Raw genomic sequence first — 115343 nt, 5'->3', positions numbered from 1 at the left:
GAAAGAAGGTCCATGAAGATGTATCCTGTACCTGTGCTGTTTCCACAAGACAGATATTTAAGAAACTGCTTAGGGAGGGAATCATTGAGGATTTAATCGATTCTGGTGTGCGTATAACAGAGATTGCCTGCGGAGCATGTACAGGTATTGGCCAGGCACCTGCAACAAAGGGAGTATCGGTCAGAACCTCCAACCGGAACTTTCCGGGAAGAGGGGGCACAGCAGATGCGTCTCTGTATCTGGCAAGTCCGGAGGTGGCCGCTGCATGCGCGGTCAAAGGATATATCTGTGAGGCAAAAGAAGTGATGGATGATGTATCTGTTCTGGCTGATATCAAAGAAGCGCCGGAATATCCGGTGGATGACAGCATGATCATAAAGCCCCTTGAGGATGGCAGTGATGTGGAAATCATACGCGGCCCTAACATCAAACCTCTTCCCATCAATACGGCTCCCACACAGGAACTTCATGCAAAGGTGAGCTTAAAGGCTGGTGACAATGTGACCACAGACGATATCACCCCGGCCAATGCGCAGTTTTCCTCCATGCGTTCCAATATACCGCTTATTGCAGAGTATGCTTATAGCCGTTATGATAAGGATTTTGTGGGCCGGGCCAAGGAAATGAAGACCTCTGTCATAGTGGGCGGAGAGAATTATGGACAGGGTTCCTCGAGAGAGCATGCGGCAATTACGCCCATGTTCCTGGGGGTCAAGGCTGTGATCGTAAAGAGTCTGGCCCGTATCCATAAAAATAACCTGATTAACCATGGCGTCATTCCCATGCTATTCGAAAATCCATCTGATTATGATGCGATTCATCTGGGGGATGAAATTGAAATCCACAATCTTCTGGACGGGATGAAGGAGAAAAGAGTGGCTGTGGAGAATAAGACAAGAGGAACGTCCTTCATGACGAGACTCGATTTATCGGATACGGAAGTGGAGATTCTGTTAAAAGGCGGACAGCTGGCTTACATAAAATCCAAAGTATCCGTGCAGGCATAGATTGTACTCATTAGTGCGGTAAATAGATAGAGGTGAACACATGATTCAGTTAACAGAAACAGGCGTATTTTTATCACCGGCCGGCAGTATGGTAAAATCCCCTTCCATCAGCCGTGAGGAAGCAGAAAAAAATACAATATCCGATCAGATATTAAGCAGCCATAACCATAGTGCTGATAGGAAGAATTTAAAATTAACATTTGATTCGCTGGTATCCCCGGATAATAATTACGTGAATATCCTTCAGACGGCCAGGGCCAGCGGTCTGAAGAAATTTCCGGTACCGTATGTATTGTCCAACTGCCATCATACCCTTTGCGCAGTAGGAGGGACTATTAATGAAGATGACCATGTATTCGGCCTGGATAACGTAAAAAGGTATGGTGGTATTTTTCTGCCTCCTTACCGGGGGGTACTGCACCAATACATGAGGGAGCGCATGGCTTCATGCGGTGGGATGATTCTCGGTTCCGACAGCCATACACGATACGGAGCCCTCGGTACCATGGGAATTGGTGAAGGCGGCGGAGAGGTGGTCAAGCAGCTTCTCGGAAAAACATACGATATACCGAAGCCGCCGGTACTGGCGGTGAAGCTTACGGGAAAGCCAAGAGATGGAGTAGGTCCCATGGATGTGGCTCTGGTATTGGTAGGTGCTACCTTTAAGAATGGATTTAACAAAAATAAAATTTTAGAATTTCTGGGAGAGGGAATCAAAAATTTAAGTGTGGAATTCCGCATGGGAATTGATGTGATGACCACGGAGAGTGCAGCACTTTCCAGTATCTGGTGTACAGACGAAATGGTAAGGGAATATCTGAAAATACATAAGAGAGAGGATTCATATAAAAAGCTGGAACCTTCGGGTGTAGCTTATTATGATGGGATGATTGAGATTGACCTTTCCAAAGTAGAACCCATGATGGCCTTGCCTTTCCATCCAAGTAATGTGATATCCATCCGGGAATTCAAAAAAAATCCGGAAAAATATTTAAAGGCTGTGGAAGAGGAAGGGAACCTCATCAAAGGTGAAAAAGGAAAAAAATTCTCCATTATGGACCATCTGGAGGAAGGAAATCTGCGGGTGGATCAGGCTTTGGTCAGCGGATGCGCAGGCGGCATGTTTGAGAACATTGCAGCTATGGCAGATATTTTGGATGGCTATCATATAGGGGGCAGCCAGACTGGAATCGGTATTAATCCCTCCAGCCAGCCGGTAAATCTGGCCTTGATGAAACAAGGAATTTTAAACCGTCTTATATTGTCCGGCGCGACTATACGCCCCTGCATATGCGGTCCATGCTTTGGAGTGACTGATGTGCCTGCCGACAACAGTTTAAGCATCCGTCATACCACAAGAAATTATCCGAACCGTGAGGGCTCTAAGCCCGGGCAGGGACAGATGGCTGCATCCATCCTCATGGATGCCCGCTCCGTTGCGGCAACGGTACGTAATAACGGGTATCTTACCGCAGCAACAGAGCTGGATGTAACCTATACGTATCCGGAGTATGAATATGATCCGGAGGTTTATGAGAAACAGGTTTACGATAATTTCGGACATGAAAACCCGGATTATGTTTTACGGATGGGCCCCAATATTGCAGACTGGCCGGAAATGGTTCCTATGGGCAGGCATTTGCTTTTAAAAGTGGCGGGCTCCTATGAGGGTTCTGTTACCACGGACGAGCTGATTCCTTCCGGGGATGCCTCCTCTTACCGTTCTAACCCTGAGAAAATTTCAGAATATACCATGATCAGCCGTGACCCGGAATATGTGGGGAGGGCAAAGCAGGTAAGAAATTTAAGCGGGGAGCTTACGAAGAAGGGGACTGTATCGGATGAAGAATGTGCCCGGATTATCCGGGAAATCTGCAGTGATACCGGCTGTACTCTTAAGGATATTACAATCGGAAGCATTATGGTTTCCCAGGAAATCGGGGATGGCTCCTCCAGAGAGCAGGCGGCCAGCTGTCAGAAGGTTTTGGGTGGTTTTGCTAATCTTGCTAATGCCTATTCCACGAAACGCTACCGTTCCAACCTGATTAATTGGGGAATCCTGCCATTACAGACCGACGAGAAGCTCGACATTCCGAATGGTACATATTTATTTATAGAAAATGTAAGGGAAAAAGTAAGGAAAGGAGGAGACAGGATTTCTCTCAGGGTTATGGATGGCAGCGGAAAGGTTTATTCCTGTTCCGTGGGAGTTATGACAGAGGTAGAAAAAGAAATTGTGCTCTCGGGATGTCTGATTAATTATTATAAAACTACAAATTAAATTATGGGCAAAAAAGTGGGGTAAATTATTATGGAAATATTAAAGAAGAAGTATTATGGAATGCCAATCTGGCTGATAACTGTCTGCCTGCTGCTGATTTATGGGGCGACCTATATGGAGCTTCTGCCGGACCAGGATATGTTAACTATTATAATTATCATGTTTGCCGGGGGATTGCTGCTTTTTGAAATCGGTGAGCGTCTGCCTGTCTGGAAGGATTTTCTGGGCGGTGGTGCGGTTATGGCATTTTTTGGCGCGGCTGTGTTGGAATACTTTCAGATCCTTCCGGCCAGGTATTCAGAGGCGATTACGTTTTACTATGATGATTTTGGTTTCCAGACAGTATTCATTACACTGTTAATTGTGTCGGCGGTGTTGGCTGTAAACCGTAAGCAGCTTATTAAGGCTTTTAGTGGTTACATTCCAGCTATTTTTGGTGGTATCGCTGCAGCAGCTGTCTTTGGCATGATAGGTGCCGTTATCTGCGGCGTCAATATCAAGGAAGTGGTCGCCTATTATGTACTTCCAACTATGGGAGGCGGAAACGGAGCCGGAGCTATCCCATTGTCTGAGATGTGGGAGGCAAGTACTGGATTGGGAAAGGATGCATACTATTCAAAGGCTTTTGCCATTTTAAATATTGCAAACAACTTTGCTATTATCGGAGCAGTTTTACTTAATTCATTGGGAGAAAAAATTCCAAAGCTTTCCGGAAAAGGGGAATTATTAAAGAATCCGGAAAAGTATGTATTGGTTGAGGACAGCCAGGAAAAACCTAAGATCAGCCAATTTGAAATGGCTGGAGGCCTTTTACTTGCAGGAGCGATTTTTGTGGTTTCATTGGTATTTTCTGAGAATATACTTCCGGCTATTGGTCCTGTATCTTTACACATGTATGCTTATATGGTTGTAATTACGGCGATTCTAAACGTTTCCAATATCGTTCCCATTGAAATTAAGGAAGGTGTAAAGAAATTATCGAATTTCTTTACAAAGCCGCTTATGTGTTATTGCATGTTTGGCATCGGTATCGCATTCACAGATCTGGCAGATTTCCTGGCAGTACTTAACTGGCAGACATTGGTGATTTGCGCATTTGTAGTATTCGGTGCGATTATCGGATCTGGAGCAATGGGAATGTTGTTCGGGTTTAACTTTGTGGAATCAGCCATTACTGCCGGGCTCTGTATGGCTAACCGCGGCGGATCCGGGGACCTTCAGGTTTTAGGTGCCGGCAAAAGAATGAATCTTATGAGCTACGCTCAGATCTCATCGCGTATCGGAGGTGCGATTATCCTGCTGCTGGCCAGCATTGTGTTTGGATTTATGGCCTGAAATGTGATATGATAATACAAAACAAGATGACTCGGCATATCCTGTCCGAAGCCCGTTTAAGCGGGCTCGGACAGGTTGTCGGGTGTTTTGTGTTACGAAAGCAGGAGGTATCACATGGACTTTAGAGAACTTGTTTATATTACGACAGTGGCAGATTGCAAAAGCGTAACAGCGGCAGCTAAGAAACTTTATATTTCACAACCTTCTCTCAGTCAGATTATATCAAAAGTGGAAAATGATCTGGGGGTAAAGCTGTTTGACAGGACCATCTACCCCATCGCTCTTACCTATGCAGGAGAAACGTATGTGGAGACAGCTCGGAAAATCCNCTATACGTATCCGGAGTATGAATATGATCCGGAGGTTTATGAGAAACAGGTTTACGATAATTTCGGACATGAAAACCCGGATTATGTTTTACGGATGGGCCCCAATATTGCAGACTGGCCGGAAATGGTTCCTATGGGCAGGCATTTGCTTTTAAAAGTGGCGGGCTCCTATGAGGGTTCTGTTACCACGGACGAGCTGATTCCTTCCGGGGATGCCTCCTCTTACCGTTCTAACCCTGAGAAAATTTCAGAATATACCATGATCAGCCGTGACCCGGAATATGTGGGGAGGGCAAAGCAGGTAAGAAATTTAAGCGGGGAGCTTACGAAGAAGGGGACTGTATCGGATGAAGAATGTGCCCGGATTATCCGGGAAATCTGCAGTGATACCGGCTGTACTCTTAAGGATATTACAATCGGAAGCATTATGGTTTCCCAGGAAATCGGGGATGGCTCCTCCAGAGAGCAGGCGGCCAGCTGTCAGAAGGTTTTGGGTGGTTTTGCTAATCTTGCTAATGCCTATTCCACGAAACGCTACCGTTCCAACCTGATTAATTGGGGAATCCTGCCATTACAGACCGACGAGAAGCTCGACATTCCGAATGGTACATATTTATTTATAGAAAATGTAAGGGAAAAAGTAAGGAAAGGAGGAGACAGGATTTCTCTCAGGGTTATGGATGGCAGCGGAAAGGTTTATTCCTGTTCCGTGGGAGTTATGACAGAGGTAGAAAAAGAAATTGTGCTCTCGGGATGTCTGATTAATTATTATAAAACTACAAATTAAATTATGGGCAAAAAAGTGGGGTAAATTATTATGGAAATATTAAAGAAGAAGTATTATGGAATGCCAATCTGGCTGATAACTGTCTGCCTGCTGCTGATTTATGGGGCGACCTATATGGAGCTTCTGCCGGACCAGGATATGTTAACTATTATAATTATCATGTTTGCCGGGGGATTGCTGCTTTTTGAAATCGGTGAGCGTCTGCCTGTCTGGAAGGATTTTCTGGGCGGTGGTGCGGTTATGGCATTTTTTGGCGCGGCTGTGTTGGAATACTTTCAGATCCTTCCGGCCAGGTATTCAGAGGCGATTACGTTTTACTATGATGATTTTGGTTTCCAGACAGTATTCATTACACTGTTAATTGTGTCGGCGGTGTTGGCTGTAAACCGTAAGCAGCTTATTAAGGCTTTTAGTGGTTACATTCCAGCTATTTTTGGTGGTATCGCTGCAGCAGCTGTCTTTGGCATGATAGGTGCCGTTATCTGCGGCGTCAATATCAAGGAAGTGGTCGCCTATTATGTACTTCCAACTATGGGAGGCGGAAACGGAGCCGGAGCTATCCCATTGTCTGAGATGTGGGAGGCAAGTACTGGATTGGGAAAGGATGCATACTATTCAAAGGCTTTTGCCATTTTAAATATTGCAAACAACTTTGCTATTATCGGAGCAGTTTTACTTAATTCATTGGGAGAAAAAATTCCAAAGCTTTCCGGAAAAGGGGAATTATTAAAGAATCCGGAAAAGTATGTATTGGTTGAGGACAGCCAGGAAAAACCTAAGATCAGCCAATTTGAAATGGCTGGAGGCCTTTTACTTGCAGGAGCGATTTTTGTGGTTTCATTGGTATTTTCTGAGAATATACTTCCGGCTATTGGTCCTGTATCTTTACACATGTATGCTTATATGGTTGTAATTACGGCGATTCTAAACGTTTCCAATATCGTTCCCATTGAAATTAAGGAAGGTGTAAAGAAATTATCGAATTTCTTTACAAAGCCGCTTATGTGTTATTGCATGTTTGGCATCGGTATCGCATTCACAGATCTGGCAGATTTCCTGGCAGTACTTAACTGGCAGACATTGGTGATTTGCGCATTTGTAGTATTCGGTGCGATTATCGGATCTGGAGCAATGGGAATGTTGTTCGGGTTTAACTTTGTGGAATCAGCCATTACTGCCGGGCTCTGTATGGCTAACCGCGGCGGATCCGGGGACCTTCAGGTTTTAGGTGCCGGCAAAAGAATGAATCTTATGAGCTACGCTCAGATCTCATCGCGTATCGGAGGTGCGATTATCCTGCTGCTGGCCAGCATTGTGTTTGGATTTATGGCCTGAAATGTGATATGATAATACAAAACAAGATGACTCGGCATATCCTGTCCGAAGCCCGTTTAAGCGGGCTCGGACAGGTTGTCGGGTGTTTTGTGTTACGAAAGCAGGAGGTATCACATGGACTTTAGAGAACTTGTTTATATTACGACAGTGGCAGATTGCAAAAGCGTAACAGCGGCAGCTAAGAAACTTTATATTTCACAACCTTCTCTCAGTCAGATTATATCAAAAGTGGAAAATGATCTGGGGGTAAAGCTGTTTGACAGGACCATCTACCCCATCGCTCTTACCTATGCAGGAGAAACGTATGTGGAGACAGCTCGGAAAATCCTCCTTCTCAAGGATAACCTGCGCCGCCGGCTTACTGATATCGGTGAAGGAAAACGAGGCAGGATAACCCTGGGCATTCCACTGGAAAGGGCGGGCTTTATGCTGCCCGCCACTTTGAAGGAGTTTAAAAAAGTATATCCGGGAGTGGAGATATGTCCGGTAGAGGCTAATTCGAGTATACTGATGGAGGGGCTGAAAAAAGGAGATACTAATTTTGTCATCCTTCCCAAAGAGTCTGCCGATATGGTCAGTGACTCAAAGATCGAATTGGAGATGGAGCTGATCTATAAGGAGGAGCTTCTGCTGGTTGCCGGTGAGGGGGTACTGGGGCCGGAGCATATGGAGCAGGGGTGCAATGATGTGGTGAACTTTAAGGCTCTGGAGTATGTTCCGTTCATTTTGCTGAAAAAAGGCCATGCGATCCGGCTTGAGGCAGAGCGCCTGTTTCGGGAGAACCATATAAATCCCTGCGTTGTAATGGAGACCTCCAGTACTATGAATGCTTTGCAGCTGGCGGATTCCGGCCTGGGAGCTGCGATTGTCCCGGAGCGGGCAGTGGCAATCCTGGGTGGCCGGGATAAGATACATTGCTATAGCTTAGGAAACCAGGTAAGTACCTGGGATGTGAATGTGATTTATCTCAAGGACGCTTATCTGGACGGAGCAGAGCGGTATTTTATTGAAGTTATGAAAAAAATATTTTCTAAGGATTAGAGGGCTGAATGGTTTTCAGCGGGTGAAGTATTTTCTTACTAAAGAGAGAAAATACTCATCGGCGCGGGACAGAAACCCTCCCTGCAGTGTGGTAATACACAAATTCCAATTAGGGCTATACTTCTCATCAATAGATAACAGTACCGGCGGAGTTTCCATGGAGGTAATATTCGCGTAATCGCTGGGGAGCAGAGTGATCCCCAGGCCTTTACCGGCAAGACTCTGAGCGGTTTCATAATTCTTGAGGGTGAGGACGATGTCAGGAACGATTTTGGCTTTGGCTAATATAGCATCCATAACATGGCGGATCCGCTGCCGCTTATGGAGGACAATGAAAGGTTCATTTTTTAAGAGTTTGATGTCCAGAACGGGATAGTTATAACCTTCCCGGGTCTGGGCTTTTTCTATAAGAGGATTCCCCTGGGGCAGGGCGATGACAAAAGGATCCCGGGCTAAAAGCTCATAGTGAAGAGAAGGGTGGGAATCTTTCTTTGGGGCATGCAGAAGGGCAAAGTCAAGTTCTCCGGATAAAAGCCGTTCCTCCTGCCTGTCTGTCGTTTCCTCATAGACATTGATTTCTATAGCCGGGCACATTTTTCTAAATTCCGGCAGGATCCGGGGCAGCATAATCGTACCAAGGTGGTTCGTGACCCCCATGAAGATGCGGCCTGTTCTCAGGTTGTTGATGTCGCTTATTTCGGTCTCAAAGTCATCGTATATCTTCAGTATCTGGCATGCGATCTGGTAATATCGTTCTCCCGCATAAGTTAAATTGAGTCCGTTCTTGGTACGGATGAAGAGTTTGATCCCTAAGGAATCCTCAATGCGCTGAAGGGACTGGCTCAGCGAGGGCTGGGCGATAAACAGCTTTTTAGCTGCCTGGGAAATGCTCTTTTCATCGGCTACTGTTTTTACATATTGAAGTTCTCTGTTGGTCATGGCTGCTCCTTTCCAAACTATAGGATATACCTATATACATTATTATATATATAGTATTTGCCTATAAAAGTAAAGTGTAATATAGTAAAGATAAGAAAAATATATCAAGTTTTAAACAGGAGGAAAAAACAATATGGTAAAGCTATATCACGGAGGGGTTTATCTGGTAAATGGTACTGATATCGTTCCGGAGTCAGAGGAAGGAAAAGTAAAGGCTGTAACAGGTAAGGCGGTTTTAAAAGAAGAGGCAGAAAAAGGGACCATGGCTTATTCCATTTTGGAAGCCCATAACACATCCGGAGATATGTCAGAATTAAGACTGAAATTTGATGCCATGGCATCTCATGATATTACTTTTGTAGGAATCATACAGACAGCAAAAGCTTCCGGTATGGAGAAATTCCCTGTACCTTATGTGCTTACCAACTGCCATAATTCCCTGTGTGCCGTAGGAGGTACGATCAATGAAGATGATCACATGTTCGGATTATCAGCAGCTAAGAAGTATGGAGGTATTTTTGTCCCGCCTCATATCGCGGTGATCCATCAGTATATGAGAGAGATGCATGCGGGATGCGGCCGTATGATTCTGGGATCCGATTCACATACCCGGTATGGAGCTTTGGGAACGATGGCCATCGGAGAAGGAGGCGGGGAACTGGTAAAACAGCTTTTAAACGATACGTATGACGTGGCGTATCCCGGAGTCGTTGCAGTTTATCTGACGGGAAGGCCCCAGCCGGGGGTAGGGCCTCAGGACATTGCGTTGGCTATTATCGGAAGCGTTTTTCAAGACGGGTATGTAAAGAATAAGGTAATGGAATTCGTGGGCCCCGGTATTGCTTCCATGAGTACGGATTATCGAAATGGTATTGATGTCATGACCACGGAAACGACTTGTCTGTCTTCCATCTGGAAAACGGATGAAGATACCAGGGAGTTTCTGACGGTTCATGGCCGGCAGCAGGATTATAAAGAGATAAAACCGGCTGATGTGGCCTACTATGATGGATGCGTTTATGTGGATCTAAGCACAGTAAAGCCCATGATCGCCCTTCCTTTCCATCCCAGCAATACATTCGAAATTGATGATTTAAATGAGAATTTAGAGGATATTTTACGGAGCGTTGAAAAAGAAGCTGAAAAAATAGGCAACGGCCGGGCCGCCTATACACTGACCGATAAAATTGTAAATGGAAGGCTGCAGGTACAGCAGGGAATCATCGCAGGCTGTGCCGGAGGCAATTATTCCAATGTAATAGAGGCTGCTCATGCCTTAAAAGGGAAAACATGCGGAAACAATGAATTCTCTCTGGCAGTTTATCCTTCATCGCAGCCGGTATTCTTGGATCTGGTTAAAAAGGGAGCGGTTGCCGGTTTGATGGAAGCGGGAGCCATTATACGGACTGCGTTCTGCGGACCGTGTTTTGGTGCAGGAGATACTCCATGCAACAATGGGCTCAGCATCCGCCACACTACCAGAAATTTCCCCAACAGAGAAGGATCTAAGCCGGGAAGCGGGCAGATGTCCGCAGTGGCCTTCATGGATGCCCGGTCCATTGCGGCTACTGCAGCCAATGGCGGCATTCTTACAGCGGCCACAGAGTTTGATTGCTGGGAAGATATTCCCGGATATAATTTTGATCAATCAGTCTATGAAAGCCGGGTATACCAGGGATTTAAAGAAGCGGATCACGAAAAAGAACTGGTTTATGGTCCGAATATCAAAGACTGGCCCGCAATGGGGGCTCTTACCGATAACATCATATTGAAAGTCTGCTCCAGGATTTTAGATGATGTCACCACAACCGATGAATTGATCCCGTCGGGAGAAACCTCCTCTTACCGCTCTAATCCACTTGGACTGGCTGAGTTCACCTTATCCAGAAGGGATCCGGAATATGTGGAAAGAAGCAAGGCTGTTGATAAGCTGGAAAAAGCCCGGATTAGCGGAGAAAACCCGGCAGATCTGGAACCGGAGTTATTGAAAGCTTTTGATGCTTTGCGAAAGATTCCGGGACTTGGAGACATCAGAATGGAAGAGACGGAAATCGGAAGCATGATATATGCGGTCAAACCCGGCGACGGTTCTGCAAGAGAACAGGCTGCCAGCTGCCAGAGAGTACTTGGAGGGCTTGCCAATATTACCAGAGAGTATGCAACCAAGCGTTACCGTTCCAATGTGATGAACTGGGGAATGCTGCCGTTCCAGATGGATGGAGAACCGGATTTTAAAGTCGGAGATTATATCTTTGTTCCGGGAATCAGAAAAGCGCTGGACGGTGATTTGAAAAATATACGTGCATATCAGATAACGGGCGGCAAGGTCAGGGAATTGAAGCTGTATATCGCGGATATGACACAGGTGGAACGGGAAATCATTAAGGCAGGCTGCCTGATCAATTATAACAGAAACAGAAAACAGGTTTAAACAGGGAGGAACGATATGGAAATCATGAAACCGGCTATGGCCGGAACAATGGAATCCAGCGATTGTCAGGTTACAGTGGAACCTGGAAAGGGCAGTGTTGAATTTTATTTAGTAAGTTCTGTGATCAATCAGTATGGGAACCAGATTAAAAAAGTGGTTATGGAAACGCTGCAGGCATTACAGGTGAAGGACGGGATCATTAAAATAGTAGATAAGGGAGCTCTGGATTGTACCATCAAGGCAAGAGTAGAGGGTGCCGTTTACCGTTCCTTGAATCAGGTGGAAAATTTACCGTGGGGAGGTACCATACGGTGATAAATCAAAATAAAAAACGTTTAAGAAGAACCATGATGTTCCTTAATGCACAAAAGCCGGGATTGATTAAAGATCCCTATATTTACGGACCGGATTCCATTATGCTGGATTTGGAAGATGCAGTAGCGGAGAATCAGAAGGATGCAGCCAGGTTTTCCCTGTATCATGCCCTGAGGGAAATTGACTATAAGGGGTGTGAGCGGGTAGTGCGCATCAACGGACTGGACACTCCCTGCTGGACAGAGGATATCCGCTGTGCGGTAGCAGGCGGCTGCGATTCCATCCGCCTGCCCAAGACGGAAAAAGAAGAAGACATAAAGCGGGTAGAAGAGGCCGTGATTGCAGCAGAAAAGGAATTTGGAATTCCGGAAGGCAGGACTTTGATCATGGCGGCTATTGAATCAGCAAGAGGTGTCATGAAAGCCATGGAGATATGCGAATCTTCTGAACGGCTTTTTGGAATCGCACTTTCAGGCGGAGATTATACCAAAGATTTGCAGACCCATATTACCGGAACAGGACTGGAACTGATGGGAGCCAGACAGAATATGATTATTGCGGCGAGAGCGGCAGGTGTTCAGTGCTTTGATACGGTTTATACAGATTTGGATGATATGGAGGGCTTCCGGAAAGATGTGGAAACCATTCATCTGATGGGATTTGACGGAAAATCAATCATTAATCCGAGACAGATCAGCATTGTTCATGAAATTTTCACACCAAATCAAAAGGATATTATTTTCGCTGAAAAAGTGGTGAGGGAAATTGATGAGAAAAAAGCTCAGGGAATCGGTGTCTTTACGGTTGACGGAAAAATGATTGATATCGCATTTTACGATGGAGCAAAGCGTACGATAGAACTTGCGAAAGCATCCGGTGTGTATAAGGGGGATTTATAAGATGATCAATGCAGTCGGAAGAGATATTCCGGAGGAAATCTTAAAAGCCACGGGAAAGGAAGTGTTTCAGGGAAATCATTACAGAGATGGGTATACATACAGGAAAGACGGTCCTGTTACCAGATGTGTGATCAACAATGAAGGCAGGAAGCTGGTGGATTCCATTCATGACGTTCTCGTTAAATGCAAGATAAAAGATGGCATGACGTTAGGCTTTCACCATCATTTCAGAGAGGGGGATTATATTGTCAATCTGGTGATGGAAGAAGTTCACAAAATGGGCATTAAGGACATTACCATCTGTGCCAGTTCTTTGGGAAAAGCGCATGACGCGATCGTTCCGTATATAGAAGACGGAACAATCACGGGCATACAGTCCTCAGGAGTAAGAGGAAAGATAGGAAAAGCCATTTCAGAAGGAAAATTAAGAGGGCTGGCGATCATGCGTTCTCACGGCGGCCGTGTCAGGGCGATTGAAAGCGGCGAAACGAGGATTGATATTGCCTTTATAGGCTCGCCGACTTGTGATGATTACGGTAATTGCCGGGGAATCGGCGGAAAGAGTGACTGCGGCGTTCTGTCTTATGCAGTGGTGGATGCAGATCATGCAGACAAGGTTGTAGCTATTACGGACTGCCTGGTGCCCTTTCCCAACTTTCCCGCTCATATCAGCATGACCAGGGTGGATTATGTGGTGGTGGTAGATGCGATTGGAAATCCGGATAAAATTGCTACAGGTGCAGCAAAGCCGACGACAGATATGAGAAAGCTGATGATGGCTGATTATTGTACCAGATTTTTAATCCATACACCTTACTTTAAAGACGGATTCTCTTATCAGACCGGGGTCGGAGGGGCTTCCATCGCGTCTACTGTTTCTCTGGCAAAGATCATGAAGGAAAGAAATATCCGAATGCGTTTTGGCGTAGGCGGTTTGACAAAACCCATGTGTGACTTATTGGTGAATGGTCAGGTGGACTGTCTTTTGGATACTCAGGATTTTGACCTGGATGCAGTTGAGTCGGTAAAGGATTTAAAGCACTTCCGAATATCGGCAGGTGAGTATGCGGATCCGTTTAACAAAGGCGCAGTGGTCAATAAACTGGATTTTGTGATTCTGGCAGCTTTAGAGGTTGATGTTAACTTCAATTGCAATGTGGTTGTAGGGTCGGATGGCGTGATCACCGGTGCACAGGGAGGTCATCCGGATACGGCAGCAGGAGCCAGGTGCACCATAGTTATCGTACCCCTGTTACAGGGGCGCATTCCGGCAGTTTGCACTGATGTTACTACTGTTACTACTCCGGGAGAAAGCATTGATGTGGTGATCACTGATTATGGCATCGCGGTCAATCCCAGACGCCAGGACCTGATTGAATGTATGAAAGAAGCAGACCTTCCCTTTAAAACAATCGAAGAATTGAGAGATATCGCATATTCTATTGCAGGAGAGCCGGAGAGAGTTGCTTTTACGGATAAAGTGGTAGGCATTATTGAAAGCAGGGATGGGACCATTATGGATGTGGTACGCCAAGTGAAAGCGTTTGAATTTGCAGAAGAGTAGGCTGTTAAGAGGGATAAACAAATGCTTTTTATGAACCGGATTAGAACGGATATATCAGAATATTCCATCTGGGTTGCCCGGCAGGCCAGACTGGCCCTTCTGGAAGAAGTTTACACTTCCCCTAAGCCGGGACTTGTCGATCCTCTGACAAATGGGGCCCATAAAGACATGAACCTGCTGACTTTTGAACGAAGTGCAAGAACTCTGGAACCTTTTTTTGAAGAAATGGCCAGGTATGGAATTGAAATGTCACATGAACCACAAAAGCTATTCCGCATGATCCGAAATGTTGGTATTAAGGCTGAAAGGGCCATGTACCAGGCCTGCAATGGAGTCAATACCCATAAAGGTGCAATTTTTACCATAGGAATATTCAGTGCCGCTGCCGGCTGCTGTTATTCAGATTCGGGTTCATTTTCTTTAAAGGACTTAATTCAGGCAGAGCAGAAAATGGTAAAGAAGATACTGACAATGGAAATTGACGGATTGCAGGGCCTTTCCCCCCGCAGTAACGGAGAATGGAATTTAAACAGATATGGTGCTGCGGGAGTCCGGGGGGAAGCGATATTGGGCTATCCATCCGTAACAGAGCTGGCGCTCCCGGTTATAATGGCGGGAGCGCACCGGAAGCTTAATTGGAACCGTGTAAAATTACAGTCCCTGTTCACTTTGATGAAGCATGTTGAGGATGGAAATGTTTTGGCCCGCACAGGCCGGGAAGGGCTTTTGAAGGTACAGGACATTGCCGGCCGGTTTCTGGAGGGCGGAGGAGCTTACGATAGGAATGCGATAGAAAAACTGAAGGTCATGGATCAATATTTTACGGAAAAAAATTACAGCAACGGAGGATGTGCGGATCTGCTGGCTGCAGCCATTTTTTTGTACCGTATCCTGGAGGGGAATCCATTTAAAGGAAATGCCGTTTGTTCCCGTAAGACAGAGCAGATCAGGGAGTTAGTCCCGGAAACAACATGGGAATTTTTGCATGACTGCATAGAAAAATAGAATTGGATTATTATAGCAGGATCTGTTAAAGTCAATCTAAGAAGGAAATAAAAAGTCTGATTATCTGAATGGAGGTGGCTGACATGACGGAGGCACAGAAAAATCAAACAGTAAATAAAATTTTTGGATCTTATATAGGTAATACACGGTTTGTACCGGGAGCTGCAGAAGAGAAAGACGAAAGCAGCAAGAAAAAAGAGGAAGAACTGTTTGAAATGGTTGACGATTATGTCGAACAGGCTTAAGAGAATAACTTTGGGGTGCCGTATTAAGCGTTTTCTTAACACGGCATATTTTTTTACGCGTGAAACGAGCCAAACGAACCGTAATTCATATGGAATTATGCATTTTCTGCATTCCCAGATATACGGTATTGGCATTTTACGTATGACAGTTGTGACGGTAAAATCAGTGTATCAGAAAAGACGGGAGGGGATGCCATGAGCATTGAGATAGGAATTATACGCGGAAATGGGATAGGACCGGAAATAATGGATGCGGCCTTGTGCGTGATGGAGGCGACGGGACTTGATTTTAAATGGATTCCTGTAGCCATAGGAGATGAGGGGATGGAACAATATGGCCATCCATTGCCGCAGGAATCCGTAAAAAAGCTGAAAAAAATCGGCTTGGCAATGAAATCGCCATTATTGGTAGATAAATTCAAGGGAAGACTGCATTGTGAACATGAAGATGGTACGGAAGGCATTTATTCCTCTTTAAATAATGCGGTCAGAAGGGAACTGGGATTATATGTGTGTCCGAGACCCATATCAGGAATTAAAAATATATCAGGAAATCATGAGGAATTGGATGTACATATCATGCGTGAAGTCACAGAGGATGTGTACAGCGGCATTGAACATATGATAGGGGATTACGCGGCAGAATGTATAAAATTAACGACTAAGGCAGCGGCAGAAAGAGTATCCAGGTTTGCATTTGAGTATGCAAAGAAATATGGCAGGAAAAAAGTAAGCTGTGTCCATAAAGCGAATGCGGTCAGTATGGCAGATGGATTGTTCCTTTCAAGTTTTCGTAAAATAGCAGAGGAATATCCCATGATTGAGAGCGATGACTATATGGTAGATGCAGCAGCATTTTTTCTTGCTAAAGATCCAAAAAAGTTTGATGTTCTGTTATGTTCCAACCAGTATGGTGATATACTTTCGGATCTTGCTGCAGGGCTGGCTGGAAGCCTTGGTTTGGTACCGGGAGCCAATATAGGGGAGGGGATGCTTGTCGCCGAGGCATCTCATGGAGCAGCTCCTGATATTGCCGGAAAGGGAATTGCAAATCCTGTCGCATTAATTTTATCAGGAGCGATTTTGTTAAATCATATTGGAAAAAAAGAGGAAGCCTTATGGATTCGTAAGGCGGCAATGGAAATAGTCTCCGAAAGGAAGCATTTAACCAGAGACCTGGGAGGGAATGCCACAACCTCTGAGATAGCAGATGCAATTGCAGCGCGAGTAAAAACATTCAGATAGAAAGGTGAAGATATGAAAGAAAAAAATTTTCGTGAGGAAGAATTAATTAAGTTAGGACAGGAGCTTTTCCTGAAAGGAGGGTTAAAAGAGGAAGATGCATTTACAATAGCAAAAGATTTGGCTGCCGCAGATTTGAGAGGCTTATATAGTCACGGAGTATCCAGAATTCCAATGTATCTGAAGCGGATTGACTGTAAATGTGTGAATCCCAGGCCGGATATAAAAGCAGAGCAGGTTGCTCCGGCAGCACTTCGGGTGAATGGCGATGATGGAATGGGATTTCTGGTTGCCCATAAAGCTGTGGAAGCCGGAATTGAGCTGGCAGAAAAAACAGGAATTGCAATGGTGGGATGCACCCACAGCACTCATTTTGGAATGGCGGCGCTCTATGTAAAACAGGCAGTGGATGCCGGATACTGCTGTATGGTATATACCAATTCAAGCCCTGCATTGCCGGTTCATGGCGGACGTACTTCCTTTTTGGGAGCTGCGCCGTTTGCGGCAGGAATGCCGGGGGGATATGAAAGTCCGGCGTATGTACTGGATATGGCAATGACAAAGACCGCACGGGGAAAAATTCGTGTCGCCATGATCAATAACGAGCCAATACCGGAAGGACTGGCATTAGACAGTAAAGGTAATCCGACTACAGATGCAAAAAAAGCCTTTGAAGGTGTCTGTCTGCCATTTGGGGGACCCAAGGGGGCAGGACTTGCTATGCTGATGGATATGATAGCTGGAATGTATACAGGTTCCAATTATGCGGGAGATGTGAGCAGCCTGTATTACCGGTTTGATGAACCGCAGAATCTTGGTCATATGATTTTCATCATGAAATCGGATCTGTTTATGAATCTTGATGACTATAAAAAGAAAATGGATATTTATTATAAAAGGCTGAAAGCATTGCCAAGGGCTGCCGGCTGCGATGAAATATTGATGCCCGGAGAACCGGAGGATAGAAAAACGGAAGAAAACAGAAAAAATGGAATTCTGCTGAGCGGTAATATTCAGGAAAGCCTTTATATGGAATGCATGAAAAGAGGAGTCGACTGTTCCGGTATTCTGGGTGAGATGAATATAGATTGTGGTCACAATGCAGGAGAGGTAGTATTTGAACAAAGATAAAAAACGAGGCGGGCAGTGTTTGTCCGCCTTATTGAGTTCTAAAACTGTATTTCCTTCAGAAAATCGATGAAATGTGACAGAAGCGGGTTACATAGGTCTTCTTTATCATATACAAGCCAGGATTTTCTGGTGAACTTTGAACCATCTAAATACTCCAGCGGAAGAGAAAAAAGGTCATCATCGGGATCAGCGTATTTTCCGTCGGAGAATATGCCATATCCGAGATTGTTCTTCACTAATTGAATGCATGCATCGCCGGAGTGCACTCTGAACCGGATATTCGGGGGAGTTTTATAACGTTCCTTCCACCAGCGTCTGGTGGCCTTAACAATGGTTTTTTCTTTTGTATATTCAATTTGCGGGAGATCAGGCAGATCACTTAAGATGATCGGTTCTTTGGAAATAATATATATCTGGTCTTCTGACAGAAGCCGCTTATCCAGAGAGGATGAAACATCGCCGCGGAGAAAGCCGGCATCCAGTTCTTTGTTTTCTAATGATTTTAATAATTCACTGCTAAGATCGGTATGCAGATCAAGATTGATATCCGGATATGTTTGGGTGAATTTTCCAATCAGGGAAGGCATAATAAAATGCATGTAGGAATTGGGGGCACCGATTCGTAAAGTGCCGGACAGTTTGTTATTGGATTGGGATATGTGCAGTTTGACATCGTCAATGATATCCAACAGTGTCACTGCTTTTCCGGCCACATATTCACCATGGGAGGTAAATGTTACCCCTTTGTTATTACGGATTAACAAGGTTGTTCCTAATTCTGTTTCAATCTGCTGCAGCCTTCTGGTCAGTGACGGCTGTGTGATAAATAACCGGTTTGCAGTCTTTGTGATGTTCTTTGTTTTATATAGAGTTGCTAATATCATCCAATCAAAATCTCTCATTTTAATATCTCCATACCTGGCTGTTCATTTTAGCATTTTCATTATAACATATAATTAATATAAAAGTAAGTCTGTTGAAGCTGTCGTATTGATAATAGATAGAAGGGAAGGATAAAGAAAATGAAACTTTCATATCCAGTTACGGTTCCGGATACATCGGCAAAAGTTATGGCGTGGTGCGATGAATATAGTGAGGCTTTTCCTGCATTGAAAAAGTCTGGTTATGAGGCAGTAGAACTGCTTGTCAGGGATCCAAAGACTGTGAACCGGAATCTGCTTGATGAATTATTGGAATTAAATCAGTTAAGTCTGTCGGCCATAGGAACAAGCCCTATGCAGAAAGAAGATCAATTATTTTTAATGGATACGGACGAGGAAAGGAGAGAAGAAGCTTTAAGGCGTTTCGATGACCTGATTGATCTTGCGGCTTATTACCGTGTGCCGGTGCTGATTGGCAAGTTTCGCGGAATGGTTGGAGATCAGCCGGGGTGTACGCTTGGTGATTTGCAGAATATTATGAGAAAAGCCTGCAAAAAGGCGGAGAAAGCTGGGATTGATATATATTTAGAGCCACAGAGCCGGAGCAGTATTAATAATTTGAATACAGCTGAGGAATGCATTGCATGGATCAATGAGTCAGGTTGTAAGAATATAAAGCTATTGATGGATTTATATCACCTGGAAAAAACGGAAAAGTCTGTAACAGAAAGCCTTTTAAGATCAAAAGACTATATTGGAATGATCCATATGTCTGATAGTGAGAGACGTATACCCGGATATGGAAATATACCTATGCAGGAAGTACTGACCGCGTTGGAAATAGCAGGTTATGAGGGATACCTGTCAATGGAAATAAAACAGTATCCCAGTTCAGCCGAGGCAGCAGGATTATGTGTTTTGTCTTTAAAATATATTGAAAGCCTGAAAGACGAGAGAAATGAAACGGTTCATTTAATTAATAAATAAGGCGGAATACATAAATACGAATAACGTACCTTTCTTTATCATATAAAAAATTGAAAGCATACCAGAGAGCATGTGAGCAAGAGGAAGTGCATAACTTGAGATATTAAAGGCACTGGGCTGAAAGAGGAGGCGTTATATGTCTACAGAGATTTATGTAATATCAGGCTTTTTAGGAGCTGGAAAAACAACTCTTATACAGAAAATGATTCAGGAAGTATTTAAAAATGAAAGGATTGCCCTGATTGAAAATGATTTTGGTGAGATCAGTGTTGATGCAGTATTGCTGAAATCCGAGGCTATTGAAGTAAAAGAGATCAATTCAGGCTGTATTTGCTGCAGCCTGTCGGGAGATTTCATAAAATCCCTAAAAGCATTGCTGGAGCGCTTTCATCCGGATAAGGTTTTAATCGAACCATCCGGAGTCGGCAAGCTGTCAGATGTTGTTAAGGCCTGTACGGATCCCCGTATTCTTCCTTATGCAAAAGTGAAGGCTAAAATAACAGTTGCAGATGTGAAACGCTGCAGAATGTATCTTGATAATTTCGGCGAGTTTTTTGAAGACCAGATCCGTAACGCCGACCTGATATTCTTAAGCCGTACCGGGGCTTTTCCTGACAGAATCATGGAAGCACAGAAGATTATAAAAGGTCTGAATGCGGATTCTGTCATTATTTCAAAGTCCTGGGATCAAATCGATATGGCTGAAATCCTGCATTCCCATAATGGATATAAACGGAATCATGTGCACAGCTATAGAGAGGGACCCTGCCATTGTTCCCACCATCATTCGGCAGAAGAAGCATTTGATACCGTTACCATACGAACCAAACGGATTTTCAGCAAAGAGGATTTAAAGGCATGTGTATTAAATATGGAGAGGACAGCAAATGGATCCGTCCTCCGCGCCAAAGGCATTGTGAAAGGACCAAGCGGATACATGAGCCTGCAGTACCTTCCCGGGGAAATTCAGATCACAAATTGTTCTTCCGGTGGAGATATGCTTTGTATTATCGGACAGAATCTTAACCAACAGGAACTTTATACCATCTTTAACAGGACATGATCTTATGATAATACCTGTTTTTGTTGTTACTGGTTTCCTGGATGCCGGGAAAACCACATTGCTGAATCAGCTCCTTAACCGGCAGGACTGGTGCAGCATGAAAATGCTTGTCATACAGTTTGAGACGGGAGAAGAAGAATTTCAAAGCCTATATCAGAACTGCAGCAATATGGTGTTTCCGAAAAAAATGCTGGAAAACCAACGGAATGATATTGCTGTGCAAATTCAAAATGCAGTACAGGCGGAAGGGATCGGGGAAATATGGATCGAGTGGAATGGTGTTGTCCCATTTTCCGACTTACAATCATTGATTTTGGATTCTTCGCTCTGCAAAATATGCAAAATCCAAAATGTTATACATATTGTTGATGCTGAAAATATAGAAAACCTGCTGGGAAGAACAGGAGGAGCTCTTCTCCAGCAGATCGCAAACAGCGATATTGCAGTTGTACGCAATGTATGCTCCAGAAGTGCCTTAAGCCGTATCAGACATTTGTTAAAATGTTTAAATCCTGATATTGATATATTTCGGTTAACAGGGAAAAGCAGTTTATATCGTTTGTATAAGCCGATTTTCAGGGAAAAAGAGCATCCTGTTTATTTTTTCTTTGTGGTGACTTTTATGATCATTGCCCTTCATTATGCTGCCCGGCCGGTTTTGGAGAGCTATCAAATACCGGTTAATACGATTACCAATGTATTTCTGGGTATTATTTTGCAGGCTGTACCATTTTTACTGATCGGAATCCTGCTTTCGTCCGCAATTCAAGTCTTTATTCCAAAAAGCTGGATTGAACGCTGTTTTCCTAAATCCCTTGGAATGGGGATGCTTGTGGCTGTCACAGGAGGGTTCTTTCTTCCGGTTTGTGACTGTGTCTCCATTCCTGTGTTCAGAAGCCTGGTCAGAAAAGGGATTCCATTGCCTGTTGCAGTTACCTTTATGACCGTTTCTCCGGTCATTAATCCTGTGGTCATTTTATCGACTTATTCCGCTTTTCATGGTGATATGACAATTGTGGTCTGCCGGGTATGCCTCGGAATACTGGCTTCCATTCTGATCGGGCTTATTGTGGCTGTATGGCCGCCAAAAGGCCGGGTACTGTCAGGAGGAAAATTGGATATGGCAATGTGCAGCTGTGGCTGTTATGAAAATGCAGAATCTGTTTCCGGGCTTTCCGGGAGAATCAAGCTGTTTTTACGGCATTCACAGGCAGAATTTTTTAATGTGGGGAAATATTTGATGATAGGGACGTTTATTGCTTCTGTTTTTCAGGTCATGGGAACCGGCATATTTGCCTTAGCCCAGCGGGGAACCGGCCTGGCAGTGTCCATATCAGTTATGATGGCCATGGCGTTTATCCTTTCTTTATGCTCATCCTCTGATGCAGTAATCGGGCGCAGCTTTGCCAATCAGTTTCCAGCAGGAGCAGTTATGGGATTCCTGGTGTTTGGACCGATGATGGATATAAAAAATGTAATGATGCTGACATCAGGATTTTCAATCCGCTTTATCGGCAGGCTGCTGTTTACCACATTTACCGTATGTTTTGCCGTAATATTTTTGTTTTATTACCAGGGGGTGTGAAGATGCAGGCTCAGAGGTTTAATGCTCAGGCGTTTCTGGAAGTTTTATGCTTTGCCGCGTTCGGGGGACTTATACTATATTTGGCATTAAGCGGAAAGTACCGTTTGTATATTGCTCCCAGACTGAAACCATATCTGTACTTTACAGCTGTCATAATGGGGATATGGGCGCTGGCAGGCATTGGAAGGCTGTTTCATCCCCAGTACAGAATAAATGCGAACCACTGTTTTCTTCTGGTAATCCCCATTTTACTTCTTGTGCTTCCTCATGCCCCCTTGCAGGCGGCTGATTTCCAGCCGGGCAGCCCTGTATTGGATCCTTCAAGAGATACGGCTGATGAAAACCCTAAGAGGAATGACATGAATACAGACATACAGTCCGAACCATCAGAAACGGAGTTTTCTGATGGTTTGCCCGGTTTAGACAGAAAACAGCAGACGATCCATGTATCAGATGATCATTTTGGGATGTGGTTTTCAGAAATATATTTAAACATGGAAAAATATGAAGGGTATACAGTGACAATGACAGGTTTTGTTTTTAAGGATCCTGATCTTGTCAAGGAGAACGAATTTGTACCTGCCCGCCTGGCGATGACATGCTGTGCGGCAGATTTAGAACCGGTTGGCGTGACCTGCAGATATGATAAGGCATCTGAATTAGAAGCAGGCTCCTGGGTGACAGTGGAAGGAATTCTACTCATAAAGTATAAAGAATATGATGGCAAAAGGTATACCGATCCCCAGATTGAAGTAACAAAAGTTACACCGTCAGAAGAAGTAGAGGGATATGTCTACCCATATTAATTTGGGTTTGGACAATGCAGGAGTTAACTGCTTTCCCGTTCAACAAGTGAAGAGGTAAACACCAGGTGTTGCGGGGAAGACTTCTGCTCTGTGGGAGATTCAATATCACTGATTGTCATAAGTGCAGCTTTTACTCCCATTTCACGGGCGGGCATTTCCATTGAGGTCATTGTTGTCTCAAGCATGCTACCGATGATATGCCCGGTAAGGCTGATTAATCTTATTTGATCAGGAACCTTTATTCCGCATTCTTTTAGTGCACGCATGGCACCGATGCCCTGAGCATCAACTGCAGCCATAATGGCATCAAGCCCCGGATTCTGTTCCAGGAGATCAAGAGCGCATTGATAACCGTATTCCAAACTATTAACAGGTGATGAAGAGATGGCGCTTGTCTCCGAAAGTCCGAGCTCTTTAAGAGCGCGGCGGTAACCGTTGTATCGCTCCAGGTAGGGAGCCAGTTTCATGGTTCCATTAATAAGGCCGATTTCCCGACAGCCTTTTGATGCCAGATATTTCGTTGATTCGTAGCCGCAATTTTCATAATTCACAACTACACTATTTAATGCGGCATCCTGTTGACGCAGGATCTGGGTTATAGTTAAGCCGCTGGAACGGATATCCCGAAGCAGACGTCCATTGTGTCCGGTTCCGGCAATGATAATTCCATCTACAAAACCGTTCCGGAGGCGGGATAAACATTCTCTCTCAATTTTAGGATCATCTTCCGTATTACAGATTAGAGTGGCATATCCTAACCTTCGGGCTTCTTCTTCTATCCCTTGCATGATGTCTGCAAAGACGGTTATATGCAGGCGTGGGACAACTACACCAATGGTATGTCGTTTTCCCTGTCTCAGACTTTGGGCAATGATATTGGGTTGATAGCCTAATTCCTTAACGGCTGCAAAAATACGGGATTTTGTATCAGGATGTACATAAGATGTATTGTTTATTGCGCGGGATACGGTACTTACATCCACACTGGCCAAACGCGCAACATCTTTTAATGTTGCCATATTTCACACTCCTTTTATTTTTCTATATACAAACGTTAGCATATAAAAATTATATTAGAATTTTAAACAATGTTCAAGACCATATTGAGTAAAAGCGACTAATTATTAAGACTATTTAACTATATTTTTATTAAAGTATGCAAAAAATTGCATGTCATATGCAAAAAATTGCAGGCTGAAGGTAAAATATTGACTCCATAATTCAATCATGATATAAAGGAATTACAAAATATACAAACGTTTGTATAAAATAAAGTTAAAGCATATGCGCAATGCTTATGACAGATCAAACAAATGATTGGAGCAAGGAGAAAAATATTATGGCAAAATTTAAGAATTTTAAAACGATCTTCCCAGCAGTTTCTGTTCCGTTAAAAGATGATTATACGATTGATGAAAAAGAATTCCGCGCATACCTTCGCTGGATTAAAAGTTTTTACGGAAAAGGCATTGAAGGCTTGGTATGCAATGGACATACCGGAGAGATAACAGGTCTTTCCCGTGCAGAACGTAAACGTGTCGTTGAAATCTGCAGCGAGGAATGCGGCGATATCATGACAATTATTTCCGGTGTCAATTGTGAAAATACAGCAGAGTCCATCGAAATGGCGAAAGAAGCAAAAGAGGCAGGTGCAGATGGAATCCTGCTGATGCCTCCTCATATGTGGCTGCGCTTTGGAATGCATGAGGCTGCGCCGTTCCAGTACATAAAAGATGTAGCCGAAGGTGCTGATATTGATATTATAATCCATTTGTATCCTGCAACAAGCAAGGCAAATTATCCGGTAGAGTCTTTGATTAAAATGTGCAAGGAAATCGATCATGTAAAATGTATCAAAATGGGAACCCGCGTTACTTCGATCTACGAGCATGATGTACGTCTGCTTCGCCAGGAATGTCCCGATATTTCCCTTATCACCTGCCATGATGAGACATTGTGCGTAAGCTGGTTCCCTGGAATGGATGGTGCCTTAATCGGTTTTGCAGGCTGTGTTCCGGAGTTGATTTGCCCGGCATGGGATGTGTTTAAGAATCCAGATAAGCACACTCTGAAAGAAGCGCAGGAGTGGTCAGATCGTATTTACCATATTTCTCAGGCTATTTATGGCGGTGGACAACCGTCCGGCGAGGCTCATGCCCGTCTGAAAGAAGCGCTGGTACAGCGTGGAGTATTTACTTCCGGATTGATGCGTAAACCGGTATTGCCTTTGGATCAGGAAGAAAAGGACTGGATTGCGCTGGGGCTTAAACGCAGCGGCCTTCCGGACGTTGATATGAGCAAATATCAGGATTAATTTTGATATTTAAAGGTCCACCGGCTTTCTGTTATCCCGAAAGTTGGTGGGCTTTTGAAAAATGTACGATTGGGACGAAGAAGTGTACAATCTAATCTTATGAGAAGGAGGGGGTATGGTTTTTTTTAACCATACAAACAGAATATGAATGATGAAAATATTTCCGGAGCCGGGACGGAAGTCTTTGATGATGCAAAGGTTAAAAAACTTTCATTTCTGGAACTGATCAAAAAAATCGGACCGGGAATCATATTAACTGGTATTGTTATTGGGCCGGGGGCCATTACAACAGCGTCGATGATTGGTGCCCAATATGGCTACAGCCTTCTGTGGCTTTATATCCTCATCGCTTTTATGGGAACGACTTATGTATTGGTTACATACAGATTATCCATGCTGACAGGAATGCCGACCATTCACGCCATCAGACATTATTATGGAAAGGGTGCCGCGGCTTTTACTGGTTTTGCATTGTTTTTAACCTGTTGTTTCTTTACGATTGGTAATATTTCCGGAACTGGTGCAGGTATGCAGCTGATTTTCGGCATAGACTGGAAAATCGGTGCCATGATTATGATTGCGGTACTTGTATATTGCTATTTCTCTAAGGGTGTATATACAAAGATTGAAAAAGGCGTTGGTTTGTGTGTGCTTGGAATGATTATAGCTTTTTATATTACATTAGTTGGTACAGGCGGACCGGACTTAGGGGCTATGGCAAAAGGTTTTACCACATGGAAATTTCCGCATGGGAGCCTTGCTACAGCGCTGGGCTTTCTGAGTACTCATGCAGCACTTACTACGGGAATTTACGGCACATATCTTGGAAGTGAAAAGAAGTGGAAAAAAGAAGACTTATTTAATGGAACGCTAATGGCTGATTCCATAGCCCATGTAATTGGTGTTTTATTAATCAGTGGAGCAGTTATGCTTGTAGCAGCAATTGTATTAAATCCTACGCATACAGTGGTGAAGTCACCGGCCCAGCTTGCAGAAATGCTGGTGCCTGTTATGGGAAGTATTGCCAGGCCAATCATGGGAGTTGCGCTTTTGGGCGCAGGATTTTCCTCTCTGCTTGGTAATACACAAAGAGGAGTGGTATTATTGAATGCCGGATTTGATAAGCCGACTTCTCTGGAAGACAAAAGTATCAGAATTGGTGCGTTCCTTATTCTTGCAGTATCTGCGGTCATCTGTTTCTTATTTGGAGGTTCTCCGGTACAGTTGATTTTTATTGCAAATCTGGCAACCGCTATTGCTACACCTGTATCCGGGGCGTTTATTGTATTGATGATATGGCGGAAAGATACCACTGCAGGATATAAGCCTCCGACTGCTTTGAGAATCTGTATGACAATTTGCTATATAGCATGTTTGTTCTTAACGTTATCTTCTTTAAAGAAACTATTCTAAACAAATATTAATTATTTGAGGGAGTTCATTTCGGAGTGTTTGGGCTTTACGGGAATATCTTGGGGATTTAAATTTGCCGGTCATTTCATGATTTTTTCTGCATAGTTTCGATGGAAATACAAAAACTATTGACAGATAGGAGGTATCATTATGGCAAAAGCAGGTATGAGAAGACCAAGTCCCTATGATTCAAACAATCATGGATCAGAGAATCATGAAAAAATGCATCGTCCAAAAAATGAGCAGGCTCGGGTACCGGAAATCCAGGGCGCTGCGAAAAATGGGAATGCGAAAGCTGGTCCGGTCAATGCCCCAAACTGGACTAGAGATGATTACAAAACAGGAAATAAACGTGACGGTGTTTAAGAAGAGGATGTTGAAAATAAACCATACCCTGATAGTAAGAAAAAGCAGTTGTGCTTTTAGCTATCAGGGTATTTTTTTGTATATTACATTCAGGATACAGATGATGATTAAAAGAAAATAAAGGGCCTGCATGTGAGACCTGTTGCTGATTTCTGGTTTTCTCATGGCATAATCAGCATAGAAATATCATGAGGAGGGTAGAAAACGGGTAGCATCTTACTTGCGTCTAATGGTTTGGAATGTTATAGTTACAAGGAGGTTGGACCCAATAAATTAGGAATGAGGTAATGATGGGCAGAGAGAGAGCTTCCAGTCAAACAGGCCATAAAATGTCTACATATTAAAAAAATAGATGAAAGGAGCGTTTCAAATGAAGACATTATTTGATCAAATAAAATTATCAGGAATGAAGATGAAAAACAGATTTGTGCGTTCGGCAACCTATGACGGGAGATCGGATTCGTTAGGGCATGTGACTGAAAATCTGATTCATCTTTATGAAAATCTGGCAAAAGGTGGAGTCGGCACCATTATAACCGGACTGACAAATGTAACCGATATAGAAAAAATCGTTCCGGGCCAAATGGCAATCTACAATGATTCTTTTATTGAGGAGTACCGGAAATTTACGGATACAGTTCATAAGTATGATGCAAATATTATAGTTCAGCTCGTTTGTAACGGTGTCCAGAACAGAAGCAAGAATGATGGGGTATTATGGGGGCCAAGTGCAGTTGAGGATTTAGCAATGAAAACGGTACCCAAAGAAATGACAAAAGAGGATATACAGGCAATGAAAGACGCTTTTTCTAATGGGGCCTTAAGAGCAAAAAAAGCCGGTTTTGATGGCGTACAGCTTCACGTTGCCCATGGATATTTACTGAGCAGATTCCTGACCCCATATTATAACAGAAGAACAGACGGATACGGCGGCAGTATTGAAAACAGAGTGAGAGTAATTTTGGAGATCGCGCACAGGATCAGAGAGCTCGTTGGCCAGGATTATCCGGTTCTGGCAAAAATAAACTGTGATGACTTCATGGATCAGGGATTGACTTTTGAAGAATGTAAATATGTGTGCAAAATGTTGGAAAAAGCAGGCTTAAGTGCTGTTGAAATTAGCGGTGGCACCATGTCCTCCAGGGCCAATGAAGGAACGATCAGAAAGGTTTCTTCAGAAACAGAATCGTATTTCGCCCAGTATGCCGCTGAAATTGCAGAAGAGATCAACATACCGGTTATATCTGTCGGCGGACACAGGGATATAAACAAGTTGACAGATATTGTTAATCAAACAAATATTGAATATATTTCATTGTGCAGGCCTTTTATACGGGAACCGGAACTGATTAACCGTTGGGCCGGTGGTGACAGAACGCCGGCTAAATGTATTTCGTGCAGCAAGTGCTTTGGTGTTGAAGTAAAATGTATCTTTAATAAGTAAAATTGGAAGCTTTTGTAAGAATAGCTATAGCTGCCTATTGCGCCTTTGCCTAATATAGACAAAATTATTAGGGCCTGGATTATGTTTGTGAAAATGAATAAACCATGCATAAATAAGAAACTAATTATTTTATACATGGTTTATTCATTATTTTTGTATATTTGCCAAATACCTTTTTTATGGAGCGAATCCGTCAGAGTACATAAAGCAGACCTCATTTAGAATTAATCGGAATAGATGTGTTGGATTCTATATTCTTAAGCATCTTACTAAGTGTTGACTTAAAATTATCGAGCTCTTCCTGAGAAAGACCGTCTAGCGTATCGGACATAAATTTTTCAGCGACCTTTAACATTTCTGTTTCAATTTTTTGTCCATTTTCAGTAAGAATTAAAGACTTGATCCTTTTGTCATTTTCATTATTAATTCGGTTAACCCACCCAAGTACCTCCATTTTATCGAGCATTCGAACAACACTTGGTTCCTTCAAAGACATTTTATCAGCCAGCTGCTTTTGCGTAATCATGCTATTATTTTTGATATAATATAATGCAATCCACTGGGTTCTTGTTATATTGTAATAATTCAGCCTTTTCTCTAAGCAATCGGCGAGATCTTTTGCGCTTTTACAGGTAATAAAAGCGATGCAGTCATCTAAATTAAACATAATAATCACCATATCATTTTATTTTAGTCTATATTAACATAAAACCTTCAAATATACTATGTTTTTTTTAGATAGCAATGAAACATTATGATTGTTTCAGATGATTGGAAATATACAGATTCAGACATTCCCATACTGCTTCTTCGCGAAAGCATTTCCCATTCAGTTCATCTTCACAGATCTTGAAATCATAAAGCTGCAGGCTGTCGGTATTTATTTTTATACGTTCCATTAAGCCGTTAACCGCTGCGATATGCACCGATACATTTCCAAATGAATATTTACGTTCCAGTACGATATCAAAATCTGGAGACTGCGCATACAGCCAATCGTGTGACGAGAGAAGCTGCTCTAAAGGTGCTTCAAAATTGGTTTTATTGATAAATTCTATATTTTTGCAATGGAAGGTCTCTATGAAAGCCTCAATTACTTTTTCAACAGTTATTTCGTTATTAATTTCTGATAAATTTATAACTCTGCTTTTAACGGATCCGATTCCTTTGGAATTTAGCTTTAGCATGGAAGGGGTAAGGGCTTTTCCTAATTGCTCAAAATCCACATGAACTAAAATTGTGCCATGATACATATAATTATCGCCATCTGTATAATAAGCATGTCCGGAAAATTTCTGGTTTTTAAATAATAAATCATTTCTGCCGCTGAATTCACAGTCAATACCAAGTCTCAACATTGCAGATCGTATGAGTTCGATAAATTGTACCTGGCTTGCCGATCTTTCTTTGGTAATAAAGGTAAAATTAACGTTACCTTTATCATGATATACGGCTCCGCCGCCGGAAAACCTGCGTACTGCCTGAATGTTGTGTTCCTTAAGATATGAAAGATTACATTCTGCGTATAGGTTTTGATTCCTTCCGACGATAACGGAAGCATCATTCTGCCATAAAAATATATGGATATCTTCATCGGAGGCTAAAAACAGCTGATGCTCTGCGGCAATATTAAAATATGGATTAAATTCTTCAGATCGTATTATTTTCTTCATCACTGATGCAAGGCTCCGATTCCAAAATCCATTGCTGCTTCATGAATTACTTCACCGGTAGTCGGGTGTGAAAATATAGTCTCTGTTATCTGTTTTTCCGTAAATTCATTTGCGATTGCTAAGGTTAACGAACTTATTAATGAGGAAGCATCGGGACCTATCATGGATCCGCCAATAATTTTTCCTGTTTCATTATCCTTTATCAGTTTCATAAATCCTCGTGTTTCGCCCATTGTCAGAGCCTTTCCATTTCCTGCAAATGAAAACTTGCTAACTGTAATATTCATACCTGCTGCGTTGGCTTCATCTTCCCCCGTACCGACACTTGCAATTTCGGGTGAGGTAAATATTACGTTCGGGACTGCCGAATAGTCCATTGCCTTATTTTTCCCCAATATATTATCCACTGCAACGATACCCTGATGGGAGGCCACGTGAGCCAGCTGAATAATATTTGTTACATCACCGATTGCATAGATATGACTGATATTCGTACGCATGGAGGCATCCACTTGAATACCTTTTCCTTTGCTATTTAATAAAACGCCGCTCTTATCTAAGGATAATCCGTCCAGATTGGGCTCTCTGCCGATAGCGACTAAAACCTTTTCGCTGACCAGCAAATGTTCGCCATGCTTATCTTCATAGGTAATGACTGCCTTACCGTCTATGGAGCTCTGGATTTTCATGACTTTTGAACCGGTATGCACCTTAATTTTCTCTTCTTCGGCAATATCCTGTATTTCCTTGGCGATATCATGGTCAACCATTGTTAGCAGCCGGTCCATGAATTCAATAACATGTACCTCTACGCCGAAATTTTTATAAATAAATGCAAATTCCATACCAATTACTCCACCGCCGATAATTGCAATGGATTTTGGCAGCTCGGTATTGGACAGTGCTGTAGTGCTGTTTAATATAAAAGGCAGTTCCATGCCGGGGATAGCTATTTTTGAAATTTTGGAACCTGTTGCTATCATAATATTTTTTGCCTTTATAATATAGTTTTCATTTCCATTGACTGAAATGGTGTACTCATCAATAAAAGATGCGTGACCGGAGATAACATTAATTTCATTCTTTTTCATGAGGAAATCAACACCGGAAACGAGTCTGTTCTTTACCTTGTCCTTACGGTCTATGACCTGTTTCATATTGACCGAAATATTACCGGCTGTCTCGACGCCAAAAAGAGAAGCATTTTTTACGTTGTGGCAGATTTCAGCGGACTTGACAAGTGCTTTCGTAGGAATACAGCCAACATTCAGACAGGTGCCGCCTAATTCCGATTCTTCAACAAGGGTTACCTTTAAGCCGTTCTTAGCTGCATAAATGGCTGCCACGTATCCGCCTGGACCTGCGCCGATTATCAGCAGATCTGTAGAAACCTCCTTTTGGTTCTTCTGTGTAATATTTTCAATATTGGCTTCAGCCGGTTCTTCGGAAACCAGATTCTCAACGATATCAAACATTTCCGCATTGGATGCAATTTCTGCACCTTCTTCACATAATACTCTGGAAACCGTACCTCCGGATACCGCCTTGACCGGACGGTTTCCTTTTGCTGTCTCTACCTGTGCAAGAATATCACCGGCAGCTACCTTATCACCGGCTTTAACATTCATTTTACCCACTTTACCCATTTTTCCGCCTGGGATCGCTGACATTTTAATAATCACGCTGCGTCCTCCTTTCTTCCAGAAAAAGAGCCAATTTTATAAAAGAGGCTCTTTTGCTGTACGTATTGATTAATCAATTGCAACACCCGATAATACTAATTTTACACCGTTAGCGATACAATCACCTACAGGACATGTTTTCTCTATAAATTTCGCATAATTTTCAATCTTCTCTTTGGGCTCATTTGTTTTAAAATGCATTACAAACCGTATCTCCTGGAAGCCGTTTCTTACATCAGCCAGTCCCATAAATCCATCCGGATCCAGATCTCCTTCAAGTTCAACATGGAATTCTTCAAATGTAATGTCATGAGCAGCCGCAAATGCACTTGCTACGATGGACTGGCATGCGCCCAGAGCACATAAAAGAGCTTCAACAGGGTTCATAGCAGTATCAGTACCGCCCAAATCTTCCGGTTCATCAAATAGAATTTTAAAACCTCTTGAATTTGCTTCGACCTGTAAGCCATCAGGTAATTTTTTAGCAGTAGCTTTGAATGTAGTCAACATAATGATATCTCCTTAATTTATTTTGTTAACAATATAACACATTCCCCATAGAAAATCAATAGTTAGCTAAGTATCTATTTTCCTTTTTTGTTTGGTTATAATATAACCCAATATTGATTATTTACCCTGATCAGGCAGCGAAGCGGATAGAGAATATCCGCTTTGACAAGTTTTATGCTTCTCACCACCGTAAACTCATAAATTTAATAGTTACTTGATAAAATAAAGTATTTTTCTTATAATGTTTTTTTAAAGGAGGCTGAAATAATGTATAAACCCAAATTAGAAAAAGATATACGGTGCCCGCTGGAATATGGATTGAGCATATTTGGAGGAAAATGGAAATCACGCATTATTTGTGTGTTAGCAGAAAAGGAATGTTTGCGTTACAGTGAATTAAGAAAGGAGATGACAGATATTACAGATGCCGTTTTGGCTGTAACTTTAAAAGAATTAATTGCAGATGGGATTATAATAAGAAAGTCATATGATGAAGTTCCTCCAAAAGTAGAATATAGTCTGTCAAATAAAGGGAAATCTGTCATTCCGATTCTCCAAAATATTTGCAGATGGTCTGGGGCATATCATAAAGAGGATAATGAGAGCATCCTTGCCCAATGCCAGAAGTGTGATTATAAATCAAAGTAAAAGCAGGTTTCTTTGCCTTGCAGAACAACTATAGAGTAACCGTGATAAACTGGTATATCACTTCAGCCACTCCGCAAAGCACCATGGCTGCGATGGGGTCCAGTTTCCATTTCCTCAGGCAGAACATAGCAGCAATGAAATAGAGAAAAGGCCGTAATTGAAAATTACCATCCTGAAAGGTTATCCGGCTGTTTAAGAAAATGGCCGGTACTAAAATGGTAAGACCGGCGGTAAAAATCATTGCAACAACTGCCGGGCGTAAGGATTCCAGAATTCCCTGTAATATGCTTAAATTACGGTATTTGGTATAGATCCATGCCAGAGCAGTTACAAATATGCAGGAAGGCAGGATACAGCCAATGGTTGCAGCCAGTGCCCCTGGGATTCCGGCAATCTGATTTCCCACAAAGGTTGCAGAGTTGATTGCAATAGGTCCCGGTGTCATTTGGGAAATGGTGACCAGGTCTGTGAAATCAGAAACCGTAAGCCAGCCATACTGGTCGATTACCTGTGCCTGTATTAAAGGCATAGCGGCATATCCACCGCCAAAGCTGAATGCTCCAATCTGTAAAAAAGCCCAAAAAAGTTTCAGATAAATCATGATAGTGTTTTCCTCCCGTGTTCCCTTTTGATCGTCCTTATTGCTCCGATTATGGCAACTGATAAAATAATATAAATGACATTTACGTGAAAGAAGTAGTTGGCAATAAAAGCAATAGCCATAATACTAAACAATATAAAATCTTTTGTCTTTACAATACTGCTGCCCATATCGTAAACCACAGAGACAATCACTGCACCTACCCCTGCCTTCATACCGGATAACATGGATTGTATGATAAAATTGCTTTTAAAAGCCTGATAAAAAAAGGAGACCAAGGTTAAAATAATGAAGGGCGGTATGATCGCTCCGAAAACGGCACACATAACTCCCCAAAAGCCGGCCAGCTTATAGCCAACCACAATAGCGCCGTTGACAGCGATGGCACCTGGAGATGATTGCGCAATCGCAACTAGATCAAGCATTTCCTCTTCGTTGATCCAATGAAGTTCATCGACAAATTTATTCTTTAAGAGTGTTACGATCACATATCCGCCGCCAAATGTAAAAGTGCTTAAATATAATGTTGAAATAAATAATTTCTTTAATATTTTGATTTTCATTTTATTCCTCTAAAGTGTGGTTGATTGAATATTAACGGAGTTAAATAAAGACACATTCGTTTTCTTTTTCCAGATAACGGCAGAAAAAGAATACACCTAAGAGAATGACCGGTTCAAACTCGTTTTCCTTTTCAATAGTTACAGTCCAGCCGCCGCTGATTCCATTCTGGATAATTTCAACGGCAATTGTGGAATCGTGTCTGGTTAATCGGTAATTCTGGCTGTTTAACATATGAAGCTCATATGGAATTCCTTTTATATCTACTGAGGCACAGTTGACGTGTAAAACCTGGGTGACTGACCAGTCGTGGATATCAGGGTCAAATTTTGGCTTTGCGGCTGCAATGCAGTTCTTGGATTTATCGTACAATACATATTCGCTGTCATTTAAATTCCCTGCTGTATTATGAAGCCTGATATCTGTATAAAATTCTTTATTTTCTGCTTCAAGGCATTTTTTAGTAGTGAAGGCCGGATCTTTTACAGTGACGATACGGGTCATGGATTGTTCGTCTTTTATACGATACAGGCTTCCGGATTTGATATAATATTTCATTGTGTACCTCCTTCGTTTTAATGCTGTTAATAAGGATTCTATCCGCAGATTTCTTGTGTGATTGATATTCCAGCATTATTTATTAAAGATAGACGGTACTCCACATCTTGTGTTATACTGGCCATGTGAGAATGCCTTTTCCTTTTGCTCTTATACTATACCACTTGATTATAAATAATAAAAATTGTATAATTTTATATTAATTATATGATTTTTCATATAATACTCTGGAGGGAAATTATGACAATAAAGCATATCAGAATTTTTTTGATGGTATGTGAATGCGGAAACAGTATTTCAAAGGCAGCCAAAAGGCTGTACATGACACAACCTTCTGTTTCGATTGCCATTCAGGAAATAGAGCGCCATTATGGTATTATGCTCTTTGACCGTATTGCAAGGCGTTTATATCTGACTGATGCCGGAAATGAATTTCTTGAGTATGCGTTGCGTATTTCCGCGTTATTTGATGATATGGAAAAAGGGCTGCGGAATTGGGATTCTTTTGGCGTATTGCGTGTCGGAGCCAGCATAACCATCGGATCCCAGTTTATGCCTAGTTATGTTGAAGCGTTTACAGCCATGCACCCCAATACAAAAACCCAGGTTCTGATTGAGTCTTCGAATAAATTGGAACAGAAGCTGGTCACAAATGAATTGGATATTGCGCTGGTAGAAACCCCTATTCATGAAACCTGTCTGACGGCAGAAGCATATATGGAAGATTACCTTGAAATAATCACACCGGCCAGGCACCCATTTAAACCAGGACAGGTCATGACAAAAGATGAATTTCAACGGCAGAATTTTCTTTTAAGAGAACATGGCAGCGGTACGCGTGAAATTTTTGAACAAGTGATGCAGAATGAGGGAATCTCAGTGAACCCGACATGGGAAGGGACAAGCACTACTGCACTGGTGAATGCGGTAATGCATGGTATTGGTATAGCAGCCGTTCCCCGTCGTATGGTTTCAGGACCGCTGGAGCGGGGACTGGTATATGCACTGAAGGTAGAAGATCTTCAGTTTAAGCGGCAGTTTTACATTGTTTATCATAAAGATAAGCGTTTGACGAAGCTGATACAGGATTTTATCCATATCTGCAAATTTTATGAACTGGATTATTCGCTGCCAAAATATTCCGGGTTGATTTAAAGAGTACGATGTGGTAGAAATTAAGAATAGACAGGAGAATGACTATGCCGATGTTAAACCTTTTAATAAAACCCGCATCCGGCAATTGCAACATGCGGTGCAAATATTGCTTTTATGCGGATGAATTAAATAATCGTACCGTCCAGTCCTATGGAAGAATGTCGGCGGATACTTTGCATGCCATTGTTGACAAGTCTATGGAATATGCAGACGGGGAGTGTACCTTCGCTTTTCAGGGCGGGGAGCCGACGCTGACTGGATTGGAGTTTTATAAAGATCTGGTTCGTTACGTGTCTGCCCATCCGAATCCGAAAAAAGTTAAAATCCATTATGCCATTCAGACCAATGGCTATGTCATCAATGAGGAATGGGCCGCTTTTTTTGCGGAGAATCATTTTTTGGTAGGTGTTTCTTTAGACGGTACGAAAGAAATTCATGACAAATACCGGGTCGACGCCGCCGGAAAAGGAACCTACAAACGCATTATGGAGGCGATCCGTTTGCTGGAGAAGCATAAGGCAGAATATAATATCCTGACTGTGGTAACTGCAGCTACCGTCAGAAACGGTCAGAAGATCTACAATTTTTTTAAGAAGAACCATATCGGATATCAGCAATATATTGAATGTCTGGATCCCATCGGCGAGATACCTGGAGGTCATGAGTATTCCCTGACGCCGGAAAGATATGAAACCTTTTTAAAAAGTGTTTTTGATGCCTGGTATCTGGATATGAAAGATGGGAACTACGTGTATAACCGTTATTTTGAAAACCTGATGCTGATCATTGCCGGACGTATTCCGGAAAGCTGCAGCATGCGGGGAACCTGCGGAAGGCAGTGGGTAATTGAAGCCGACGGAAGTACATATCCCTGCGATTTTTATGCGCTGGATGAATGGCTGTTAGGAAATGTGAATACGGACAGTTTTGAGGATATGGAACAAAAGAGGGATGAACTGGGATTCGTGAAATGGTCGGAGCAGGTGCATGAAGAGTGCAAGACGTGTAAGTGGTTTGGCTTATGCCGCAATGGCTGCCGCAGATACCGGGAACCAATATCCGCTGACAATGCAGGAAAGAATTATTTCTGCAGTGCATATTATCATTTTTTTGAATATGCGTATCCAAGGCTGGTAGAAATCTGCCGGAGATTCGCTTGATTTGATTCCAGATGCAGAAACGTGCTTTATAGAAACTGCAGCAATCGAAAGGATAAAAGATCCTTTTGATTGCTGCAGCTTTTTTAATAGACAAAATTAAATTTCGGACAAGTTTTCTTTTAAAATTATTCTGGTCTGAATATATTGATTTTTGGTGACCGGAATTTTTTCATACGTCAGGTATTCAAACAAGGTTTTTATTGCTGTATAACCCTGAAGCTGCGGCTGCTGGACGATGGTTGCCGTAATATTGCGGTTCCGGATCTCTTTGCCTATTTCTTCGGAATAGTCATAGCAGATGATGCGGGAGTTCTGAAAATATCCCATCTCCTGAATCGCTTGTAAATTGCCATAGCTGTATGCGCCGGGGCAGACAATCAGGTTGGTTTCCGGAAAATCCTCCAATGCCTTCCGGGTTAACTGGTAATCCCGGATATCGTTGCCGGTCATTTCGATCACATCCTGCAGGATTATCTGAGGATACTCCTGCTCCAGCGTTTTTTTCAGTCCATTCATGCGGAGAATGTGTCCCAGCATCTGAAAACTGGGAGAAAACAGCAGCAGTTTACCGTGGACAGGGCAGGACAGGGATAAAAGTCCGGCTGTAATAGCTCCGCTCAGGGAGTAGTTACATCCGACGAAACTTAAATATTCTGTATCATCAAGGATATTGGTCAGGAATACCACAGGAAAATGCTGCCTGTGCAGTTCATTGATCCGCTCCTTGATGGCCGGATGATTGATGGGGACGATGGCAATGGCATTAGCCCCTTCCTCAATTGCCCGGTTAATCAGTTTTAACTGCTCCCGGGCATTAAAATCCGGACATTCTTTCAACTCTATGCGAATGCCGAAATCAAAAATTTCTTCTTTGCAGTTCTTGATTCCCCTCATAATATCATTAAAAAAAGCATTATGGCTTTGTATATGGAGAATCACGGTGATCTTTAAATTGCGCCTGCGGATCGAGAGACTCTTGGCCACGGTATTGGGACGGTAATCCAGTTTTTTTGCGATCATCTTGATTCTCTGTGCAACCTTCGGGTCTACGCGGCCACGGTCATGGAGTGCACGGTCGACCGTACCGACGGATACCCCAGCTAATTCTGCGATTTGTTTCAGTGTAACTCCCATTAACAGCCTCCGTGCATGAATTTATCCTTTTGGATAATTCTATCTTAGCAAAGAGCAGGGCTGGTGTCAAGAAAGGAAATGACAAGAAATAACAATAATGCGTTTTCGATAACACAAGGAAAATTATAAATCGTACTCCGAAACGACTGTTAAAAATCTATCAAAAACAAGTGCGTCATGAAGCTTTATATCAATAATATTGTGAAAAACGACCATGAAATGCAAAGAAAAAGCGCAAAATGCACAAAAGTGAAATAGAAAAAAATATAATTATTGACAAATGAGAACAAGTGCTCTATATTGAGATTAGCGTTAACGATAACGCAAAGGATGAATGTGGTGTAAAAGTTAATGAGAAAAGGAGAGGTAATCATGAAAAAAAGGATTTTATGGAAGACTGGCAAATCAATAACAACTCTGACTTTAGCAGCTGCGCTGGCGGTTTCACTGGCCGGATGCAGCGGTTTAAGAACGGCCAAAGAGGCCACACAGGCAGCAGGCGCCGATAAGAAAACGGCAGCACAGCAGGGAGCCAAATCCGAAGTACTGCGCGTTGGTATCCTTCCTCTTTCCGTAGGGGTTCCGGTACAGTATGCTGCAGATCAGGGGTGGTTCGAAGAAGAGGGACTAAATGTAAGTCTGGAATATTTTGCAACCGGTGCTCCGGTAAACGAAGCGATAGCGGCAGAGGAACTGGATATTGCATGTTCCGGTTTCGCCTCCATCTACTCTCTGGCGAATGCAGGATGTGTGTGGCTGGCAGATGTGAATACGACAGGCGGCATGGGACTTTATGCACGCTCGGACAGTGATGTGGTTGCGGCAGGAAAGAATCTGTCAGACAGTCCGGAGATTTACGGCAGTGCGGAGACATTGAAAGGGAAGAAGGTGCTTGAGCCGCTGGGAACGGCCGTACAGTATATGACCGAGTGCTATGCAGCGAAATTTGGATTGACTCCATCGGATGTGGAACAGGTTAATATGGAGTATGCATCTGCGTTTCAGGCTTTCCAGACCGGAGAAGGCGACATTGCAGCCATGAATCCGCCATACAGTTATCAGATGGAGGATCTGGGATATAAGGAAATCTGCTCCTTTGAGGATGCTACCGGCGTAAATATGTGCGATGGCAGCTTTGCAAGGGGAGAAGTGGTGAAGGATCGACCGGAAGATGTTGCCAAATTTGTAAAGTGCCTGGTTCGTGCCATGGATGAATTACAGGATGAGAATACCCGATATGAGTATACAAAGAAATTCTACACCGATAATGGCCAGGATTTCACCGAAGAAAATTTAAAGAAAGAGATCGAAGACAGGGCATACGTTGGTACGGATTATATGAGCCAGGAGGGATATAAACTGGGAGAAGCATGGGTTGCGATTACGGATTTTCTGGTATCCGCGGAGAAAATCACAGCCGACAGTGCGCCGAACGTAGAAAAATCCATCAATCCTGCATTTGTATCGGAAGCTACAGGTCTAAAAATACAGTAATCAGATGTAAGAGATCCGAAAGGTGGAGAAATCGTGAAAAGAAAAAATAATTATTGGTGGCTAAAGGTTCTGTCCATTGTAATCTTTGTCGGAGTCTGGTGGTTATGCTGTGATGTTCTGAAAATAACAAAGAGTTCTACACTTCCTGGACCGGTAACAATTGGGGCTACATTTATTAAGAAACTGACCTCGACAGCACCGGATGGCGCCACGCTTCCAGAGCATATTTTTTCTTCGCTGAAAATTGCGATGGGCGGCTGGGCCATGGGGGTAATCATCGGTACCCCACTGGGGATTTTAATGGCCTGGTATAAGAAAATTGATTTATTTGTGCGTCCGGTATTTGACCTGATCCGTCCGGTTCCGGGACTTGCCTGGATTCCGCTGATGATCCTGTTATTCGGGATCGGAATCACCTCCAAGATTGTAACGGTATTTTTGTCGGCATTCGTACCGTGTGTGCTGAACAGTTATACAGGGGTCAGACAGACGAAGGATGTACATCTCTGGGTAGGCCAGACGTTCGGTGCATCGAATTTCCAGATGCTGCTGCATATTGCGGTCCCGACGGCCCAGCCGTTGGTAATGACCGGAATCCGTGTTGCACTGGGAGCATCCTGGACCTGTATCGTTGCTGCGGAAATGCTGGCTTCCACAAAAGGTCTTGGATATATGATCCAGCAGGCACGCGGAATCTACCGTCCGGACATTATTATCTGCGGTATGATTGCGATCGGGACGATCGGAGCAGTATTTTCCTGGATTCTGACCGTAATTGAGAAAAAGGTGGTGAAAGGAGCGGGAAGAGAATGAACAAACGTTTTCAGGATGCGAAGCGGTATGAAAAGACGATTTGCGCGGTCATAGCCATTTTTATATTTCTCTGCCTGTGGCAGTTTGTGGTTTCTTTCACAAAGGCAGGAGTTGTTATGGCCGGTCCGGTAACGGTGCTTGGCAGATTTTTTGCCAGTCTCCTGGAACCTATCGGTACTCATACCATAGAAGTGCACATTTTATGGAGTCTTACCAGGGTTATGGTCGGATTCGTACTGGGTTCCCTGGCCGGGATTGTGGCCGGAATCGTGATGGGGTGGTATAAGCCCATGGAGGCATTGATCCGGCCGTTATATGAACTGATCCGCCCCATCCCGCCGATTGCCTGGATTCCACTGTCTATCGTGTGGTTCGGTCTGGGAGAACCATCCAAGTATTTTTTGATTTTCCTTGCGGCATTTTCCAATATTACGATGAATGCTTATGCAGGTGTCCGATCGGTAGACCGCACTCTCATGGGAGCTGCCAGGATGTTGGGAGCCAATGACCGTCAGGTATTCAGTACGGTAGTGCTGCCATCCTGCATTCCCCATATATTTGCAGGACTGCAGATCGCAATCGGCTCTGCCTGGGCAACCGTGGTTGCGGCAGAGATGGTGCGTTCCTCCGAAGGGGTCGGCTGGGTGATCATCAAGGGGCAGGATTCCAACAGTACGGTTCAGATTATGGTAGGAATTGTTGCGGTAGGAATTGTCGGTTATATATTGGCAGTTGCCATGCGGGCGATTGAAGCAAAACTATGCAGTTGGAGTGTGAGAGGAAAATGAGGAAAGAGATTATTGTTTGCAATCAGGTATCAAAGACATTTCACACGGCCAGAGGCAATGTGAAGGTAATCAATGATTTGAATCTTACGGTGAAAGAAAACGAACTGCTGGTCCTGTTCGGTCCGGGACAATGCGGAAAATCCACATTGATCAACTGTATGTCAGGGCTGGAAACCGTTAGTACCGGTTCGGTGGCAGTGAATGGGAAGCTTGTGGAGAAGCCCGGACCGGACCGGGGAGTAATTTATCAAAGAACTGCACTGTTCCCCTGGCTGACTGTTATGGGGAATGTGGAATACGGACCGAAAGTACGCGGCATGGCAAAGAAGGAGCGCCAGGAACTTTCCAGATACTATATCAAACTTGTGGGGCTGGAGGGCTTTGAAAATTCCTATCCGAATCAGTTGTCAGGCGGGATGCAGCAGAGGGTCGGCATTGCCCGGGCATACTGCAATGAACCGGACGTGCTGTTTATGGATGAGCCGTTTGGCCACCTGGATGCCCAGACCCGTTATCTGATGCAGGAAGATTTAATCCGTATCTGGGAAAAGGAAAAGCGGACGGTTGTATTTGTAACGAATAACATTGAAGAAGCAATCTACTTAGCGGACCGGATTGTGGTGCTGACTAACTGCCCGACAACCGTGAAAAAAGAGTATACGATTGCCCTTCCCCGTCCACGCGATTATGTGGATCCTGAATTCTTAAATTTGCGGGAAGAAATCAGCTCAGTAGTGGATAAAACTTTGTAAGGGGGGTGGAAATATGGAAGAAGTGAAAGTAAAAGTTGACCATATGACGAAGAAATTCGGTGATTTGCTGGTCCTGGACGATATTTCTTTTGAAGTGAAAAAAGGAGAGTTTCTGTGCATTGTCGGGCCTACCGGATGCGGAAAGACCACCTTTTTAAACTGCATTACCAAATTGTATGAACCAACCGGGGGTGAAATTCTGATTAACGGGGAACCGGTAAATTTAAAAAAACATAATGTAGCATACATTTTTCAGGAATATTCCACCATGTCCTGGCTTACGGTGGAGGAAAATGTTGCGTTTGGATTAAAAATGAAGAAACTGCCAAAAGACGTGATTGACCGGGAAGTGGCGGAAGTTCTGGATATGGTAGGCCTGACACAGTTTAAAGATTACTATCCGGCAGAGCTTTCCACGTCCATGCTGCAGAGAGTTGTTATTGCCCGCGCGTTCGCTGTAAAACCGGAGCTGCTGCTGATGGATGAGCCGTATGGACAGCTGGATGTGGAACTGCGGTTTAAACTGGAGGATGAGCTTCTGAACCTTTGGAAAAAGACCGGGACTACAGTTATATTCATCACGCACAACATCGAAGAAGCAGTTTATCTGAGTGAAAATATTCTGGTATTGACCAATAAGCCTACGGCCATCAAACAGAAACTGGCCAATACACTGCCCCGTCCGAGAAAAGTGGTTGCTCCGGAATTCATCGAGGTACGGAACCAAGTGACTGAATTGATTAAATGGTGGTAGGCAGGAAGGAATGTAAAATGAGAGCAATCATGTTAATGTTTGACACCCTCAACCGCAGGATGCTGGAGCCATATGGCTGTGACTGGACGAAGACTCCGAATTTTAAGCGGCTGGCGGAAAAGACCGTTAGGTTTGATAACTGCTATGCGGGCAGTCTGCCCTGTATGCCGGCCAGAAGGGAGCTGCACACCGGCCGTTATAATTTTCTGCACCGGGGCTGGGGGCCGCTGGAGCCGTTTGACGATTCGATGCCGGAAATGCTGCGGGAGCATGGGATTTATACCCATATGATCAGCGACCATCAGCATTACTGGGAAGACGGCGGAGCTACTTACCACAACCGGTACAATTCCTGGGAGATCGTCCGGGGGCAGGAAGGCGACTGCTGGAAAGGCCGGGTGAAAGACCCTGCAGTTCCGGAGCATCTGGGCCGGATGTGGAGGCAGGATCTGGTGAACCGGGCTTATATGGAATGTGAGGAAAAACAGCCTCTGGCTGAAGTATTCCGGCTGGGATTGGAATTCCTGGAGAAAAACAGAGAGGAAGATAACTGGTTTTTGCACTGGGAATGTTTTGATCCCCATGAGCCGTTTTATACAACGGAGAAATATAAAAAGCTGTATCCCCACGAATATGACGGTCCGCAGTTTGACTGGCCGGAATACCGGGAGGTACAGGAGACAAGGGAACAGGTGGAACATTGCCGGTATGAGTATGCGGCTCTGTTGTCTATGTGCGATGAGTATTTGGGAAAATTCCTGGATTTTATGGATGAAAACGATATGTGGAAAGATACCATGGTGGTAGTAAATACCGACCACGGATTCCTGCTGGGAGAGCACGACCTATGGGCTAAAAGCGTGCATCCATGGTATAATGAGACAGTTCATATCCCCATGTTTCTCTGGGATCCCCGTTATGGAGTCCGGAACGAGCGGAGAAAATCGCTGGTACAGGGCATAGATGTGCCGGTAACACTGCTGGATTTCTTTGGAATCGGACCGGCAAAGGACATGCAGGGGTATAATCTGGAGCCGGTCGTCCTGAGGGATGAGCCGGTTCGGGAATATGTGCTGTTTGGCATGCATGGAGCCCAGGTAAATATTACGGACGGCCATTATGTTTATATGCGGAGTCCGGTACCGGATAACAAGCCGCTTTACAATTATACTCAGATGCCGACTCATATGCGCTGCCGGTTTTCTGCTGAAGAGATGAAGACTATGAAATGGCATCCGGGATTTCCTTTTACAAAGGGCACTCCGGTGATGCAGATTGATTCGGTGGAAGACGGTTCGGGTGATACATCGGTGAAACAGACGCTGGGAACCGTACTGTATGATCTGCAGCAGGATCCGGAGCAGCTGGCGCCAATTCACAATTCAGAAGTGGAGCAGAGGATGGTTCTGCATATGATCCGGCTGATGGAAGAGAATGATGCGCCTCAGGAGCAGTATGTGCGGCTGGGGCTTAAGGAAATGAATTTTTGAAGGTAAATTGGAGAGGGGCAGCCGTTTCATACGGCTGCCCTTCATTTTATCATAAGCAGCGGTTATTGTTTGATATAATGCAATTGGAATTTTGGAGAATTATGAATCTGTTCCGTATAATCCAATATATTTCCGTTTCTCAAATGGGTTATGTTGGCAACTTTGATTATTGGAGTATCTTCTGAAATGCGGAAAAGCTTAGCGGTTTCGGAAGAAGGATGAATGGCGGTAATAATATGTTCGTTGTAAGATATCTTTTCACCGCGTACTTTTTCAAAATATTGATATTTGGATCCCTGAAGGATTTGGATAGACATTTCAGGATTCTGCGTAACGGACATATAGGAGGTCTCCAGTAAAAATAAATCTTCGTTCGCGTACCGTTCCCGTTTGAAATAATATATGGGGTCCCCCTCTTTCAAGTTCAAAATGCGGGCAATGTTGATGGGGGCTGACAGAACCTGAAATGCAGTAACAATCGTACGTGGAGTTAACCCCATATTTATAATTTCCTCAGTAAACCCCATTAATTGCGGGAATTTTTCTTTTGTTACCTGTTCCTGAACAAAAGTTCCGACTCCGGAAACCCGGCGGAGCAATCCAAGGTTAACAAGCTTATCCATTGCTTTTCGGATCGTTACCCGGGATACATTATATTTTTCTGCAAATTCCATTTCTGTTGGAATTAAATCCCCTTTTTTATAGTATCCCAGACGAATTTGATTTAATAACTCGTTTTCTATTTGTTTGTATTGGGGAGTTTTTTTCGGGGCCATACATACACCTTTCCTTTATATCCATATAAATGTATTATTTGTATTATACAACAAATTCTAATATAACACAAGAAATGAAATAATAAAAATAGTACAAATTAAAAAAGAAAGCAGTAAAATATTTGTAGAAAAGTAGCAAAGGTATTGACAAATGATTTTAAATGTATTATCATACTGACAAGAAAATGTACTTAATAATACAAGGAGGTAGCAGTATGGAGTTATGGCAGGCACTATTGATTGGGTTGTTCGCTTACCTGGGGCGTAATCAGGTACCGTGGCTTTTTGGCACAACGGGTGGCTGGTATGGGATTGGCCGTCCGTTGGCAGCGGGTATGATTGTTGGTTTTATTATGGGGGATGTTACAACCGGCATTTTGTGCGGAATAGCAGTACAGGCAATTTTTATCGGACAGATCACTCCTGGCGGCGCTGTTCCTTCGGACTTAAATTTGGCGGCATATATTGGGATACCGCTGGCAATGGCCGCAGGCGGCGGTCCGGAAACTGCAATTGCATTGGCAATTCCGCTGGGGAGTTTAGGTGTGGCATTGCATAACTTTACCATGACAGTTCAGTCATACTTTTCACACCGCGCGGATAAGTATGCAGCAGAAGGAAATGCTGATAAAATTTGCCTCATGAACATAATGGGAACGCTGCCGTCCTTCCTGGAACGGTTTTTCCTGGTAGCAGTTATCTGTTATTTTGGAGCGCCGTTTGCAGAAAAATTATTGGCAGCTCTGCCGGAATTTGTTCTTCATTTTCTGCAGATTGGCGGAAAGATGCTGCCTGCATTGGGATTTGCGCTTTTGCTGAAACAGATTATTTCAGAGCGTTGGATGATTATGCTGTTTTTACTGGGATGGGTTTTGATGGTTAATACAGGAATGACCACAACATCACTTGTTTTGATTGCTGTTGCAATTGCATTGCTGTTTATAATGAGAAAGGGAAACACAATTGCGGTCGCCGGTGCAGATTCCATAGCTGAGGGGGATGAATACGATGAGTAAACTGACAAAAAAAGATGTATCACATGCTGCATGGATCTGGCTCTTCTTTCATCAGAGCTCTCATAATTATGAGCGTATGATGGGCTGCGGTTTTTGTCATAGTCTGGCAAAAGCTTTGAAAAAAATGTATGGAGACGACAGAGAAGGATTGTCAGATGCATTGACCAGAAATATGACATTTTTTAATACGGAACCGCAATTGGGATCGGTTATTCCGGGTGTAACACTTGCATTAGAAGAAGCCAAGGTTGAAAATGGCAATGTAGACGCTGAGATGATTGTAAATACCAAAAGTGCACTTATGGGTCCTTTTGCGGGTATTGGTGATTCAATTCTGTGCGGGACATATAATCCTATTCTCTTAAGTATTGGTATTGGCCTTGCGGCTGATGGTTCACCGGTAGGTCCATTGTTCTTTCTGCTGACCTGGTGTTTGACGGTCATCCCTTTAAAATATTTTATGTTTGTAAAGGGGTATCATCTGGGACTGGATATTGTAAAAGTATTCTTAAATCAGGAAGTAAAAGAAAAAATAATGACAGCACTCAATATTGTTGGCCTGATCGTTATTGGCGGTGTTGCTTCTACGACGGTAGCTGCACCTGTAAAATTTGCTTTTACATCCGGAGATATGGTAGTTGCATTGCAGACAAGCGTTCTGGACAAGATTATGCCGGGATTATTGCCAATGCTGCTGACGGTTCTGTGCTGGTATGTAGCAGATAAAAAGAAATGGTCAGCTAATAAGATTATTCTTCTGATTCTTGGAATTGCATTTGTTATGGTGCTTCTTGGAGTTATGTAATTGAGGAATGGATTATAGAAAGCTTTGGTCCGATATGCATAGTAACTTCATCAATGTGCATATCGGACCAGGTGTTTAAGTAAGGAGTGTAATGACATGAATATAGTTTATATACATACTCATGATTCCGGGAGAATTGTAAGCCCTTATGGGTACAGAACAGTAACGCCTAATTTGGAGAAATTTGCAGAAGATTCTCTGACTTTTGAGAACTGTTATTGCGCAGGGCCGACGTGTTCTCCCAGCAGAGCAGCTATGCTGACAGGAATGTATCCGCATCAGAATGGAATGCTTGGACTGACTCAGAGAGGTTTTTCTATTGATTATTCAAAACATCTGGTTCAATTTCTGAACCGGAATGACTATCGTACGGCACTGTGCGGAATACAACACGAATCCGGCTGGTATTTAGATATAGAAGAAAATGGTAATAAAATAGGATATCAGGAAGTTTTAACTGAATCAAATGCAGGGATCCGGGATGAAGACCTGATATATTGGGATAAGAAGAATGCAAGGAAGGTTTGCGAATGGATCAAGCATTATGATGATGAAAAGCCATTTTTTTTATCCTATGGAATGTTTTCGACACACAGAGTCTTTCCTGATGTGATTGATGCAGAAATCAATGAGGGAGCGGCGGTTCCGCCATATCCAATCCATAATAATCCAGAAACAAGACATGATTATGCAAGATATTTAACGAGTTTAAAATCAGCGGATGAATGCCTGGGGCAGGTTTTGGATACAATCAGGCAAACGGGACTCATGGAAGATACGATTATTTTGTTTACAACAGACCATGGAATAGCGGCTCCATATTGTAAATGTACATTGTTTGATTCCGGTATCGGTGTGAGCTTCATTATGAGAGTGCCGGGCAGTCCGGCGAATGGAGCGGTATCAGAAGCACTGATTTCTCAAGTGGATTTATTCCCGACTCTTTGCGATTTGCTTGATTTAGAAAAGCCGGAGTATCTGGAGGGAGTTTCGTTTGCTGACCGTTTTATTGATCCGAACCGAAAGAGCAGAGATGAGGTTTATGCGGAGATTAATTTCCACACGTCTTACGAGCCTGCCAGATGCATTCGTACAGAATGGTACAAATATATCCGGTATTACGATCAGGATTATTTGAAGATTAATAAATCTAATATTGATGAATCCCAAATGAAAGATTATTATATGGATCATGATCTGGAACAGCAGACAAAATATGAGGAAGGCTTATATGATTTAATTTATGATCCGGGAGAACGCAATAATCTTGCCGATGATGAAAAGTATGCAGAAATACGGGAGGACTTAAAGCAAAGATTAGACGCTCAAATGAAAAAAACAGGAGATTTTCTTCTTCAGGGGCATCCGGGAATTCAGAAAAATTGGAAGGTGAATAAGAAAGAGTGTCAAAAAGCGAGCTCTAAAAATCCTGATGATTATATAAGCTTAGGAATTAAGTAAATAAAAAGAAAGGGAAGGTATTATGAATGGAGATTGTTAATATACGGATTGATGAAAGATTGATTCATGGACAGGTAGCTGCTGTATGGACCAGAACATTAGGGGCGAATCGTATTATGGTAATTGATAATGCAGCTGTGAAGAGTGATATTCAGAAATCAGCTTTAAAAATGGCATGTCCTCAGAGCTGCAAATTATCAGTGTTGTCTGTGGGGAAAGCTTGTGAAAATCTAAAAAACAGAAAATATGAAGGGGAGAAGATTTTTATTGTAGTAAAGTCTCCCGAAACATTAAAAGAGCTGTATGATGCCGGTTATGAATTTTCTGAAGTTAATGTTGGTAATATGGCAAAGAAAAGTGGGGCCAGACAGGTCAAAGATACGGTATATATTACCGGACAGGATGAGCAGGATTTTAAGTATCTGGCTCATAAAGGGGTAAAATTCACAGCATGCATGGTGCCAAGCGATCCGGTAATCGATTTTATTACATTATTATAAGGAGAGTATTTCATTATGATTGGAATCATCGTTACGGGACATGGTAACTTTGCTGCTGGAATCAGCAGCGGGCTTGAACTGCTTTTTGGTGCTCCGGAGTGTTTTATACCTGTGGATTTTACTGCATTATGTACGCCGGCAGTTCTTAAAAATAAACTTGAGGGTGCTGTACAGAATTTAAAAGAGTGCGAAACCATATTAATTTTCTGTGATCTTGTTGGCGGAAGCCCGTTCAATATCTCCAGCGAGATCAAGATGGAATCGGACAGAAACATTGAAGTTATCGGAGGCACAAATTTTCCGATGGTGCTGGAAGCACTTATGGGGCGTTTACAGGAGACGGGCGAGGATTTTGTTGGGCATGTTATAGAGTCCGGACGTAGTCAGATTATGCGCCATATAGTAGTTAAATCGGATGATATGGAGCTGGATGAGTAAGATTCAGATGAAGGATTTGTTTGATATGCTCCCATCTGGGCAGACAAGTGTAATAATAAATACTTGCCACCTGGAAGGGAGCATTTTGTATTGAAAAATATAACTCCGGATAAAAAGATTTTAGGAATAAGAAAATATCTTAATGGTGAAGATAGCCAAATAAGATTAGCTGAAAAGATAATGCAGTGTAGGAGGATTAGAAGTTTTTCAACACGAAATTACCGTAATGGCTGCGGAAGATTCCTTGGTGGAGTTAAAATATGTCCATGCTATAATGAAATTACCCCAAAGGAGGTGGCGGATTTGAATGATAGGAGGCAGCAGCTTTTGTTTTCCAAGCTTACTGAGAATGGCTATATCACGGCATCTGTTCTGGGAAAACAGATGGGGCTCAGTGAAAAAACCATCAGGGCAAGGGTCAGGGAGTTAGATAAAGAGCTTATACCCCACGGTGTCCGTATCATATCCAAACAGGGACATGGATACCGGATCGCGGTCACGAATGCTCCGTTGTATCAGGAGTTTATAAAGTCCTTGACAATGACTGAAAATACATTGCCTGCGTCTTCTGAGGAACGAATCCAATATCTGTTGTCGTGTCTGCTGAATGGCAGGGATTATGTCAAGCTGGATGATTTAAGCGATTTCTTATTTATATCAAGAAATACCCTCACAGGTGAATTGAAAAAGGCTGAAGAGATGCTTAACAAATATGATGTCAGGCTCGTGCGCAGGCCTCATTACGGCATAAGAGCGGAAGGCGGTGAATTTAATAAAAGGCTGTGTATTGCCAATTATCTTATGAAGCCGGATATGTTCATACACGGACGCAGAAGTACGGATGAGATGAAGGCCATCGGGGATATCGTGCTCGGCTGCATCCGTGAACATAAGGTCAGACTGTCTGAGGTCTTATTTCAGAATCTGATCCTTCATATATACATTGCGGTAAAGCGTATAAGAGGCGGGCTATGCCTGACAGGGGAGACCGAAGATTTTCCGGTAAACCTTGGAGAGAAAGAGATGGCTATTGCACAGGATATTGCTAAAAAGCTGGGAAATTATCAGGGGATTTGTTTTCCTGAGCCTGAGATCGAGTATATGGCGATCCATCTGGCGGGGAAAAGAAGCATCGTTGAGGGAGACGATACGGAACCCGGCCTGAAAGTCCCCAAAAGAATCGAGGGACTTATTGAAGAAATGCTGCAATCCATATATGACAGCTTCAAAATAGATTTCCGATATAACAGGGAACTGATCCTGTCCATGTCTCAGCATATGGTACCTCTGGACATAAGGATTCGCTATGATATGGGGGTCCAAAATCCCCTGCTGGAAGAAATAAAAAGGAAGTATCCCCTTGCTTATGCCATTGCGGAGCAGGCCTGTATCGTTCTTAAGGCTCATTATCAAAAATGCTTATCAGAGGATGAGGTAGGCTTTTTCGCTCTTCTTTTTGCACTTGTCCTTGAGCAGGAGAAGGGAAATACCGGCAAAAAGAATATACTCATCGTATGTGCTACTGGAAAGGGCAGTGCCCAGCTTTTGACTTATCGCTACCAGGAGGAGTTTGCAAAATATCTGAATCATGTTTATTCCTGCAATTCACATGAGCTTCAGCATTTTGATTTTAATAAGGTGGATTATGTTTTCACTACGGTCCCTTTAAGCGTTTCCCTGCCTGTCCCGGTTATTTCGGTCCGGGAGTTTCTTGAGGACAGAGAGATATTGTCCGTGAAAAAAATACTTACCGTGGGGAATAAAAGTTTTTTGTATGAGTTTTATGATGAGAGCCTTTTTTTTGCGGATGTGAAAGGGGACAGCAAAGAGGTGATAATCAGGGAGCTTTGCCGCCGGATAAGCGCCGTAAGAGACTTACCGGATGGATTTTATGAGGCGGTCTTAAAAAGAGAAGCGCTTGCTCAGACAGACTTCGGAAATCTTACGGCATTGCCCCACCCTTATAAAACGATGACTAAGGACAGTTTTGTTTGCGTAGGGATTTTGGAGAGGCCCATTCTTTGGAACAAAAATCAGGTTCAGGTTGTATTTCTTGTTTCCATAGGGGAATCTGAGCAGGAACAGCTTCAGTCTTTCTATCAGCTCACTATGAATCTTCTGCTTAGCCAGAAGGGGGTATCAAGGCTCATCAGGGAAGCCTCCTTTGACACTTTGATTGAGCTTTTAAAGGAAGATAGAAGCATCAGACAATAATGACGAAATTATTTAGGAGAATGAAGAATGGATATAAAAATTGAAACCATTATGATGGAACTGGTTGTAAACGGCGGAAATGCGAGGAGCTGCGCTTTGCAGGCCATTGCCGCGGCCAGAGAGGGAAAAATTGAACTTGCGGAAAAACAACTGAAAGAGGCGGATGAGGCAATCGAGAGGGCCCATGAGTTTCAGACGGGCATCCTGCAGGCCGAGGCATCAGGAGAACATCTTGAGATGAGCCTGATCATGGTTCATGCGCAGGATCACCTGATGAATGCCATGACGGTGAGAGACCTTGCAAATGAATTCATAAAGCTTTATAAAAAAGCCGGTATTCCGTGCTGACGTGGAAATTTGCCGGCGGATAATTGGTAAGGAACAAATCATAGAAAGGAGCAATGATATGCTGTATATTACGTTGATCTGCGCAGCAGGGATGTCCACTTCCATGCTGACGCAAAGAATGCAGAAGGCCGCTGAAAAGAAGGGGGTGGAAGCTGAAATCATAGCATTGCCTGAATCAAAATTCAGGAATTATAAAGGGCAGACGGATGTGCTTCTTCTGGGACCTCAGGTCAGATACCTTTATGACGAAATAAAGGCCGAGTTTGAACCGAAGGGAATGAAGGTGGCGGTAATAGAAATGAGGGATTACGGAATGATGAACGGTGAAAAGGTTCTGGAGGATGCGATAAAGCTTTTGGGGTAAAGCGAGGATGCAGCAGATTATTGCAACATGAAAAAGGAGAAGGATATATATGAATAATTTAACCGGGTTGATCGAGAAATTTTTTGTCCCTATGGCTGGAAAGCTTTCAAAGAACAAGTTTCTGAAGGCGATTTCCAATGGATTTTCGGTGCTTTTGCCTATTATCATGATAGGCGCAATTTTCACGCTGTTGGCGAATCTTCAAATTGCACCATATCAGAGCCTCGTGCAGGCAGTCCACTTAAAAGAAATATTTGCCTTTGCACCTAAGGTGACCACGGATATGCTTGCAGTATATGCTGTTTTTCTGATCGGAAAGGCGCTTGCTGAGCAATTTGACCTGGATGAAAACGTATCGACCATCGTGGGTACCTTAAGCCTCTTCGCATTCCTCCTGCTGATTCCCCTTGGCGTTACGGGAAAAGCAGCTAAAAGCGGGGAGATCGTTTCAATCTTAGGAGCCCTGCCTACCACATATCTTGGGGCTGCCGGATTGTTTACGGCCATGATTGTGGGACTGACGGTACCTGTCATATATCATATGTTTATTAAGCATAATATTGTCTTAAAAATGCCGGAACAGGTTCCGCCTACGGTAGCCAAATCCTTCAGCGCTTTGATTCCTGCTTTCAGTATTGCTTTTATATTTGGACTTATAAGGTTCGGATTTTCTCTTACTTCTTTTAATGATGCAAATAATTTTATTTATACGATGCTGAAAGCGCCGCTGACAAGCCTTGGGGCAAGCCCGCTTACCTTTATTTTGTTTATCCTTGTCTGCTCTCTAATGTGGTTCTTCGGCCTCCACGGAGGCATGATCGTTATGCCTTTTATCAATGTTTTGTATACGGCGGCAGGACTGGAAAATCTTGAGGCATATGCAAATGGAGTGGCAGGCCCGAACCTGATTACAAATGCCTCATGGATGACCTTTGCTTCCATAGGCGGAGCGGGAGGTACCCTTGGATTATGTATCATCATGTGTTTCACGGCAAAAAGCACACGCTATAAAACCCTTGGAAAGCTGGCCTTGCCTGCAGGATTATGCGGAATTAATGAGCCCATAACATTTGGACTTCCCATGGTATTAAATACCATCATGATTATTCCGTTAATTGTCACACCGGTTATCACGTTTCTTATTTCCTATATTATGATGAATATAGGAATCATTCCTCCGCTTAACGGAACGACGATCCCTCTGGGGACACCGGTGGTGTTCGGCGGTCTTGTGGCCGGAGGCTGGAAAATTGCCGTTCTCCAGGTGGTTTTGATCGCTGTTCAGATATTAATTTATCTTCCGTTTTTTAAAGCTCTGGACAGGCAGGCTGTTTTAGAGGAGAAGGGGACAGACTGATCATTGATTATGAAATAGGGAAAGGAGAGGGAATGTGGAAAAGAAACCCAATATATTGTTATTTGTGGCGGATCAGATGCGCAGTGATTCTTTAGGTCATATGGGAAATCCCGCGTCAATCACCCCCAATCTGGATAAGCTTGCGAAAGAGGGAGTTTCCTTCCGCAATGCTTACTGCCAGAATCCGGTATGCGTGCCGTCCCGGTGCAGCTTCCTTACAGGGCTGTATCCTCATACTACCGGGCACCGCACCATGCATTTTCTTCAGAATCCGGATGAGCCCAATATCATGAAAGTGATGAAGCAGGCAGGGTATGAAGTGATATGGGTAGGCAGAAACGATGTCATACCGGGCGACAGAACCAAGGAAGAATATTGCGACGAATATTACAACGGTGTGGTAATGGAGGACACGAAAAGCTTGAGGAATAATGCTTTTGGCCACAAAGGAGGAAGCGCAGCTCCTGCCGTGAAGCCTGAGGAGGACGATAATTATTACTCTTTTTATACGGGCAGGCTCGATCAGGAAGAGGCGCAGGAGTCTTTTGACTGGAAATGCATGAGAAGTGCCATGGATTATCTGGACAGAAGAAGCAGGGAAGCGGATCCGCCGCCATTTTTCCTGTACGTGACTCTTACATTTCCTCATCCGCCTTATGGATGCGAAGAACCGTGGTATTCAAGCATAGACAGGAAAAAGCTTCCGCCGAGAAGACCCGGCGTAGGTACGTTGAAGGATAAGCCTTCCATGCTTTACGGTATCAATTCAAGACAGAACTTAAACGGCTGGTCTGAGGAGCGTTTTGATGAACTGAGAGCTACCTACCTGGCCATGGTCTCAAGATTTGACCATCAATACGGCTTGATTTCGGAAAAACTGAAGGAGAAGGGCATATACGAGGACACCAACGTGATCGTCTTCAGCGACCATGGCGATTATACCGGGGATTATACCATTACGGAAAAGGTACAAAACTGTTTTGAGAATCCTGTAAGCAATGTACCGCTTTTAATAAAGCCTTCCCGTGGGTATGAATGCAGGCCGGGGATATCGGAGGCTCTTGCCGAACTGGTCGACATACCTGAAACGGTTGCGGATATGGCGGGAATAAAGCTGCCCTATAAGCAGTTCGGATTATCTCTCATGGAAGCAGTAAAGGGCTCTGAAAAACATAAGGATGCGGTCTTCTGCGAGGGAGGCAGGCTTCATGGGGAGGAGCACTGCATGGAAAAAGGCCATGGGCCGTTATCCCCTTATTGGCCGAGGCTTGATACCCAGTGCAGCGAGGGACCGGAGCATACAAAGGCGGTGATGATAAGGATGGGGAACCTTAAATACATCAGGCGTTTGTATGAAACGGACGAGCTTTATGATCTGGAAAAGGATCCGATGGAATTAAACAATATCATAAATGACACGGGCTATCAGGAAGAGCTTATAAAGCTTAAGGAAAGGCTGCTTACATTTTTTCTTGAAACAGGGGATTATGTGCCGAATCGCAGGGATATAAGATAGTGATCTTGACTTTGGGGAATGGGATAAAACCATTCCCCAACCGTTTTTTAACCGAATCAAGCAGCGAAGCGGATTGCGAATATCCGCTTGACTAGGTTATTCATGAATTTTGGTTTCATTAGATGTACTCTTAGACTGTATCCGGCAAACAATTTCTTCAATCAGCAATTCGATAAAAAAGTAAAAAGTAGGTGCATCATCCAATATTGATTCACTATAAAGCCTTGTTATGCATGGAAGAACTATTTTAATATCCACATATCTGGAAATCGGTGGATTTTCAGACATGGTAATTAATATGATTTTCGCACCTCTTTTACGGCAGTCTGTAACAATATCATGATATACTTTTCCGCCGCTGATGGAAAAAATTATGATTACATCCTCCTGGGTCAAAATCTCTCCCAAAGCTTCCATGGAACTTAAATCATTAAGAGCATGGGCGTCTATACGGCATCTGTTCAGGCGAAATTCCAATTGCTGTGCTGAAAAGAAAGAATGGTATTGGCCAAGTATCATGATTTTATTTGCGTTGAGGATAGTTCCGGCAATTTGTTTTAATTGTGTAGAATTATATAAGTTTTCTAATAGACTAAAACAATTTAAATATTTTTGATAAGCAGAGTGTGAATTTTCCGAGTCTGTGGAAGAAGAATTTTTCGCTGGCGAATGGGGGGTATTCATATAGCGGTTCATTTCATATTTAAATTCTGAAAAGCCATTATAGCCCAGCTTTTTGCACAAACGCACAACATTGCTTCTGGAAGTATTACACCGCTCAGCCAGTGCCTCTGCCGAATACCGAACAACATCAACCGGATATTTGGTTACATAATCGGCTACAAGGCGTTCCCCGACAGTAAAGTTTGCTGTGTTATTATCTATCTTTTCTAAAATATTCATTTATAAATCTCCTTTGCTGTTAATAATAACAAAAAAAGTAGAAAATGTCCAACGAACAATTGACCAAAATATATTGACCAAAATGACCATTTGTTGTATACTAAAGCTACCAAAAGGGTCCCTTGGATATTAACATGATAAGGAGAGAAGATATGAAGAAAAACTATGAACAAATGGCAGAACAGATTATTGCCTGTTCTGGGGGTGGGAACAATTTTCTTACAGTAACGAATTGTGCAACAAGAGTAAGGGTAACCTACAAGAATATGGACGCGGTTCAGATTGACGAAATGAAAAAAATCGAAGGCGTTTTATCGGTGATCGTTAATGATGCGGTCCAGATCGTAGTAGGTCCGGGGGCCTGTAATAAAATTGCAGGAATCATTCAGGACAAATTAAATGTTCCCGAAGACCCGGAAATAGCCGGTACAGATTCAGGAACAACTGCAGTAAAAAAGAAAAAAATTAATATTTTTAGAATTTTTTCAGATATTTTTGTACCTATATTACCGGCGATGATTGCAGGCGGTGTATTGCAGGGGTTAAATAATGTATTGAAAAATTATGCTGTCTCGAAAGCAGCCGGTGCCGGTATACAAGCAATTGGTGATTTAACCGCGGCGCAGGTGTGGCTGCAAAATTATCATTTATTAGATCTGAGTAATATTATTGGGGTAATTTATGCAGCAGTATTCAGCTTCCTTGCAATTTATGTAGGATATAATGCAGCAAAACAGTTTAAGGTTGAACCTGTGTTAGGTGCGGTATTGGGCTGCATCACCCTGCAGGGTACCCTTACCACCCTGGGCTCAACAGCTGGTCAGGGTGGTCTGATCGGTGTAATTCTTGGCGTTTTTGTAATGTCATATATTCAGAAGGCAGTAAAAAAGATAGTGCCGAATGCAGTGGATGTAGTTATAACGCCGGTATTGACAATGCTTATTATAACAGTACTTATGGTTAAAATATTTATGCCGGTATGTGGTGTGCTGTCAACAGCCATTGTAAATGGACTTATGTGGCTGCTTAATACCACTGGACCATTCGGAGGGTTTGTATTATCTGCATTGGCACCACTGTTAATTTCAACCGGTCTGCATCAGGGGCTGACGGCAGTCCATATGGAAATGATCAACAGCCTTGGCAGGGCACCGCTGCTTGCAGTTCAGGTTATGAGTAATGCCGGAATGGTGGGAGCTTCCTGTGCAATCTATTTAATGACAAAACAGAAGGCTGTGAAAGATGCCTGCAAAGGTGCAATACCAACAAGTTTCCTTTGCGTAGGAGAACCGGTTATTTATGGGGTATGCCTTCCCTCAGGATTCGGCTTTATCACAGGCTCGATCGGAGCAGGTGTGGGAGGTTTCTTTATCAGGCTTTTTGATGTGTCATTCAGTTCCATGGGCATGGCAGGCATGTCGGCCATACCACTGGCTGCTGACGGTAAATATCTGCAATATATCATCAGTTATTTTATCGGTGCGGCAGCAGCATTTCTATTGACATTGGTTGTGGGGAGAGCAAAGCATTACCAATAATGATCAGAGATTATATTTTGGGGAGTTATAATATATAGAAAGCAAGAGGTTACTGAAATATGAGAGCAATTATGGTATTGTTCGATACCCTTAGCAGAAGATTTTTATCCACCTATGGGTCAGATTGGACAATCACGCCAAATTTCAAAAGATTGGAGGAAAAATGTGCCGTTTTTGATAATTTCTATGCCGGAAGCATGCCGTGTATGCCTGCCAGGCGTGAACTGCACACCGGCAGATACAATTTTCTGCATCGGGGCTGGGGACCTTTAGAACCGTTTGACTGTTCTGTTATTGCAGAATTGAGGCAGGCGGGAATTTATACCCATCTGGTTACGGATCATTCCCATTATTTTGAAGATGGCGGTGCAACCTATCACAACAGGTATGATACATGGGAAGGCTTCCGGGGGCAGGAAGGTGACCGGTGGGTGCCTCAGATTTGTTCAAAACCATCATTTAATAAAAATCCATTGAACAAAAATGGGATTTCAGCATTACAGCACTATGCAAACCGGAACAGGATCACCTGTGAAGAGGAGATGCCGAGTGTAAAGACGATCCATGCAGGGCTTGAATTCCTCGATCATTACAAGGCAGAGGATAACTGGTTTTTACAGATTGAGTGTTTTGATCCCCATGAACCTTTTTATGTACCGGATAAGTATCGTGAAATGTATCACTGCGGTGCATCGGATGATGCATTTAACTGGCCGCCATATAGCCCGGTGGATAGCACCGTGACCAGTGATCGGTTAGATGAGCTGAAAAAAGAATACGCATCGCTTATTACCATGTGCGATCATCACCTGGGCCGTATTCTGGATTTCATGGATGAGAATAACATGTGGGCTGACACGATGCTTATTATAAATACAGATCATGGTTTTTTACTGGGAGAGAGAGGCTTTATGGGTAAAAACTACATGCCTCCGTATGATGAAATTGTTCATATTCCTTTCTATATACATGATCCAAGGGCTGCACATTGTACCGGCAGAAGGAATGCGTTAGCGCAGACAATCGATATTGCCCCAACTCTATTGGAGTATTTTCATGTAAATATAGAAGATTATCAAATGGATGGAACGCCGCTGAAGCCTGTTATTGAAAATGATGAAAACATTCATGAAAACATTCTTTTTGGCATTCACGGGGGTCATGTCAACATTTATGATGGAAAATATATGCTGATGAAATCTCCGGAAAGAGAAAATCAGCCACTTGTAAGCTACACGCTAATGCCGACAAACATGAGAGAATTTTTTGAAAAAGATATATTGGAACAAGGGACCTTGATAGAGGGAAATCGTTTTACAAATGGAATTCCCTGTATAAAGTATCCGGATAAAACTTATGTGAATCCAATGCAATTCGGTGATCTATTATTTGATTTGGAATCCGATCCCCTGCAGGAAAGTCCGCTGGATAATAAGGATATCATGCAGGAAATGTGCGCCAAATTGAAAAAAGAAATGGAAAAAACAGAAGCACCGGAAGAGGAATTCATACGTATTGGATTGGTTAAATAATTAACGATATCGGCTATGACATACATTTGATGTTATAGCCGATTTAAATGAACCAGAATGGAGAGACAGATATGGGACTATTTGATAAATTTATAAAAAAGCCGCAGGAGATTCCTGCGAAGGAAGTTTTAGCAGCTTATGCAGAAGGAGAACTGATATCGATTAAAGATGTGAATGATCCGACATTTGCTGAAGAAATATTGGGAAAAGGAGTCGCGATCATACCTGCGGAAGGGGAAGTGTATGCGCCGGTTGACGGAACCGTTACCATGCTGTTTGATACCTTACATGCAATCGCCCTGACGACTGCAATGGGACAGGAAGTTCTGCTTCATATCGGACTTGATACTGTGGAATTAAAAGGGGAGTATTTTCGTGCAAATGTAAAAGTGGGGCAGAAAGTAAAAGCAGGTGATCTGCTGATCAGCTTTGATAGAGAAAAAATCCAGGAAAAAGGATACGATACGGTAATTCCCATGCTGGTTACCAACCGGGAGGAGTTCAGCGGGTTTCAGGTGGAAGAGCCAGGATCTGTAAAAGCCGGACAGACTGTGATGACCGTTTGCAAATAATAAATAATTTTTCCGACGGGGATGGAGCAGAAACCGAACGAAGCAATTTCTTTGATTTTTTTAATTCCACTCATTCTTCCTCTGTGTAGGGACGTCCCAAAATGTTCTTCTCCGTAAAAATTCGCCAACATCAGGTTTTTTGGGATTGTCAATGCATTGTTTCAGGAAACATTAGCTACCGGTGCTCCTCGTATTATAGCGTTTTGGAGTACCAATGCAGCGGCTGTTCCTACCTGCGTAACAACTGCATCTCTCGACATGCTGCTGGTATGCGGTCCCAGGGAAAGACAGAAGATTGTATCACCATCCCATTGTTTATGATTGGGAGATATGGCCCGGGCCATACCGTCGTCGGCGAGCTGTGCCACCCGGTTGGCCTCCGCTTTTGTCAGAAGCTCCGTTGTAGCCACTACTGCGATTGTAGTATTTCTGTAAAACAGTGACGCAGGAACGCCCTCCATCGATTGAATCACAACTGGTCTGTTGCCTCCTATAGGCGGTCTCTGCCGTACAAATCAAAAATTACTTCATATAATCGACCCATACTATATATAAATTTAAGTATAAATAAAATACCTTGTTTTATCGAAATACGAAAAAGGAGTCAATATGGTGGGAATAACCAAGCTATTATGCGGTTCTGAAAATTTTGGTGACAAATTACGTTACGTGCCGGATGCTTCAAAACAAAGATGTGGCACCAGCGCAGATTACGGACCTGTAGTTGTCTGGAATTGTACGAATCAATGTAATTTAAACTGTAAACACTGCTATGCCAATTCAAAAAACTTCAAATCGGAAGAGGAATTGACTACAAATGAGGCAAAATCCCTGATAGATGATTTAGCTAAACTGAATATACCTGTTTTACTTATATCAGGAGGGGAACCGCTCATGCGGGATGATATCTTCGAAATCATTCATTATGCAAATAAATGCAATCTGCGCATTACGATCTCAACAAACGGCACCTTAATAGATAAAAAAATGGCAGAAGAATTAAAAAAGCTTTGCGTAAGTTATGTGGGGATCAGCCTGGATGGCATTGGTTCCAGACATGATGATTTCAGGGGATATCCCGGAAGCTTTAACAAATCCTTAGCCGCAATAAGAAACTGCCTGGAAATCGGACAAAAAGCAGGACTTCGATTTACAATAAGCAGGTATAATTATGATCAGTTAAATGATATCTTTCACCTGATAAAGGAAGAAAAAATCCCCAGAGTGTGTTTTTACCATCTGGCCTATTCCGGAAGAGGAAGTTCAATGGTCGATATGGATATTACGAAAGAAGAAAAAAGAGCTGCATTGGATTTAATTATGGAGAAAACGGTTGAATTCGGTAAAAATGTTGAAATCCTGACTGTGGATAATCACGCAGACAATATTTATTTATATCTTCAATCCAAAAATAAAAATCCTCTCCTGGCAGATAAAATATGGGAATTGATACAGATGGGCGGTGGAAACCGTTCCGGCATTGCCATTGCCAATATTGACTATAAAGGAAATGTACATGCCGACCAGTTTACCTGGCATTATAATTTTGGTAATGTCAGGGATACTAAGTTTAGCGAGATTTGGACACATCCCGCCAATCCGGTCGCAATCGGCTTAAGGGACAGAAAACCTTTATTAAAAGGAAGATGCAGTAAGTGCCGCTGGTTAAATATTTGTAATGGTAATCTTAGAGTCAGGGCCGAAGCAGTAACAGGTGATTTTTGGGCGTCTGACCCGGCCTGCTATCTTAGCAATGAAGAGATCGGTGTCCCTGACGATACCGTTTTAATCTGAGAAAATTTAATTTATTTATAAATGTATCCAAGGATGATGTACAGTCCTGTGCATATCTGGAGGCAGAAGGTTCCTTAAGTAACCAGGAGGGAAGGATCAGTTAATATGAAAAACAATTATAATAAATTGCTTAATATGATACAAAATGATTTTCCTGTCGAATCAAGACCTTTCTTATCCATTGCTGAAAAACTGGAAATGTCAGAAAAAGAAGTACTGGATGCGATAAATGAATTAAAAGAACAGGGATATATCCGTAGATTTGGCGGTATATTTGATTCAAAGAGCTTCGGTTATATGGGCACATTATGTGCGATGGAAGTATCTGAAAATAAATTGGAAGAGGTTACCCGGATCATAAACAGTTATGATAATGTTACCCATAATTATTTAAGAGACCATAAATATAATATGTGGTTTACCCTGATCGAGCCTTCTCAGTCCAGCCTTGACGCTCACATAAATGAGATTAAAGCCAGAACAGGAATCAAAGAAATAATGGTTCTGAATTCTTTGAAAACTTTTAAAATTAATGTAAACTTAAACGTAGAAGGAGCGTGAGATTATGGATGTTTTTCATGAAAAACAGATTATTCTTAAATTGCAGGATGAATTTCCCTTAGTGCCGGAACCATATAAAAAAATCGCGGATGATATCGGAATCCCTGAAAAAGAATTATTGGATTACATTACTGAATTAAAAAACAATAAAACATTGCGCAGGATCGGTGCGGTATTAAACCACAGAACAGCAGGCTTTCCGGCCAATGCCATGGTGGCGTGGGTTGTGCCTGCTGAAAGAATAAAAGAAGTTTCGGATATTATGATTTCAATACCTCAGGTAAGTCATTGTTACGAACGGGAGGTTTTAAAAAATTGGAATTATAATATTTACACTATGATCCATTCTGTAAGCTTTGAGTTATGTGATAAGCTCATTAAACAGATTTCTCAAATGACAAATATCAATAACTATGAAGTTTTATACAGTACGAAAGAATTAAAAAAAAGCAGTATGGTATATTCCGGCATATGAAAGGAGCAAAATATACCTGGTTTGTAATAAAAGCAGGCCGGCCCTTTAGACAGGCCGGCCTTTTCATTCTGTAACATCAAAAAATGATATCAATTCATGGCCCAAATTACGGCCATTTTTCGTTGGCACCTTTTATGAAATATATAGAAAAGGTGCTTTTTATCTGCTGATTTTTAGATTTCATTAAATATATCTAACAGGAAGGGGACATTTTAAAAAAGAAAAATCAATGGCAGCCTGAAACTTTTACCGTAATGAATAACGGTAAAAGCCCGAGTTGAGGTATTTCCATAGAATATGCTAAGATAATTGCAGCAGGATGGTGTATAAATATGAAAGATAACAGGGTTTTTATTTTGCAGAGTTTAAATGAAAATTTTTTTCAGACTTCAAAACAGTTAGCCCAGCTGTGCGGTCTGAGTGAAAAGACGATCCGTGTAAGATTAAAAGAACTAAAGTCCGAAATGGAAAGTCATGGTGCGATGCTGATCTCAAAGCAGGGACAGGGGTATTCCCTCCGGATAACGGATATGGATGCATTTTCCCGGTGGAAAACGGAGATGGAAAATCAATATAAATCTTCGATACCGGACAATCCGGCGGATCGGGAGGATTATCTTCTGGCAATGCTTTTAAACAGGGATGAATTTATCAAGTATGAGGATATCAGTGATTTTTTATATGTTTCTCAAAAAACCCTGTCAACGGAAATGAAGCGGGTGGAATCACGGCTGAAAGAATTTAACATTGAAATTGTACGGAAACCCGGGTATGGAATCCGGATCAGGGGACATGAATTCGATATACGCCGCTGCATTATGGAATATTCGAACCGCATAGAGCGAAGGTATTCCTATAGTGAAGAAAAGCAGGTAAGTCAGAAGCAGGAGACCGCAAAGTATTTATTAGAGAAGATAAAGGAAAAAAAGATCCGTTTTTCCGAGGATGCTTTTGAAAGTATTTTGTCCTATATCAATATTTCGATCCGCCGGATGGAAACAGGAAAATATATCAGGGAGAGTCATATTCCTCCCAGAGACAAGGACATGGCAGAACAGCAGCTTGCGATTGACTTGATGGAATGGATAGCTGAAAGCAATGATTTTGATATAACAAAGGAAGAGATTCTATATTTGGGAATTTTTCTGGCAAGCAAACGAATGCTCGGAACAGATGAAAAAGAAAATAATTTCATCATATCGGAAAAGATAGATAAACTGGTTATGTCCATGCTGAAAATGGTATACGAGACATTCCACATCGAATTAAGGGACAACTTCAATCTGCGCATGCTGTTAAATCAACATATGATGCCCATGGATATCCGTATGAAATATGGAATTTTATTAGAAAATCCTTTGCTGAAAAATATTCAGCAGAAATATCTGCTGGCCTATTCCATGGCGACTCAGGGCTGTATCGCATTAAAAGAATATTATGGAAAAGAAGTTCCGGATGAAGAAATAGGATTTCTGGCAGTATTGTTTGCTCTTGCGCTGGACGAAAAGGAGCAGATGATAGAAAAAAAGAACATCCTTCTGGTATGTACCAGCGGCAAGGCCAGTTCCCAGATGCTCCTGTATCAATTCAAGAAAGAGTTCGGAGCGCATCTGAATGAGATTTATATTTGCAATATCTATGAATTAGACACCTTTGACTTGAAAAATATTGATTATATTTTTACAACCGTACCCATTTCAAAGCATGTGCCGGTCCCCATTGTGGAAATTCACGATTTCCTGGAATACAGCGATATTTTGTCCGTGAGAAAACGGTTGGAAAGCGGTGACCGCAGCTTCCTTTTGGAGTTTTATAAGCGGGAATTTTTCTTTCCTCATATAAAAGCAGAGACCAGAGAGCAGGTTTTAAAGGAAATGTGCGGGAGGATCAATCAGATATATCCCATTCCGGAAGAATTTTATGAATCGGTCCTGGAGAGAGAAGCGCTGGGGAGTACGGATTACGGAAATCTGGTGGCAATCCCTCATCCATCCAGGGTAATGTTAAATAGAAATATCATAAGTGTAGGAATTTTGGACAGGCCTATCCGCTGGTCCAAGAAGGATGTCCAGCTGGTGGTATTGGTTGCCATAGCCAATTCCACCCAGAGTACCACACAGAAGTTTTATGAGATCACATCAAAGGTATTATTGTCCTCAAAGGGAGTGAACCGCATTTTAAAAAGCAAGGAGTATGAGACATTGCTGCAGGTTTTGCTGGAAACGGAATAAGGTATGGCAATTACCGTAACCGATGCGGTAACAAACTCTATGGAGATAGTAAGGATAATCAGATACAATACGGATACAGGAAACAATTCTTTAAAAAACAACGAGGTGGAACATGAATGAATTAGAACAAATGATTATGGAACTTGTGGTTAATGGAGGAGATGCCAGAAGCAAAGCCATGGAAGCAATTGATGCAGCCAAAAACGGTGACTTTGAAATGGCAGATGTGCTCTTAAAGGAATGCAATGAGCAATTGTCAAGTGCACACAACAAGCAAACCGAACTGATCCAGGCTGAGGTACGGGGGGAGCATGTTTCCGTGACACTTCTCATGGTACATGCCCAGGATCATTTGATGAACGCCATGACCGTAAGAGATCTGGCAAAGGAAATCATAGAAATTTATAAAAGAGAGGGGAAATAGACATGTTAACGATCCGATTATTTTGTATGGCAGGAATGTCAACCAGTTTATTGGTTACCAGGATGAAAGAAGCAGCTGCAAAGAAAGGAATTGAAGTTGATATCGCAGCACATTCGGAGGCAGATATGGAAAAGTGCCTGGATGGAGTGGATGTTGCACTTTTAGGACCTCAGGCAAGGTATGCGCTTAACAGAGCCAAAGCGCTTTGCGAGCCGAAACATGTGGCTATAGGTGTTATTCCTCCTGTTATGTACGGGAGAATGGATGGAGAAGAGGCATTAAAGCTTGCAGAAGACATGGCTGCACAAAAGTAGGGTGAGAATAAGAGGGGAGTATTGTTATGAATAAACTGATGGAAAAACTGGAGGCATTTTTAGACAAGTATTTAATGCCTGCAGCAGATGTAATAAACCGGAATATCGTAATTTCAGGGATCAAGGATGGAATGATGTCCACCCTGCCTGCTACGATGATAGCATCAATTGCCTTAATTTTAAGTAGTTTCCCATATCTGGATAAAATTTGTCCGCCGCTTCATAAGGTGTTCCAGACATTTTTTGCACCCATTAATGCGGCAACTCTGGGAATTATTGCTTTATATGCACTGGTTGGTACAGCCTATTATTACAGTAAGGGGAGAAAAATAGACAAGCTATACGGAATCATGACAGCAGTAGCAAGCTTTTTAATCGTGACTCCTTTTGAAAAAGCGACAGAAGTTGCGGTGGGAGAACAAAAAGTTGCGACGGTGGTCTCCAATGTTATAGATACGGGAGTTATCGGTGCAACCGGAATTTTCCCGGCACTCATTGTTGCAATTGTATCGATCTCAATTTATGCGTGGTTTGAACACAGAAATATCACGATCAAAATGCCGGCTTCCGTGCCTCCTAACGTTGTAAAACCTTTTATTGCCATAATTCCCATGGGTGTTACGGTTATGGTTTTTATGGGTATCCGTTTGTTATTTAAAGCAACTCCTTATGAGACGCTGGCTGGGTGCATTAATACCTTTATAACAACACCATTTTTAAATTTATCAAATAATATCTGGGTTTTTATGTTCCTGCTTTTTATTGCACAGATTCTCTGGTTCTTCGGTCTTCATGGAACCAACTTAATTATCACACCAATCTGGCAGCCTGCAGCGCTGGTGGCAATGGCAATGAACTTAGAGGCATATAATGCCGGCCTGGCTCTGCCGTTTTTAATGACAGCGGCATTCCGTGTTTATACAAATCACTGTAAATTGTCAGAAATCATAGCTTTGTGTATCTTTGGGAAATCAAAGCGATCCAAGGCAATCAGTAAAACGATCTTTCTGCCGGCGTTATTTAATATCCATGAACCGTTTGTTTTCGGTCTGCCCGCGGTCATGAATCCAACCATTTTTATTCCCTGGATAATCAGTGAGCCGCTTCAGGCAGGATTTGCATATTTATTAATGAAATTTACCGGTGCCATACCGCTTTATGATGTTCCGTGGACCACACCGCCGATTTTGAAACAGCTTATCTCGACAAACTTTAATCCATGGGCTATCGTTATAACCATTGCTACCTTTGCATTAGGATTTATTATCTGGGTCCCGTTCATTAAAATGCTGGATAATCAGTTTTTACGTGAAGAAGCAGAACTGGAAAAAAATGCAGAGCAGTCATAATTGTTTTCATGGGGCAGTCGGTTTGCTGCCCCATTCTTTCAATTAAATTCAGGGAAATCCGGGGAAAACAGGAGTATTTATGAAAATTCCAATGAGCGAACAATTATGGGTGGAGGAAATTTTCGAAAAGTTAAAATTAAAAATGATTTCTGTAACAGAGCGAAATCGCAATAAAATACCCTATACAGCAGAAAACGGTGTTTTTAATGATTATACCGATGAGAAGATCTACTGGTGGACCAATGGCTTCTGGGCCGGAATCATGTGGCAGATGTATCATCTTACCGGGAATGAACTGTATAAAGATATCGCAGTGGAAACAGAACGGAAGATGGATAAAAATTTCCGGATGCCGGCAAAGTTAGATCACGATAATGGTTTTAAATGGCTTCCCACAGCAGTGGCCGATTACCGTATGACGGGAAGCCGGGAATCACGGGACAGAGGGCTTTTGGCGGCAGAGCTTTTGGCGGGACGCTACAATCCCGCCGGACATTTCCTCCGCGCCTGGAACGAATGGGGAGGGGAAAAACATCTTGGCTGGGCGATCATTGATTGTATGATGAATTTACCATTATTATATTGGGCTTACAAGGAAACAGAGGATCCCCGTTTTCGGCAAATTGCGATGAACCATGCGGATATGGCCCAGAGATATTTTGTAAGGCCGGATGGTTCGGTCAATCATATTGTGGAGTTTCATCCGGAAACCGGAGAAATGATAAGATCACATGGAGGACAGGGATACGAAGATGGGTCTTCCTGGACGAGAGGCCAGTCATGGGGGATTTATGGATTTGTGTTAAGCTATATGCATACGCAAAAGGAATCCTATTTGAATACTGCCAAGATCATTGCAAACTATTTTATAGCGAACATCCCGGAAAGCGGTCTGATTACGGTGGATTTTGGGCAGCCGGAGGAATGTACGTGGGAAGATTCCACTGCGGCGGCCTGTGCGGCCTGCGGAATGATCGAGCTTTCTAAATATGTAAAAGAAGCAGAGAAGCATGTTTATCTGAATGCAGCCATTCGTCTTTTAAAGACATTAGACGAAAAGCGCTGCAGCTGGAGTCCTGATATTGATAATCTTCTGGAGAACTGCTCCGCAGCTTATCACGATACGAGACACAATTTCCCCATGATTTATGCAGATTATTATTTTATAGAGGCAGTGCTTAAATTAGCCGATAAAGATTTATTTATCTGGTAAAGGAAAGGAACTGAAGTTATGCCGATGAAGACGGAGGCAAGATCATACTGGCTGGATGCAATGCTTAAAATTTCCCTGCCGGTACTTAAAAATCTGGCAAATGACAGTTTAAAGGAGTGTTTGCCAAATACGAATCCAAAGTGCCATAAGAATGCATTGCTTGAGGCATTTGCACGTACTGCATATGGGATCAGCCCATGGCTGGAACTGGAGGATATTACCGGCGAAGAAAGAATGCTGCAGGAGTCCTGTCGGAAACTTTTTCATAAGGCACTGGCAAATGCAACCGATCCGGAAGCCAGGGATTATATGATATTTGGCGGAGGAGAGGATGAGAAACAGCCGCTGGTGGATGCAGCATTTTTATGCAATGCACTGGTAAGAGCGCCCAAAAGCCTGGTCCGCAATATGGAGGAAAAAACCAAGGAACAACTGATCCAATGCCTGATGATTTCCAGAAAGATCGAGCCGTTAAATAATAACTGGGTTTTATTCAGCGCCATGGTGGAAACGGGCCTGTATCTTCTGGGCGGAGATTATGATGAGGAACGGATCCGTAAATATGTCCGCCAGATGCTTAGCTGGTATAAAGGGGATGGACTTTACGGAGACGGGGAAGCATTTCATTTTGATTATTATAACAGTTTTGTCATACAGCCGATGCTATTGGATATCATGAATTGTTTTAAAAATATGGAACAAGAGATGCAGCCTGTGGTCTGGCAGCGCTCTAAAAGGTATGCGGCAATTCTGGAACGAATGATTTCTCCGGAAGGGGCATACCCAATAGTAGGGCGCTCCATCTGCTACCGGTTTGGAGCATTTCAGACTTTATCACAGATGGCCCTATACCACAGGCTTCCGGAGGAACTTTCCCCTGCCCAGGTTCGCTGTGCAATGACGGCGGTGATAAAAAGGATCATGGAAGGTCCGGCCATATTTGATGAAAACGGCTGGCTGAGAGCCGGTGTCTGCGGCTGTCAGCCGGATTTGGCAGAGAGGTATATCAATACAGGCAGTTTGTATTTGTGTACGGCGGTATTTCTGGTTTTAGGTCTTCATCCGGAGGAGCCCTTCTGGACAGATGAGGATGAGCCGTGGACCTCAAAAAAAATATACTCCGGGCAAAATATGACTGCGGATAAAGCGATTAAAATATAAGGAGGTGAGAAACAGTTAAATAAAACTTATAAAATGTTATAAATAAGTGTTGGCTTTTACAACTTATGTGATACAATGATATTATCAAGACAAAAGGAGTTAGATTGTATGAAATATTATTCTATCAATGAGTTTTCAAATATACTTGGAGTATCACCTCAAACACTTAGAAACTGGGATAAAAGCAACAAACTTAATCCTCATCATACTTCTAGCAACGGATACAGATATTATTCACATGAACAACTGAACCAGGTTATGAATGTTAAGCCAAAATTAGATAGAAAGATAATCGGCTATTGTCGAGTTTCAAGCAATAAGCAAAAAGATGACTTGCAACGACAGATTGAAAACATGCAAATATATTTAAATGCGCAAGGTAAGCCCTTTGAAATAATTTCGGATATCGGAAGTGGAATTAATTATAAGAAAAAGGGGTTGAAGGAACTGATTAAGCTCATATCTCAAAATCAAGTAGATAAAGTTGTTGTGTTATATAAAGACAGATTATTACGGTTTGGGAATGAACTGGTTGAATACATTGCAAGTCTTTATAATTGTGAAATTGAAATAATTGACAATACTGAAAAGTCAGAGCAACAAGAACTGGTTGAAGATTTGGTTCAAATAATAACTGTATTCAGTTGTAAATTGCAAGGGAAACGTGCTAATAAAGCAAGAAAACTTGTAAAAGAATTAATAGAATGGGGTGATGAAGATGATGAAAGGAATCAAAGTAATGTTGCTCCCAAATAACAAACAGAAAACAAAATTATTTCAGTGTGCTAATACGGCCAGATTTGCTTATAATTGGGCATTAGATATGCAAATGAATAACTTTAAAGACGGCGGGAAATTTATTTCTGATAGTAATCTTAGAAAAGAATTCACAAAATTAAAGCAACAACCAGACTATAATTGGCTGTACAATGTAAGTAATAATGTAACAAAACAAGCGATTAAGGATTGTTGTGATGCATATAGTGATTTCTTTGCTGCTCAAAAGCGTACAGGGATTAAATATACCAATGAAACCCTGGTAAAATTAGCAAGAAAAAATAAGAAGCCAACATTATATAATATGAATGGTCATCCCAAATTTAAGAGTAAAAAATATTCTATTCCAACGTTTTATCAAGATACCGATAAAATCAAATTCACTGGAACTCATGTTAAAATGGAAGGGTTTTCAGAAAGCAAGAAAAGGAATAAGCAAAAACTTAATTGGATTAGACTTGCAGAAAAAGATAGAATACCTACAGATGGTAAGTACATCAATCCAAGAATAAGCTATGATGGCATAAATTGGTGGATTAGTGTAGGAATAGAAGTAAAAGATTCAACTACTCTTCCATCTGATGAAGGAATTGGAATTGATTTAGGTATTAAAGATTTGGCAATATGTTCTGATATAAAAGATCCATATAAGAATATCAACAAAACGAGTAAAGTAAAGAAATCAAAAAAGAAACAACGCAGGTTGCAGCGTAAGATATCAAGAAAATATCTAAAAAATAAGAAGGGAGATAGTTACTGTAAAACAAGCAACATTATAAAAAGTGAAAAAGAACTTTTAAAAATCAACCATCGTTTAGCGGATATTCGTCATAACTATATACATCAAACAACTACCGAAATAATAGAACGAAAACCAAGTTTTATTTGTATGGAAGATTTGAATGTAAAAGGAATGATGAAGAATAAACATTTATCCAAAGCAATTCAAGAACAATGCCTAAATGAATTTCAAAGACAGATTGAATATAAATCATCTTGGAATAACATTAAATTTATTGAAGCTGATAGATACTTTCCATCGAGTAAATTATGTTCAGTATGTGGCTGTATAAATAAGAATCTGAAATTATCAGATAGAGTTTATATCTGTCCAGAATGTGGGAATGTAATAGATAGAGATTATCAGGCTGCATTAAATTTAAAAGCTTATGGAGAAAATGTTATACAATTAGCAAGTTAACACCTAAAAGTTACTGCTAATATGTACCGTACGTTAAACGGGAATTTAAGCCTTTGGAGTGTTATATCAAATGCGAGTAGCTATGGCAAAAGCAGACACGATGAAAAAGGAATGAAACATAAAAGTTTATATAATTTATGACTTTTTATAAGTTTTCAGTAACGGTAACAGGATGTTAACATATTCTTCATTGTATCCCCAGGATACGGAAACCAGACAGTTCATCTCTCTGGATGGAATGTGGAAGTTTAAAATCGACTGGGAATCCCAGGGGCGTCAGTCTGGCTGGCAGGAGGGACTTTACGGCTATGACATGATCCCTGTACCGGCAAGCTTTCAGGACTTTTATACGGAAAAGGAAATCCGGGAATTTGTGGGAGATGTGTGGTATGAGACAGAGGTATTTGTTTCTGACAGATGGCAGGGAGAAGCCCTTTTCTTAAGATTCGGGGCAGCCACCCACAAAGCGGACATTTATGTCAATGGTCAGTATGCAGGCTCTCATGAAGGAGGTTTTCTTCCGTTTTCCGTGGATATCTCCAAAACAGTGCTGTTTAATCAGAAGAACCGGATCACTGCCGTTGTAAACAATGAGCTGTCTGTCACAAACATTCCCTGCGGAGCTACGATCACATTAAAAAACGGAAGGAAAAAAGCCGCACCGTATTTTGATTTTTATAACTATTCCGGCTTACACAGATCCGTGCAGATCATTGTATGCCCGGAGGAATATGTTTTTGATTACAGCACCGTATATGAACTGGATGGAACAGATGCCAACGTGCGGTACAGCGTTGTAACAACGGGGAACAATCTGGTTGAATTGGAGCTTTTTGATGAGGAAGGGAACCTTGCAGCCAAAGCTTCCGGAAAAGAGGGAGTTCTGAATGTAAAGAATGCAAGGCTATGGCAGGTCCGGGATGCCTATTTATATACCCTTCGCATTCAGATCAGGGACGGAGCGCGCTTGATCGATCAATATGAGGACCAGATAGGGATCAGGACCGTAGCGATCCGGGATACTAAAATTCTTATCAATGGGACTCCTGTTTATTTAAAAGGTTTTGGAAAGCATGAAGACAGTGATGTTTCCGGCAGAGGCTTTAACCGCTGCATGATGAAACGTGATTTTGAACTGATGAAGTGGATAGGAGCCAATTCATTCCGGACCTCTCATTATCCCTATGACGAAGAAATCTACAGAATGGCTGACAGAGAGGGATTCCTGATTATTGATGAGGTCGCGGCGGTCGGACTCTTTAAGAGTACAAAGAATTTTGTGGATGCATCAAACGGCAAAATGTCGGCATTTTTTGAAGCGGACACCATCCCCCGGCTGCTTACGAGGCATTTAGAGGATATTGAGGAATTGATTGCCAGAGATAAGAACCATGCCAGTGTAATCGCCTGGAGCCTGTTAAATGAGCCGGAAACGACCTCCGAGGAGAGCGTTCCATATTTCAAAGCATTGTTTGAGAAAGCCCGGGAGCTGGATCCCCAAAGGAGGCCGAGAACCTTTGCTGAGATCAAGAACTCCGGCCCTTATATCTGTAAATGCCATCAGTTCAGTGATTTCATATGTCTGAACCGGTATTACGGCTGGTACATCAAAGGCGGCTATGAAATATCCGATGCATTTGAAGATTTCCGGGAAGAAATGCGCCAGTGGAAAGAAGTGGAACCCAATAAGCCATTTGTATTTACGGAATACGGTGCAGATACTTCCGCATTGGAACATAAGCTGCCGTCCGTGATGTGGTCACAGGAGTATCAGGAAGAGATCCTGGAGCTGACCAATGAGGTCTTTGACTCTCTGGATTTTGTGGTGGGAGAGCAGGTGTGGAATTTTGCAGATTTCCAGACAACGGAAGGGATCATGCGCGTCAATGGAAATAAAAAAGGAATTTTCACAAGGCAGAGACAGCCGAAAGCTGCCGCATTTCTGCTGAAAAAGAGATGGGAAAGCCTTCCCTTAGACTATAAAAAGGACAGATAGAGAGGGAGGAAAGGAAATGAATCAAAAAACAACCGTATTTCCGGAGGGCTTTTTATGGGGTGGTACCAGAAGATCATTAAGACCAATGGTGCATAAACGAAGGAAGGCCAATAGAAAAATGTGCCTGCAGACAATAAATGAATCGGGTTTTAATTAGACAAGATCCCGCAAACCAGTCAGCGAACAGGTTTGCGGGATCTTATGAAAAGTTTACCGTAATAAGCAATTAGCAATTCTTAATTTTTCTTCTTTGAACCCTGTCCTTTTTTAGAAAAAAGATATAAAGTAAGCCCTATCCCACCTACAGTCAGTTCTGTTGCCGGAAAGACACACCAGACACCTATCATTCCGCCTATGGAGGATAACAAAAGGGCCATTGGAATAATAATTAAAAATCCACGCAAAATTGAGATTATGTGTGCAGGGCGCGCGTATTCAGTTGAGGTAAAATAAACGGATATAATTATGTTAAATCCGGCAAATACACAACCTGTAAAGTAAATTTTCAACCCTGTTACAGCGATACTTTGCAAAAGTGCATTTTGTTCACTGTTGAAGATATTTACAATCTGTGGTGCTCCGAAGAATATACACAAATAAACAACTACAGATATCGCTGACATGGTTATCAGGGCATAACGTAAAATTGCCTGGACGTTTACACGGTTACCGGTTCCATAGTTCCTGCTGATAATCGGCTGGATCCCTTGTGCTATGCCTGTGTATATCGCAATTACCACCAATGAAAGATTTGCGAGAATCCCATATGCCGCAACACCGGTATTTCCCTGCAGCCTCAATATAATTATGTTGAAAACAATGATAACAACGCCGGAGGATACTTCTGTAATGAGTGAAGGCAGTCCGCTTGAAAAAATATTGCTAATTAATTGTCCTGAAATCGTACACTTCGTCAGATGAAAGCGGTTCTTCTTTTTAATGAAAAAAGGAGAGAGAATAAGCATACTGATGACCGGGGCAAGTCCAGTTGCGAGGACAGCACCAAAGATCCCCATTTTAAACGGGAAAATAAAGACATAATCCAGAACAATATTTGATAAGCTGCCGCCTATCATTGCGATCATGGAAAGCTGAGGGGCACCGTCATTTCTTACAAAGCATAAAATCAGATTATTTAACATAAACATCGGAGCAAACAAAAGAATTACCTGCAAGTAGGTCTTGCTCATTTGAAAAACCGTTTCATCAGCTCCCATCAGATGTGCAAGCGTTTCAGAGAAAAAAATCCCAATTACAAAAAATGCGGCGGCAAAACTGAGAGTAAGAAAAGCGGTATTTGTAAATGCATGATTTGCATCGTTCATTTTGTTTTGACTCTTTAAAATAGAATATTTCGTAGCTCCTCCGATACCGAACATTAAGCCGCTTCCGTGAATAAAACTGTAGATCGGAATTGCAAGATTTAAAGCGGCTAAACCATTTGCCCCGAGTCCCTTTGAAATGAAGAAGGTGTCTGCCAGGATATAGCAGGACAAACCTATCATACCAAGAACGTTTAACGATGAGTATTTCACAAATTCCTTAAAGCATGTCATATTTTTCATTGAATACAGACCTCCATACAAAACCGGAAAAACACGCTTTGCGAGTTTCTCCGGTTATCGCGGCAGTCGCCAAGTGAACATGTTCGTTTGGCTCGTTGCCTGCGTAAATAAAAAGCGCCAGAACTTCATATCTTCCACGGCCTAACGATATGAAGTCTGACGCTGAATTCTTTACCCGGCGGTAAAGAATAAGTCAGTAACTTATTCATTTTTCAAAAATAGTTTAGCACATGGTGTTTATATTGTCAATTTATAATATTGACTATTTCCGGCAGATAGGGATTATGCATGCTATTCTTTGTCGATTTACGCCGCGGATGTTGATTCGGTGCTTGAAAGTGGGGTAAGATGGACTGTTATGACCAGAATTGAGGATTTATCGGAAGAAGAGAGCAGCCGGAGAGTAAATGAATGGGCGAATGCCAGGTGACGCATGGCGGAGTACCTGTATCCGATGCATCTTAAGTTTTAAAATCAGAAAAACAAACATAAGATGAAGTAATTATTATGTTGAAGTACAGTGTATTCTGATGAGAGGTATAAACTGGCATGAGGGATGGGAAGATTAAAATACTTTCCAAAAGAGGGGTCACAGGAAATACTATTATTGCAATTGCTTTCATTATACTGGTTTATTTACTTATTTCCTTATACTTTAAGAATCATTTCCTTATTAACACCACAATAAATGGGGTAAATGTCTCATTAAAAGCGGAGGATGATGTGAATCAGATAATGAAAAATCATGTAAAAAGCTACAGGCTGCAATTAATAGAAAGAAATGGGGAAACCGAAGAGATAACCGGGCGGGATGTTGAACTGGAATACAATGAAAAAAATAATATTTCAGAAATTCTTCAAAGGCAGAATTCCCTGAAATGGATAGCTTCATTATTGAAAGATCAAAAAGTATATGCCAACGGTTTATTTACCTATAATAAAAATGCTCTGGAAAATAAAATAGACGGCTTACATTGTTTAAATAACAATAGGATAGAATCACGAAATGTGGATTTTAAGTATTCCAATGGCTCTTACGAGCTGGTGGAAGAAGTATATGGAAATGAAATAAGGAAAGATCATTTAAACACAGCCATCCGGTCGGGTATTTTAAGGGGAGAGACTAAATTAGATTTAAATGAAAAGCTATGTTACGAAAATCCGGAATATACCTTGAATTCTGCTAAAACTCTTAGAACCAGGGAGCTTTTAAATAAGTACGTATCAACTAATATTACCTATGTATTTGGCAGCCAAAAGGAAAAATTAGATGGTGATACTATTAACGAATGGCTGAGTGTAGATGGAAATCTGGATGTGGAAATAAGCAAGACTGCGGCTGGGAATTATGTAAAAGGATTGAGCAAAAAATATGATACTGTCGGAATTGCAAGAAATTTCAGAACATCGGTTGGGAAAGTCATAGAAGTGAAAGGGGGGCTTTATGGCTGGAAAATTAACAGGAGTGCTGAAACGGAAGCACTGCTGGAAAATATAAACCATGGGCAGGTAATTGTCAGGGAACCGGTTTATGCACAAAAAGCCCTGCCCAGGGGTGAAAACGAAATAGGCAATACCTACGTGGAAATCAACATAACCAGACAGCATTTATGGTTTTATAAGGATGGGAGGTTAATCACCCATGGCCCGGTGGTGACAGGGAATCCCAATAGAGGAAATTCAACTGTAGTTGGGACCTATATGCTTAACTATAAACAAAAAGATGCAGTTTTATCAGGCCCGGGCTACAGGGCGGCTGTAAAATACTGGATGCCATTTTATGGGAATATGGGGGTTCATGATGCGAGCTGGAGATATTCTTTCGGAGGAGAGATATATAAAAGAAATGGAACCCATGGATGTGTAAATGCTCCGTTGTATCTGGCAAAAACGATTTTTGAGCATATAGAAGAAGGGATCCCGTTTGTCTGTTATGAAGAATAGAAATATAAAATGCGGATATACAGAAAACGATTGACTTTCATCGGCAGATTTAGTACAATATGAATGAATTAAAATATATTCATTCATGGAGATGCTGATTTTGGAAGATAAAAAAACGCTGATATACGATTGTGCAAAGGAATTGTTCAGCAATAAAGGTTTTAAGGATACAAACATATCTGAGATTACACAAAAGACCGGAATGGCGGTAGGAACGTTTTATAAATACTATCCTTCAAAAGAAAAACTTTTCATGGATATTTTTCTGGAAGAAAACGCTAACTTAAAAAAACACTGCCTGCAGTCCCTTGATTTATCCCGGAGTCCGTTGGAAGTGGCGGGGCAAATGCTGGCGCTGAATGCGGAGGGCATTCGTACAAATCCCATTTTAAAGGAATGGTATAACAAAAATGTATTTGCAAAAGTGGAAAAGCTTTATCGCGAGGAAAACGGGCTTGAGGCGGTTGATTTTTTATATGACAGCTTCCTTGAGCTTGTAAAAGAGTGGCAAGCTCAGGGAAAAATGCGTAAAGACATTGACAGTAAGATGATTATGATGATTTTTGCCGCTATTATCAATGTTGATACGCATAAGGAAGAAATCGGACTTGAATATTTTCCGCAGCTTTTGGAGCTTATGACTGAGCTGATTATGAAAGGCCTGATGGACTGCTCTGAATAAATGAGCAGTTTTTTCGGGATTTTAAGTGAATGAATAAGTTTGAGTTCATTCACGTGAGTGTTTTCAAACGGAAGGAGGCTTAAACATGTTGCAATCCGCGGTTGCAGAGGCCAGCAGCTTTGGTATGAATACGGACATTTCATACAGGGTATTTGGTGAAAAGGCGGAGCAGTCTGTCGTTTGCGCAGGATCGGAACTTTCCCGTCTGGAGAAAAAACTGAGCCGCTTCCTGCCGGGCAGCGAGGTCAGCAGAATCAATCTGTCAGCAGGATCAGGGCACGTAAAAATCAGCTGTGAAGTTTATGAGATTCTATCGTTTGCACTTCAGCTTTCTGAAATCACGCAGGGGCTGTTTGACGTTACCGTTGGCCCCTTGATTGATCTATGGGACTATAAGCATTCCAGCCAGGCCCCTGAGGAAACACGAATTCAGCGTATCCTGCCTCTGGTCAATTTTCATGAATTGACGTTGAATTCGGACGAAAAAACGCTCAGCCTTCGAAAACCGGGACAGTCCGTTGATTTAGGCGGCATCGGAAAAGGCTATGCCAGTGATTGTTTCATAAAAGTACTGAAGGAGCATGGCATATCCTCAGCCTTTATCAATATCGGAGGAAATGTATCCACGCTTGGAAATAGGCCCGACGGTTCTCCTTGGAGTATCGGCATCCGGCACCCCAGGCAGGAGGGGTGTCTGCTCGGAGCAGTGAAGGTAACAGGGAAAGCAGTAGTCACCTCCGGTGACTATGAGCGGTATTTTATTGACCGGGAAGGTAAGAAATGGCATCATATCCTGAACCCAGCCACAGGATATCCTGCGGAATCAGGATTGATCAGTGTCACTGCGGTCGCAGACAGTGCTATGACTGCTGATGCGCTGTCAACAGCAATATTTGTAGCAGGCATAAAGAAAGGACTTGAATATTTGGCTCAGTTTTCCGGTGTAGAAGCTGTCCTGGTTGATGAGCGTCAGCAGGTTTTTATCACCCAAGGCTTAAAAGAGTGTTATCAAGCGGTTGAAGGAATAAATACAGCCATAATAGGAAAGGAGTAAAAAGAATGGGGAATCCTGTTAAAAGAAAGGGGAAAAGAAAAATGTGGATTGTAATATTGATCATTGCAGTATTAATTGCGGCCGGATTAATAGTGGGAATTCTGGCCGATGCACCGGGACGGCGTGAAATCGGAAAGCTTTCTTTTTCAGATGTAGACTTTAAAAAACTCCGTAACGGAACCTATGTAGGGGAATATAAAGGGACCAAGTCTCATTTCAGAGATACTAAGGTCCAGGTAATGATATCGGAAGGTGAGATTTCCGATGTCAAAATATTAAAAGGAGCCGTGGATAAAGAGGGAAAGCCTGTAAAACTGACAGGTGGACGAAGTATTGATGATCTGTTCCGCAATGTGATTAACTCGCAGACGCTGGAGGTGGATGCAATAAGCGGTGCGACCCTGACATCCAAAACTCATTTAAAGGCGCTGGAAAACGCTCTTGAACAGGCACAAATGAAATAATCGGGCAACAGGAAGAATATGAATAAAGTGCGTTTCCAGGTCATGGAACCGCACTTTATTCATACCATTTGATATTACCCTTGTGATACCTGATTTTTAACCGTGGTTATTTCGTTATCAGAAGCAGCTTGGGCTGGTTGATAATATCCTTTTTGTTTAGCGGCCTGATAAATTTTAAACTGACGCTGCTCGTCCATATCCCTCATTTGCTGGAATGTCTGGCGTAACTGAGGATTATCGGTCTCGGAAATAATTGTTGCATAACCTGCCAAACTTCCTTTGATCATTGACAAATAATCATTCATAATATCTTTTTCGTTCATAATTTCCTGATTACCTCCTGTTCTTAGTGTAAATATGTCATTAGCTTTTGTTTGTTCTGCCGTGCATCCTGGGCATCTGATGCCAGCATCTGGCTGATTTGATTATCCTGGCATTGCTGCGACATAGCATCTAATTTATTTGCTACAGTTCCGTGCGCGCTGATTAAATGCCTTAAGTTCTGTAATTCAACTTGATTTAGTGTCATATGATTATGCTCCTTTCAATATTTTTACAGTTCTATTATTGCAGATATTCTGATTTCTTATTCTGATTTTTTCGTTTTTTACATCAGATTACTCCTGATTCTTTCAATAGTTACCATTATATACCATTTGGAAAGCTCTGTGTTTCTTAATAAAATCCATATTTTGATTTAATATAATTACTTTGGTTGACTTATGGGTCTAATAGATATATAATTGGTATATCTATTAGACCCATTTTTATAAGGAAGATGATCATGGAAAAAATTATACTTGGAATGCTTATGATGCGAGGCTTGACGATATATGAAATGAAGATGTTTATTGATGATAATCTGGCTTCTATGTGCAGCAATAGTTCGGGCAGCATACACACAGCCATTCGGAAGATGTTGGAAAAGGAATTCATTCGCTATAAGGAAGAAGACAACAAGAAAATTTACTTTATTACGGGAAAGGGGAGGGAAGCATTTAATAACTGGATTTTACAGCCGATGGATCGTACCAGGGCAAAAAACATTGAGCTTAGTAAAATGTTTTTCTTTGGTCTTTCAGATCCTGCGAAGAGAAAAGGAATCATAAAGGAATATATTGAGAGGCTTAAGGAAGAGCACTCGAAGTTAAAGGCAATATATAAAAAAATTATACTTGATAAAGATAATATCATGGATAATGGTATTAAAATGGCAGAAGACGATCCGTGGAATGAAGAAGGATTCAAAAAGAATACATTTACAGGCAGCATAGAGGATACAATATCAGATGTTTACAAATATCAGCTGGCAATATTGCAGTATGGTATGGAATCAATAGAATTTGAAATCGGGTGGTATTCCAAATATCTTAAAAATGTCAATTTTTGACGCATGAAACTCTTTTAACAATAAATCTATACAAATATAATAATCAGAAAGGTACGTATTGATGTAAAATATATCATACAGGTAAACGATGGAAAAGAAGATAAAACAGAGATTAGACTGGATTGATATAAGTAAAGGCATTGGAATGCTTTTCATTATGCTTGGCCATGCACCTCATCCGGAAAATATGACAAAAAGTTTTTACACGTTTCATGTACCGCTCTTTTTCTTTTTATCAGGCATCTTATTTTCATCTGCAAAGTACAGAAGCTTTGGAGAGTTTATAAAACGGCAGTTTTTTGCTCTGGTCATTCCATATATCTCGTTTTCTATATTCAATTATATTTTCTGGATATTGATTTATCATAATGTTGGCGATAATCCGTATAGCAATGACGGTATCAATATACTGGCACCGATTTTGGGAACGGTGATCGCAGTACGGGATTTACCATGGACCCTGCATAACGTAGCTTTGTGGTTTCTGGCGTGTTTATTTACAGCTGAAATACTGTTTTACTTTATAATTAAATTAACAGGCGGTTCCCATAAGAATATTGGTATATGTTTGTTTATCAGCTCAATTCTTGGCTATTTGTACTGCACATATGTTGGTGTTAAAATGCCATGGAGTTTTGATGCTGCTTTCACAGCGGTCGTGTTTTTGGGAGCAGGATATCTGATGAAAGAAAAAATATACAAAATAAGCAATTATATTGCGTATTTGCCCCTTTTTTTGCTCATCAATATGATTACAGGCAGCCGAAATAGCAGCGTCAATCTATATGAAAATCAGTATGGGAACTATGTTTTGTTTTATATTTCTGCATTTAGCGGCATATTTGCCGTTATTGCTTTTGCGAAAAAGTTTGAAAAGCAACTGGATAAAATTAAAATTCTGACTTTTATCGGAAGGAATTCCCTTGTATATTTGGGATTTCATCAATACATCTTGTTTCCTTTCATTGGCTTAGCCCTTGAAAATATTCCTTTTTATAGGTTGGATAACATTCATGCACTTATAATTAAGGGGATTAGTTATACTCTCATAGCGGTGCTTGTCATTGCTCCTATTGCGGTTTTAATGAACCGTTATACCCCTTTTTTACTTGGTAAAAGGAAACAAATTTATGGATCTTATCGGCGTACAAAATAAATTTTATTTTCAATTTTGAGTATAATTACTGTTGTAGTTGAAATCGTGAGAAGATATAAAAAACGGGGGAATATTCATATGCAGGATACGTACAATACAAACTGGAAAAGAAATATCGCGCTGTTCATGGCCGGGCAGGGGGTGTCCCTGTTCGGTTCCATGCTGGTGCATTACGCGGTGATGTGGCACATCACCCTGAAAACCCAGTCGGGGTTTATGATGACCCTGTTCACGGCTGCTGGGGCGCTCCCCATGTTCTTTATATCTCCATTCGGTGGTGTGTGGGCAGACCGGTACAATAAAAAATATCTGATCAACATCGCCGATGCTGTTATTGCCGCGGTCACGCTGGTTATGGCCTTGTTTTTTTCCCTGGGCTATGATTATGCCGGGCTGCTGCTGACCTGTTCCGTCATGCGGGCTTTTGGACAAGGGGTACAGACGCCCGCTGTCAACGCGCTTATTCCCGAGCTTGTACCGCAGGAGCAGTTAACCCGCGTCAACGGTATCAATGGCAGCGTCCAGTCATTGGTGATGTTCGCCTCTCCTATGGCGGGGGGTGCGCTGCTGGCCGTCGCTCCTGTGCAGACGCTGATGTTCCTCGATGTGATTACCGCCGTCATTGGGATCAGTATCCTGTTCTTTTTCGTTAAAACCCCTGCCCGTATACGGAAAAGCGAAAACGATAAGGATGCGAGGCTGTATTTTCACGACATCCGCGAAGGGCTTGCGTATATCGGTAAGCATTCCTTTGTAAAAAAGTTCATTGTCCTGAGCGCGGTTTTCAATATTATGGTAGCACCTGCGGCCATACTGACCCCTCTGCAGGTGACACGGGATTTCGGTGACGGTATCTGGCGCGTGTTTGGAGGCATTTCCTTTGGACCGGAACAGCGGCTGGCCGCAGTGGAAGTAGTTTTCTTTATCGGTATGATGTTGGGCGGCCTTGTGATTGGGGCTTGGGGCGGCTTCAAAAACAAAAGTCATTCCATGGCCCTGTCAGTCAGTCTTTTTGGGCTTGGGGCGGTTGGGCTCGGGGTGATTACGAATTTCTGGGCGTATCTTGCCTGCATGTGCCTGACCGGACTGGTCATGTCCTTCTTCAACGTGCCCGTAATGGCAGTGCTGCAAACCAATGTGGATGGTGCATATATGGGCCGGGTTTTTTCCGTGCTGACCATGATGTCAAGCCTGATGATGCCCTTGGGTATGGTGTTGTGGGGACCGCTGGGTGATGTGGTATCCATAGACTGGCTGCTGATCGGAACCGGGGCGTTTCTGTTCCTGATGGGATTTGTGTTTGTGTTTGACAAGACGCTGCTGAAAGCGGGAGCGTCGGTGTAAAAAGCCCGTAAATGAAACGGGAGTAAAAAATAAATAAACGGAGGAAAACATTATGTTAGGACATTATCTCATGTTCAACCGCAATTGCATGGAGGCGGTCGAGGCCTACAAAAAGGCCTTGAACGCCGAGGTGTCGGAACTTCAAACCTACGGCAGCATGCCGCCAAACCCTGCCTTCCCGGTCGCGGAGGAGGATAAGGGGCTGGTACTCCACGCCAGGCTGAAAATCGACGGCTGGGAGCTGATGTGCGCCGATTCATCGGAACGCAGCAATCCGGGTGAAAATATGTATGTGTCAGTTACCACACCGGACGAAGCCTTTGTGCGTCATGCGTGGGAGGTACTGAAGGAAGGCGGAGAGGTGTTCATGGAGCTGGCTCCCAGCTTTTTCGCTGCCGCCCACGGCTCCCTTCGGGACAAGTTCGGCGTGAACTGGATGTTCACCGCACGGAAGTAATCAGGCTTTTAAGCAATGTAAATCAAAAAGAAGCATCTCTAAACTGCGATATGCCATAGAAAGTGTTTAGAGGTGCTTCTATTTGTCTGCAAATTTATCGGAAACCCATTCTGCGGATGTTACCGAATTCATTTATTTGGTATTGTTTTTGCCCGTTCCAGCATCAGTTTTACACGGTTGATCTGGTTGACTTCGCTGGCACCCGGATCGTAATCCACCGCTAAGATATTTATTTGCGGATACCGTTCTTTTAAGGTTTTGATCATGCCTTTCCCTGTAATATGATTGGGAAGACAGGCAAAGGGCTGCATACAGATAATATTATTTGTTCCATCCTCAATGAGTTCAATCATTTCTGCGGTGAGCAGCCAGCCTTCTCCTGACCGGTTACAAAGGGAGAGGAAGGGCTCAGTCTTCTGTGCCATTTGAAATATAGTATTTGGAGCCGTAAACCGCCCGCTGTTTTGAAGCGCATTTCTTATATCCTTCCGGTAGTATTCGATAAAACGGATCAAAGTATTGTTTACCGCCCGCCGCGTTTTGCCGCCTCCCAAATAACGGTTGTCCGATTCCCCGCCGTACATACAATAGAGGAAAAAATCCATAAGGCCGGGGACGACCATTTCTGCTCCCATATCCTCAATAAAATCAACCATATTATTGTTGGCAGCGGGATGATATTTTACCAGAATTTCCCCGACCAGGCCGACCCGTACTTTTTTTTCATTCCGTATGGGGATATTTTCAAAATCCTTCACAATTTTATAAATGTTTTCACGAAAAACAGCGTAGTTCCCCTGGCGGATATTGGCTTTGCATTTTGTCATCCAATCAGAAAAAAGCCGGTTGGCGGACCCTTTGTTGATTTCATAAGGCCGGATATGAAACAGGATTTCCATGAGCATATCGCCGTACAGAATCGCCATGATTGCTTTTTTTAACAAAGATACGGTAACCGGAAAGCTGGACCCTTTTTCAAGACGGGAGGCATTAAGCGACAGGACCGGCACTTGTTCAAAGCCGGCGGCCTGCAGTGCTTTTTTTAATAAAGCCAGATAATTGCTGGCTCTGCAGGGCCCCCCGGTCTGGCTCATGATCACTGCCGTATGGTTAAGATCGTATTTGCCCGACTGCAGAGCCCGAAGGATCTGCCCGATCACAATAATGGAAGGGTAACAGGAATCATTGTTTACATATTTCAGTCCGGTTTCGATATCTTCCTTATCCACATCAGGAAGGAGTACCATCTGATAGCCTTCGGAACGTATCGCTTCCTGGAGCAGTGAAAAATGGATGGGAGCCATCTGTGGTGCTAAAATGGTATATTTGCTGCGTATTTCCTTTAAAATCAAGCTGTTTTTTTGTACCGTTTTATGCGTTGTCCGGCAAATTCTGTTTCCATTTTGAACTTCCATTGCCGCTTTCAATGACCTCAACCGGATTTTCACCGCCCCAAGATTACTGGCTTCATCAATTTTTAATAAAGTATAAATTTTACCGTTCTTATCTAAGATCTCCCTGGCCTGCTCCGCGGCGATGGAATCCGGTCCGCAGCCAAAAGAATTCAGCTGTACCAGTTCCAGATTATCCTGCCCGGATACAAAATCCGCCGCCTCGTAAAGGCGGGAATGATACATCCACTGATCTAAAACCATTAAAGGCCTTTCCACATGTCCCAGATGGGCAACAGAATCCTCGGTGAGCACCGCTAACCCCATTGAGGTGATTAGGCCTGGAATACCATGATTGATTTCCTTATCCAAATGATAGGGCCTCCCGGACAAGACAATGCCGCGGCCCCCGGTTTCTTTCAAATAACGGAGAGCCTCTTCCCCCATCTTTTGAATATCCGTTTTGAACTGCCTGTCTTCTTTCCACGCAAGCTCAAGTGCATTCTCCACTTCATTTTTTGTAATGCCAAAGGCTTTGAATTCTTCGAACAGCCGGTGTGCCAGGGCCTTTTTGTTATCATACGGCAGGAAGGGAAAATGCAAAACCGCCCCATTCTCACCCAGCGCGTCCATATTAGCGTGGATGACCTCTGCATAAGCGATTACCATCGGACAGTTGAAATGATTGTCGGCGCCGTTAATTTCCGCTCTTTCCTTTGGAATACAGGGATAAAATATATGCTTTACATTTTGCTCTAACAGAGCCATGATATGGCCATGTACAAGCTTAGCGGGATAGCAGGCCGTGTCCGACGGAATCGTATCCATCCCCAGTTCAAATATATGCCGGTTGGATTCCGGAGATAATTCCACCCGAAACCCGAGAGCAGTAAAAAAGGTAAACCAGAAAGGATAATTTTCATACATGTTCATAGCTCTGGGAATGCCGATGGTTCCTCTTGGCGCCTTTTCCGCTTCCAGCGGCCGGTACTCAAATAACCGTTTATATTTATATTCATAAATATCCGGTATGCTTTGCTGTCTGTTAATTCCTGCGCCTCTTTCACAGCGGTTTCCCGTTATCAGCTTTTTCCCGTTGTTAAAAAGGTTTACGGTCAGCAGGCAGTTGTTGGTACATTTCCCGCAGCGCGCAATTTTTGTATCCACCGAAAAGGTGTCCAGCGAAGCAGCGGGGATCAGAGAGGATTGCATTCCTTCTTTCCAGGCGTTTTTGGCCAGCAGCGCCGCCCCGAAAGCTCCCATCAGTCCGGCGATATCCGGCCGGATCACCTCTTTTCCGGAAATCATTTCAAAGCTGCGCAAAATTGCATTATTTAAGAAGGTTCCGCCCTGGACGATGATTTTATCTCCTAATTCGGCTGGGCTTTTCAGTTTTATTACTTTATACAGCGCATTTTTAATAACCGAATAACACAATCCGGCCGAGATGTCTCCAACAGAAACTCCCTCTTTCTGAGCCTGCTTTACCTTGGAATTCATAAAGACGGTACAGCGCGAGCCCAGATCGATCGGCTTTTCTGCTTTGATTCCAAGCGCAGAAAATTCCTGGACCGACAGCCCTAAGGATTTTGCAAAGGTTTCGATGAAAGAACCGCAGCCCGATGAACAGGCCTCATTTAAAACAACGGTGTTGATAACGCCGTCGCGGATGCGCATATATTTCATATCCTGTCCGCCAATATCGAGGATCATCTCAACGCCCGGTAAAAAGTATTTGGCCGCTGTACAATGAGCGACGGTTTCGACTTCACCGAGGTCACAGGAAAACGCCTCCTTGATCAATTCCTCTCCATAACCGGTAACGGCGGAATATGCGATAACGGCTTCCTCCGGCAGATGGGAATAGATCTCCTTTAAAATTAACGTAGCCGATAAGAGCGGACTGCCATCGTTATTGCGGTAACAGGAGTACAAAAGACAGCCGTCCTGATCGGTCAGGGCTGCCTTGCTGGTTGTGGATCCCATATCCAGACCGAGATAACAGAGCCCTTTATAGCCGCTTAAATCCCCTCTTTTTACTTGATGGGCGGCATGCCTTTCCATAAATTTCCTGTATTCCATATCGTCGGCAAACAGCGGCTTCAGCCTGTCTTCCGAAAGCTCATTTCCTGTTCGGCCTGCTTTTAAACGGTCCAGCAGCTGCATGAGTGAAATGGATTGTTTGTCGGCGGAAAGCGCTGCGCCGATGGCTGCATATACCTGGGCGTTTTCCGGAATAACCATATCACTTTCCTGTAAATTTAAAGTTTCTTTAAAACGGTGCCGCAGTTGGGGGAGGAAGTGCAGAGGTCCTCCCAGAAAACCAACTTTTCCTTTTATTTTCCTGCCGGCTGCCAATCCTCCGATTGTCTGATTGACAACCGCCTGAAAAACAGAGGCAGCGATGTTTTCTTTCTTCGCTCCCTCATTCAGCAGCGCCTGCACATCGGTTTTTGCAAAAACTCCGCACCTTGCAGCAATCGGATAGATGACATCGCTGTGCTCAGCCAGCTCATTAAGCCCTGCGGCATCGGTTTTCAAAAGGATTGCCATCTGATCGATAAAAGCGCCGGTTCCGCCGGCACAAATTCCGTTCATCCGTTGATCGGTGCCATGATCAAAAAAGGTGAGTTTTGCGTCTTCTCCGCCAAGTTCGATAATGATATTGACATCCGGGATATACCGCCCGGCCGCCTTACAGCCGGCGATCACTTCCTGTACAAACGGCAGATCCAGCCTTTCGGAAATGGAGATGCCTCCGGAACCTGTTACAGCTGCTTTCATTTTTATATTGCCGGCGGTATGATATAGTTCTTTTAAAAGTTTTTCTAACGTAAGCCAAAGATCGGCATGATGTCTGCAGTAATTGTTATATAGCAATCGGTCTTCCCTGTCCAAAACGGCAAGTTTAACGGTTGTTGACCCGATGTCAATACCAAGACGGAATATTTTGCTATCAGAATTGATTGCTTCACTCATAAAAATCAGGTATTTCCCTTCATAAAGATAGATAATCGATCGTTTAAAAATATGTGATCTATTACTATTTTTCCATGAAAAAGGAAATTTATTCCGGATTGCGAATATCCGCTTGACTATAATTGATGAAGTCTGCCTCAATCAAGCTACATTCGGACATCTTCTTTGAAATGCTTTCTTGAAGGATTCCCCTCAACCCGCCAAATCTGCTTCCGTTTGAGGTCATAAATAACAGACCACACGGTATCAGCGTTTTGTTTGCGGTCGTACTGGCATTTTATGTCAAGGGATAAATTAATTATAAAAATCTTTATATTTTCTTGACATCCTGGCATGCTGAATTGACACTTTCTTGACACCTTTTCTGCTATGATTGTAATTGCACAGCGATAAGGCTGAAAGAAAAACATCTTTTAACCCTGCGTTTGCGAATCAACCGGATATGCAGGCATATCCGCCTGATTCATTCGTATACAAAAATGAAAGGGAGTTAGGAAAAATGGGTATCATTATGGTATTATCAGGCATTATTGGCCTGGCTTTGCTGGTTTACTTATTCTATGTTTTATTTCGAGGTGAGAATTTATGAAAATGATCGTACTTCAGGACATTTTTTATATCGTCCTTCTAATCGGGCTGTCCATTCCCCTGGGTAACTATATGTACAAGGTGATGACAGGCCGAAAAGTGTTTTTGACCCCTCTGCTTGCTCCTGTGGAAAATGGAATTTATAAGCTGATGGGAGTGAAAGGCGATGAGGAAATGGGGGGAAAGACCTATGCGCTTTCCGCCCTGATGTTCAGCGCGGTCGGTGTGGTCTTTCTCTGGACCGTACAGATGCTGCAGGGCGTTCTCCCGTTCAATCCTGCCAAAACAGGCGGCACAAGCTGGCATCTGGCATTCAACACGGCCGCAAGCTTTGTATCGAATACCAACTGGCAGGCGTATTCAGGGGAATCCGGCTTGTCTTACCTGACACAGTTTTTAGGACTCACCGTCCAGAATTTTGTTTCGGCAGCAACGGGAATTGCAGTTTTGTTTGCATTAACCAGAGGTTTTATTCTAAGACAGAGAAAGACCATAGGTAACTTTTGGGCAGACTTAACAAGAGCAACGCTGTATGTATTGTTACCGTTATCCTTTATCCTTGCGATCGTGCTTGTTTCGCAGGGAGCAGTGCAGACCTTTGGTCCCTATAAAGAGGTTGCCATGCTGGAAAACGGGACTGCTCAGACCATTCCTCTTGGCCCTGCTGCAAGTCAGATTGCCATTAAACAGCTTGGAACAAACGGCGGCGGATTTTTCGGAGCCAATTCGGCTTTTCCACTTGAAAACCCAACGGCTTTTTCCAATTTGCTGCAGGTACTGTCTATCCTGTTGATTCCCGCATCTCTGTGCGTGTCCTTCGGAAAGGCGGTAAAGGATAGCAGGCAGGGCAGATCCATTTATATCACCATGATGATTTTGTTTGTAGTTTCACTTTTGGCGGTGACAGCCAGTGAACAGTTTTCCGCTCCATACTTTAAAGGAGCCGTGGCTTCTGCCAGCATGGAAGGGAAAGAGGTCATCCACGGTATGGGAACATCGTCCTTGTGGGCTGTGGCAACCACTGCAGCTTCCAACGGTTCCGTAAATTCCATGCATGACAGCTTCACTCCTCTCGGCGGCCTGGTTTTGATGTTTCTGATGCAGCTTGGCGAGATCGTCTTTGGAGGCGTGGGAAGCGGTCTTTATGGAATGCTGGCTTTTGTCCTTCTTACCGTGTTTATTGCCGGACTGATGGTGGGCAGGACGCCGGAATATCTGGGGAAAAAGGTCGAGCCTTATGACATGAAAATGGTTTGTCTAATTGTCCTTGTCCCTCCGCTGGTAACGCTTCTTAGTACCGCTGCTGCAGTTTCTGTCCCTGCTGCTTCGTCATGGCTGACCAACTCAGGTGCTCATGGATTTTCCGAGATCTTATATGGATTTTCTTCCATGGGTAACAACAATGGCAGCGCATTTGCCGGTTTTCATGCAAACACTGTTTTTACGAATGTAACCGGCGGAATGATTATGCTTTTGGCCCGTTTTATACCGATGACAGCTGCCATTTTCCTTGCCGGCAATATGGCAGGCAAGAAAGCAGTTGCTGCCGGAGAGGGTACATTATCTACCAGTAACACCATGTTTGTAGGGCTTTTAATCGGGGTCATCTTTATTATCGGAGCGCTGAGCTTTTTGCCGGCGTTAGCCCTTGGACCGATTGCCGATTACTTTACGATGCGATAGAATGAGGTGATCAGAATGGAAAAGAAAAATGGAAATAAAAATATTTTTGCGGATGCGCTGAAACAATCCTTTGTAAAGCTTGCTCCCCGCATACAAGTGAAAAATCCTGTTATGCTGGTGGTCTACATCGGCGCCGCTTTGACAACGGTCCTTTATTTTCTGTCTTTCACGGGAATGAAGGATGAAAGCAGCGGCTATACCCTGGCAATATCACTGATCTTGTGGTTTACCGTATTGTTTGCCAACTTTGCAGAAGCCATTGCCGAAGGGCGCGGGCGCGCACAGGCGGATACCCTGCGCAAGGCACGCAAGGATGTCAGGGCGAGAAAGCTTAAGTCAGTAAGCAATGTGGACGAATATACAGAGATACTGTCTGCTGAACTTAAGAAGGGAGATATGGTCTTTGTAAAAGCCGGAGAGCAGATCCCTATGGATGGTGAGGTCATCGATGGTGCTGCGTCCGTGGATGAAAGTGCGATCACCGGTGAATCGGCTCCTGTTATACGTGAGTCCGGTGGTGACCGGAGCGCGGTGACCGGCGGAACAACACTGGTTTCTGACTGGCTTGTGATTGAGGTAACAGCGGAAGCCGGAGAGAGTTTTCTTGATAAGATGATCGCAATGGTAGAAGGTGCCTCCAGAAAAAAGACACCCAATGAGATCGCTCTGCAAATATTGCTGGTGACTTTAACCATCATATTTCTGGTGGTTACAGCAACTCTGTTACCGTTTACGGGATTTGCAAGCAGTCAGGCCGGCGCGGGATCGGCCATATCCATCACCAATGTGATCGCCCTTCTGGTGTGCCTTGCCCCCACTACGATCGGCGCGCTTTTGTCCTCCATTGGAATAGCCGGAATGAGCCGTTTAAATCAGGCCAATGTGCTTGCAATGAGCGGGCGTGCCATTGAAGCTGCCGGGGATGTGGATGTACTTTTATTGGATAAAACGGGAACCATAACACTGGGAAACCGGCAGGCAAGTGAGTTTATACCAGTTAAGGGCGTGTCAGAGCAGGACCTGGCAGATGCTGCCCAGCTTTCTTCTCTTGCCGACGAAACTGCCGAAGGGAGAAGCATCGTGATTCTGGCTAAGGAGAAGTTTGGGATAAGGGGCAGAGAGCTTTCCAAACTGAACGCAAGCTTTGTGGAATTTACAGCCAAAACCAGAATGAGCGGCATTGATTATCAGGGGACGGAAATCCGCAAAGGCGCGGCGGAAGCTGTAAAAGCTCTGGTATTGGAAAAGGGCGGTATTTATCCGGAAGAATGTGAGCAGATCGTGAAACGTGTTGCCGGAGCCGGCGGCACTCCTCTTGTGGTATTAAAAAACAGTCAGGTGCTGGGCGTTGTCTATCTGAAGGATATCGTCAAAAATGGGGTAAAGGAACGTTTTGATGACTTAAGAAAAATGGGGATCAAGACCATCATGATCACGGGCGACAACCCCATGACCGCTGCCGCCATCGCCGCAGAAGCAGGCGTGGACGATTTTCTGGCAGAGGCTACGCCGGAAACCAAGCTGGCACTCATCCGCGACTATCAATCCAAGGGCCATCTGGTTGCCATGACCGGCGACGGTACCAACGATGCTCCGGCACTGGCTCAGGCAGATGTGGCCGTGGCTATGAACACCGGTACGCAGGCTGCAAAGGAAGCGGGCAACATGGTGGATTTAGACTCCAGTCCTACCAAGCTCATTGATATCGTGCGGATCGGCAAACAGCTGCTGATGACAAGAGGTTCCCTGACAACTTTCAGCGTGGCGAACGATGTGGCCAAATATTTTGCGATTATTCCCGTATTGTTTTTTGGGATATATCCGCAGCTGACAGCCGTGAATTTTATGGGATTGACCAGTTCGACCACCGCCATTCTCTCGGCAATTATCTACAACGCGCTGATCATTATAGCACTCATTCCTTTGGCGCTTAAGGGTGTAAAATACCGGGAGCTGCCCGCAGGAAAATTACTGAAAAGAAATATACTGGTTTATGGCCTGGGAGGTATCGCAGCGCCTTTCATTGCAATAAAATTGATTGATATGCTGCTGACTGCCTGCGGCATTATGTGAGGTGAACGAAGATGAGAACAATGAAAATATTGAGACCCGCTCTTATTTGTTTTGCTGTAATGACGATCCTGTGCGGGATACTCTATACAGCCGCAGTTACAGGGATTGCACAGCTTATGTTTCCCGATCAGGCAAGCGGAAGTATCATAACCGTTACTTTAAACGACGGTTCCCGGAAGGATTATGGTTCTGCGCTGATCGCCCAGGAATTTACCAAGCCGGAATATCTGATCGGAAGGCCGGTGGGGACAACGAACCTTTCACCTGTCGGCGAAGAGCAGAAAAAGCTTTTAAAGGACCGGATCGACTGGTGGCATTCCATCGATCCGGACAATGGAACTGAAATTCCAATGGATTTGCTTACAGCATCCGGAAGCGGCGTTGATCCTGATATTTCGCCGGAAGCGGCAGAATACCAGGCAGCCCGTATTGCCAGGGAAAGAAATATGGATGAAGATGATGTAAAAGAGATTATAGAAAAATATACCACAGGACCATTTCTTGGCTTCTGGGGCAGCCCGGCGGTAAATGTTTTGAAGGTAAACCTGGCGCTGGATGGCTTGCTGTAAAGAGCGCAGCAATTTATGGAATTCAAAAGGGGGTGAAGGATCAATGGATCAAGTTTTTAAACGGCCTGATCCCGATGCGATTCTGGATGAGATAAAAGCTCATCAGGAAAAAAGTTCGGGGAAATTAAAGATTTTTTTTGGTTATGCGGCGGGTGTCGGCAAGACATACGCCATGCTTGATGACGCGCAGGAGCAGTACCGGTGCGGCAAAAATGTACTTGTAGGTTATGTGGAACCGCATACCCGGCCGGAGACCATGCAGCTTCTGCACGGTCTGCCGGTTTTGCCGCCGAAAATAATTGTTTACCGCAATATAAAGCTTAAGGAATTTGATCTGGATGAAGCATTGAAACGCAGGCCGGAGCTGATCCTGGTCGATGAGCTTGCTCATACAAATGCGGAAGGCGTCAGGAACCGGAAACGCTTTCAGGATATTGAGGAACTTTTGAATGCAGGGATAGACGTTTATACCACTGTCAATGTCCAGCATATGGAAAGTCTCAATGATGTGATCGAGGATATCACAAATGTCAGGGTTCATGAAACAGTACCTGATTATATCTTTGAACGTGCCGATATGATTAAACTGATCGATATTGAACCGAATGAACTGCTGCGGCGCTTTGAGGAAGGAAAGATATACAGACCGGAACAGGCCGAGACCGCTATGCGAAATTTCTTTTCCCGTGAAAACTTAAAGCTGCTGCGTGAAATTACCATGCGCAAGGCAGCGGACAGAATCAGCAATGAAAATCAAAATGAACGCCGTTTAACCGATAAAATGGCCAATACCAAGATGCTGGTTTGCATTGGGCCTTCTCCCTTTTCCGCAAGATGCATTCGGTGGACCGCAAGAGCTGCCGATGCCTTTCACGCGCACTGGGTGGCACTCTATGTAGAGAGCATTGAAAGCAATTACCTTACCGCGGACCAGCAGAAGACACTCCGTACCAATATGGATCTGGCAGAAAAACTGGGCGCTGAAATTGTAACGCTTACCGGGCATGATATTGCAACAACAGTATCCGAATATGCAAAGCTGTCCGGCATTACAAACATAGTGGTCGGGAAAAGCAGAAACAAAAAAACGCTCAGAAGTCTTTTTGAAATAGACTTTGAGGACAAATTAATTTTTCTGCTGCCCAGCATTGAAGTTCACATCATACCCGGCAGCACGATCCGGCGGGACTATAAAAAGCCGCATAAAACAACCGGGAATAAGAAATTAAACGTTTCCTGGAAGGACTTAGGGAAAACAATTGGTCTTCTGGTAGCAGCCACCCTGCTGTGTCTGGGCTTTCGCAGGCTGGGAATTGGAGACCAGAATGTCATAATGGCCTATATACTCTCTGTTTTGGTAATTTCAAGGATTACAGACGGGCATGCATATGGTATCATAGCATCATTGGTCAGTGTGCTGACTTTTAATTTCTTTTTTACGGAACCTTACTTTACCTTTAACACGATACAGGCCGGGTACCCTATAACATTTCTTATTATGCTGCTGGTAGCCTTGATAACGAGCACGCTTACGGTAAGGATCAAGACTCAGGCAGGATTTGCGGTACAAAGAGAGCGGCGTACCGAGGTTCTCTATGAAATCAACAAAAAGCTGCTGATTACCAGGGGGCTTGAAAATATAGTTACCCTGGCAAATGAATACATTATCAACCTGTTTGACCGCTCTGTTGTCTTCTTTACCGATGATCCGGAGCAGGGGCAGGATGGAAGTGTTATGCAGGCCCCGGAGGATATAGATGGATCCTTTTTAAACTCGGCGGATGAGAAAGCTGTGGCTCATTGGGTTTTTCTCAATCAAAAGAGGGCAGGAGCAGGGACGGATACGCTGATGGGGGCGGGAGCATTTTATATGCCGGTTATCTCCCAGGGAAAGGTGCTCGCCGTTTTAGGCATTTCCTGCCTGAAAGGAGTATTGGATCACAACACCCGGTTATTTTTGCGGATGATCGCCTCACAGGTGGCCATGGCATTGGAACGCCAGCATCTCTCGGATGAGCAGCGAGGCATTATTGTAGAAGCGGAGAAGGAGAAAATGCGAAGCAATCTCTTGCGTGCGATTGCCCATGATCTCCGGACACCTCTTGCCGGGATCCTGGGTGCCAGCTCCGCCATACGTGAGAATAAGCAGACCCTTGATGAAAATACGCGCGAAAAGCTCAATGCGGATATTCAGGAAGAAGCCCAGTGGCTCATACGCATGGTGGAAAACCTGCTTTCCGTGACCCGGATCAATGAGAGCGCATCCAAGGTAACAAAAAGTCCGGAAGCCGCCGAAGAAGTTGTGGCGGAAGCAGTCAGCCGTATCAATAAAAGATTTCCACAGCGAAATATCGTGGTTCGTGTACCGGATGAATTACTTGAAGTTCCCATGGATGGGACCCTGATCGCACAAGTATTGATCAATTTACTGGAAAATGCCATAAAGCATTCGCCAATGGATTCTCCTGTAGAGATTTTTTTAAAGAAAAGCGGAGAAAACGCCGTGTTTGAGGTGCTTGACCATGGAAGAGGAATCGCGGACGAAGACTTTCCTTATCTTTTTACAAGCTATGTTCCCAATGGAAACAAAAGCTCCGATTCTTCCCGGGGAATGGGGATCGGCTTATCCATATGCATGACCATTATAAAAGCGCATAACGGTACAATGGAAGCTTATAACCGGAAAGAAGGCGGTGCGGTCTTTCAATTTTCTCTGCCGTTGGAAGGAAGTGAATCATGATGGATGTAAAACCTTTGGTTATGGTCATTGAGGATGAAGACGCCATTTGCAACTTTATCACAGCGGTCCTGAATTCAAACGGCTATCAGGTTGTGAAAGCAAATACCGGAAAAGAGGGAGTTTCCATGGCTGCCTCCTATTCTCCGGATATGATTCTCCTTGATTTGGGGCTGCCGGACATGGACGGTGTGGAGGTATTAAAGAGCATACGTAAATGGTCGAAAATGCCGGTCATAGTAGTTTCGGCCCGCGGGCATGAGCGGGAAAAAGTGGAAGCCCTTGATCTGGGGGCTGACGATTATATTGTGAAGCCGTTCGGAACCTCTGAACTGCTTGCCCGTATGCGGACAGCACTGCGTCACAGTCCGCAGAGCATGGGCGGAGGGGCAAATGGAACAGAAGCGGTGACCATTGGCGGGCTTTTCATTGATTACGGAAAGCGGGTGGTACTTCTGGCCGGAAATAAGGTACATCTTACCCCCGTTGAATATAAAATCCTGGCACTGCTGTCAAAAAACGCAGGAAAGGTGCTTACCCACGATTATATCATGCATGAAATCTGGGGGCTGTATGCCGGTGACAGTCACACGCTGCGCGTTAACATGGCCAATATCCGGAGAAAAATCGAATCAAATCCGGGAACGCCTAAATACATTCTGACAGAGATGGGCGTGGGATACAGAATGGTAGAGGAATAAAAGGGGGTGGATTTATATGGCCAAACAAGAGGGCAGAAACGCAGACAGCATTATGAATCACGTTTTATTGATGATCATTCTGCTTCTTGCTGCTTCTGCGATAGGATTCCTGTTCCGGTTTATTGGATTCCCTGAAACCAATATCGTGATCATCTATATTCTGTTTGTATTAATGACCGCATGGCTGACCGAAGGGTTTCTATTCGGGATCCTTTCATCGGTGCTTGCCACTTTTTTATTTAACTATTTCTTCACGGAACCGTATTTTACCTTTTCCGTTAACGATCCCAGCTATATCATTACCTTTATCATCATGACGATGACAGCGCTGATCACGTGCACCATAACATCCCATGCGAAACAAAGTGCGTTAGAGGCAGAACAAAGAGAAGCGGAGACAAGGTCGGTTTATAACCTTACGAATCGTTTAACCGATGCAAAGGATATACACGACATTGCAGGCATAGCAGCAGGGGCCATCAGTGAATGCTTTGATTGCCGGGCCGGATGTCTTTGTTTTGATGAAGGCGGCACACCTGAAAAATTTTTTATACAACAGGTATCCCAAGAAAAGCAGATACGCCGTGATACCGTAAATGTGGAAAAGTTAAAGGGCCGGATTGAGAATTTACAGGCCGGATTTTATATGGATACGGAATTTTATGATTTGCCGGTCCGCAGCGGGGAAAACACGTTAGGCCTTATTCGGATACCGAAGGAAAATGCTCTGAAAATGAACGAAGGCCAGACCCATCTTTTACGCTCTATGATTGAAAGCACTGCCCTTGCAATGGACCGGTTCCGGTCTGCTGAGCAGCGTATCAAGTCCCGGGAGGAGGCCGTACAGGAACGGTATCGCGGGAATCTTCTTCGTGCAATATCACATGATTTACGCACACCGCTTTCCGGTATTATGGGTACTTCGGAGATGCTTATGGATATGACGGATCCGGATGACCCGCGTTATTCTTTCGCATTCGGCATACACAAGGATGCGGATTGGCTTCATTCAATGGTGGAAAATATTTTGAGTCTTACCCGGCTGCAGGAAGGCAGGCTGATCATCAACCGGCAAATGGAGGCAGTAGAGGAAGTGATAGCGGGAGCGGCCGATCAGATAGCTAAGCGTTCGAAGCTGCATGAAATCAATGTAAGCGTACCGGACGAATTATTATTGGTTCCTATGGATGCAAAGCTGATCAAGCAGGTTCTGATTAACCTGATGGACAACGCGGTCAAGCATACTCCGCCGGATCAGGAGATAAGTATTTCGGTGGAAAAGGATGTAAAAAACCGAACGGCTGTATTCCGCATTAAGGACAGGGGGAGCGGTATAGCGGAGGCTGATTTGCCCAACTTATTTCAGATGTTCTATACTTCAAGAGCCGGATATCCTGATGCAAAACAGGGAATTGGACTTGGCCTTACGATTTGCGATGCGATTATAAGGGCTCACGGCGGGAATATTGAAGCGCACAACCGGACAGATGGCAGCGGGGCAGAGTTTTTATTTACATTACCTCTGGAGGTGGAAGAGGATGAACAATTATAGGGAATGCATACTTGTGGTTGAAGATGATGCACAGATCAGGAGCTTTATTTGTTATTCATTAAGGCAGGCAGGATTCCGGTATGTTACCGCGCACACGGCACAGGAAGCACTGGAGCATCTTGTTTCCCAGCAGATCGACATTATGCTGCTCGATCTCGGTTTACCGGACTTCGATGGCATGGACGTTATCAAAAAGGTGCGGGAATGGTCAAATCTGCCGGTCATTGTTGTATCTGCCCGTGATCAGGATAAAGAAAAGGCGGCGGCATTGGATACAGGTGCGGATGATTATCTGACAAAGCCCTTTTCCGCCACAGAACTTATGGCCCGCGTCCGTGTGGCTTTGCGCCATTTGTACATGCAGAATAAGGATAAATCGCTGGGTTCCATTGCGGTAGCCGGATTAAGAATTGATTTGGATAAGCGCCTGGTTTACCTAAATGATGACGAATTGCACGTTACTCCTATGGAGTATAATCTGCTGGCCATGTTTTTTCAGAATATTGGCAAGGTGCTGACAACGAGATATATTATAAATGAAATATGGGGCATTGGTTATGGAACGGATACGCAGGCGCTTCGGGCCTTAATGGCAGGGCTGAGAAGAAAAATTGAAAAAAATCCTGCGAAACCGCGCTATATCGTAACCGAAATAGGGGTTGGATACAGGCTGGTGGACGAATAATTTTCATTTGCATCCTCACACCTAATGCACCCCCTTGAACGCTAAATAAAAGCAAGCTGCTCAAAAAGACTGGTTACATCCAGCTGGCCATATCCCCAGATGTTATTAGGATATATGATGGAATCACTGCGTCTGGCTCCCCGCATCATCAGGCTGTTGATATCATATCCGGTCATGGTAATATAATTTCCCCTGGGAATAGCCCATTCCATGACCATGGCAACGGCTCCGGCCGCATGAGCGGCCGCGGCTCCGGTTCCGGTGGCTGTTCCATATTGATTCCCGGGCACTGCACAGGGGATCTGGTAGCCTGGTGCGGCGATATTGGGTTTAACCAGGCCGCTTCTGGTATAGCCTCTGCTCGATTCTGCCAGTATGCTGTCATCGAACTGGTTATAGGCAGTAACGGTCAGTTGATGGGAGCCGTTGCCCGGTCCGGTTATGGTAACATCCGGGTTCGGGTTAAGAAAATAAGTTTCGTTCGAAATCAGATTATCTGCGGGCAGCCAGGCATGAAAAGAAAATGGCGCGTTGTCAAGAGCCTGAGCCCGGAAGTACCAGACTCCGGGCAACGGATTTTCAAAACGTATTAAAATCAGCTGGTCACCGGTTTCTTCTTCAAAAGTAATATTATTCACCCATACGATGCTCTGAGTAAAAATGAAGTTAAATCTTCTGCATTCTCTGATGGTTGGATAAACCGGCTGGGTGGATTCTCTGTTTGGGGTAGAGATATCGATGGACAGCCTTTCCGGTGCATAGGGCCATATTTCCATTGAAAATTCATTATCATTTTCTCCTATTCTTAATTCAAAATCATTGTAAAAGGGGGCAGCAGTGGTGCTGTTAAAATAGTGCCTGTTTTTGTTTCCTTCATTTCCGGCAGAAACTGAGACACCGATTCCGGGAAGCTGGACAATATAGGTTAAATAGCTGCTTAATACACCATGTCCGTTATGCCCTTCCTGGCTGCTTCCCATAGCAATGCATATGATGAGAGGGCGGACCAGCCTTCGGGAAACAGAGAGCAGATAGCGTATACCCAAAAGGATATCAGACTCCTGGTAGCATAGTACAGACTCCGGCACAAAAAAAATATCCTTCAGATTTTGCTTTGCTTCTTTCAGTTTCACAACGACCAGTTCCGATTCCGGAACAACTCCGGTAAAGGACTGTTCCGCAACAGACCTTCCGGCAATAATACTGGCCATCGCAGTTCCGTGCCCATTTGTATCGGTAGTAGGAACAATGGATAAGGGATCCTCCGATGCCAATGCCTGATTAATGGTTTCCCTGGTATATTCACTGCCAAAAGTCAGGCCCTCAGGAATGGTGCCGCTCTGTACGGTCTGATCCCATATGGAAAGGATGCGGGAGGTCCCGTCATTATTGCGGAATACCGTATGCTGGTAATCAATGCCGGTATCTATTACACCCACCAGAATTCCCGTTCCCATCAAATTTAAAAAAGGATTCCGCTGAACGGTGCCGATACCGGATTTCTCAATACTTATCGTAGATTCAGGGGCGTAAAGCGTCGGAAAATAGTGGTATGGATGCAGGCCTAAGTCGCATGGGTCATTGCCGGTCCTGGGTATGTGCAGCAAAGAATTCCGCTCGGTCATCAAGGTAATATTATCGCCTGTATTATAGGCTGGAGCTGATATGTTACTAATAATCAGGTCATAGTAATTATTGTCCAGAATTTTGCTCAATATCAGGCCCCCCAGTCTATTACTTAGTTAGAATATGATATATTTTATGCAGTCAGGTTCCTATTATGAGCGGCCCCTGATGGATATACGGTCTTGGGTTTATGGAACTTCGCGCTTTCCTCCGGATACTATTGGGGGACTTTCTTTATTTTATTGACAGAAATATGATAAAGCTATACAATAAGTAAGTACATCGTTTTAGCAGACGCTATAAGATGTTAAAGAATAGCGCAGCCGGGGGCCTGAATGATTGATGTAACTTGAGATGACTGTATGCGACTTTTATTTTTTGTTATAGAAAGGACTGGAAAGTCCATTTCGGAAAGCCAGGCTGTAGATAACAGTCAGGTAACAAAAATGTTGGAAGAGCTCTCAAAAACCGGTAAAAAATTAATTGAATTACTGATGGTAAAAAGTAAAATTAGAGGTGATTAAATGAAGATTTTTGTTTATAGTATGAGGAATTATGATGAGTTACCTTATTTTAAAAAGTTTTCAGATGTGTATTCAGTACCGTTTGATTATGTAAAGGAAGCTCCAAGCCTGGATAATTTATCATTGGCCAAAGGGTATGAGGCCATTTCGGTTGTGACAACTCCTGTTGATGCCGAAATGCTGGATAAGATGCATGAGCTTGGAATTAAATACTTAGGGACCAGAACGATTGGCTATGATCATATTGATATAGAATATGCCCGGCAATTGGGAATTCGGGTAGCACATGCGAAATATAGTCCGGATAGCGTTGCTAATTATGCAATCGCTCTCATATTATCGGGATGTAGAAAAATAAACCTTATCTCATCTCAGTTTAAAAAGCAGGACTATTCGCTGAAAGGGAAAATGGGGATAGAAATTTCAAATGCTACCGTTGGAGTCATTGGTACCGGAGCAATAGGTAAGACAGTCATAAAGAGATTGTATGGCTTTGGATGCAGGATCCTGGCATATGATATATATCCGAATGATGAAGTCAGAAAATATGCAGAGTATGTGGATCTGGAACATATTTATCAAAAATCAGACATTATTACATTACATGCACCTGCAACAAAGGACAACTATCATATGTTAAATGAAAAGGCCTTTTCTAAAATGAAAGATGGAGTAATTATTGTTAATTGTGCCCGTGGTGCCCTGATACATACGGAGGCATTATTAAATGGTCTGGATTCCGGAAAAATCGGTTTTGCCGGCCTTGATGTACTGGAAAATGAGGAGTATCTTCATTCCATAGGAGAAGATGCAGGAGAAGAATGCCTGAGAGTCTTAAAAAAGATCAATGAAAATTCCAATGTGGTTCTCACACCTCATACGGCATTTTATACGGCTTTAGCAGTATCTGATATGGTGGAGTCCTGCATTCAGGGGATTATCAGCTTAAAAAAAGATGAGGAAACTTTTAAGATAAAGTAATAAGGAATGAAAGTTTTTATTCTGCTTTCATAACAGATCAAAAAAGCCCCCCTGGCTGAGTAAGGTTAAATGAATTCGGGATATTTATAATAGCGATAAAGGAGGGAGATTTTACAGGAGTATATTATTTTCCTGTTAAGAGATATTATGGCAATTTTAACGATATGCAATCAAATTATTATACTTTTTGTTCTTATGGCAATTGGTTTTTTTCTTTCTAAAAAAGGTATCATTGATAATAACGGATCCGGTCAGATGACAACGCTGTTATGCTATATCGTCTTACCCTGTACCATTCTTTATTCATTTCAGATGGAATTCAGAGAAGATATGCTGCAGAACTTTTTATTGATGTGTCTGATAACAGCAGGAATACATGCAGCCGGTATTCTCATAACTTTTCCATTATTCAATAAAAAAAATGTTCCTGATAAAGAGAAGCGGACTGTTCTGAGATTTTCCAGCGTTTACTCCAATTGCGGGTTTATGGGACTTCCGTTGCTGGAAGCCCTTGTCGGACAGAACGGATTATTTTACGGAGCAGCGTTTAATAGTATTTACGGACTTTTTTTATGGACACATGGACTTTTGCTTTTTTCCGGAAAAGCGGATAAGAAAGCAATTTTAAAAGCAATTATAAATCCAAATATTTTAGCCTCCATAATAGGGCTGTTTCTTTATTGTTTTTCTATCTCACTGCCGCGTCCGCTCTATTTATCTGTGAAGTATCTTGCGCAGATGAATACAGCGCTTTCTATGATTGTAATAGGCACTACCATGACACAAATCTCATTTCGTAAATTGTTTTCCGGTTTTTCCGCATGGATTGGCGTGCTTATGAGAAATATGGTGATCCCGCTAACATCGCTCCTGATTCTTTATAAGGTTGGAGTGAGAGGAGAACTTCTGCTTTCCAGTCTGATTCCTGCAGCATGTCCTGTTGCCGGATTTGCAGTTATCTTTTCAAAGTTCGTTGGAAGAGATGTTGTTTTTCCCAGTAAAATAATGACGTTATCGACGTTATCCAGCCTCATAACCATGCCTGTAATACTGGGGATTTTAAATTATATCACTGTTTAAGTGTGCTGGCAATGTTAATGGAGCAGGAATTGCTGGAGAAAAAATGATATATTAGAGGATAAGGAAAAAGCGGCATGCAATTAAGCATTGTGCCGCTTTTCCTTTTCACATTTGGATTTATTTTAGGAAGAATTAGTAAATAGCGTTATTGTAGATCAACGGGTTCAAAAAGATCTCCCAGAGTCTCAAGTGTGGGAAGAAGTCTGGTTACCCCGCAGGTAAAGAAAATAATACGGATTACCTCAAATATTTCATCGATCGTAGCTCCGTTCTTTATGGCCAGATCCGCATGGACCTTTGTGGTCGTCTGGGTCCCGGTTGCCATTCCGATGGCCATGACAATGAGTTCCCGGTATTTTTTCGGGATGTTCACATCCCTTTTATTGCAGTTTAAATACTGCTGCAGGAAAGCATTAATTAGATTCGGGTCATTTCCCATGACCTGATGGGATTCCAACAGGGAACCTCCCCGCGCTTCCTTTAAAGCTTCCATGATTTCCTGGGAACGCTTTAATTTTCCAGCATTTTCTTGCTTCATTTCATTAAGTTCCTTTCTGATAAGCGATTCAAAGACCGTATTTTGCCTTTAAAAAATCAGGTGCATAATTAGGGAAGAGTGCATAGGTCAATATATCTTCCTCCGTACGTACAAGGCCGCCGGCCTCTGCTTTAGCTTTTTCAAAGCCCGGCTCCAGTAAATCTGCCGGTTTTTTCGTGGAAGGTTTTTCTTCTCCCAGAGCTTTTTCTAAAAGGACCGGATCCACAGGGCCAGGAGGCATACCGTACATTCCGCGGCAATAATCCTTGATTTCCTTACTGACCATGGAATAACGGTTCCCGGTAAGAACATTGGTGGTAGCCTGTGCACCGCACATCTGGCTGGATGGGGTTGCTAACGGGGGATACCCCATGTCAGCCCGGACTCTGGTAACTTCCTCTAAAACCTCAGGAAGGCGGTCATACAATTTCATAGCGGAAAGCTGGCTTTCCAGATTTGATAACATGCCGCCGGGGATCTGATGCTCCAGACATCCAACATCCACGCCTATAAGCTTCGTCTCAAAGTTCGAATATTTTTTTCTAATAGAAATAAAATCCTCATTAACCGACTTGAATTGGCCTACGTCAATCCCCGGGTCCCGGCTGGTCCCTTTTAAAGCCGAAACAAAGCTTTCAATAGGAGGATGGGCAGGCCCCATTGACATCGAAGATACGCATACGTCAAGTCCATCCACTCCTGCCCGGATGGCTTCCCAATAGGCCATTTCAGCCATGCCGCCGGTACAGTGGCAGTGAAGGTGAACCGGGATTTTCAAGGCTTTCTTAAGCGCAGAAATCAATTCATATGCAGCCTTGGGAGCCATAAGGCCTGCCATATCTTCCACATGCATCAGTGAGGCTCCCATGCGTTCCTGTTCCATTGCATTCTGAACAAATACTTCTGTGGTATGGAAGGGACTTACATTATACTGAACGGACCCCTCGATTTTTTTTCCGGCCTTTTTCACTGCCCGGAAAGCGGATTCGCAGTTTCTTAAATCCTGAAGGGCATCGAAAATCAGAAAAATATCAATGCCTGCTAAAGCAGCTTTTTCCACAAATTTCTCGACAATATCATCCGGATATGCTTTATAACCAACCAGGTTCTGGGCCCGCAGGACCATTTTCAAAGGAGTCTTTTTTACATATTTCTTAAATGTACGGACTCTTTCCCATGGATCCTCCTTTAAAAAACGGACTGCCACATCAAAGGTAGCTCCGCCCCACATTTCCATGCTGTCATAGCCGACAGAGTCCATACGTGAGAGAAGGGGAATCATATCTTCAGTGGTCATTCTGGTGGCAATCAGGGATTGCTGCCCGTCCCGGAATTCCACACTGTTAAATTTTAAGGGAATTCCTGCGCCTGCAAAATCTGCTGCGCCGATTCCGGCGGGAATCTGTGTCTTCCTGTTCCAGAACAAAATATCACATCCTTTTCGCATATTATGACCCGCGCAGATAGGAGACTGGCGGATTCATAGATAGGAAGCATATGCTAAAACGTTAAACTAAAACAATAATCTAATCTTACACAACAAAATAATCTTTGTCAAGTGGTATTTGGGGAAAAAGAGTTTTTCTATTTGGGTGTCGGAGGGGGACGTGGACTTTGGCAGGGATTTGGAGGGAAAAGGGACAGTGGCGGGAGGGGCAGCGGTTGTGGTTTCGGCAGGAGAGTTACTAAGGCCGGAAGGGTACAAAAAACATGGGACCGGAAAACTCCGCTCGAATTTCTGAAAGAAATTCGCGCTCCGGGTTTCCTCGGACGTTGGCTCTGAGGCCAACGTCCGCCCACGTTTTTTGCACCCTTCCGGCCTAAGTAACTCTAACCAGCCTGCAAATCAACCGCTGCCCCTCCCGCCACTGTCCCTTTTCCCGCCAAGGCTTTGAAAAAGTCCACTGTGCACTGGCCCCGTAAATGAGAGAACGACTAAAGCTAAATAACTTTTTGCCAATACCCTAAGCGGAAAATGGAACGCTGTCAATACTCTGGCTGGAAAATGAGGGAAGGCCCCTGGGATACGGCGATTTTTGCAGGACGTCGATAGGCGTTAGGGAGAGGGCATGGGAACATGAGGGAAAAAACCGGACCTTCAAAGTCCGGTTTTTAGACGCCCTGAATCGCGTTTTCCATCAGGAAAACGGGATGAATGGTGTCGGTGCCCTCATGTTCCCGTGTCATCTCCCTTACACCTATCCCGTCCGAAACCATGAGCCGTATCCCAGGGGCCTTCCCTCATTTTCTTCCAAAATACTCAAAGGCAGCGTTCCATTTTCCTCACATCCTTATTTGGAAGAGGAGCCTACAGATTAAAGCTTTCCCTCAGAATTACTTTAGGCTCCACAGAAACATGAGCCGGTACAAAATCCGAACGTTCCATGGAACGGATCAGAAGGTTGACCGCTTCCCGGCAGACGATTTCGTTTGGCATCTCAATGACGCTTAAGGAGGGAACTGCATAGCGTGTGATCTCCTGGTCCAGCATGGCAATGGAGAGAAGCTCCACGTCTTCGGAGATCCGCACATGATTTTTATGGAAGGTGTAGAGGGAGCCCAGAGCCATGGAATCCGATTCAAAGAATATGGCCTTAGGCGGATTTTCCATGCGGCAGTAAAGCTCCGCTGTCTCCACTCCCCCTGCGATGGTACTTTTCCCCCGCAGGATATACCTGGATTCCACGTTGATCCCCAGTTGGGAACAGGCAAAAAGAAATGCCTGGGTACGGGTCCCGGTAGCTACATAAGTATGGTCTGATGCGATAACGGCAGCTTCCGTATAACCTTTTTGACGGAAGAGACGTGCGGCCTGAAACCCGACTTCCTTAGAATCAATGCAAACGGTAGAAAACTTTTCCGAGTTTCGGTTAATTAAAACCACTGGTATCTGCGGAGAAAGGGATTCCAGGAATTTCACATCCTGTGCGGAAGTGGCTCCGATAATGATTCCGTTATAGCTGCTTTTGCTGATGGCGGAAGCATTTTTTTCCAGATTATCATTTTCGTAGGTCTGAATCACCAGTTCACAGTCAAAGTTAAGGGCTTTAAGTTCCTTCTGAATCGAATTCAGAAAAGAAGCCAGGATATTGATACGGTAATCAATAGGCCAGTAAAAAGCAATGGTCGGCTTTTTTTCATCACTGTAGCGCAGTCTTCTGGCGCTTAAATTGGGTTGATATTCAAGCTCATTCATGGCGGAGAGAACCCGTTCTTTTGTAGCGGCAGATATTCTCCGTTCTGCGCTTTTTCCGTTAATGATGATAGAAACCGTGGTGACAGAAACTCCTGCTAACTGGGCTACATCTTTAATGGTAGCTATAAGATCACTTCCAATCTATGAATTTTAGTTTTGTTTACTAAACATAATCATACGTTTATTTCGCTAAAATGTCAAGGAATTTTCCAGTGGCATATTAAAAGTGCACAAAATCGAAAAGAAAAATATAGGTAAATTAAACAAAAAACAGTTAGTTTATCGATACACTGTTGACAAAGATAAAACGATAAACTATTATTAAGATATAGGAAAAACGATAAACTAATACGTTAAACTTAACAATAATTAACAAAATTCATTTGTCTGTCTGATAGGGGAGACAGACACAAAAGAAAGGCAGGAGTATAAATGGGTTCAGTGAAGAGAGCTATGGATGGGAATGAAGCAGCGGCCTACGCGTCTTATGCATTTACAGAGGTTGCAGCAATATATCCGATTACCCCATCCTCGCCGATGGCAGAGTTAGTTGACAAATGGTCGGCAAACGGCATGAAAAATATTTTCGGACAACAGGTGAAGCTGGTTGAGATGCAGTCAGAATGCGGGGCTGTATCTGCAATGCACGGAGCCCTGGACGGAGGAGTTCTGGCAACTTCCTATACGGCTTCCCAGGGACTGATGCTGATGATCCCTACCATGTACCGGATCGCAGGACAGCTGAAGCCTGGAGTGATCCATGTGGCTTCCAGAAATGTGGCGGCGCACGCCATTTCCATTTCCGCGGAACAGTCCGATGTAATGGCATGCAGGCAGACCGGGTTTGCCCTGATGGCCTCCTCCAGCGTTCAGGAAGCCATGGATTTAGGCGTGATTTCCCATCTGGCTTCCATAAAAGGACATGTACCGTTCTTACATTTTTTTGACGGATTCCGCACTTCCCATGAGATCCAGAAGGTGGATTGTCTGGATTATGAGGAGCTTTCAAAACTGGTGGATTGGGAGGAACTGGAGAAATTCAGAAAGAATGCCTTAAATCCTGAGCATCCCGTACTGCGTACAACCGGACAGTATTCCGATACCTATTTCCAGAGCCGGGAAGCCTGCAACCAGTATTACGACCGGCTTCCGGATATTGTAGCGGAATATATGGATAAGATCAATGGACTGACCGGACGCAGCTACCGGCCATTCAACTATTATGGCGCAGAGGATGCGGAATATGTAATTGTAGGAATGGGCTCTGCCACAGGCTGTGCGCAGGAAACCGTTGACTATTTAAGGAAGAAAGGTGAGAAGGTCGGCTACATGGAGGTTCACTTATACCGCCCATTCTCAGCAAAATATTTCTTAAGCCAGCTTCCGAAGACCGTGAAAGGAATTACGGTTGGTGACAGGACAAAAGAGCCGGGGGCCGTAGGAGAGCCTTTATTTGAAGACGTATGCTCCGTCATTCTGGAATCCGGCAGAAATATTCCTGTCTATGCCTGCCGTTACGGCCTTGCGGGCAAGGATTTCACATCGGCTCAGGTGATCGCCATGTATGAGAATATGAAGGAAAAAGAGCCGAAGAACCATTATACCATCGGTATTAACGATGATGTGACCTATCTTTCCCTGGCCTATGGAGAAGAAGTGAATACAGTTCCGGAAGGAACCGTAAGCTGTAAGTTCTGGGGACTTGGTTCAGACGGAACCGTAGGCGCCAATAAAAATACCATTAAGATTATCGGTGACCATACGGATCTGAATGTTCAGGCATATTTTGAATATGACGGTAAGAAATCAGGCGGTGTTACAAGATCCCACCTCCGCTTCGGAAAGCAGCCGATCCGTTCCACGTATCTGGTTAAGAATGCGGATTTTGTAGCCTGCCATAATAAATCCTATCTGGACAAGTACGACATCCTGGCCGATGTAAGAGAGGGCGGAAACGTGCTTATTGCCTGCGACTGGAAGGAAGAGGAGCTGGATTCCCATTTGACCGCATCGTTTAAGAAGGCGGCGGCAAAGAAGAAGATCCGCCTTTACACCATTGACTCCACGGGCATTGCCCAGGAACTGGGGCTGGGCAGCAGGACCAATACTATTTTACAGGCAGCTTTCTTTAAGATCACCGGAATCATTCCCATAGAGGAAGCAGCGGGTTATATGAAGAAGGCCATTTTAAAGTCCTATGGTAAAAAAGGCGAGAAGGTCATTAACATGAACTACGCTGCTGTTGAAAAGGGAATTGAGATGGTGAAGGAGGCAGCGGTTCCGGCGGATTGGGAAAACCTTGCGGATGAAAAAGAGGCAGTGGATGAATCCCTTCCAAGATGGATTAAGAATATACAGATCCCGGTCAACAAAATGATCGGTGACGCCATTCCGGTCAGCGAATTTGCGGATGCGGCGGATGGAACCATGCCTCAGGGAACCTCCAGATATGAAAAACGCGGAATTGCGGTAAATGTTCCCATCTGGGACGGCAGCAAATGCATCCAGTGCAACCAGTGTGCCTATGTGTGTCCCCATGCCACGATCCGTCCTTTCCTTATGAATAAGGAAGAGTCTGCAAACGCGCCGGAAGGCTACGAGATGAGAAAGGCAGCCGGAAAGGGAATGGAGAACTATCAGTTCCGCATTCAAACCGCAGTATTAGACTGTACGGGCTGCGGAAGCTGTGCAGATGTCTGTCCGGCTAAGGAAAAGGCTCTTACCATGCTGCCCCTTGATGAGCACAGGAATGAAGAGAAAAATTGGGAATACGCAATTTCATTATCAGATAAGGAAAATCCTCTGGGCGTGAATACGGTGAAAGGAAGCCAGTTTGAACAGCCTCTGTTGGAATTCCCGGGTGCGTGTCCCGGCTGCGGCGAAACACCGTATGCCAAATTAATTACCCAGCTCTTTGGTGACAGAATGTATGTGGCTACTGCCACAGGCTGCTCCCAGGTTTGGGCAACCAGCTTCCCATCCTTCCCGTATACCACCAACGGTAAGGGACAGGGACCGGCAGTGGGTGGTTCTCTTTTTGAAAATAATGCGGAATACGGCATGGGTATCTGGCTGTCCGTAGAGCAGCAGAGAGAAAAGCTTAAGATGCATGTAACAGAACTGGCAGAAAGGACCGGGGATGAAAAGCTTAAGGCAGCGGCAGAGAAATGGCTGGAGTGCTTTCATGAAACGGCTGCTTCCAGAGAGTCCGGCGAAAGCTTTAAAGCAGCTTTGGATTCTTATGCTCCGGCAGAGGGAGAGCGTGAGCTGACAGCCGAAATCAAAGCAAATACGGAGCATCTGACTAAGAAATCCATCTGGATGTTCGGCGGCGACGGCTGGGCTTATGACATCGGTTACGGCGGACTGGACCATGTCATTGCTTCCGGTGCAAATGTAAACATTCTGGTGTTTGATACGGAGATTTATTCCAATACAGGAGGACAGGCTTCCAAGGCGACTCCTACCGGTGCTGTGGCTCAGTTTGCGGCGGCAGGAAAGCAGAGAAAGAAAAAGGATTTGGGAATGATGGCCATGAGCTATGGCGATGTTTACGTGGCTCAGGTAGCGATGGGCGCCAGCCAGTCCCAGTTCTTAAAGGCAGTACTGGAAGCGGAAAGCTATGACGGTCCTTCCATTATCATCGCTTATGCTCCATGCATCAGCCATGGTCTGCGCTGCGGCATGAGCAAAGTACAGAACGAGATCAAAAAGGCCGTGGAGGTCGGATACTGGCAGCTTTACCGCTATAATCCGGTTCTGATAGAAGAAGGAAAAAATCCGTTTATTCTGGATTCCAAGGAACCAACAGGTGACTTTAAGGAGTTCCTCCGGGGAGAGGTCCGGTTCTCTTCATTAGAGAGAACGTTCCCGGAAGAGGCAGAAAGCCTGTTTGCAAGGACCGAAAGCGAGGCAAAGGCCAGATATGCCAAATATAAGGCATTGGCACAGTAAGGAGAGCAGGGTATGAGTACGTTTGTTGAAAAAATCATGGGAAAACCGGCAGGAGCCGTCGTTACGGTTACACCGGATTACCTGGTAATCAATGACGGTGTTTCCCATGCCGCAGTGGATCGGATATCCACTGTGGCAAATCAGGACAAGGTCTGGGTCATTTATGATCATGATGTTCCAACCGGAAGTCCGGAGGCAGCCGCCGTTTTAAGGAAAAATCTGAAGTTTGCGCTTAAGAACGGATGCCACTATGTGCAGGCTGAGGGAGTCGGATACCAGTACATGCTTGATGAAGCTGTAAAACCCGGCCAGATTGTGTTGGGAGGCGGTTCCCATGAAGGAATATTTGGTGCGAGGGGTGCGCTTGGTATCAGTGTAAGCATTCCGGAGCTGGCCCGTGCGGTGGAAACCGGACGCTACAGCACCATTGTTCCCGAGACTGTCTTTGTCTCTGTTACAGGAAAATTAAAGGAAGGCGTGAGCATCCTGGATGGAGCACTCGCTTTTCTGAAGGAAAATACCGGGATTGCAGGAAAGGCCATTGAATTTTACTGCCCGTCTCTGGATGACCATGAGAAAGCGGTGCTCTGCTCCGCGGCATGTATATCAGGTGCTTATACGGTATCTGTCACAGAGGAACAGCCGGAGAACAGCCGAATCCTCTGCCTTGACCAGGTGAATTCCATGGTAATGATGCCTTGTGAAAGCTGGGACAAACAGGGGGAAGCAGAAATCAGAGAGAGAGCGTCCCTGGAAGGCATGGAACTTCAAGCAGGACAGATCGGAGGATATACAGGCGGAACCATCGGAGAGTTAAGGAAAGCAGCAGCCCTGATTGAAGGCAGAAAGCTGGCCCTGGGCTTCCGCCTGACCGTATGCCCGGCCACAAGCCAGGATTATTTAAAGGCTATGGAAGAAGGGATTATTACGAAGTTTATTGACTATGGCGCACAAATCAGTGCAGCCGGTGATCACAGCGTCGTACCTCAGGGAGCCGGTGCAATGGGTCATGGTGAAAAGCTGCTGACAACTGGTTTATATACGTTTTCTGGTGCAATGGGCTGTGAGGATGCAGAGATTTATACCGCTTCTGTTGAATCTGTCATAGCAGCCTCCACCACAAAGAAGATTTAAGGAGGCTGTCACATGGATAAGAAATTCAGCGGGAAAATATGGAAGTTTGGGAATGATATTGATACCGATACCATCATTCCCGGAAAGCGCGGAACCATTCCGACCATAGAAGAGATGAAAAAATATGCGTTCGAGCTGTTAAAGCCTGAGTTCGGCTCCACGGTCCGGCCCGGAGATATTCTGGTGGCAGGCACCAACTTCGGCTGCGGCTCCAGCAGGGAGCAGGCGGCTACGGTCTTGTCCCATAACGGAGTGCGCTGCATCATAGCAAAGAGCTTTGCAAGAATTTTTTTCAGAAATGCGTTTAACAGCGGAATCCTGCTTTTACAGTGTGACGGGATCCAGGAGATGTGTGAAGGCGGAGATATCGTAACGGTGGATGTGGCTGGCCGTACGGTAAGTGTTAACGGCCATACCTTTTCCGTAGGAGAAGTGCCGGAAAACCTGTTCAACATCGTTTCCAACGGGGGCCTCATCGAAGATACCAAAAAGCGTCTGAAAGAAGGAGTGAAAAAGCTTAATATAACTCCTCTTACCAGGGAGCAGTGTAAGAAAAGCGGATACACCATGGTGGAAAAGCTTTTAAAAAAGAATGCAGGGAAAGAGCATGTGGAACCCGGAGATATTGTGATCACGAACCCGGATATGTTCATGATCCATGATATTTACACCCCTTATCTGCTGGATACGCTTAATAAGATGGGAGCGGAATCCATTGACGATCCGGACAAGGTTACCATTGTATGGGACCACTGTATGCCGACTGCGGTAGCTAAAAATGATTCCGAACATTATGATGCGGGGATTTCACTGGCTGAAAAATACGGGATTAAAAAGCTCCATATCGGCGAAGGCATTTGCCACAGTATCATGCACGAAGAGCGTTATGCAAAGCCGGGGGAGATCGCTACGGCTACGGACAGCCATACAACTACCTACGGAGGAGCCGGAAATTTCTGCAGCGGGATCGGTACGGCAGAGATGGCAGCGGCACTGATCACCGGGGAGCTGTGGTTCAAGGTGCCTGGCGCCATTAAGATCGTTTTGAACGGACATTTGCCGGAAGGTGTGCTTTCCAAGGATGTTATTTTAAAAATTCTTGGAGACATCAAGGCTGACGGAGGCCAGTACAAGTCTCTGGAATTTACCGGACCGGCGGCTCATGAAATGAGCATGATGTCCCGTTTTACCGTAGCTAACATGGCTCTTGAGGCAGGGGCGAAGTGCGGTCTGTTTGAAGCAGATGAAAAGACTGCAGAATATTACAACATGCCTCTTTCTGAAATCGACTGGATCCGGGTGGATGAAGATGCAGGTTATGAAAAGGTTCTTACTTATAATGTTGAGGATCTGGAGCCGCAGCTGTCCTGTCCTCAGGGTGTGGATAATGTCCATCCGTTACATGAAGTGCTGGGTACGGAAATTGATGAAGTGTATCTGGGAAGCTGTACCAACGGAAGCATAGAAGATATGGCCATTGCGGCGAAAATCATGGAGGGAAAGAAGGTTGCTCCGGGTCTTCGTTTTGTGGTAGTGCCTGCAACAAATAAGGTCTTTAAAGAAGCGATCGAACTGGGGTATATAAAGACCTTTATCGAAGCCGGCGCCGTGATTTCCCATCCCTGCTGCGGTCTGTGCTGCGGAATGCCTTATGGGCTGATGACCGACGATGAGAGAATTCTTTCAACAGCAAACAGGAATTTCATCGGACGCCAGGGAACGAAAAAGACTTTGAGCTACTTAAGCAGCCCGGCGGTGGCGGCGGCCACGGCAATCGCCGGAGTTGTATCAGATCCTAGAAGTATTTTATAGGAGAGAGGAACAAAAAATGATAAAGGATTTTGAACAATTAAAAGAGCAGCTTAAGGCAATGCCTGAAAAAAGAAGAGTTGCTGTTACCCCTGCACAGGATCTGCATACTCTGGAAGCAGTTGTCCATGCAGCCGGAGATGGTCTTATGACTCCGGTACTGATTGGAAATGAGCCGGAAATAAGAAACATTCTGGAGGGACTGGGAACAACCGGAGAAGGTATGGAAATCATCCATATGGAAGATGCGTCCGCCTGTGTCCGGAAAGCAGCAGACATGGCCAGGGCTGGAGAAGTGGACTGTATCATGAAGGGAAAGATTGAGACAGGCGCACTCATGAAGGTTCTGGTCAATAAGGAGCATGGGATCCGGTGTAATGATACTATGAGTCTGGTGGCATTTATGGAAAGTCCAAACTATCATAAGGTATTTGCCATTACCGATGTGGGCCTGCTCACCTATCCTACAAAAGAGCAGAAAAAAGCCGCGATCCAGAATGCGGTTTCAGCATTCCATGCCCTGGGGGTAAAGGAACCAAAGGTAGCTGTCCTGGCGGCGGTTGAAAAGGTGAATCCAAAGATGAAGGAAACCGTTGAAGCGGCTGAAATCAAGGAGGAGGGGGCAGAAGGCTGTCTGATCGAAGGTCCCATAAGCTTAGACCTGGCCATGGACCCGGAGTCAGCACACATTAAGGGATATGACAGCCCTGTTGCCGGAGATGCGGATCTTTTAGTAGTACCGGATATTGTAAGCGGAAACATTGCGGCTAAGACTCTTACCGTAATCGGCGGGGGACGGACCGGAGGGGTCGTACTGGGAGCCAAGGTTCCTGTGCTTCTCGTATCAAGAGCTGCAAAAGCAGATGATAAATATATGTCAATCGTATTAGCGGCGCTGATAGGAAAAAACAATTAGGGGGATACACTCATGGGTGAGAAATTAAAATTCAATGTATGCGGCCTGCCCGCGAAATATTTCATACCATTTTTTGCAGTTGTAATGGCAAGTGTTTATTTTGGCTTTATGCCAACGGTTAAGATTTATTCCAATGATGCGGGAACCTATACGGCAACCTCCTTTATCATGACAATTGCCTTTTTAATGGCCATAGGAGGGTTGTTTTTCTGGGTGGGCAACGCGATTCCCATTGTAAATAATTATCTGGGAGGGGCATGTCTTCTTCCCCTTCTGGGAGCTTCCTTTGTAAATTTCATCGGACTGGTCCCGGAGGAACTGGTAAACGGTACTAAGGTGCTGATGGGCGGCGGTTTCCAGGATGCTTACATTGCCATGCTGCTTGTAGGCTCCATTCTTGTAATGGACAGGAAAGTGCTTCTGGGAGCTACCGCAAGATATTTACCTACCATCCTGGGAAGTCAGGTATTTGCGCTTGGATTCTGTATGTTAGGCGGATTAATCACGGGATATGGCGTATCGGATGCGCTCTTTTATATCGGGGCTCCCTGTATGTCCGGCGGTTCAGGCGGAGCCATGACAACGCTTCCGGCCCTGTACAGCAGCTTATCAGGAACTGATATGACGCCTATGGCCGGTAAATTTCTGTGTTATGCTTCCATTGCCAATGTTCTGGCAGTCGTTCTTGCGGCAGTCGGAGGTGCTGTTACTTCTAAAATGAAAGGACTGAACGGCAACGGAGATATTTTGAGAAAGACAGGAGCTTCTGTTGTTACGGAAGGGGAGAAGCGTCCGGCTACTTCTGCAGATTATGCGGCTTTGGGCTCCGGTATTTTCATGAGCTTCTGCCTCTATCTGTTAGGAAACATCTTGGGAAGCCTGCCAGGTTTAAGCGTGATTCCGGGTCTTGCATGGACGATCATTCTGGGCATCCTGATTAAGTGTACCGGAATTCTTCCGGATAAACTTGCAGATAACTGTGTGTATTCCATGAACTTTGCATTAAGAGCACTGCTCCCGATGTTAATTGCCGGTATCGGTGTCAATTCCTTAAAGTTTGAAACACTGGCTGAGTTCTTCAGCATTGGCGCTTTTGCAGTCATCTTCCTGGGAGTTTTCGGAGCGCTGATCGGAGCCATGATTTTTGGACGTCTGTCAGGCCTTTGGTCCTATGAAGCCGGCGTCACAGCAGGACTTTGCTGCTGCAACATCGGCGG

At 43.6% G+C, this 115343-nt stretch carries 103 protein-coding genes and 1 pseudogene (1 of these 104 running past the window's edge); 81 read left to right on the top strand and 23 right to left on the bottom strand.

The window, feature by feature from the left end:
• The 6 genes from BQ9856_RS12980 to BQ9856_RS12955 form a co-directional block, all read left to right on the top strand.
• A protein-coding gene (locus BQ9856_RS12980; RefSeq protein WP_077611419.1) for an aconitate hydratase crosses the window boundary here: on the top strand, positions 1-1007 show its 3' portion. Its footprint begins 943 nt before the window's first position; 1007 of the gene's 1950 nt are visible here — the last part of the coding sequence; the start codon falls outside the window, past its left edge; its stop codon occupies positions 1005-1007.
• Between the two features lie 40 nt (positions 1008-1047).
• Complete coding sequence (locus BQ9856_RS12975; RefSeq protein ID WP_077611418.1) at positions 1048-3288, top strand: hydratase; 2241 nt, start codon at positions 1048-1050, stop codon at positions 3286-3288.
• A 30-nt stretch (positions 3289-3318) separates the two neighbouring features.
• Positions 3319-4623, top strand: a complete 1305-nt coding sequence (locus tag BQ9856_RS12970) for a 2-hydroxycarboxylate transporter family protein (RefSeq protein ID WP_077611416.1) — start codon at positions 3319-3321, stop codon at positions 4621-4623.
• A gap of 114 nt (positions 4624-4737) precedes the next feature.
• Positions 4738-5739, top strand: coding sequence for a LysR family transcriptional regulator (locus tag BQ9856_RS12965; RefSeq protein ID WP_077611417.1), 1002 nt, complete (start codon positions 4738-4740; stop codon positions 5737-5739).
• 30 nt (positions 5740-5769) lie between these two features.
• A complete protein-coding gene (locus tag BQ9856_RS12960) occupies positions 5770-7074 on the top strand; it encodes a 2-hydroxycarboxylate transporter family protein (protein ID WP_077611416.1) in 1305 nt (434 codons plus the stop codon).
• Positions 7075-7188: 114 nt separating this feature from the next.
• A complete protein-coding gene (locus tag BQ9856_RS12955) occupies positions 7189-8115 on the top strand; it encodes a LysR family transcriptional regulator (protein WP_077611415.1) in 927 nt (308 codons plus the stop codon).
• Between the two features lie 15 nt (positions 8116-8130).
• Here BQ9856_RS12955 and BQ9856_RS12950 read toward each other — a convergent pair whose 3' ends face one another.
• Positions 8131-9054, bottom strand: coding sequence for a LysR family transcriptional regulator (locus BQ9856_RS12950; protein ID WP_077611414.1), 924 nt, complete (start codon positions 9052-9054; stop codon positions 8131-8133).
• A 133-nt stretch (positions 9055-9187) separates the two neighbouring features.
• On the opposite strand from BQ9856_RS12950, the gene BQ9856_RS12945 reads away from it, so the two are divergent.
• The 8 genes from BQ9856_RS12945 to BQ9856_RS12910 all read left to right on the top strand — a co-directional run bounded on the left by BQ9856_RS12945 (position 9188) and on the right by BQ9856_RS12910 (position 17886).
• Positions 9188-11485, top strand: coding sequence for a hydratase (locus tag BQ9856_RS12945; protein WP_077611413.1), 2298 nt, complete (start codon positions 9188-9190; stop codon positions 11483-11485).
• A gap of 15 nt (positions 11486-11500) precedes the next feature.
• Positions 11501-11800, top strand: a complete 300-nt coding sequence (gene citD / locus BQ9856_RS12940; RefSeq protein ID WP_077611412.1) for a citrate lyase acyl carrier protein — start codon at positions 11501-11503, stop codon at positions 11798-11800.
• Positions 11797-12699 (top strand): aldolase/citrate lyase family protein, encoded by a 903-nt coding sequence (locus BQ9856_RS12935; protein ID WP_200801308.1) that lies wholly within the window; start codon positions 11797-11799, stop codon positions 12697-12699. Before citD ends, BQ9856_RS12935 begins: the two co-directional genes overlap by 4 nt.
• Position 12700: 1 nt before the next feature.
• Positions 12701-14263 (top strand): citrate lyase subunit alpha, encoded by a 1563-nt coding sequence (citF, locus tag BQ9856_RS12930; protein ID WP_077611411.1) that lies wholly within the window; start codon positions 12701-12703, stop codon positions 14261-14263.
• Between the two features lie 30 nt (positions 14264-14293).
• A complete protein-coding gene (locus tag BQ9856_RS12925) occupies positions 14294-15268 on the top strand; it encodes a triphosphoribosyl-dephospho-CoA synthase (RefSeq protein WP_159441992.1) in 975 nt (324 codons plus the stop codon).
• A gap of 83 nt (positions 15269-15351) precedes the next feature.
• Complete coding sequence (locus BQ9856_RS24555; protein ID WP_159441991.1) at positions 15352-15513, top strand: hypothetical protein; 162 nt, start codon at positions 15352-15354, stop codon at positions 15511-15513.
• Positions 15514-15708: 195 nt separating this feature from the next.
• On the top strand, positions 15709-16758 hold the full coding sequence (locus tag BQ9856_RS12915; protein ID WP_077611408.1) for an isocitrate/isopropylmalate dehydrogenase family protein: 1050 nt from the start codon (positions 15709-15711) through the stop codon (positions 16756-16758).
• A gap of 12 nt (positions 16759-16770) precedes the next feature.
• The gene (locus BQ9856_RS12910) at positions 16771-17886 is read left to right on the top strand and encodes an Ldh family oxidoreductase (RefSeq protein ID WP_077611407.1); all 1116 of its coding nucleotides are present in this window, start codon (positions 16771-16773) and stop codon (positions 17884-17886) included.
• Positions 17887-17924: 38 nt separating this feature from the next.
• Here BQ9856_RS12910 and BQ9856_RS12905 read toward each other — a convergent pair whose 3' ends face one another.
• The gene (locus BQ9856_RS12905) at positions 17925-18788 is read right to left on the bottom strand and encodes a LysR family transcriptional regulator (RefSeq protein ID WP_077611406.1); all 864 of its coding nucleotides are present in this window, start codon (positions 18786-18788) and stop codon (positions 17925-17927) included.
• 120 nt (positions 18789-18908) lie between these two features.
• Here BQ9856_RS12905 and BQ9856_RS12900 point away from each other — a divergent pair, with 120 nt between their 5' ends.
• From BQ9856_RS12900 to BQ9856_RS12885, 4 genes are all read left to right on the top strand, one after another.
• Entirely contained in the window at positions 18909-19754 is an 846-nt protein-coding gene (locus BQ9856_RS12900; protein ID WP_077611405.1) for a sugar phosphate isomerase/epimerase family protein, read from the top strand.
• Positions 19755-19890: 136 nt separating this feature from the next.
• Entirely contained in the window at positions 19891-20817 is a 927-nt protein-coding gene (locus BQ9856_RS12895; protein WP_077611404.1) for a CobW family GTP-binding protein, read from the top strand.
• Positions 20818-20821: 4 nt separating this feature from the next.
• Positions 20822-22402, top strand: a complete 1581-nt coding sequence (locus BQ9856_RS12890; protein WP_077611403.1) for a permease — start codon at positions 20822-20824, stop codon at positions 22400-22402.
• A 2-nt stretch (positions 22403-22404) separates the two neighbouring features.
• Positions 22405-23208: a TIGR03943 family putative permease subunit gene (locus BQ9856_RS12885; RefSeq protein ID WP_077611402.1), complete on the top strand. Its 804-nt coding sequence runs from the start codon at positions 22405-22407 to the stop codon at positions 23206-23208.
• Between the two features lie 23 nt (positions 23209-23231).
• Here BQ9856_RS12885 and BQ9856_RS12880 read toward each other — a convergent pair whose 3' ends face one another.
• On the bottom strand, positions 23232-24227 hold the full coding sequence (locus BQ9856_RS12880; protein ID WP_077611401.1) for a LacI family DNA-binding transcriptional regulator: 996 nt from the start codon (positions 24225-24227) through the stop codon (positions 23232-23234).
• Positions 24228-24547: 320 nt separating this feature from the next.
• Here BQ9856_RS12880 and BQ9856_RS12875 point away from each other — a divergent pair, with 320 nt between their 5' ends.
• The 4 genes from BQ9856_RS12875 (at position 24548) to BQ9856_RS12860 (ending at position 28745) form a co-directional block, all read left to right on the top strand.
• Complete coding sequence (locus tag BQ9856_RS12875) at positions 24548-25522, top strand: dihydrodipicolinate synthase family protein (protein ID WP_077611400.1); 975 nt, start codon at positions 24548-24550, stop codon at positions 25520-25522.
• A gap of 144 nt (positions 25523-25666) precedes the next feature.
• Entirely contained in the window at positions 25667-26935 is a 1269-nt protein-coding gene (locus tag BQ9856_RS12870; protein ID WP_077611399.1) for an Nramp family divalent metal transporter, read from the top strand.
• Between the two features lie 150 nt (positions 26936-27085).
• Entirely contained in the window at positions 27086-27301 is a 216-nt protein-coding gene (locus BQ9856_RS12865; protein WP_077611398.1) for a hypothetical protein, read from the top strand.
• A gap of 370 nt (positions 27302-27671) precedes the next feature.
• Entirely contained in the window at positions 27672-28745 is a 1074-nt protein-coding gene (locus BQ9856_RS12860) for an NADH:flavin oxidoreductase (RefSeq protein WP_077611397.1), read from the top strand.
• A 214-nt stretch (positions 28746-28959) separates the two neighbouring features.
• Here the strand turns inward: BQ9856_RS12860 and BQ9856_RS12855 are convergent, their stop codons facing one another.
• The 4 genes from BQ9856_RS12855 to BQ9856_RS12840 all read right to left on the bottom strand — a co-directional run bounded on the left by BQ9856_RS12855 (position 28960) and on the right by BQ9856_RS12840 (position 32610).
• The gene (locus BQ9856_RS12855; protein ID WP_159441990.1) at positions 28960-29412 is read right to left on the bottom strand and encodes a MarR family winged helix-turn-helix transcriptional regulator; all 453 of its coding nucleotides are present in this window, start codon (positions 29410-29412) and stop codon (positions 28960-28962) included.
• 85 nt (positions 29413-29497) lie between these two features.
• Positions 29498-30418, bottom strand: coding sequence for a lipoate--protein ligase (locus tag BQ9856_RS12850; protein ID WP_077611395.1), 921 nt, complete (start codon positions 30416-30418; stop codon positions 29498-29500).
• A complete protein-coding gene (lpdA, locus tag BQ9856_RS12845) occupies positions 30418-32100 on the bottom strand; it encodes a dihydrolipoyl dehydrogenase (protein WP_077611394.1) in 1683 nt (560 codons plus the stop codon). Before lpdA ends, BQ9856_RS12850 begins: the two co-directional genes overlap by 1 nt.
• 69 nt (positions 32101-32169) lie before the next feature.
• Positions 32170-32610 carry an OsmC family protein gene (locus tag BQ9856_RS12840; RefSeq protein ID WP_077611393.1) on the bottom strand — a complete coding sequence of 147 codons (441 nt, stop codon included), beginning with the start codon at positions 32608-32610 and terminating at the stop codon, positions 32170-32172.
• 267 nt (positions 32611-32877) lie between these two features.
• Here BQ9856_RS12840 and BQ9856_RS12835 point away from each other — a divergent pair, with 267 nt between their 5' ends.
• Positions 32878-33258, top strand: coding sequence for a winged helix-turn-helix transcriptional regulator (locus BQ9856_RS12835; RefSeq protein WP_077611392.1), 381 nt, complete (start codon positions 32878-32880; stop codon positions 33256-33258).
• 28 nt (positions 33259-33286) lie between these two features.
• Here BQ9856_RS12835 and BQ9856_RS12830 read toward each other — a convergent pair whose 3' ends face one another.
• Genes BQ9856_RS12830 through BQ9856_RS12820 form a run of 3 tightly spaced genes read right to left on the bottom strand, consistent with a single transcriptional unit; the run spans position 33287 to position 34978 of the window.
• A complete protein-coding gene (locus BQ9856_RS12830) occupies positions 33287-33859 on the bottom strand; it encodes a chromate transporter (RefSeq protein WP_077611391.1) in 573 nt (190 codons plus the stop codon).
• Positions 33856-34422, bottom strand: a complete 567-nt coding sequence (locus tag BQ9856_RS12825) for a chromate transporter (protein ID WP_077611390.1) — start codon at positions 34420-34422, stop codon at positions 33856-33858. Before BQ9856_RS12825 ends, BQ9856_RS12830 begins: the two co-directional genes overlap by 4 nt.
• A 40-nt stretch (positions 34423-34462) precedes the next feature.
• Positions 34463-34978 carry a hypothetical protein gene (locus tag BQ9856_RS12820; RefSeq protein ID WP_077611389.1) on the bottom strand — a complete coding sequence of 172 codons (516 nt, stop codon included), beginning with the start codon at positions 34976-34978 and terminating at the stop codon, positions 34463-34465.
• Between the two features lie 240 nt (positions 34979-35218).
• Here BQ9856_RS12820 and BQ9856_RS12815 point away from each other — a divergent pair, with 240 nt between their 5' ends.
• Positions 35219-36133 carry a LysR family transcriptional regulator gene (locus BQ9856_RS12815; protein WP_200801307.1) on the top strand — a complete coding sequence of 305 codons (915 nt, stop codon included), beginning with the start codon at positions 35219-35221 and terminating at the stop codon, positions 36131-36133.
• Positions 36134-36177: 44 nt separating this feature from the next.
• Positions 36178-37293 carry an anaerobic sulfatase maturase gene (locus tag BQ9856_RS12810; protein WP_077611388.1) on the top strand — a complete coding sequence of 372 codons (1116 nt, stop codon included), beginning with the start codon at positions 36178-36180 and terminating at the stop codon, positions 37291-37293.
• Positions 37294-37389: 96 nt separating this feature from the next.
• Here the strand turns inward: BQ9856_RS12810 and BQ9856_RS12805 are convergent, their stop codons facing one another.
• Positions 37390-38427 (bottom strand): LacI family DNA-binding transcriptional regulator, encoded by a 1038-nt coding sequence (locus BQ9856_RS12805; RefSeq protein ID WP_077611387.1) that lies wholly within the window; start codon positions 38425-38427, stop codon positions 37390-37392.
• A gap of 372 nt (positions 38428-38799) precedes the next feature.
• Here BQ9856_RS12805 and BQ9856_RS12800 point away from each other — a divergent pair, with 372 nt between their 5' ends.
• The 6 genes from BQ9856_RS12800 to BQ9856_RS12775 are packed head-to-tail and all read left to right on the top strand — an operon-like array spanning position 38800 to position 44518.
• Positions 38800-39921, top strand: a complete 1122-nt coding sequence (locus tag BQ9856_RS12800; protein ID WP_077611386.1) for an ABC transporter substrate-binding protein — start codon at positions 38800-38802, stop codon at positions 39919-39921.
• 33 nt (positions 39922-39954) lie between these two features.
• Positions 39955-40734, top strand: a complete 780-nt coding sequence (locus tag BQ9856_RS12795; RefSeq protein ID WP_328587249.1) for an ABC transporter permease — start codon at positions 39955-39957, stop codon at positions 40732-40734.
• Positions 40731-41522, top strand: a complete 792-nt coding sequence (locus BQ9856_RS12790; RefSeq protein WP_077611384.1) for an ABC transporter permease — start codon at positions 40731-40733, stop codon at positions 41520-41522. The genes BQ9856_RS12795 and BQ9856_RS12790 overlap by 4 nt, the downstream gene beginning before the upstream one ends.
• Positions 41519-42274, top strand: a complete 756-nt coding sequence (locus BQ9856_RS12785) for an ABC transporter ATP-binding protein (protein ID WP_077611383.1) — start codon at positions 41519-41521, stop codon at positions 42272-42274. The genes BQ9856_RS12790 and BQ9856_RS12785 overlap by 4 nt, the downstream gene beginning before the upstream one ends.
• 13 nt (positions 42275-42287) lie before the next feature.
• Positions 42288-43028, top strand: a complete 741-nt coding sequence (locus tag BQ9856_RS12780; RefSeq protein ID WP_077611382.1) for an ABC transporter ATP-binding protein — start codon at positions 42288-42290, stop codon at positions 43026-43028.
• Positions 43029-43045: 17 nt separating this feature from the next.
• Positions 43046-44518, top strand: a complete 1473-nt coding sequence (locus BQ9856_RS12775; protein ID WP_077611381.1) for a sulfatase — start codon at positions 43046-43048, stop codon at positions 44516-44518.
• Positions 44519-44580: 62 nt separating this feature from the next.
• Here the strand turns inward: BQ9856_RS12775 and BQ9856_RS12770 are convergent, their stop codons facing one another.
• Positions 44581-45294 (bottom strand): GntR family transcriptional regulator, encoded by a 714-nt coding sequence (locus BQ9856_RS12770; RefSeq protein WP_077611380.1) that lies wholly within the window; start codon positions 45292-45294, stop codon positions 44581-44583.
• 215 nt (positions 45295-45509) lie between these two features.
• Between BQ9856_RS12770 and BQ9856_RS12765 the strand changes: the two genes are divergently transcribed.
• The 10 genes from BQ9856_RS12765 (at position 45510) to BQ9856_RS12720 (ending at position 55313) form a co-directional block, all read left to right on the top strand.
• On the top strand, positions 45510-46310 hold the full coding sequence (locus BQ9856_RS12765; protein WP_077611379.1) for a PTS mannose/fructose/sorbose/N-acetylgalactosamine transporter subunit IIC: 801 nt from the start codon (positions 45510-45512) through the stop codon (positions 46308-46310).
• Positions 46303-47115, top strand: coding sequence for a PTS system mannose/fructose/sorbose family transporter subunit IID (locus BQ9856_RS12760; RefSeq protein ID WP_235839204.1), 813 nt, complete (start codon positions 46303-46305; stop codon positions 47113-47115). The genes BQ9856_RS12765 and BQ9856_RS12760 overlap by 8 nt, the downstream gene beginning before the upstream one ends.
• 96 nt (positions 47116-47211) lie before the next feature.
• Complete coding sequence (locus tag BQ9856_RS12755; RefSeq protein ID WP_077611377.1) at positions 47212-48576, top strand: sulfatase family protein; 1365 nt, start codon at positions 47212-47214, stop codon at positions 48574-48576.
• Positions 48577-48602: 26 nt separating this feature from the next.
• Entirely contained in the window at positions 48603-49076 is a 474-nt protein-coding gene (locus BQ9856_RS12750; protein ID WP_077611376.1) for a PTS system mannose/fructose/N-acetylgalactosamine-transporter subunit IIB, read from the top strand.
• A gap of 15 nt (positions 49077-49091) precedes the next feature.
• On the top strand, positions 49092-49514 hold the full coding sequence (locus tag BQ9856_RS12745; RefSeq protein WP_077611375.1) for a PTS sugar transporter subunit IIA: 423 nt from the start codon (positions 49092-49094) through the stop codon (positions 49512-49514).
• A gap of 303 nt (positions 49515-49817) precedes the next feature.
• A complete protein-coding gene (locus BQ9856_RS12740) occupies positions 49818-51728 on the top strand; it encodes a BglG family transcription antiterminator (RefSeq protein ID WP_159441988.1) in 1911 nt (636 codons plus the stop codon).
• A 27-nt stretch (positions 51729-51755) separates the two neighbouring features.
• Positions 51756-52076 carry a PTS lactose/cellobiose transporter subunit IIA gene (locus BQ9856_RS12735; RefSeq protein WP_077611373.1) on the top strand — a complete coding sequence of 107 codons (321 nt, stop codon included), beginning with the start codon at positions 51756-51758 and terminating at the stop codon, positions 52074-52076.
• Between the two features lie 58 nt (positions 52077-52134).
• Entirely contained in the window at positions 52135-52440 is a 306-nt protein-coding gene (locus BQ9856_RS12730) for a PTS sugar transporter subunit IIB (protein ID WP_077611372.1), read from the top strand.
• Between the two features lie 49 nt (positions 52441-52489).
• The gene (locus BQ9856_RS12725; RefSeq protein WP_077611371.1) at positions 52490-53797 is read left to right on the top strand and encodes a PTS sugar transporter subunit IIC; all 1308 of its coding nucleotides are present in this window, start codon (positions 52490-52492) and stop codon (positions 53795-53797) included.
• Positions 53798-53831: 34 nt separating this feature from the next.
• Positions 53832-55313 (top strand): sulfatase-like hydrolase/transferase, encoded by a 1482-nt coding sequence (locus BQ9856_RS12720; RefSeq protein WP_077611370.1) that lies wholly within the window; start codon positions 53832-53834, stop codon positions 55311-55313.
• Positions 55314-55409: 96 nt separating this feature from the next.
• On the opposite strand, the gene BQ9856_RS12715 is transcribed toward BQ9856_RS12720, so the two are convergent.
• Positions 55410-56216 carry a MurR/RpiR family transcriptional regulator gene (locus BQ9856_RS12715; RefSeq protein ID WP_077611369.1) on the bottom strand — a complete coding sequence of 269 codons (807 nt, stop codon included), beginning with the start codon at positions 56214-56216 and terminating at the stop codon, positions 55410-55412.
• A gap of 152 nt (positions 56217-56368) precedes the next feature.
• On the opposite strand from BQ9856_RS12715, the gene BQ9856_RS12710 reads away from it, so the two are divergent.
• From BQ9856_RS12710 to BQ9856_RS12700, 3 genes are all read left to right on the top strand, one after another.
• Positions 56369-57754: a PTS transporter subunit EIIC gene (locus BQ9856_RS12710; RefSeq protein ID WP_200801306.1), complete on the top strand. Its 1386-nt coding sequence runs from the start codon at positions 56369-56371 to the stop codon at positions 57752-57754.
• A 59-nt stretch (positions 57755-57813) separates the two neighbouring features.
• Complete coding sequence (locus BQ9856_RS12705; RefSeq protein ID WP_077611367.1) at positions 57814-59286, top strand: sulfatase; 1473 nt, start codon at positions 57814-57816, stop codon at positions 59284-59286.
• Between the two features lie 71 nt (positions 59287-59357).
• A complete protein-coding gene (locus BQ9856_RS12700) occupies positions 59358-59858 on the top strand; it encodes a PTS sugar transporter subunit IIA (protein WP_077611366.1) in 501 nt (166 codons plus the stop codon).
• Between the two features lie 161 nt (positions 59859-60019).
• Here BQ9856_RS12700 and BQ9856_RS12695 read toward each other — a convergent pair whose 3' ends face one another.
• Entirely contained in the window at positions 60020-60331 is a 312-nt protein-coding gene (locus BQ9856_RS12695) for a P1 family peptidase (protein ID WP_235839203.1), read from the bottom strand.
• A gap of 136 nt (positions 60332-60467) precedes the next feature.
• Between BQ9856_RS12695 and nirJ1 the strand changes: the two genes are divergently transcribed.
• The 13 genes from nirJ1 to BQ9856_RS24550 all read left to right on the top strand — a co-directional run bounded on the left by nirJ1 (position 60468) and on the right by BQ9856_RS24550 (position 73511).
• Positions 60468-61652, top strand: coding sequence for a putative heme d1 biosynthesis radical SAM protein NirJ1 (nirJ1, locus tag BQ9856_RS12690; protein WP_077611364.1), 1185 nt, complete (start codon positions 60468-60470; stop codon positions 61650-61652).
• 105 nt (positions 61653-61757) lie between these two features.
• Positions 61758-62213 carry a siroheme decarboxylase subunit alpha gene (gene ahbA / locus BQ9856_RS12685; protein ID WP_077611363.1) on the top strand — a complete coding sequence of 152 codons (456 nt, stop codon included), beginning with the start codon at positions 61758-61760 and terminating at the stop codon, positions 62211-62213.
• A 4-nt stretch (positions 62214-62217) separates the two neighbouring features.
• Complete coding sequence (gene ahbB / locus BQ9856_RS12680) at positions 62218-62688, top strand: siroheme decarboxylase subunit beta (protein ID WP_077611362.1); 471 nt, start codon at positions 62218-62220, stop codon at positions 62686-62688.
• 332 nt (positions 62689-63020) lie between these two features.
• A complete protein-coding gene (locus tag BQ9856_RS12675; protein ID WP_077611361.1) occupies positions 63021-64919 on the top strand; it encodes a BglG family transcription antiterminator in 1899 nt (632 codons plus the stop codon).
• A 112-nt stretch (positions 64920-65031) separates the two neighbouring features.
• A complete protein-coding gene (locus tag BQ9856_RS12670; RefSeq protein WP_077611360.1) occupies positions 65032-65343 on the top strand; it encodes a PTS lactose/cellobiose transporter subunit IIA in 312 nt (103 codons plus the stop codon).
• A gap of 2 nt (positions 65344-65345) precedes the next feature.
• Complete coding sequence (locus BQ9856_RS12665; protein WP_077611359.1) at positions 65346-65657, top strand: PTS sugar transporter subunit IIB; 312 nt, start codon at positions 65346-65348, stop codon at positions 65655-65657.
• 26 nt (positions 65658-65683) lie between these two features.
• Positions 65684-67006, top strand: coding sequence for a PTS sugar transporter subunit IIC (locus tag BQ9856_RS12660; RefSeq protein WP_077611358.1), 1323 nt, complete (start codon positions 65684-65686; stop codon positions 67004-67006).
• A gap of 79 nt (positions 67007-67085) precedes the next feature.
• Positions 67086-68219, top strand: coding sequence for a glycoside hydrolase family 88 protein (locus tag BQ9856_RS12655; protein WP_235839202.1), 1134 nt, complete (start codon positions 67086-67088; stop codon positions 68217-68219).
• Between the two features lie 18 nt (positions 68220-68237).
• Positions 68238-69380, top strand: a complete 1143-nt coding sequence (locus BQ9856_RS12650) for a DUF2264 domain-containing protein (RefSeq protein WP_235839201.1) — start codon at positions 68238-68240, stop codon at positions 69378-69380.
• A 108-nt stretch (positions 69381-69488) separates the two neighbouring features.
• The gene (locus BQ9856_RS12645; protein WP_077611357.1) at positions 69489-70136 is read left to right on the top strand and encodes an IS607 family transposase; all 648 of its coding nucleotides are present in this window, start codon (positions 69489-69491) and stop codon (positions 70134-70136) included.
• Positions 70099-71358, top strand: coding sequence for an RNA-guided endonuclease InsQ/TnpB family protein (locus BQ9856_RS12640; protein ID WP_077611356.1), 1260 nt, complete (start codon positions 70099-70101; stop codon positions 71356-71358). Before BQ9856_RS12645 ends, BQ9856_RS12640 begins: the two co-directional genes overlap by 38 nt.
• 172 nt (positions 71359-71530) lie before the next feature.
• Positions 71531-73354, top strand: a complete 1824-nt coding sequence (uidA, locus tag BQ9856_RS12635) for a beta-glucuronidase (RefSeq protein WP_077611355.1) — start codon at positions 71531-71533, stop codon at positions 73352-73354.
• Between the two features lie 16 nt (positions 73355-73370).
• Complete coding sequence (locus tag BQ9856_RS24550; RefSeq protein WP_159441987.1) at positions 73371-73511, top strand: hypothetical protein; 141 nt, start codon at positions 73371-73373, stop codon at positions 73509-73511.
• Positions 73512-73590: 79 nt separating this feature from the next.
• On the opposite strand, the gene BQ9856_RS12630 is transcribed toward BQ9856_RS24550, so the two are convergent.
• Entirely contained in the window at positions 73591-74919 is a 1329-nt protein-coding gene (locus BQ9856_RS12630; protein ID WP_077611354.1) for an MATE family efflux transporter, read from the bottom strand.
• A gap of 723 nt (positions 74920-75642) precedes the next feature.
• On the opposite strand from BQ9856_RS12630, the gene BQ9856_RS12620 reads away from it, so the two are divergent.
• From BQ9856_RS12620 to BQ9856_RS12605, 4 genes are all read left to right on the top strand, one after another.
• On the top strand, positions 75643-76863 hold the full coding sequence (locus tag BQ9856_RS12620) for a L,D-transpeptidase family protein (protein ID WP_235839200.1): 1221 nt from the start codon (positions 75643-75645) through the stop codon (positions 76861-76863).
• Positions 76864-76963: 100 nt separating this feature from the next.
• A complete protein-coding gene (locus tag BQ9856_RS12615) occupies positions 76964-77545 on the top strand; it encodes a TetR/AcrR family transcriptional regulator (RefSeq protein WP_077611352.1) in 582 nt (193 codons plus the stop codon).
• A gap of 85 nt (positions 77546-77630) precedes the next feature.
• Positions 77631-78599 carry an FAD:protein FMN transferase gene (locus BQ9856_RS12610; RefSeq protein WP_077611351.1) on the top strand — a complete coding sequence of 323 codons (969 nt, stop codon included), beginning with the start codon at positions 77631-77633 and terminating at the stop codon, positions 78597-78599.
• Between the two features lie 41 nt (positions 78600-78640).
• On the top strand, positions 78641-79063 hold the full coding sequence (locus BQ9856_RS12605; protein WP_235839199.1) for an FMN-binding protein: 423 nt from the start codon (positions 78641-78643) through the stop codon (positions 79061-79063).
• 74 nt (positions 79064-79137) lie between these two features.
• Here the strand turns inward: BQ9856_RS12605 and BQ9856_RS12600 are convergent, their stop codons facing one another.
• Both BQ9856_RS12600 and BQ9856_RS12595 read right to left on the bottom strand, forming a co-directional pair.
• Entirely contained in the window at positions 79138-79386 is a 249-nt protein-coding gene (locus tag BQ9856_RS12600; RefSeq protein WP_077611349.1) for a spore coat protein, read from the bottom strand.
• Between the two features lie 23 nt (positions 79387-79409).
• Positions 79410-79592, bottom strand: coding sequence for a hypothetical protein (locus tag BQ9856_RS12595; RefSeq protein WP_077611348.1), 183 nt, complete (start codon positions 79590-79592; stop codon positions 79410-79412).
• Between the two features lie 255 nt (positions 79593-79847).
• Between BQ9856_RS12595 and BQ9856_RS12590 the strand changes: the two genes are divergently transcribed.
• The 4 genes from BQ9856_RS12590 to BQ9856_RS12575 all read left to right on the top strand — a co-directional run bounded on the left by BQ9856_RS12590 (position 79848) and on the right by BQ9856_RS12575 (position 83410).
• Positions 79848-80453, top strand: a complete 606-nt coding sequence (locus tag BQ9856_RS12590) for a PadR family transcriptional regulator (protein ID WP_084758074.1) — start codon at positions 79848-79850, stop codon at positions 80451-80453.
• Positions 80454-80541: 88 nt separating this feature from the next.
• Positions 80542-81609: an acyltransferase family protein gene (locus BQ9856_RS12585; protein ID WP_077611346.1), complete on the top strand. Its 1068-nt coding sequence runs from the start codon at positions 80542-80544 to the stop codon at positions 81607-81609.
• 78 nt (positions 81610-81687) lie between these two features.
• A complete protein-coding gene (locus BQ9856_RS12580; RefSeq protein ID WP_077611345.1) occupies positions 81688-82953 on the top strand; it encodes an MFS transporter in 1266 nt (421 codons plus the stop codon).
• 52 nt (positions 82954-83005) lie between these two features.
• Positions 83006-83410, top strand: a complete 405-nt coding sequence (locus BQ9856_RS12575) for a VOC family protein (protein WP_077611344.1) — start codon at positions 83006-83008, stop codon at positions 83408-83410.
• A gap of 128 nt (positions 83411-83538) precedes the next feature.
• Here the strand turns inward: BQ9856_RS12575 and BQ9856_RS12570 are convergent, their stop codons facing one another.
• Positions 83539-87780 (bottom strand): 2-hydroxyacyl-CoA dehydratase, encoded by a 4242-nt coding sequence (locus BQ9856_RS12570; protein WP_077611343.1) that lies wholly within the window; start codon positions 87778-87780, stop codon positions 83539-83541.
• Positions 87781-87926: 146 nt separating this feature from the next.
• Positions 87927-88085 (bottom strand): annotated as a pseudogene (locus BQ9856_RS25240) (C45 family autoproteolytic acyltransferase/hydolase); the annotation flags it as partial.
• A 137-nt stretch (positions 88086-88222) separates the two neighbouring features.
• Between BQ9856_RS25240 and BQ9856_RS25745 the strand changes: the two are divergent.
• Genes BQ9856_RS25745 through BQ9856_RS12525 form a run of 8 tightly spaced genes read left to right on the top strand, consistent with a single transcriptional unit; the run spans position 88223 to position 98368 of the window.
• Entirely contained in the window at positions 88223-88369 is a 147-nt protein-coding gene (locus BQ9856_RS25745) for a potassium-transporting ATPase subunit F (protein ID WP_442855588.1), read from the top strand.
• Positions 88366-90051, top strand: a complete 1686-nt coding sequence (kdpA, locus tag BQ9856_RS12555; RefSeq protein ID WP_077611341.1) for a potassium-transporting ATPase subunit KdpA — start codon at positions 88366-88368, stop codon at positions 90049-90051. Before BQ9856_RS25745 ends, kdpA begins: the two co-directional genes overlap by 4 nt.
• A gap of 15 nt (positions 90052-90066) precedes the next feature.
• Entirely contained in the window at positions 90067-92124 is a 2058-nt protein-coding gene (gene kdpB / locus BQ9856_RS12550) for a potassium-transporting ATPase subunit KdpB (RefSeq protein WP_077611340.1), read from the top strand.
• Between the two features lie 20 nt (positions 92125-92144).
• Complete coding sequence (gene kdpC, locus BQ9856_RS12545; protein WP_200801370.1) at positions 92145-92693, top strand: K(+)-transporting ATPase subunit C; 549 nt, start codon at positions 92145-92147, stop codon at positions 92691-92693.
• Positions 92694-92736: 43 nt separating this feature from the next.
• Positions 92737-95433, top strand: a complete 2697-nt coding sequence (locus tag BQ9856_RS12540; protein WP_077611338.1) for a sensor histidine kinase — start codon at positions 92737-92739, stop codon at positions 95431-95433.
• Positions 95433-96131 (top strand): response regulator, encoded by a 699-nt coding sequence (locus BQ9856_RS12535; protein ID WP_077613360.1) that lies wholly within the window; start codon positions 95433-95435, stop codon positions 96129-96131. The genes BQ9856_RS12540 and BQ9856_RS12535 overlap by 1 nt, the downstream gene beginning before the upstream one ends.
• A gap of 16 nt (positions 96132-96147) precedes the next feature.
• A complete protein-coding gene (locus BQ9856_RS12530) occupies positions 96148-97683 on the top strand; it encodes a DUF4118 domain-containing protein (RefSeq protein WP_077611337.1) in 1536 nt (511 codons plus the stop codon).
• A complete protein-coding gene (locus BQ9856_RS12525; RefSeq protein ID WP_077611336.1) occupies positions 97670-98368 on the top strand; it encodes a response regulator in 699 nt (232 codons plus the stop codon). The genes BQ9856_RS12530 and BQ9856_RS12525 overlap by 14 nt, the downstream gene beginning before the upstream one ends.
• A gap of 41 nt (positions 98369-98409) precedes the next feature.
• Here BQ9856_RS12525 and BQ9856_RS12520 read toward each other — a convergent pair whose 3' ends face one another.
• Positions 98410-100083: a S8 family peptidase gene (locus BQ9856_RS12520; protein WP_200801305.1), complete on the bottom strand. Its 1674-nt coding sequence runs from the start codon at positions 100081-100083 to the stop codon at positions 98410-98412.
• A 435-nt stretch (positions 100084-100518) separates the two neighbouring features.
• Here BQ9856_RS12520 and BQ9856_RS12515 point away from each other — a divergent pair, with 435 nt between their 5' ends.
• Both BQ9856_RS12515 and BQ9856_RS12510 read left to right on the top strand, forming a co-directional pair.
• Positions 100519-101499: an NAD(P)-dependent oxidoreductase gene (locus tag BQ9856_RS12515; protein WP_077611335.1), complete on the top strand. Its 981-nt coding sequence runs from the start codon at positions 100519-100521 to the stop codon at positions 101497-101499.
• Between the two features lie 147 nt (positions 101500-101646).
• Positions 101647-102579 (top strand): AEC family transporter, encoded by a 933-nt coding sequence (locus BQ9856_RS12510; protein WP_077611334.1) that lies wholly within the window; start codon positions 101647-101649, stop codon positions 102577-102579.
• Between the two features lie 145 nt (positions 102580-102724).
• On the opposite strand, the gene BQ9856_RS12505 is transcribed toward BQ9856_RS12510, so the two are convergent.
• Positions 102725-103117 carry a carboxymuconolactone decarboxylase family protein gene (locus BQ9856_RS12505; protein ID WP_077611333.1) on the bottom strand — a complete coding sequence of 131 codons (393 nt, stop codon included), beginning with the start codon at positions 103115-103117 and terminating at the stop codon, positions 102725-102727.
• 28 nt (positions 103118-103145) lie between these two features.
• Positions 103146-104543, bottom strand: coding sequence for a pyruvate carboxylase subunit B (locus BQ9856_RS12500; RefSeq protein ID WP_077611332.1), 1398 nt, complete (start codon positions 104541-104543; stop codon positions 103146-103148).
• Between the two features lie 181 nt (positions 104544-104724).
• Here BQ9856_RS12500 and BQ9856_RS25465 point away from each other — a divergent pair, with 181 nt between their 5' ends.
• Positions 104725-104859 (top strand): hypothetical protein, encoded by a 135-nt coding sequence (locus BQ9856_RS25465; protein ID WP_268875592.1) that lies wholly within the window; start codon positions 104725-104727, stop codon positions 104857-104859.
• A gap of 566 nt (positions 104860-105425) precedes the next feature.
• On the opposite strand, the gene BQ9856_RS12495 is transcribed toward BQ9856_RS25465, so the two are convergent.
• Positions 105426-106430 carry a LacI family DNA-binding transcriptional regulator gene (locus BQ9856_RS12495; RefSeq protein ID WP_235839313.1) on the bottom strand — a complete coding sequence of 335 codons (1005 nt, stop codon included), beginning with the start codon at positions 106428-106430 and terminating at the stop codon, positions 105426-105428.
• 315 nt (positions 106431-106745) lie between these two features.
• Here BQ9856_RS12495 and nifJ point away from each other — a divergent pair, with 315 nt between their 5' ends.
• The 5 genes from nifJ to BQ9856_RS12470 form a co-directional block, all read left to right on the top strand.
• Positions 106746-110267: a pyruvate:ferredoxin (flavodoxin) oxidoreductase gene (nifJ, locus tag BQ9856_RS12490; protein WP_077611330.1), complete on the top strand. Its 3522-nt coding sequence runs from the start codon at positions 106746-106748 to the stop codon at positions 110265-110267.
• 12 nt (positions 110268-110279) lie between these two features.
• Positions 110280-111401 carry an aconitase family protein gene (locus BQ9856_RS12485; protein ID WP_077611329.1) on the top strand — a complete coding sequence of 374 codons (1122 nt, stop codon included), beginning with the start codon at positions 110280-110282 and terminating at the stop codon, positions 111399-111401.
• Positions 111402-111413: 12 nt separating this feature from the next.
• Entirely contained in the window at positions 111414-113213 is a 1800-nt protein-coding gene (locus BQ9856_RS12480) for an aconitase/3-isopropylmalate dehydratase large subunit family protein (RefSeq protein WP_077611328.1), read from the top strand.
• A 16-nt stretch (positions 113214-113229) separates the two neighbouring features.
• Positions 113230-114126, top strand: coding sequence for a phosphate acyltransferase (locus tag BQ9856_RS12475; protein WP_077611327.1), 897 nt, complete (start codon positions 113230-113232; stop codon positions 114124-114126).
• A 12-nt stretch (positions 114127-114138) separates the two neighbouring features.
• A partial coding sequence (locus BQ9856_RS12470) for a 2-hydroxycarboxylate transporter family protein (protein ID WP_077611326.1) occupies positions 114139-115343 on the top strand: 1205 nt, incomplete at its 3' end.

The sequence above is a fragment of the Clostridium sp. Marseille-P2415 genome (assembly GCF_900155545.1).
In the GTDB taxonomy this organism is placed as follows: Bacteria; Bacillota; Clostridia; order Lachnospirales; family Lachnospiraceae; genus Lacrimispora.
This window is presented reverse-complemented; position numbering and strand designations above follow the sequence as displayed.

Excerpts from the sequence above, each read along its gene's own strand:
- BQ9856_RS12745 (WP_077611375.1), top strand. The coding sequence starts at position 49,092 with ATGATTGGAATCATCGTTACGGGACATGGTAACTTTGCTGCTGGAATC.
- BQ9856_RS12835 (WP_077611392.1), top strand. The coding sequence starts at position 32,878 with ATGTATAAACCCAAATTAGAAAAAGATATACGGTGCCCGCTGGAATAT.
- BQ9856_RS12885 (WP_077611402.1), top strand. The coding sequence starts at position 22,405 with ATGCAGGCTCAGAGGTTTAATGCTCAGGCGTTTCTGGAAGTTTTATGC.
- BQ9856_RS12575 (WP_077611344.1), top strand. The coding sequence starts at position 83,006 with ATGTTAGGACATTATCTCATGTTCAACCGCAATTGCATGGAGGCGGTC.
- BQ9856_RS12755 (WP_077611377.1), top strand. The coding sequence starts at position 47,212 with ATGAATATAGTTTATATACATACTCATGATTCCGGGAGAATTGTAAGC.
- BQ9856_RS12820 (WP_077611389.1), bottom strand. The coding sequence starts at position 34,978 with ATGAAATATTATATCAAATCCGGAAGCCTGTATCGTATAAAAGACGAA.
- BQ9856_RS12770 (WP_077611380.1), bottom strand. The coding sequence starts at position 45,294 with ATGGCCCCGAAAAAAACTCCCCAATACAAACAAATAGAAAACGAGTTA.
- BQ9856_RS12485 (WP_077611329.1), top strand. The coding sequence starts at position 110,280 with ATGAGTACGTTTGTTGAAAAAATCATGGGAAAACCGGCAGGAGCCGTC.
- BQ9856_RS12670 (WP_077611360.1), top strand. The coding sequence starts at position 65,032 with ATGAATGAATTAGAACAAATGATTATGGAACTTGTGGTTAATGGAGGA.
- BQ9856_RS12570 (WP_077611343.1), bottom strand. The coding sequence starts at position 87,780 with ATGAGTGAAGCAATCAATTCTGATAGCAAAATATTCCGTCTTGGTATT.
- BQ9856_RS12595 (WP_077611348.1), bottom strand. The coding sequence starts at position 79,592 with ATGACACTAAATCAAGTTGAATTACAGAACTTAAGGCATTTAATCAGC.
- BQ9856_RS25745 (WP_442855588.1), top strand. The coding sequence starts at position 88,223 with ATGCAGGCATATCCGCCTGATTCATTCGTATACAAAAATGAAAGGGAG.
- BQ9856_RS12950 (WP_077611414.1), bottom strand. The coding sequence starts at position 9,054 with ATGACCAACAGAGAACTTCAATATGTAAAAACAGTAGCCGATGAAAAG.
- BQ9856_RS24555 (WP_159441991.1), top strand. The coding sequence starts at position 15,352 with ATGACGGAGGCACAGAAAAATCAAACAGTAAATAAAATTTTTGGATCT.
- BQ9856_RS12665 (WP_077611359.1), top strand. The coding sequence starts at position 65,346 with ATGTTAACGATCCGATTATTTTGTATGGCAGGAATGTCAACCAGTTTA.
- BQ9856_RS12610 (WP_077611351.1), top strand. The coding sequence starts at position 77,631 with ATGTTGCAATCCGCGGTTGCAGAGGCCAGCAGCTTTGGTATGAATACG.
- BQ9856_RS12815 (WP_200801307.1), top strand. The coding sequence starts at position 35,219 with ATGACAATAAAGCATATCAGAATTTTTTTGATGGTATGTGAATGCGGA.
- BQ9856_RS12925 (WP_159441992.1), top strand. The coding sequence starts at position 14,294 with ATGAACCGGATTAGAACGGATATATCAGAATATTCCATCTGGGTTGCC.
- BQ9856_RS12605 (WP_235839199.1), top strand. The coding sequence starts at position 78,641 with ATGTGGATTGTAATATTGATCATTGCAGTATTAATTGCGGCCGGATTA.
- BQ9856_RS12830 (WP_077611391.1), bottom strand. The coding sequence starts at position 33,859 with ATGATTTATCTGAAACTTTTTTGGGCTTTTTTACAGATTGGAGCATTC.
- kdpB (WP_077611340.1), top strand. The coding sequence starts at position 90,067 with ATGGAAAAGAAAAATGGAAATAAAAATATTTTTGCGGATGCGCTGAAA.
- BQ9856_RS12640 (WP_077611356.1), top strand. The coding sequence starts at position 70,099 with ATGATGAAAGGAATCAAAGTAATGTTGCTCCCAAATAACAAACAGAAA.
- citF (WP_077611411.1), top strand. The coding sequence starts at position 12,701 with ATGATCAATGCAGTCGGAAGAGATATTCCGGAGGAAATCTTAAAAGCC.
- BQ9856_RS12675 (WP_077611361.1), top strand. The coding sequence starts at position 63,021 with ATGAAAGATAACAGGGTTTTTATTTTGCAGAGTTTAAATGAAAATTTT.
- BQ9856_RS12970 (WP_077611416.1), top strand. The coding sequence starts at position 3,319 with ATGGAAATATTAAAGAAGAAGTATTATGGAATGCCAATCTGGCTGATA.
- BQ9856_RS12530 (WP_077611337.1), top strand. The coding sequence starts at position 96,148 with ATGGCCAAACAAGAGGGCAGAAACGCAGACAGCATTATGAATCACGTT.
- BQ9856_RS12870 (WP_077611399.1), top strand. The coding sequence starts at position 25,667 with ATGAATGATGAAAATATTTCCGGAGCCGGGACGGAAGTCTTTGATGAT.
- BQ9856_RS12645 (WP_077611357.1), top strand. The coding sequence starts at position 69,489 with ATGAAATATTATTCTATCAATGAGTTTTCAAATATACTTGGAGTATCA.
- BQ9856_RS12700 (WP_077611366.1), top strand. The coding sequence starts at position 59,358 with ATGGGACTATTTGATAAATTTATAAAAAAGCCGCAGGAGATTCCTGCG.
- BQ9856_RS12880 (WP_077611401.1), bottom strand. The coding sequence starts at position 24,227 with ATGGCAACATTAAAAGATGTTGCGCGTTTGGCCAGTGTGGATGTAAGT.
- BQ9856_RS12850 (WP_077611395.1), bottom strand. The coding sequence starts at position 30,418 with ATGAAGAAAATAATACGATCTGAAGAATTTAATCCATATTTTAATATT.
- BQ9856_RS12790 (WP_077611384.1), top strand. The coding sequence starts at position 40,731 with ATGAACAAACGTTTTCAGGATGCGAAGCGGTATGAAAAGACGATTTGC.
- BQ9856_RS12510 (WP_077611334.1), top strand. The coding sequence starts at position 101,647 with ATGGCAATTTTAACGATATGCAATCAAATTATTATACTTTTTGTTCTT.
- BQ9856_RS12780 (WP_077611382.1), top strand. The coding sequence starts at position 42,288 with ATGGAAGAAGTGAAAGTAAAAGTTGACCATATGACGAAGAAATTCGGT.
- BQ9856_RS12900 (WP_077611405.1), top strand. The coding sequence starts at position 18,909 with ATGAAACTTTCATATCCAGTTACGGTTCCGGATACATCGGCAAAAGTT.
- BQ9856_RS24550 (WP_159441987.1), top strand. The coding sequence starts at position 73,371 with ATGAATCAAAAAACAACCGTATTTCCGGAGGGCTTTTTATGGGGTGGT.
- BQ9856_RS12910 (WP_077611407.1), top strand. The coding sequence starts at position 16,771 with ATGAAAGAAAAAAATTTTCGTGAGGAAGAATTAATTAAGTTAGGACAG.
- BQ9856_RS12785 (WP_077611383.1), top strand. The coding sequence starts at position 41,519 with ATGAGGAAAGAGATTATTGTTTGCAATCAGGTATCAAAGACATTTCAC.
- nifJ (WP_077611330.1), top strand. The coding sequence starts at position 106,746 with ATGGGTTCAGTGAAGAGAGCTATGGATGGGAATGAAGCAGCGGCCTAC.
- BQ9856_RS12600 (WP_077611349.1), bottom strand. The coding sequence starts at position 79,386 with ATGAACGAAAAAGATATTATGAATGATTATTTGTCAATGATCAAAGGA.
- nirJ1 (WP_077611364.1), top strand. The coding sequence starts at position 60,468 with ATGGTGGGAATAACCAAGCTATTATGCGGTTCTGAAAATTTTGGTGAC.
- BQ9856_RS12715 (WP_077611369.1), bottom strand. The coding sequence starts at position 56,216 with ATGAATATTTTAGAAAAGATAGATAATAACACAGCAAACTTTACTGTC.
- BQ9856_RS12585 (WP_077611346.1), top strand. The coding sequence starts at position 80,542 with ATGGAAAAGAAGATAAAACAGAGATTAGACTGGATTGATATAAGTAAA.
- BQ9856_RS12630 (WP_077611354.1), bottom strand. The coding sequence starts at position 74,919 with ATGAAAAATATGACATGCTTTAAGGAATTTGTGAAATACTCATCGTTA.
- BQ9856_RS12860 (WP_077611397.1), top strand. The coding sequence starts at position 27,672 with ATGAAGACATTATTTGATCAAATAAAATTATCAGGAATGAAGATGAAA.
- BQ9856_RS12760 (WP_235839204.1), top strand. The coding sequence starts at position 46,303 with ATGAGTAAACTGACAAAAAAAGATGTATCACATGCTGCATGGATCTGG.
- BQ9856_RS12735 (WP_077611373.1), top strand. The coding sequence starts at position 51,756 with ATGGATATAAAAATTGAAACCATTATGATGGAACTGGTTGTAAACGGC.
- BQ9856_RS12730 (WP_077611372.1), top strand. The coding sequence starts at position 52,135 with ATGCTGTATATTACGTTGATCTGCGCAGCAGGGATGTCCACTTCCATG.
- BQ9856_RS12915 (WP_077611408.1), top strand. The coding sequence starts at position 15,709 with ATGAGCATTGAGATAGGAATTATACGCGGAAATGGGATAGGACCGGAA.
- kdpA (WP_077611341.1), top strand. The coding sequence starts at position 88,366 with ATGAAAATGATCGTACTTCAGGACATTTTTTATATCGTCCTTCTAATC.
- BQ9856_RS12725 (WP_077611371.1), top strand. The coding sequence starts at position 52,490 with ATGAATAATTTAACCGGGTTGATCGAGAAATTTTTTGTCCCTATGGCT.
- BQ9856_RS12855 (WP_159441990.1), bottom strand. The coding sequence starts at position 29,412 with ATGTTTAATTTAGATGACTGCATCGCTTTTATTACCTGTAAAAGCGCA.
- BQ9856_RS12805 (WP_077611387.1), bottom strand. The coding sequence starts at position 38,427 with ATGGGAGTTACACTGAAACAAATCGCAGAATTAGCTGGGGTATCCGTC.
- BQ9856_RS12765 (WP_077611379.1), top strand. The coding sequence starts at position 45,510 with ATGGAGTTATGGCAGGCACTATTGATTGGGTTGTTCGCTTACCTGGGG.
- BQ9856_RS12810 (WP_077611388.1), top strand. The coding sequence starts at position 36,178 with ATGCCGATGTTAAACCTTTTAATAAAACCCGCATCCGGCAATTGCAAC.
- BQ9856_RS12540 (WP_077611338.1), top strand. The coding sequence starts at position 92,737 with ATGGATCAAGTTTTTAAACGGCCTGATCCCGATGCGATTCTGGATGAG.
- BQ9856_RS12505 (WP_077611333.1), bottom strand. The coding sequence starts at position 103,117 with ATGAAGCAAGAAAATGCTGGAAAATTAAAGCGTTCCCAGGAAATCATG.
- BQ9856_RS12750 (WP_077611376.1), top strand. The coding sequence starts at position 48,603 with ATGGAGATTGTTAATATACGGATTGATGAAAGATTGATTCATGGACAG.
- BQ9856_RS12515 (WP_077611335.1), top strand. The coding sequence starts at position 100,519 with ATGAAGATTTTTGTTTATAGTATGAGGAATTATGATGAGTTACCTTAT.
- kdpC (WP_200801370.1), top strand. The coding sequence starts at position 92,145 with ATGAAAATATTGAGACCCGCTCTTATTTGTTTTGCTGTAATGACGATC.
- BQ9856_RS12865 (WP_077611398.1), top strand. The coding sequence starts at position 27,086 with ATGGCAAAAGCAGGTATGAGAAGACCAAGTCCCTATGATTCAAACAAT.
- BQ9856_RS12525 (WP_077611336.1), top strand. The coding sequence starts at position 97,670 with ATGAACAATTATAGGGAATGCATACTTGTGGTTGAAGATGATGCACAG.
- BQ9856_RS12650 (WP_235839201.1), top strand. The coding sequence starts at position 68,238 with ATGCCGATGAAGACGGAGGCAAGATCATACTGGCTGGATGCAATGCTT.
- BQ9856_RS12875 (WP_077611400.1), top strand. The coding sequence starts at position 24,548 with ATGGCAAAATTTAAGAATTTTAAAACGATCTTCCCAGCAGTTTCTGTT.
- BQ9856_RS12840 (WP_077611393.1), bottom strand. The coding sequence starts at position 32,610 with ATGTTGACTACATTCAAAGCTACTGCTAAAAAATTACCTGATGGCTTA.
- BQ9856_RS12535 (WP_077613360.1), top strand. The coding sequence starts at position 95,433 with ATGGATGTAAAACCTTTGGTTATGGTCATTGAGGATGAAGACGCCATT.
- BQ9856_RS12660 (WP_077611358.1), top strand. The coding sequence starts at position 65,684 with ATGAATAAACTGATGGAAAAACTGGAGGCATTTTTAGACAAGTATTTA.
- uidA (WP_077611355.1), top strand. The coding sequence starts at position 71,531 with ATGTTAACATATTCTTCATTGTATCCCCAGGATACGGAAACCAGACAG.
- BQ9856_RS12825 (WP_077611390.1), bottom strand. The coding sequence starts at position 34,422 with ATGAAAATCAAAATATTAAAGAAATTATTTATTTCAACATTATATTTA.
- BQ9856_RS12800 (WP_077611386.1), top strand. The coding sequence starts at position 38,800 with ATGAAAAAAAGGATTTTATGGAAGACTGGCAAATCAATAACAACTCTG.
- BQ9856_RS12590 (WP_084758074.1), top strand. The coding sequence starts at position 79,848 with ATGGAAAAAATTATACTTGGAATGCTTATGATGCGAGGCTTGACGATA.
- BQ9856_RS12975 (WP_077611418.1), top strand. The coding sequence starts at position 1,048 with ATGATTCAGTTAACAGAAACAGGCGTATTTTTATCACCGGCCGGCAGT.
- BQ9856_RS12475 (WP_077611327.1), top strand. The coding sequence starts at position 113,230 with ATGATAAAGGATTTTGAACAATTAAAAGAGCAGCTTAAGGCAATGCCT.
- BQ9856_RS12710 (WP_200801306.1), top strand. The coding sequence starts at position 56,369 with ATGAAGAAAAACTATGAACAAATGGCAGAACAGATTATTGCCTGTTCT.
- BQ9856_RS12705 (WP_077611367.1), top strand. The coding sequence starts at position 57,814 with ATGAGAGCAATTATGGTATTGTTCGATACCCTTAGCAGAAGATTTTTA.
- BQ9856_RS12775 (WP_077611381.1), top strand. The coding sequence starts at position 43,046 with ATGAGAGCAATCATGTTAATGTTTGACACCCTCAACCGCAGGATGCTG.
- BQ9856_RS12960 (WP_077611416.1), top strand. The coding sequence starts at position 5,770 with ATGGAAATATTAAAGAAGAAGTATTATGGAATGCCAATCTGGCTGATA.
- BQ9856_RS12890 (WP_077611403.1), top strand. The coding sequence starts at position 20,822 with ATGATAATACCTGTTTTTGTTGTTACTGGTTTCCTGGATGCCGGGAAA.
- BQ9856_RS12905 (WP_077611406.1), bottom strand. The coding sequence starts at position 18,788 with ATGAGAGATTTTGATTGGATGATATTAGCAACTCTATATAAAACAAAG.
- ahbB (WP_077611362.1), top strand. The coding sequence starts at position 62,218 with ATGGATGTTTTTCATGAAAAACAGATTATTCTTAAATTGCAGGATGAA.
- BQ9856_RS12955 (WP_077611415.1), top strand. The coding sequence starts at position 7,189 with ATGGACTTTAGAGAACTTGTTTATATTACGACAGTGGCAGATTGCAAA.
- citD (WP_077611412.1), top strand. The coding sequence starts at position 11,501 with ATGGAAATCATGAAACCGGCTATGGCCGGAACAATGGAATCCAGCGAT.
- BQ9856_RS12945 (WP_077611413.1), top strand. The coding sequence starts at position 9,188 with ATGGTAAAGCTATATCACGGAGGGGTTTATCTGGTAAATGGTACTGAT.
- BQ9856_RS12655 (WP_235839202.1), top strand. The coding sequence starts at position 67,086 with ATGAAAATTCCAATGAGCGAACAATTATGGGTGGAGGAAATTTTCGAA.
- ahbA (WP_077611363.1), top strand. The coding sequence starts at position 61,758 with ATGAAAAACAATTATAATAAATTGCTTAATATGATACAAAATGATTTT.
- BQ9856_RS12580 (WP_077611345.1), top strand. The coding sequence starts at position 81,688 with ATGCAGGATACGTACAATACAAACTGGAAAAGAAATATCGCGCTGTTC.
- BQ9856_RS12895 (WP_077611404.1), top strand. The coding sequence starts at position 19,891 with ATGTCTACAGAGATTTATGTAATATCAGGCTTTTTAGGAGCTGGAAAA.
- BQ9856_RS12480 (WP_077611328.1), top strand. The coding sequence starts at position 111,414 with ATGGATAAGAAATTCAGCGGGAAAATATGGAAGTTTGGGAATGATATT.